The 115,343-nt window shown below is 58.5% G+C and carries 96 protein-coding genes, 5 tRNA genes and 1 pseudogene (1 of these 102 running past the window's edge); 57 read left to right on the forward strand and 45 right to left on the reverse strand.

The window, feature by feature from the left end; genetic code table 11:
- From MHM86_RS14195 to MHM86_RS14290, 20 genes and pseudogenes are all read right to left on the reverse strand, one after another.
- Positions 1–441, reverse strand: a pseudogene (locus MHM86_RS14195) (transposase); the annotation flags it as partial.
- Between the two features lie 39 nt (positions 442–480).
- Positions 481–675 (reverse strand): hypothetical protein, encoded by a 195-nt coding sequence (locus MHM86_RS14200; RefSeq protein ID WP_239200713.1) that lies wholly within the window; start codon positions 673–675, stop codon positions 481–483.
- Between the two features lie 782 nt (positions 676–1,457).
- Positions 1,458–2,666 carry a site-specific integrase gene (locus MHM86_RS14205; RefSeq protein ID WP_239200715.1) on the reverse strand — a complete coding sequence of 403 codons (1,209 nt, stop codon included), beginning with the start codon at positions 2,664–2,666 and terminating at the stop codon, positions 1,458–1,460.
- 312 nt (positions 2,667–2,978) lie between these two features.
- Positions 2,979–3,128 carry a hypothetical protein gene (locus MHM86_RS14210; RefSeq protein ID WP_239200717.1) on the reverse strand — a complete coding sequence of 50 codons (150 nt, stop codon included), beginning with the start codon at positions 3,126–3,128 and terminating at the stop codon, positions 2,979–2,981.
- A 306-nt stretch (positions 3,129–3,434) separates the two neighbouring features.
- Positions 3,435–7,277, reverse strand: coding sequence for a hypothetical protein (locus MHM86_RS14215; protein WP_239200719.1), 3,843 nt, complete (start codon positions 7,275–7,277; stop codon positions 3,435–3,437).
- Between the two features lie 117 nt (positions 7,278–7,394).
- Complete coding sequence (locus MHM86_RS14220; protein ID WP_239200721.1) at positions 7,395–7,784, reverse strand: hypothetical protein; 390 nt, start codon at positions 7,782–7,784, stop codon at positions 7,395–7,397.
- A gap of 73 nt (positions 7,785–7,857) precedes the next feature.
- Positions 7,858–9,201, reverse strand: a complete 1,344-nt coding sequence (locus MHM86_RS14225; protein ID WP_239200723.1) for a hypothetical protein — start codon at positions 9,199–9,201, stop codon at positions 7,858–7,860.
- A gap of 1,470 nt (positions 9,202–10,671) precedes the next feature.
- Complete coding sequence (locus MHM86_RS14230; RefSeq protein ID WP_239200725.1) at positions 10,672–11,382, reverse strand: DUF3102 domain-containing protein; 711 nt, start codon at positions 11,380–11,382, stop codon at positions 10,672–10,674.
- A gap of 112 nt (positions 11,383–11,494) precedes the next feature.
- Entirely contained in the window at positions 11,495–11,998 is a 504-nt protein-coding gene (locus MHM86_RS14235) for a BRO family protein (RefSeq protein WP_239200727.1), read from the reverse strand.
- 57 nt (positions 11,999–12,055) lie between these two features.
- Complete coding sequence (locus MHM86_RS14240; protein ID WP_239200729.1) at positions 12,056–14,077, reverse strand: ATP-binding protein; 2,022 nt, start codon at positions 14,075–14,077, stop codon at positions 12,056–12,058.
- A 171-nt stretch (positions 14,078–14,248) separates the two neighbouring features.
- The gene (xerC, locus tag MHM86_RS14245) at positions 14,249–15,586 is read right to left on the reverse strand and encodes a tyrosine recombinase XerC (protein ID WP_239200731.1); all 1,338 of its coding nucleotides are present in this window, start codon (positions 15,584–15,586) and stop codon (positions 14,249–14,251) included.
- Positions 15,587–15,691: 105 nt separating this feature from the next.
- A tRNA-Thr gene (locus MHM86_RS14250) sits at positions 15,692–15,767 on the reverse strand.
- Between the two features lie 155 nt (positions 15,768–15,922).
- A tRNA-Gly gene (locus MHM86_RS14255) sits at positions 15,923–15,997 on the reverse strand.
- Positions 15,998–16,045: 48 nt separating this feature from the next.
- A tRNA-Gly gene (locus MHM86_RS14260) sits at positions 16,046–16,120 on the reverse strand.
- Between the two features lie 41 nt (positions 16,121–16,161).
- Positions 16,162–16,236, reverse strand: a tRNA-Gly gene (locus tag MHM86_RS14265).
- A 154-nt stretch (positions 16,237–16,390) separates the two neighbouring features.
- Complete coding sequence (locus tag MHM86_RS14270; protein ID WP_239200733.1) at positions 16,391–16,795, reverse strand: MAPEG family protein; 405 nt, start codon at positions 16,793–16,795, stop codon at positions 16,391–16,393.
- Between the two features lie 108 nt (positions 16,796–16,903).
- On the reverse strand, positions 16,904–17,425 hold the full coding sequence (locus tag MHM86_RS14275) for a DUF2314 domain-containing protein (RefSeq protein WP_239200735.1): 522 nt from the start codon (positions 17,423–17,425) through the stop codon (positions 16,904–16,906).
- An 86-nt stretch (positions 17,426–17,511) separates the two neighbouring features.
- Positions 17,512–20,949 carry a pyruvate carboxylase gene (locus MHM86_RS14280; RefSeq protein WP_239200737.1) on the reverse strand — a complete coding sequence of 1,146 codons (3,438 nt, stop codon included), beginning with the start codon at positions 20,947–20,949 and terminating at the stop codon, positions 17,512–17,514.
- 219 nt (positions 20,950–21,168) lie between these two features.
- Positions 21,169–22,302, reverse strand: coding sequence for an alpha-hydroxy acid oxidase (locus MHM86_RS14285; RefSeq protein WP_239200739.1), 1,134 nt, complete (start codon positions 22,300–22,302; stop codon positions 21,169–21,171).
- A gap of 84 nt (positions 22,303–22,386) precedes the next feature.
- A complete protein-coding gene (locus MHM86_RS14290) occupies positions 22,387–24,312 on the reverse strand; it encodes a diguanylate cyclase (RefSeq protein WP_370644180.1) in 1,926 nt (641 codons plus the stop codon).
- Between the two features lie 288 nt (positions 24,313–24,600).
- Here MHM86_RS14290 and MHM86_RS14295 point away from each other — a divergent pair, with 288 nt between their 5' ends.
- Both MHM86_RS14295 and MHM86_RS14300 read left to right on the forward strand, forming a co-directional pair.
- The gene (locus MHM86_RS14295; protein ID WP_239200743.1) at positions 24,601–27,204 is read left to right on the forward strand and encodes an ATP-dependent helicase; all 2,604 of its coding nucleotides are present in this window, start codon (positions 24,601–24,603) and stop codon (positions 27,202–27,204) included.
- A 28-nt stretch (positions 27,205–27,232) separates the two neighbouring features.
- On the forward strand, positions 27,233–28,126 hold the full coding sequence (locus tag MHM86_RS14300) for a homocysteine S-methyltransferase family protein (RefSeq protein ID WP_239200745.1): 894 nt from the start codon (positions 27,233–27,235) through the stop codon (positions 28,124–28,126).
- Between the two features lie 500 nt (positions 28,127–28,626).
- On the opposite strand, the gene MHM86_RS14305 is transcribed toward MHM86_RS14300, so the two are convergent.
- Complete coding sequence (locus tag MHM86_RS14305; protein WP_239200747.1) at positions 28,627–28,851, reverse strand: DUF1127 domain-containing protein; 225 nt, start codon at positions 28,849–28,851, stop codon at positions 28,627–28,629.
- A gap of 319 nt (positions 28,852–29,170) precedes the next feature.
- Here MHM86_RS14305 and MHM86_RS14310 point away from each other — a divergent pair, with 319 nt between their 5' ends.
- Complete coding sequence (locus MHM86_RS14310; RefSeq protein ID WP_239200749.1) at positions 29,171–30,244, forward strand: Mrp/NBP35 family ATP-binding protein; 1,074 nt, start codon at positions 29,171–29,173, stop codon at positions 30,242–30,244.
- A gap of 70 nt (positions 30,245–30,314) precedes the next feature.
- On the opposite strand, the gene MHM86_RS14315 is transcribed toward MHM86_RS14310, so the two are convergent.
- The 5 genes from MHM86_RS14315 to moaA all read right to left on the reverse strand — a co-directional run bounded on the left by MHM86_RS14315 (position 30,315) and on the right by moaA (position 37,208).
- Positions 30,315–31,127, reverse strand: a complete 813-nt coding sequence (locus MHM86_RS14315) for a polysaccharide deacetylase family protein (RefSeq protein ID WP_239200751.1) — start codon at positions 31,125–31,127, stop codon at positions 30,315–30,317.
- Positions 31,128–31,296: 169 nt separating this feature from the next.
- Positions 31,297–33,588 (reverse strand): DEAD/DEAH box helicase, encoded by a 2,292-nt coding sequence (locus MHM86_RS14320; RefSeq protein WP_239200753.1) that lies wholly within the window; start codon positions 33,586–33,588, stop codon positions 31,297–31,299.
- Between the two features lie 202 nt (positions 33,589–33,790).
- Entirely contained in the window at positions 33,791–34,831 is a 1,041-nt protein-coding gene (locus MHM86_RS14325; RefSeq protein ID WP_239200755.1) for a glycosyltransferase family 4 protein, read from the reverse strand.
- Positions 34,832–34,880: 49 nt separating this feature from the next.
- Positions 34,881–36,182: a 3-deoxy-D-manno-octulosonic acid transferase gene (locus MHM86_RS14330; RefSeq protein WP_239200757.1), complete on the reverse strand. Its 1,302-nt coding sequence runs from the start codon at positions 36,180–36,182 to the stop codon at positions 34,881–34,883.
- Positions 36,183–36,191: 9 nt separating this feature from the next.
- Positions 36,192–37,208, reverse strand: coding sequence for a GTP 3',8-cyclase MoaA (gene moaA, locus MHM86_RS14335; RefSeq protein WP_239200759.1), 1,017 nt, complete (start codon positions 37,206–37,208; stop codon positions 36,192–36,194).
- Between the two features lie 102 nt (positions 37,209–37,310).
- Here moaA and MHM86_RS14340 point away from each other — a divergent pair, with 102 nt between their 5' ends.
- On the forward strand, positions 37,311–37,772 hold the full coding sequence (locus MHM86_RS14340) for a hypothetical protein (protein ID WP_239200761.1): 462 nt from the start codon (positions 37,311–37,313) through the stop codon (positions 37,770–37,772).
- 65 nt (positions 37,773–37,837) lie between these two features.
- Here MHM86_RS14340 and MHM86_RS14345 read toward each other — a convergent pair whose 3' ends face one another.
- A complete protein-coding gene (locus MHM86_RS14345; RefSeq protein WP_239200762.1) occupies positions 37,838–38,785 on the reverse strand; it encodes a LysR family transcriptional regulator in 948 nt (315 codons plus the stop codon).
- Positions 38,786–38,892: 107 nt separating this feature from the next.
- On the opposite strand from MHM86_RS14345, the gene MHM86_RS14350 reads away from it, so the two are divergent.
- Both MHM86_RS14350 and MHM86_RS14355 read left to right on the forward strand, forming a co-directional pair.
- Positions 38,893–39,390: an SgcJ/EcaC family oxidoreductase gene (locus MHM86_RS14350; RefSeq protein ID WP_239200763.1), complete on the forward strand. Its 498-nt coding sequence runs from the start codon at positions 38,893–38,895 to the stop codon at positions 39,388–39,390.
- A 60-nt stretch (positions 39,391–39,450) separates the two neighbouring features.
- The gene (locus MHM86_RS14355) at positions 39,451–40,191 is read left to right on the forward strand and encodes a VOC family protein (protein ID WP_239200764.1); all 741 of its coding nucleotides are present in this window, start codon (positions 39,451–39,453) and stop codon (positions 40,189–40,191) included.
- 64 nt (positions 40,192–40,255) lie between these two features.
- Here MHM86_RS14355 and MHM86_RS14360 read toward each other — a convergent pair whose 3' ends face one another.
- The 4 genes from MHM86_RS14360 to glmU all read right to left on the reverse strand — a co-directional run bounded on the left by MHM86_RS14360 (position 40,256) and on the right by glmU (position 46,247).
- The gene (locus tag MHM86_RS14360) at positions 40,256–41,773 is read right to left on the reverse strand and encodes an SEL1-like repeat protein (RefSeq protein ID WP_239200765.1); all 1,518 of its coding nucleotides are present in this window, start codon (positions 41,771–41,773) and stop codon (positions 40,256–40,258) included.
- A gap of 490 nt (positions 41,774–42,263) precedes the next feature.
- Positions 42,264–43,049 (reverse strand): DNA alkylation repair protein, encoded by a 786-nt coding sequence (locus MHM86_RS14365; protein WP_370644167.1) that lies wholly within the window; start codon positions 43,047–43,049, stop codon positions 42,264–42,266.
- Entirely contained in the window at positions 43,046–44,866 is a 1,821-nt protein-coding gene (gene glmS / locus MHM86_RS14370) for a glutamine--fructose-6-phosphate transaminase (isomerizing) (protein ID WP_239200766.1), read from the reverse strand. The genes MHM86_RS14365 and glmS overlap by 4 nt, the downstream gene beginning before the upstream one ends.
- A gap of 1 nt (position 44,867) precedes the next feature.
- Positions 44,868–46,247, reverse strand: a complete 1,380-nt coding sequence (gene glmU, locus MHM86_RS14375) for a bifunctional UDP-N-acetylglucosamine diphosphorylase/glucosamine-1-phosphate N-acetyltransferase GlmU (RefSeq protein ID WP_239200767.1) — start codon at positions 46,245–46,247, stop codon at positions 44,868–44,870.
- Between the two features lie 161 nt (positions 46,248–46,408).
- Between glmU and MHM86_RS14380 the strand changes: the two genes are divergently transcribed.
- The 4 genes from MHM86_RS14380 (at position 46,409) to MHM86_RS14395 (ending at position 51,181) form a co-directional block, all read left to right on the forward strand.
- Positions 46,409–47,092, forward strand: a complete 684-nt coding sequence (locus MHM86_RS14380; RefSeq protein WP_239200768.1) for an HAD-IA family hydrolase — start codon at positions 46,409–46,411, stop codon at positions 47,090–47,092.
- Positions 47,089–48,300 (forward strand): DegT/DnrJ/EryC1/StrS aminotransferase family protein, encoded by a 1,212-nt coding sequence (locus tag MHM86_RS14385; protein ID WP_239200769.1) that lies wholly within the window; start codon positions 47,089–47,091, stop codon positions 48,298–48,300. The genes MHM86_RS14380 and MHM86_RS14385 overlap by 4 nt, the downstream gene beginning before the upstream one ends.
- 144 nt (positions 48,301–48,444) lie before the next feature.
- The gene (locus MHM86_RS14390; RefSeq protein WP_239200771.1) at positions 48,445–49,608 is read left to right on the forward strand and encodes an isovaleryl-CoA dehydrogenase; all 1,164 of its coding nucleotides are present in this window, start codon (positions 48,445–48,447) and stop codon (positions 49,606–49,608) included.
- A 4-nt stretch (positions 49,609–49,612) separates the two neighbouring features.
- Complete coding sequence (locus MHM86_RS14395) at positions 49,613–51,181, forward strand: AMP-binding protein (RefSeq protein WP_239200773.1); 1,569 nt, start codon at positions 49,613–49,615, stop codon at positions 51,179–51,181.
- A gap of 119 nt (positions 51,182–51,300) precedes the next feature.
- Here MHM86_RS14395 and MHM86_RS14400 read toward each other — a convergent pair whose 3' ends face one another.
- A complete protein-coding gene (locus MHM86_RS14400) occupies positions 51,301–51,906 on the reverse strand; it encodes an OmpW family protein (protein WP_239200775.1) in 606 nt (201 codons plus the stop codon).
- A gap of 227 nt (positions 51,907–52,133) precedes the next feature.
- Between MHM86_RS14400 and MHM86_RS14405 the strand changes: the two genes are divergently transcribed.
- The 29 genes from MHM86_RS14405 (at position 52,134) to MHM86_RS14545 (ending at position 79,599) form a co-directional block, all read left to right on the forward strand.
- Positions 52,134–53,738 (forward strand): carboxyl transferase domain-containing protein, encoded by a 1,605-nt coding sequence (locus MHM86_RS14405; protein WP_239200777.1) that lies wholly within the window; start codon positions 52,134–52,136, stop codon positions 53,736–53,738.
- Between the two features lie 78 nt (positions 53,739–53,816).
- Positions 53,817–55,751 (forward strand): biotin carboxylase N-terminal domain-containing protein, encoded by a 1,935-nt coding sequence (locus tag MHM86_RS14410; RefSeq protein WP_239200779.1) that lies wholly within the window; start codon positions 53,817–53,819, stop codon positions 55,749–55,751.
- 14 nt (positions 55,752–55,765) lie between these two features.
- Complete coding sequence (locus MHM86_RS14415; RefSeq protein ID WP_239200781.1) at positions 55,766–56,440, forward strand: glutathione S-transferase family protein; 675 nt, start codon at positions 55,766–55,768, stop codon at positions 56,438–56,440.
- Positions 56,441–56,444: 4 nt separating this feature from the next.
- Positions 56,445–57,299, forward strand: coding sequence for a hydroxymethylglutaryl-CoA lyase (locus tag MHM86_RS14420; protein WP_239200783.1), 855 nt, complete (start codon positions 56,445–56,447; stop codon positions 57,297–57,299).
- A gap of 18 nt (positions 57,300–57,317) precedes the next feature.
- The gene (locus MHM86_RS14425; protein ID WP_239200785.1) at positions 57,318–58,112 is read left to right on the forward strand and encodes a crotonase/enoyl-CoA hydratase family protein; all 795 of its coding nucleotides are present in this window, start codon (positions 57,318–57,320) and stop codon (positions 58,110–58,112) included.
- A gap of 401 nt (positions 58,113–58,513) precedes the next feature.
- Positions 58,514–58,879, forward strand: a complete 366-nt coding sequence (locus MHM86_RS14430) for an NADH-quinone oxidoreductase subunit A (protein WP_058319696.1) — start codon at positions 58,514–58,516, stop codon at positions 58,877–58,879.
- Entirely contained in the window at positions 58,879–59,403 is a 525-nt protein-coding gene (locus tag MHM86_RS14435) for an NADH-quinone oxidoreductase subunit B family protein (RefSeq protein WP_239200786.1), read from the forward strand. The genes MHM86_RS14430 and MHM86_RS14435 overlap by 1 nt, the downstream gene beginning before the upstream one ends.
- A gap of 21 nt (positions 59,404–59,424) precedes the next feature.
- On the forward strand, positions 59,425–60,042 hold the full coding sequence (locus tag MHM86_RS14440; protein ID WP_239200787.1) for an NADH-quinone oxidoreductase subunit C: 618 nt from the start codon (positions 59,425–59,427) through the stop codon (positions 60,040–60,042).
- Positions 60,042–61,256 carry an NADH-quinone oxidoreductase subunit D gene (locus tag MHM86_RS14445; protein WP_239200909.1) on the forward strand — a complete coding sequence of 405 codons (1,215 nt, stop codon included), beginning with the start codon at positions 60,042–60,044 and terminating at the stop codon, positions 61,254–61,256. The genes MHM86_RS14440 and MHM86_RS14445 overlap by 1 nt, the downstream gene beginning before the upstream one ends.
- Complete coding sequence (locus MHM86_RS14450; protein WP_239200789.1) at positions 61,256–61,534, forward strand: hypothetical protein; 279 nt, start codon at positions 61,256–61,258, stop codon at positions 61,532–61,534. The genes MHM86_RS14445 and MHM86_RS14450 overlap by 1 nt, the downstream gene beginning before the upstream one ends.
- Positions 61,534–62,643 (forward strand): NADH-quinone oxidoreductase subunit E, encoded by a 1,110-nt coding sequence (locus MHM86_RS14455; protein ID WP_239200791.1) that lies wholly within the window; start codon positions 61,534–61,536, stop codon positions 62,641–62,643. Before MHM86_RS14450 ends, MHM86_RS14455 begins: the two co-directional genes overlap by 1 nt.
- Before the next feature lie 10 nt (positions 62,644–62,653).
- A complete protein-coding gene (locus MHM86_RS14460) occupies positions 62,654–62,890 on the forward strand; it encodes a DUF5337 domain-containing protein (RefSeq protein WP_239200793.1) in 237 nt (78 codons plus the stop codon).
- Positions 62,891–62,894: 4 nt separating this feature from the next.
- The gene (gene nuoF / locus MHM86_RS14465; protein WP_239200795.1) at positions 62,895–64,193 is read left to right on the forward strand and encodes an NADH-quinone oxidoreductase subunit NuoF; all 1,299 of its coding nucleotides are present in this window, start codon (positions 62,895–62,897) and stop codon (positions 64,191–64,193) included.
- A gap of 6 nt (positions 64,194–64,199) precedes the next feature.
- Positions 64,200–64,544, forward strand: a complete 345-nt coding sequence (locus MHM86_RS14470) for a hypothetical protein (protein ID WP_239200796.1) — start codon at positions 64,200–64,202, stop codon at positions 64,542–64,544.
- A gap of 130 nt (positions 64,545–64,674) precedes the next feature.
- Entirely contained in the window at positions 64,675–65,085 is a 411-nt protein-coding gene (locus tag MHM86_RS14475; RefSeq protein ID WP_239200798.1) for a DUF5333 domain-containing protein, read from the forward strand.
- Positions 65,086–65,091: 6 nt separating this feature from the next.
- Positions 65,092–67,110: an NADH-quinone oxidoreductase subunit NuoG gene (gene nuoG / locus MHM86_RS14480; protein WP_239200800.1), complete on the forward strand. Its 2,019-nt coding sequence runs from the start codon at positions 65,092–65,094 to the stop codon at positions 67,108–67,110.
- Positions 67,111–67,112: 2 nt separating this feature from the next.
- Complete coding sequence (locus MHM86_RS14485; RefSeq protein ID WP_239200910.1) at positions 67,113–67,511, forward strand: hypothetical protein; 399 nt, start codon at positions 67,113–67,115, stop codon at positions 67,509–67,511.
- A 7-nt stretch (positions 67,512–67,518) separates the two neighbouring features.
- The gene (nuoH, locus tag MHM86_RS14490; protein WP_239200802.1) at positions 67,519–68,556 is read left to right on the forward strand and encodes an NADH-quinone oxidoreductase subunit NuoH; all 1,038 of its coding nucleotides are present in this window, start codon (positions 67,519–67,521) and stop codon (positions 68,554–68,556) included.
- A 3-nt stretch (positions 68,557–68,559) separates the two neighbouring features.
- The gene (nuoI, locus tag MHM86_RS14495) at positions 68,560–69,054 is read left to right on the forward strand and encodes an NADH-quinone oxidoreductase subunit NuoI (RefSeq protein WP_239200804.1); all 495 of its coding nucleotides are present in this window, start codon (positions 68,560–68,562) and stop codon (positions 69,052–69,054) included.
- Between the two features lie 26 nt (positions 69,055–69,080).
- Entirely contained in the window at positions 69,081–69,497 is a 417-nt protein-coding gene (locus tag MHM86_RS14500) for a DUF4259 domain-containing protein (protein WP_239200805.1), read from the forward strand.
- The gene (locus tag MHM86_RS14505) at positions 69,494–69,916 is read left to right on the forward strand and encodes a carboxymuconolactone decarboxylase family protein (protein WP_239200806.1); all 423 of its coding nucleotides are present in this window, start codon (positions 69,494–69,496) and stop codon (positions 69,914–69,916) included. The genes MHM86_RS14500 and MHM86_RS14505 overlap by 4 nt, the downstream gene beginning before the upstream one ends.
- On the forward strand, positions 69,913–70,521 hold the full coding sequence (locus MHM86_RS14510) for an NADH-quinone oxidoreductase subunit J (RefSeq protein ID WP_239200807.1): 609 nt from the start codon (positions 69,913–69,915) through the stop codon (positions 70,519–70,521). The genes MHM86_RS14505 and MHM86_RS14510 overlap by 4 nt, the downstream gene beginning before the upstream one ends.
- A gap of 156 nt (positions 70,522–70,677) precedes the next feature.
- Positions 70,678–70,983 (forward strand): NADH-quinone oxidoreductase subunit NuoK, encoded by a 306-nt coding sequence (gene nuoK, locus MHM86_RS14515; RefSeq protein ID WP_058319681.1) that lies wholly within the window; start codon positions 70,678–70,680, stop codon positions 70,981–70,983.
- Positions 70,984–70,988: 5 nt separating this feature from the next.
- Entirely contained in the window at positions 70,989–73,181 is a 2,193-nt protein-coding gene (nuoL, locus tag MHM86_RS14520; protein WP_239200808.1) for an NADH-quinone oxidoreductase subunit L, read from the forward strand.
- Entirely contained in the window at positions 73,181–74,749 is a 1,569-nt protein-coding gene (locus MHM86_RS14525) for an NADH-quinone oxidoreductase subunit M (RefSeq protein ID WP_239200809.1), read from the forward strand. The genes nuoL and MHM86_RS14525 overlap by 1 nt, the downstream gene beginning before the upstream one ends.
- Before the next feature lie 17 nt (positions 74,750–74,766).
- Positions 74,767–76,215: an NADH-quinone oxidoreductase subunit NuoN gene (gene nuoN / locus MHM86_RS14530; RefSeq protein WP_239200810.1), complete on the forward strand. Its 1,449-nt coding sequence runs from the start codon at positions 74,767–74,769 to the stop codon at positions 76,213–76,215.
- A gap of 132 nt (positions 76,216–76,347) precedes the next feature.
- The gene (locus tag MHM86_RS14535) at positions 76,348–77,133 is read left to right on the forward strand and encodes a biotin--[acetyl-CoA-carboxylase] ligase (RefSeq protein ID WP_239200811.1); all 786 of its coding nucleotides are present in this window, start codon (positions 76,348–76,350) and stop codon (positions 77,131–77,133) included.
- A gap of 19 nt (positions 77,134–77,152) precedes the next feature.
- Positions 77,153–77,932, forward strand: coding sequence for a type III pantothenate kinase (locus MHM86_RS14540; protein ID WP_239200812.1), 780 nt, complete (start codon positions 77,153–77,155; stop codon positions 77,930–77,932).
- Complete coding sequence (locus tag MHM86_RS14545; protein ID WP_239200814.1) at positions 77,929–79,599, forward strand: ribonuclease J; 1,671 nt, start codon at positions 77,929–77,931, stop codon at positions 79,597–79,599. The genes MHM86_RS14540 and MHM86_RS14545 overlap by 4 nt, the downstream gene beginning before the upstream one ends.
- A gap of 359 nt (positions 79,600–79,958) precedes the next feature.
- Here the strand turns inward: MHM86_RS14545 and MHM86_RS14550 are convergent, their stop codons facing one another.
- From MHM86_RS14550 to MHM86_RS14575, 6 genes are all read right to left on the reverse strand, one after another.
- Entirely contained in the window at positions 79,959–80,756 is a 798-nt protein-coding gene (locus tag MHM86_RS14550; protein ID WP_239200911.1) for an ATP-binding protein, read from the reverse strand.
- A gap of 62 nt (positions 80,757–80,818) precedes the next feature.
- Positions 80,819–81,733, reverse strand: coding sequence for a twin-arginine translocase subunit TatC (gene tatC, locus MHM86_RS14555; protein ID WP_239200816.1), 915 nt, complete (start codon positions 81,731–81,733; stop codon positions 80,819–80,821).
- Positions 81,734–81,742: 9 nt separating this feature from the next.
- On the reverse strand, positions 81,743–82,183 hold the full coding sequence (gene tatB, locus MHM86_RS14560) for a Sec-independent protein translocase protein TatB (RefSeq protein WP_239200818.1): 441 nt from the start codon (positions 82,181–82,183) through the stop codon (positions 81,743–81,745).
- Positions 82,184–82,186: 3 nt separating this feature from the next.
- Complete coding sequence (locus tag MHM86_RS14565) at positions 82,187–82,399, reverse strand: twin-arginine translocase TatA/TatE family subunit (RefSeq protein WP_239200820.1); 213 nt, start codon at positions 82,397–82,399, stop codon at positions 82,187–82,189.
- Positions 82,400–82,600: 201 nt separating this feature from the next.
- Positions 82,601–83,653 (reverse strand): ABC transporter ATP-binding protein, encoded by a 1,053-nt coding sequence (locus MHM86_RS14570; protein ID WP_239200912.1) that lies wholly within the window; start codon positions 83,651–83,653, stop codon positions 82,601–82,603.
- A gap of 220 nt (positions 83,654–83,873) precedes the next feature.
- A complete protein-coding gene (locus MHM86_RS14575; protein WP_239200822.1) occupies positions 83,874–84,914 on the reverse strand; it encodes a methyltransferase domain-containing protein in 1,041 nt (346 codons plus the stop codon).
- 268 nt (positions 84,915–85,182) lie between these two features.
- On the opposite strand from MHM86_RS14575, the gene ftsW reads away from it, so the two are divergent.
- The 13 genes from ftsW (at position 85,183) to recN (ending at position 101,118) form a co-directional block, all read left to right on the forward strand.
- Positions 85,183–86,349, forward strand: a complete 1,167-nt coding sequence (gene ftsW / locus MHM86_RS14580) for a putative lipid II flippase FtsW (protein WP_239200824.1) — start codon at positions 85,183–85,185, stop codon at positions 86,347–86,349.
- A 140-nt stretch (positions 86,350–86,489) separates the two neighbouring features.
- On the forward strand, positions 86,490–87,587 hold the full coding sequence (locus tag MHM86_RS14585; RefSeq protein WP_239200826.1) for a UDP-N-acetylglucosamine--N-acetylmuramyl-(pentapeptide) pyrophosphoryl-undecaprenol N-acetylglucosamine transferase: 1,098 nt from the start codon (positions 86,490–86,492) through the stop codon (positions 87,585–87,587).
- Between the two features lie 27 nt (positions 87,588–87,614).
- The gene (murC, locus tag MHM86_RS14590; RefSeq protein WP_239200828.1) at positions 87,615–89,012 is read left to right on the forward strand and encodes a UDP-N-acetylmuramate--L-alanine ligase; all 1,398 of its coding nucleotides are present in this window, start codon (positions 87,615–87,617) and stop codon (positions 89,010–89,012) included.
- A 204-nt stretch (positions 89,013–89,216) separates the two neighbouring features.
- Positions 89,217–90,437, forward strand: a complete 1,221-nt coding sequence (locus tag MHM86_RS14595) for an APC family permease (RefSeq protein ID WP_239200830.1) — start codon at positions 89,217–89,219, stop codon at positions 90,435–90,437.
- Entirely contained in the window at positions 90,434–90,697 is a 264-nt protein-coding gene (locus MHM86_RS14600) for a DUF2484 family protein (RefSeq protein ID WP_239200831.1), read from the forward strand. Before MHM86_RS14595 ends, MHM86_RS14600 begins: the two co-directional genes overlap by 4 nt.
- Complete coding sequence (gene murB / locus MHM86_RS14605) at positions 90,684–91,619, forward strand: UDP-N-acetylmuramate dehydrogenase (protein ID WP_239200832.1); 936 nt, start codon at positions 90,684–90,686, stop codon at positions 91,617–91,619. The genes MHM86_RS14600 and murB overlap by 14 nt, the downstream gene beginning before the upstream one ends.
- A gap of 100 nt (positions 91,620–91,719) precedes the next feature.
- Positions 91,720–92,640, forward strand: coding sequence for a D-alanine--D-alanine ligase (locus tag MHM86_RS14610; protein ID WP_239200840.1), 921 nt, complete (start codon positions 91,720–91,722; stop codon positions 92,638–92,640).
- Positions 92,628–93,605 carry a cell division protein FtsQ/DivIB gene (locus MHM86_RS14615; RefSeq protein WP_370644171.1) on the forward strand — a complete coding sequence of 326 codons (978 nt, stop codon included), beginning with the start codon at positions 92,628–92,630 and terminating at the stop codon, positions 93,603–93,605. The genes MHM86_RS14610 and MHM86_RS14615 overlap by 13 nt, the downstream gene beginning before the upstream one ends.
- A gap of 4 nt (positions 93,606–93,609) precedes the next feature.
- Complete coding sequence (gene ftsA / locus MHM86_RS14620; protein ID WP_239200842.1) at positions 93,610–94,947, forward strand: cell division protein FtsA; 1,338 nt, start codon at positions 93,610–93,612, stop codon at positions 94,945–94,947.
- 388 nt (positions 94,948–95,335) lie between these two features.
- Complete coding sequence (ftsZ, locus tag MHM86_RS14625) at positions 95,336–97,111, forward strand: cell division protein FtsZ (protein ID WP_239200843.1); 1,776 nt, start codon at positions 95,336–95,338, stop codon at positions 97,109–97,111.
- A gap of 225 nt (positions 97,112–97,336) precedes the next feature.
- Entirely contained in the window at positions 97,337–98,260 is a 924-nt protein-coding gene (lpxC, locus tag MHM86_RS14630) for a UDP-3-O-acyl-N-acetylglucosamine deacetylase (protein ID WP_239200844.1), read from the forward strand.
- A gap of 273 nt (positions 98,261–98,533) precedes the next feature.
- Positions 98,534–99,394 (forward strand): outer membrane protein assembly factor BamD, encoded by an 861-nt coding sequence (locus MHM86_RS14635; protein ID WP_239200845.1) that lies wholly within the window; start codon positions 98,534–98,536, stop codon positions 99,392–99,394.
- Positions 99,395–99,462: 68 nt separating this feature from the next.
- Positions 99,463–101,118 carry a DNA repair protein RecN gene (gene recN / locus MHM86_RS14640; RefSeq protein ID WP_239200846.1) on the forward strand — a complete coding sequence of 552 codons (1,656 nt, stop codon included), beginning with the start codon at positions 99,463–99,465 and terminating at the stop codon, positions 101,116–101,118.
- Positions 101,119–101,197: 79 nt separating this feature from the next.
- Here the strand turns inward: recN and MHM86_RS14645 are convergent, their stop codons facing one another.
- Entirely contained in the window at positions 101,198–102,571 is a 1,374-nt protein-coding gene (locus tag MHM86_RS14645) for an FAD-binding oxidoreductase (RefSeq protein WP_239200847.1), read from the reverse strand.
- A gap of 108 nt (positions 102,572–102,679) precedes the next feature.
- On the opposite strand from MHM86_RS14645, the gene MHM86_RS14650 reads away from it, so the two are divergent.
- Positions 102,680–104,368, forward strand: a complete 1,689-nt coding sequence (locus MHM86_RS14650; RefSeq protein ID WP_370644172.1) for a chloride channel protein — start codon at positions 102,680–102,682, stop codon at positions 104,366–104,368.
- A gap of 463 nt (positions 104,369–104,831) precedes the next feature.
- On the opposite strand, the gene MHM86_RS14655 is transcribed toward MHM86_RS14650, so the two are convergent.
- The 5 genes from MHM86_RS14655 to MHM86_RS14675 form a co-directional block, all read right to left on the reverse strand.
- Complete coding sequence (locus MHM86_RS14655; protein ID WP_239200848.1) at positions 104,832–105,173, reverse strand: DUF427 domain-containing protein; 342 nt, start codon at positions 105,171–105,173, stop codon at positions 104,832–104,834.
- A gap of 198 nt (positions 105,174–105,371) precedes the next feature.
- Entirely contained in the window at positions 105,372–107,174 is a 1,803-nt protein-coding gene (locus MHM86_RS14660) for an aminopeptidase P family protein (RefSeq protein ID WP_239200849.1), read from the reverse strand.
- A gap of 134 nt (positions 107,175–107,308) precedes the next feature.
- A complete protein-coding gene (cobT, locus tag MHM86_RS14665) occupies positions 107,309–109,186 on the reverse strand; it encodes a cobaltochelatase subunit CobT (protein ID WP_239200851.1) in 1,878 nt (625 codons plus the stop codon).
- A 173-nt stretch (positions 109,187–109,359) separates the two neighbouring features.
- On the reverse strand, positions 109,360–110,346 hold the full coding sequence (gene cobS, locus MHM86_RS14670; protein WP_239200852.1) for a cobaltochelatase subunit CobS: 987 nt from the start codon (positions 110,344–110,346) through the stop codon (positions 109,360–109,362).
- Positions 110,347–110,499: 153 nt separating this feature from the next.
- Positions 110,500–111,564: a nitronate monooxygenase family protein gene (locus MHM86_RS14675; protein ID WP_239200853.1), complete on the reverse strand. Its 1,065-nt coding sequence runs from the start codon at positions 111,562–111,564 to the stop codon at positions 110,500–110,502.
- A 220-nt stretch (positions 111,565–111,784) separates the two neighbouring features.
- Between MHM86_RS14675 and MHM86_RS14680 the strand changes: the two genes are divergently transcribed.
- Positions 111,785–112,756, forward strand: a complete 972-nt coding sequence (locus MHM86_RS14680) for a calcium-binding protein (RefSeq protein WP_239200854.1) — start codon at positions 111,785–111,787, stop codon at positions 112,754–112,756.
- A gap of 139 nt (positions 112,757–112,895) precedes the next feature.
- Here MHM86_RS14680 and MHM86_RS14685 read toward each other — a convergent pair whose 3' ends face one another.
- On the reverse strand, positions 112,896–113,519 hold the full coding sequence (locus MHM86_RS14685; RefSeq protein ID WP_239200855.1) for a J domain-containing protein: 624 nt from the start codon (positions 113,517–113,519) through the stop codon (positions 112,896–112,898).
- Between the two features lie 130 nt (positions 113,520–113,649).
- Here MHM86_RS14685 and MHM86_RS14690 point away from each other — a divergent pair, with 130 nt between their 5' ends.
- From MHM86_RS14690 to MHM86_RS14700, 3 genes are all read left to right on the forward strand, one after another.
- Entirely contained in the window at positions 113,650–113,838 is a 189-nt protein-coding gene (locus MHM86_RS14690; protein ID WP_239200856.1) for a hypothetical protein, read from the forward strand.
- 69 nt (positions 113,839–113,907) lie between these two features.
- Positions 113,908–113,984 (forward strand) — tRNA-His (locus tag MHM86_RS14695).
- A gap of 376 nt (positions 113,985–114,360) precedes the next feature.
- Positions 114,361–115,343, forward strand: the 5' portion of a protein-coding gene (locus MHM86_RS14700) for an extracellular solute-binding protein (RefSeq protein WP_239200857.1). It continues 322 nt past the right edge of the window; the window shows 983 of its 1,305 coding nt (coding positions 1–983); it begins with the start codon at positions 114,361–114,363; the stop codon falls past the right edge of the window.

The following is a 115,343-nucleotide window of genomic DNA, read 5'->3' on the forward strand; positions in this document are numbered from 1 at the left end:
CCAGTTCGATCATATCGGCCATCAGCCTATCTTCATCTGCGCGACCTTGAGGAACATGCCTTTGTGTCGAGCGATGTTGTTCCAGTACTCGGCAGGCTCGGCGCTCCGACACTTTGAACTGGCTGCGTACGTGATCAATGCAGGCCCGGCGACGAGCGGGGCTCAGAAGTTTCCCCGAGCCGCTTCCTTCAGGATCAATTTGTCCAACGTCAAATCCGATACAGCTCTTCTGAGCCGCTCATTTTCCTTCTGAAGCCGCTTCAGTTCTTTCAATTGATCTATGCCCATTCCACCGTACTTCTTTCGCCAGCGGTAATAGGTTTGTTCAACAACACCGATCTGTCTGATCGCATCAAGACGAGACATGCCTTGCCCCATCAACACCTCAACTTGCCGTAACTTCGAAACTATCTCTTCCGGCTTCGGTCGCTTGTTTGCCATTCTTGGTCCTCCGTTTCCTAAACATAGGGGCGGACCAGTTCAGTTGGGGAGGCTCAGAAAGCGTTTCGTTTCCAGATCGGTCAGGCCCGCGCGGCGCTGGGCAGCGGCTTCTGCAGCGGCGAACGCTTCTACATGTGCGTCATCTGTGGCAAAGATCTTGCCAACAGGGATGTCCCCGCCGGAAATGTCGGGCGGGTGGGTAGGTGTCGTCGGGGGAGTGTTGGGAATGTTCATATTAAGCTGTGATTTGTCTGCAAAATCACTTGCTAATATGCTCTGAAACGCTTACTTTGTTGGGCAACGCTTCAGGTCTATTAGCTGTATGACCGAGGCAGACAACAGGTGCTGGTAACACGCTGTTGCAGGTTAGGGCGGTCCTTCGGGTCGCCTTTTTCCTTTTAAAATCAACCTTTCTGATCTTGAGTGAGGGGGAGGACGCCCAGCGCATTGCCGGTCGTTTGTTGCCGTCAACGTGGAGTTGCAGGGTGGGCGTCACAAGGGGCAGGTCGCAAAAAAAAAGCTGACACGGCGATCCTGCAGCCACCTTTGGCGCAGCCCACGCCGCGCAGTCAGGCGTCCCTAGGCAGCGTCACCAAGAGCCAAGACAGAAGGGTCAAGCAATCCTGCGTCGATCAGATCTGAGGTTTGGTAGCGCAGCAGTCCCAATACGCGCTTTGGAGCTGGCAAGTCGCCGGATAGAACGCGCCGGTCTAGCGTGGGGAGGCTGATAGAAAGCAGATGTGCTACTTGGCGGCGCGTCAGGTAATGGGGGACGGCAAGGTTAGCCATTCAGAGTCCTTCAAATATGCGACCTTGCCTGTGAGTAGCGACTTACTTTCGGCGCGGGCGTCAATCTGCCCCTTGAAGAGTCTGTTTGGTTAGTGACTTGTGCCCCTGCTACCCAAAGGGCGTCATGAAACTAAGAATGGGGCAGGCGCTTGTATGATGCAACGCCGAAGTCGGGCATCCTCACAAGTCGTCAATTAGTGTGCTGTCGCCAAGCCTTCGCCTAGCTGTCATGCCCGCACCAACTCAACCACATCGGCGCTCTTGCCTGTCACATACCGTGCCCAAGCCTCCGCTACAGGGCGGCGCTGATCGAGCAGGTCGGATCGCGCATATGCACGGGAGACCCTTGAGCCTGTGGCATGTGCGATCATGGTTTCTGCCACCTCATGAGATACTTGCGGCTGCCGTTCCTGAATCCATGTGCGCAAGGATGTGCGGAAACCGTGGACCGTGACGCCAGTATGCCCCAGATCCTTTTGTAGCAGCTTTCGCGCCGTCGCGTCGGACAAGGGCCGTGCGTCGCGTGAGCCTTTTTTGGCAACGGGTGAGGGAAACACCAGCAAGGCGTCCAGCCCTCTAACGCGGTCGAGGATCGCAATAGCTTCGGGCGGCAATGGCACACGGAAGTCTTTGCGGCTCTTCATATGCTCAGAAGGTGCGATCCACAGCGCACCACCTTCGGAATCAAGGTCAATGTCCGCCCAGCGCATATGTCGCACTGGGGTAGATCTTGAGCCGGTCAGGATGGTGAATTCGAGTAGGCGGGCGCTGACTGTCTCAACACCGTGCAATTGCGTCATGAGCGCGGGCACCTCTTGCCAAGGCATCGACTCCAGCGACTGAACTTCCTGCCGGTCTGAGGTCAGGCCGCCTGACGTGGCGTCAACAGGGTTGGCGTCTGAATAGTGGTTATTGGAGATAGCCCAATCAAACACGGTGCGCATATACTCGCGGACCTTGCGCGCCGTCTCCCGCTTGTCGTGCCAGATCGGAGTCAACACCTTCAAGACGTCGCCCGAAGCCAAAGCGTCGATCCTCTCTGCGCCGATCACGGGGAAAGCGTACCTTGTAAGACGCTGCATCCAGACGCGGGCGGTTTTCTCGGACTTCCAGCTTGCCTTGCGCGCCTCATGGCATCGGCGGGCGGCTTCCTCAAACGTCAGGGCTTCTCGTTCCGCGCGGCGCTGGGCGAGCGGATCGCCACCGGTACGTGCGATCTTGCGCAAGGCATGGGCTTGTTCACGCGCTTCTGCCAGCGTCACTAGGCTGGTCGAGCCTAGCCCAATGTTCTTCACCTTTCCGGCGACGCGGGTGCGCAGAACCCAAGTGCGGGAGTTTGGCGGGGCAAAGCGTAGATAGAGGCCGGTGCAAGAATCATCTGAGGTCAGTCCCTCTTTGGTGATCTTCGCGATGTTCTTCTGCGTTAGTCTTGCCATGATCCACCTAGGTTCTGTGTTACGTTTTGTATACACATCGGTAGCAGAAAACGACGCAGCGGAAAAAGGGGGTATGGCGTCAAACCCCTTTTTTTACTGGGGCGTGAGTGCGTCTGATGATGTTTGAAAAGCAATACTGGTGCCCCCACACAATATCAAACTTGTCGTCGCGGTTTGTTTTTTTATTTAATTACAGCTACTTAATGATCAAGTCCGCCGTGAAAGTTGGCGATTGTGTGTGCGATAGTCCTAAGAATGTGTGTGCGCTTTTGAAGCGTTTCCAAAGCAGCGTATCGCTTACATCACCGACGCTTAATCAAGAAGCGAAATGCACACAGTACACCACGGCATTTCTAACACTTTGTCTTGGGGGGCCCATTCGCTGAAACCAAATTGCTTGGCACCCTTAGCGGTCTGCACAAACACGTCCAGCCGCCCTACGGTCAGAGAGAAGAGTTGCATCATCATTTTCCTTATTCGTTAGTGTCTGAACACCGAATAGGAATCTTTGGAATCGCAGTCAATCCATATAAAACAACCACTTAAGGGGCATTCCATTAGGTGGATACAATATCGAAAGAGCATGTGCGTCGTTACTCAGTCATCGGAAAAACCACTGATCTCACCCGCCTCTGAACCGCTCACCCAGTCCCAAGGCAAACACTAGCACCACACCTTAGTTTCTACTGCATCAGCCTAGGTCAACTTCGCAGTAAAATGGATGCCCCCCAAATAGGGGGACACCCGATGTTGTCATCAACGTAGCGGTTAGAAGTGCTGTTCAGGGAAGGTGCCAGATACTGCCGAGATGATATTTCGGACACCAAATAGGTTCTGGAAAATTACCACCTTGGTAGCCGCGACAACCTCTCTGTCTGAGGGGAGGTCCCCATCGACCACAGAACCGATAAGACCCCCGCTAGCGGCAAAGGCACCGTCGAGAAGGTCAACCGTAGGGTTCCCCATAAGCGCACCTACGGGGCCTCCACCTCCTTTCAAGCCCGACGAACGGAAGTCAAACACAGGCTCAAGGCCAACAGCTTCCAGCAAAGCATCTACCCCAACCGGAACCACAGAGGAGAATGCCGAACGCTGGAACGAAGCTTTGGCGATACTGTCCGCCGATAGCCTATCCTCAAGGAACTCTACGCGATCATCTCGACCGAACGAGTTGATATGCGTTTGGCCCACGTAGAACAGCCCGCCAAAGAACATCGAAGTCATGAACGCAGAGAACGCTTCCCAGTCCCTTTGATGGATACCCGAAAGGGTCTGTTTCACATATGCCGCCATCATGAACGAACGGAACTGCCCAATGGTCTTCCCGAGTTCATAGCTCATGAAGTCAGGCATGTTGCCGATGTCGTTCTCTTGGATGGACTTCTTGGCCCAGCGATCAACGCCATTGATGAAGGCGTTCTTGGCGTCCACATCATCCCACTTGTGGATGTTGATGCGGCTCACCTTCTTTCCCAGCATCCCTTTGCTTTGATCGACATACCTTCGCATTTGGTCTTGGATGCGGCTGTGCATCTCATCGCTGACGCCCATCGCACGTAGACGCCGACTGTTGATGTCACGTACACCCGCTGCGTCGTCCATAAAGCGTTGCACCAGAACGCGGGCGTTAAGGCGCTGTAGGACCATGTTAACGTGCCCCATACCGGACCCCACAACGGTGACCCTCTTGCTGCGCTGAAGGAAGTGGTCGAGTTTCTGGCGGCCAGAGGCCACCTCTACGGCCCCTGCTTCATCGAACATAGCGGACATGTTCATGCGTTCCAGATCGGTCCCGAAGCCCCAGATCGCCTCAATCTCGTTAAGGAAATCGTCGGAGAACTCGCCCGTCTTTGCGTCAGCGAAGATACGACGGAGAGCCGGTAGGTTCTGGGACAAGACCCGCAAGCCGCCGTTGGATGCCACGTTGCCCACCTCAGCCAACTGAGCGACACCCAACTGGCCCCCGATACGGGAGAAGTTATAGTCACGCAGCATACGTTGGGCTTCGCGGAACCCCGAAGGTGCCTCGATAGGGATGCCGTTAATCAACTTGTAGGTGTGATCAAGGACACGCATCTCCTTGGCAACCTTGCGGTTGGACATGCCTTTCTCTTGGGCTTCCTTAGCGATGTAGCCTTTGACAGTCTCGAAGGATGGCGCATGGGTCGGAAGGTTCCCCTCAGCGTCCCTTACGCGGAACTCCTTAAGGAACTCCTCCATGTGCCCCGCAGCGGTGACCGAACGGACGTACTGACCGAAGAGTTGTTCCGCGTCATTCTCAAGGAAATCTTCGATGCCAACTTCACGGGGTTCACCTCCATTCAGCGGATACATCTTGGAACGGTGGGTCTCATCCAGATCAAGACGCCACTTGGCCGATGCGATGCGGCCTTTGTCCCCGCTGTCCATGTCAAGGCGCACCTTGTCCACAATACGGGTGACCTCCTCAGCGGACATACCCGCGTCGCCCAACATCAGGCGCAGGGTCTCTACGTCCTGACCGGCCAAGGCACGGTTCAGGTTGAACTCACCGTAGCGGCGCGAACGAATGCTCTTGATGTAGGCTTCAGCCATCTTAAGGCTGTCCTCATAATCAATTTCATCCACCGTTGAGGCCCGCCCTTGGTTGGCATTACGCCACTTCCGGTTTGCCTTACGGATACTGTCAGCCACCAACTTGTTGACGGCACCGCCGCCGAACTCTTCCACGATTTGATCCAAGCGGTCGATGCGATGGCGACGGACCATGTAGTTGTGGTTGGCCTTCACCTGGTCGAAGCCACGGATGCCGTATTGCTTACCAAACTGGAGAAGGTCCGCGAACTCCTTCTTCATCTGGGAGGCCACCGCATTGACGTGAGGGTTCCCGTTAGCATCAATTTCACGGCGCACCGCTTGGGCCACCTGACGGTTGAACTCTGCACGTTCATTGACGCCATGCTGCCAGAACAGCCGCTTGTCTTGGTCCTTGAGCCAACCGCTATATGCCTTGTTGTAGCTGCGATAGAAGCGACCTGCGCGGACACGCTCTTCACGCGCAACACTCTCAGATACAGAGAAGCGGTTAACGCTGCCATCGGCATTGCCCACACCATCCTCTACAAGGCCAGCACCAAGGCGGCGCATGATGCCACTCTCAGAGGACTTAAGGACAGCCGAACGGTCGATACGAAGACCAGCCATAGCGGTGGATGCAGACCCAGAACTGTCACGGGCCACCTGTTCGGCTGCCGATAAGGTTTCCTCTTGGGGAACCCGTGCGGCCCCTACAGAGCCATCAGGGCGGCCCTTAGAGAGTGCCCGTTGGATGTTGTCACCTTCAGCGATCTGCAAGGCAGCGGCCATCGCCTTGTCCTCAGGTGTGCGCCCACGAAGACTGCCTAGGGTGCCCCCTAAGACGAACCCTGCGGCGGCTGAGATGGCCACGTCGTCCCAACTCATCGTTTGGTCCTGCGTTGCAAGGTAACCATCCAGAGCAGCGTTGGTGGCCCCTGCGGCGGTTCCTGCACGCAATGCACGGCCCACGCGGCCTACCTTGGCCCCGTAGATCACAGGGGCAGCCACGCCCTCAGTCACCGCAGACGCGGCGATGGCCACGGGGTCTAGGATTGCAGCGCCAAGGCGAAGCCCGACACCGCCCCAGCCGAGGCTCCCCAGTTCACGGTCAACTCGCTGTTCACCCTGCATCTGCGCTGAAAGTGCCCTTAGGTGCGCCTCTGAGGTCGCCGTATGAAGGCCCGAGTGGTAGGCATCGTCCAAGCCATCGGTGACTTCTTTCCAGAGGTCGTCGGACAGCCGGAACTCAGGGTCAGGCGTGAACTCGGGACGGCCCAGCTGACTGGCGACATTAAGGCCAATCCACTCCTCGTTCGCAGCCATCTTCGTAGCTTCCCAGAAGGTCGGGCGCTCAATCTGCGCCAGTTCTGCCATTTCCCTGTCCTGTGCCTTGGACCGGAAGGCCGCCAAAGGGGTTCCCTCAACGGCCTTGATCGCACGTTCTTCGGAGTTGCCCATCGGGGAGATGTCAGCAAGGGTCGCTTCATATTCACCTTGAGGGCGCACCCCAGAGCCACCTTCAGCGCTACCCTTACGGAACTCGAAAGGTGAGCCTGTACGGGCGGCCTGAAGTGCCTCCATAACGGTGCCTGTGGTGACCGTGGATTTGTTCAGACCGTCGCCGTCATAGTAGCTGCGTCCAGCGCGTTTGCCGGACACCATAGGCAATCCCGCCCATACCTTAGAGAGGTTGTTAGCGAACTGCTTGTCGGTGATCTTTCCGGCAGCCCAATCGTTGTAACCATGGCGGGCCATAAGGTGCGTGCCCATGCGGTCCTGAAGGGCAGCGTCAAAGAGTTCGTCGCCTGTCAGACCCATCGCATCCACCACACCGTTCATGGTGTCAGAGATAATCTGGTAGCCACCCACAGCGACGGACTTAGAGCCAGCTTTGATTGCCTGACGTTGCCACCGTTGGACCTCGTTAACGGTCATTTGAGAGATGGGCTTAGGGGGTGTTAGGGTGGCGTACTTGGAATAGTCGTCATAGCCACGCGATGTCTCAGCACCGCGCACAAGACCCAGAATTGCGTCTGGGGTCGTTACGTTGTTCATTTGTAGATACCTGAATTTGGGGAAGTGGATGCCGAACCAAGGCGTGCGAAAGCGCCACCGGAAGGTTCCGTTGGTTCGGCGTTGTTATTTTCGAGGGGGTGGAAGGCTGTGCGAAGGTTAGCCTTGGTCTGTTCGCGGCTTTCGGAACTGTGGCAGCATCATTGCACCACGGAAGCCGTAGAGAGTGCAGATTGAAAGCACTGAGGCGAGGCCAATGTCACGCCCGACGTTCGCTTTGTGTCGAGCCTTCAGGACGTTGGCTAACGCTAGGAGGTCAGAGCGCACACGAATGACGCGGAACTGTCCAGTGAATGTGGCAAGTTCTTCTTCGGCTGCTTGCCCGCCGCCCAGCGCCGCAACCAATTCGTCGCGCGGAACATCTTTGAGTATCTCTTCGCGCAGTTCCATAGCATTGGCCGCGCGTAAGGCCCTGCGCTGGCCTCTTAAAGGGTCGCGCTCATATTCCTCTGTGGCTGCGTGAGCGTTATTTTGGGGTCCATTTGGCATTCATGTTCCTTTTCCTATGTAAAGTATGTGGCGCTAGATATGCGCTGGCGGCGCAGACCAGTGGCCCGACGCCTCAGTCGATGATGTGGGCTTCTTCGTCTTCGCTGAGCCAATCGGTGACGATTGCTCTCATACGAGCGTCAGGGATGTAGACCGTTACCGGCTTATCCAAGCGCACCTGACTGCGGTAAAGCCATTGCACGAACTCAGTCAGCGCAAACTCTCTGCCCCATTCTCTGGCGTTCTTTCCGAGGAACTTGCAGATAATCGGGTTTGGGTGTTGGTCGAAGAGGTAAACGGCATGACTGCAATGGATGTGGTCATTCACGCCACGGGTCAGGTTGGAAACCCAAGTCCAGCCTCCTTTGACAGCCCACGTCGCCTTGTCGGGGTCAAAGGCCCACTTCCCAAGCAAGCCGGTGTTATGACTGAACGGACCACACTTGGTGCGGCGTCCTTCGCTTGTCCCATCGCGAAACCACATGCCCCCCGCAGAGGTGACCATGACGTTTTCCTTGGATACACCTTTCAGTGGACCGCGTTTCTGCATGTTCATGAGTTTGCTAGCCAACGCCTTATGGGCACTTGCAGATGCCTTCTTGGTCTGCCCTGTGAAGGACAACTTCATCGGCTTGCGCTTGGAAGCATGCTGATTGGTCTTCGTTTCTACCATCGGCAAATCGAAGCTCTCTACCGTGATCAGTTTCTTTTGGCGCTTGAGCCATTCTTGTTCCCCCGACCACTTTTCGACCTCATAGCCGACCCCCAGCTTGTCCAAATAGGCCGCGATAAGGCTGCCCTTGGAGAGGTATGTCAGGATTTTCAGGGACGCCGGTGCCTGCAACAACTCGATAGGGATTGCCATCATCAACAGTTCCCTGTCGTCGGTGACCAACAGCCGTCCCAAAGCAGCAAGCACATATAGCTGGGAATAGGATTTTTGGGTCCCCATCGCGGCACGCTCCATCCAACGGTCGGTAGGTGTGACCAACCCCGTTGTGTCATCCACATGAGCGAGGCCCTGTGTCTCAATTTCCGCTGTGAACTCCTTCTTGGAGATTGGTGGGGCGAGTTCAATTGGAGTGGGGCACTCATCAATAACCATGCGGTGGCGCGAAATTTTCCCCCTTTGTGCCAACTCTCGGAGCTTCACAAAGAGCGCATGCGTGCAGGCGATATTGCGGCCTGCGTCAAGCAAGCGTTCGATGTCAGCAAGTTTGGTGTTGTCTCCGTTGGCTTCTGGTTGAGCGATGTTGGCACTTGGTGCGCCAGAGATGATACGCGCCACCTCTGAGAGCCGAGGTGTAACCACGATAACGGGCAGGTCTTTACGGCCATCCCATAGCGACAACTCCTTGATGAGTTCGGTGGTCTTTCCTGTGCCGCATGGGCGGTCAACGAAGGTGATCTTGTTCATGTGCTAAGCATCCTTGGTTCAGGCACGCCAAATGGAAACGCTCCTTTTCGGGGCGCTGTCGGGTGGTCTGTTGGTGTGATTTTCAGGGGGTGACGGAGAGTGACGGAAAAGCTCCGTCATGAGGTATTTAGGGCATTGTATTTAAATGGAAAAATTCATCGCTCCCTTAAAGAATATTGGTTCTTGCTGACGCTGCACTGTTCACATGAAACCATTGGAAGGTGCCCGTTAAGGTTCCCAATAAGGAGTTGTGTTGGGTTGCCCTAGAAGTGCGCGGAAGACTTCATCACCTCGCACAAGAACAACCATGAGGCTGCACCTACTGGTACGCCAGAGTATCTGGGAACACTTTAAGGCAGGCCAGTAAGGGCACCTTGAGATTGGCTTCGCCTTGGGAGACCCATGAAAGAGGAGTTGGCCTTAAGGTCGTGTGAGGGGGCAACTTAACATGTGCATATCAAGGTGGGTCGCCATGATCGTGGTCACGGACAGTCGAAGACTTCCATAAGGGGCGCCTTAAGGTGGGCTAGGGGTATGACTGCGGGGAACTGGGTCTTCCCGAGGCGGCAAGCGCCGTCGCATGATGTGTTACAGTTTGGGGAAAAGTATAGATTGCGCCCCTTCACTCTGGCGCGTTGATTTCTGACGAAGACGATTGAGGTGGTCGGTTGTTGAACAATCTATAGAGTGGGTTATTCGAGGGGCACCGCCGTTGGGCCTCCCCACCACAGACCAGAGACCGCAAAGGAAGTGCGGCCACGATTACGCCGATCTAGCCTATCTCAATCCCTCAGTTTCGTGGTGTGGTGCAGTTCATGGGGACCAAACGGAGAGCTTCCCCGCCCTTTGTCATTAGGCCTTTGCGCTACTTCGCTGGTGTGGTCGCGCCAGATCAACACACATCGCACACACAAGAAGCACACATTCAGGCCGCCACGGGGCCAACAGACCGCCATTCAACATGAACTGCCTAAACCTTGAGAATGGCGGTGACCGCTGGTGTAAATCGCCCTAGGGGGCCTATGGGGGGAAGCGCGTGCCTCTATATATATCTCTGGCTGTCAGATTTTTGCGGTGAAATAAAAGCGGTATCCAGCAGCAGGAGAGGGTGGTGTTTGATCAAGAAGTAACAGAGGCGCTCCATGCCTCCTGAAATGCTCATTGCGCTCTCAGACTTAAGAGCGTTACCTAGGAAGCGAACATGGCTTGCCCGTATTCCCATGATGAGTTCGGTCCCACTGCGGGCGTAATCTTCTTTCCAGAATGTATTGAGCTTTGTTCCCCGCGCCCGCGCTCTTATTCGGGAGCCTCTGGGCACGTCTACGCGCTTAATTCCCATGTATTGGTAGCAATCGCGAATGGCGAAGTAGGGCATCGCCTCACCCTCAACCCGAACCCAACGCACATATTCACGGGTCTTTGGGTCAGCTACGACACCATATTCTTTGTCTGGCTGTATCATGCTGCTCTTCAGTTTGCTTTGTAGGACTTCAGGACATCGACAAGACGCTTTAAGCGCCCCTCATCGTCCCCGTAGGTTTGCATTAGGGCGTACTGGATGAGGTCCAACGCCGTGGGGTTTTCAAAGACACCGGACATAACAATTTCCACTGCCTGTTTTGCTAGATCGGTGTGGACCACCTTCTGTTTGGCCTCAGCCACGCAAGGCTCTACCTTACCAATCTCTTTCTCGATCTCGTTCAGCTTCCTTTGGGCATTCTCACGTTCCCCTTCAGACGCGCTAGGGTCGTCTCTAAGCGCCCGCAAACGTTCCACCTTACGGAGGTCGTTAAGGGTAGCTGCACGGGTTTGCTGCGGGGGGGGCTTGGGGGTCTTCCCTAGGGTCAGCACGTCGCGGATACTGTCGCAGCGGTCGCAATTACCGGCGTGCTGGTATTTTGCCTTAGCCACCGCAATGCAGTCCTGCGCCGTCTGGCGACCGAAGCTGCATTCAGCTTTGACCCAAGGCATGAACTCCCCATGCTTCAGCCCAGCTTTCACCTTGATCAGTTCTTCACCGATCTCCGCAGCGATTTCCTTAGCGGTGCGCCCTAGGCGCTGCACTTCGCGGTGCTTGGAGTTCACCGGCACGGCAAGCCGCGCAGTCTCCGTAAGAGCCACATTATTGGCATGCAGCGGGAAGGGTTGCTTGGTCTCGGAAACGGCTGTGGCGTGGTTCATGGTTGCCCCTTGTGGTTGTTGTGAAGGGGCACTTAGGGAGGCGCGTGAACGCCTTCAAGTAATTATTTTTAAACGAATTTTCATGAATTTTGGGTTGGTGACATGGAGTGACTTAAAAATACCTTAAGTCATTGAAAACTAACAAATGGAATGGGATTCCTAGTCCCCCGCTAACTGGAATTTTTCTGTGGATAAGTTCGTCCTCATCCATTTCCCCTGTCGCCACCTTCTCTTCATTCTCGACATAGCCGCCGTCCTTGCGGATGGCTGGGAGAACATCGCGGGTCACCCAATCTTGGAACTCTTTGGCTTCCGGTTTGTTGGACCGCATGACCATCCTGTAAAGGCCGCTTTCGGAGACCAGAATTGCGTGCCAACAGGACCCTGAGAAAAAGTCAGGGTGCTCTTTCTTGGTTATGTGGTGTTTCTCGTTGGCAGAGAGGCTTTTCGTCCACTGTGTTGTTCCTGAAATCAGGGTCATGCCAAGGACGCGGCAGATTTCGGGTACGAAGAACCAAGGTTCCCCCTCGCTGTCAAAACAGCGCAGATCGAAGCCGCTAAAGTTGAAGGTGGACACAGCGGTATCGCCCGCTGGGGCGGTGTTAAGGTTTTTCATGATGTTCCTTGAAGTGGTACCTCAGAGGCGCATGCAGCCAGAAACGGCCCCCAATTCTCAGGCTTGTTCACTTTCTTCAGCGTTAGCGTACTCTTCAGCCACTCCGACAAGGTACTTATCGTATGTCTTTTTAAGATACTGCAAAGCTGTTTCCTTATCGACATTAGCCTGTAGCTGTTCTTGCACGAAATGCAGCCGTGCTTTGCAGGATTGAATTACCTCAGCCCAGCTTTTGACCCATACCTGAACATTGCCATCATCCGAGATAAACACACGGCCCGCAGGCGTATCTTTCTGACGGGTCTTCACTTTTGCATAGCCGTCTAGGTCATTCGATATTACCCAAAAATTCCATACGGTGTTAACCGATCTGAAGCGTTCATCATTGGCAATGGCGAAGGCGTATTTTTCAACCTGAGTTATTTCGTCTGAGCCTATCTTACATTTGGGGCGCTTTAATTCGACCACCAGATGTTCACGTTGATCAGCACGGCTCTGTGGCACAGCACGCGACAGCATCAAATCCACAATACCTTTCTTGTGATCAATGCGCTTTACGGGTTCGTCAATTTTGGTATCCGCTCCGATAATTTCCTTGTGCTTTCGGAGTACCTCGGTAAGGGATTGATCATCCACAGTGAGGTTAAATTCTTCGCCAAAAATCCAAGTATTGTCTTCGGCAATAATGCGATGAAGCTGGCTGCGTTCTTTCAGAAGGTTTTTGCTCTCAGCCCCAAATATTAGCGCCTCCAAGCCGTGAACAAACTTCAAGCGATCAGCCACGAGACGCGAGGCCGTAATGACGTTGGCTAAGTCAGCTTCCTTAAGCAGCTTGGACATTTCCTTTTGCGTATTTTGCGGAAGGTCCAAAACCTCAGTCAAGATGTGCTGGAGCTCATCCGGCCCTTTTTCGACAGCCTGTCGCAGCATTCGCATCTGAAATGCGCGACTCTTTGAGCTTTGCTCATTGAAGTCAGGGATAAGCTTGTGAACATTCAACGCAACAATATCGAAAACCTGACGTTCAGCCACCTCTACTGAAGTTTTAGGTTCGATCCGGTAAGGGTACACCTCTTCCTTTTTCCATTGCGCTATCTCGTTTAAGGCGATTTCGGCATCCTTGTTTTCAAAATGCCGCTTAATCACTTCAACAGCCGCATCTTCTGCTTCGGATAGTATAGGGGCAGCCATCTCAGCGATTTCGAGGACACCTCGCTCCTGAAGTGTGTCAATGAAGCTAGACCTCAAATAAGCTGAGAACTTGTGCCCAGACGCATGAAAGCGCGGCTTAACTCGTTGGAAAGGGAACCCGTGTTCCCCGCACAAGAAAAACCAGCGATCTTGCGAAGACTTCCATTCTATCAAATCGAGAGTGACAGGGTGGGACTTCGCATCATCGCCTTCGCCATCAATTATTGGGTCCAGTGTGAAACGGACCTTCTCTGCGATGGCGTTGCTCGGGTCTAGCTTGTTACCCTCAACGTAGATCGAGACTTCTTTGTAGTCTGTCAGATAAAATGCAAAGACTTCCGAAAGCGACTGAACTGAGTGCTCTGGTTGAAGGGAACGGTAACTTTTATCCAATTCAGAGATTACGACTTCTACGCCAGTCCCAAGCGCAGCTTCAACTTCTTCTGGCTCTGTGACTCGAACGTCTACCAAGTCGTCCCGCAAAAGGAAGATTTTGTATCCGAGCAAGTTACCTGTCCCGCTATGGTCACGGTATCTGACAGTCCACACCGCAGACCTTCCCAATGCGAGAGCCTTAAGGCGTCCTTTGCCTTCTTTGCCATGCAAAATGCGTTTCTTGCCTTTGGAGCGGCTACCGTGGTGCTTCCATGAACCACCAATGCTGCCGAAAAGTTGCTCGGTCTCCTCATGTGATATTCCATGTCCATTGTCTCGGATGGTAATAGACTGCATGCCAAAATCGTTGCTCTCAATTTCAACATCCACGCGCATGGCATCGGCATCAACTGAGTTCCAAATGAGTTCGGACAAAGCTTTAATGGCGTCTGCACTCGCTAGCTTCTTCAGGTGGTCTTTTGCCACCTGCATACGAAAATGTTTATCCGACATTAAATTTTACGTCCTCAAATCTCGCTCTTGTATCTGCGCCACTCTAAACATCTGATTGCAAACAGGGCAACCTCCTCAATACCTTAAGTTGAGCCATGAGTAAGTCCCACCGGACTTTTCAAAGAGAAAAGCAGCCGTTATGCCGCAACCACATGTACGGAGCTTAGTCGCCTATCGCAGCGCCTTCTTCAGCCACTTTCGGTCCACCTCAAGTCGATCGTCAGTGCCCCCATAAGTCGCCGCACCGATGCCGCCGATTGAGTGCCCCAAAACGCGGTCAATGACGACTTGTTCAGCGCCAGCTACGCGCAGCTTGGCAGAAATTCTATGCCGTAGACAATAGGGGGTATGGCGGTCGCTGGTCCGGTAGGCCTCAAGGTGCTTCTTCAGGATTCCACTAAGGTTGTCGTGACTGCGGCGGCTCTTTGAATATCGCGGGAAAATCGCTGTGGTCGGCGCGGCGTTCTTACCGGCAAGTTCAACTGCCTCTTTCGCCGCCTCTAGGGCATCACCGACCAAGGGAATGTCGCGGTCCCTTGAGCCTGTCTTCAGGTCGCCACGCAAGTTGTTCGCACGGATGCTGAGGGCTTCGCGCTCTAGGTCAATGTCCTGAAGCTCCAGATACGCCACTTCCTTCGCATGAGCCGAAGTGCCCGCCATAATGCGCCACGTCAAGTGTAGGGCAGGGTTTTTCTTAAGCGTCATTAGTTTTGCGCGGGTGGCGGTGACCACATCGTCGGGCAGGGGCAAACGCTTCTCACTTTTGCGGCCTTCCGACTTCGGCAATTCAAGGTTCGTGAAGGGATTGATGGCTTTCCCGTCAAGGTCATGCTCTCGGATACCAAGGGCGACCATCGCGGACATGATCGAGATTTCACGCCTGATACTGGCCACAGACAGCTTCTTTCCGTTCTTCTTCTTGTAGGTGTTGAGGAGGTAATCCCGCACTTTGCGCCCATGCTCTCGCTTCAGGGAGACCAGAGGCATATCCTTCAGCGGCCCCAGAACATGCTCCATACGGGCTACATGCCGTTCAAGTCGCGTGGTCTTGTCGGGGTCACCTTTAACGCGCTCCTCTGCGTAGATGTTGCGGGCATCCAAAAGGGTGATTGCAGGGGCTTCGGTGTCTGGGGCGAGAACGGCTTTGATGACCATCGGGTCTTCCCCGTTGTCAATCAAGCTATCGGCAACAACAGTTCGCGCATCGTCGCGGTCTAGACCTATGACTCCATCCAGAACCCCCTCAGCCTTCAAGATGGCATCGCGCCAAAGCGTGGCGGGGCTTCTGTTGTCTTCGCCTTTCAGGCGCTTGGTCGTGTCTGCAATCAGCTTATCAAACTCTCGACCAATGGTTTCCCATTCCGCGATCATCCGTGCGCCTGATTTGTTACGGAGGTGGACTTGAAACCACTCTTTGCCCAGCGCCTCTTGGCAAAGAATCGGGATTCGGCGGCGATAACGTGGGGTGGATTTATCCTTACCCACCATGTCAATGTATTTGAGTTTCATGAGTAGAGCCATAAGGATGTGTCTCCGATGTGTGCCGCATTGTGTGTGCGACGACAAGTCGAAGTGCCTGATTTTGCTGAAAAATATAGATATTTCGCAAAATACTGGTGCCCCCACACGGACTCGAACCGCGGACCTACTGATTACAAATCAGTTGCTCTACCAGCTGAGCTATAGGGGCACGGCCAGCTAGGCTGGCTTGCACCTCGAATTAACGGACCGGGCGGGGGGGTGCAAGGGGGCAAATGTCGGTCTGGGCAGGAAAAATGACAGATTGCGTGCCGCAGGTTAAAAATGCTTGCTTTGCACATTCTGAAGGTGTCGTGAGTGTTAAATTGGAGCGGGCGAGGCGATTCGAACGCCCGACCCTAACCTTGGCAAGGTTATGCTCTACCCCTGAGCTACGCCCGCTCCGTTGTGAACACTGACGCAGTTCTGACGCCTCCGATAGGAGGAAGTTGGAGCGGGCGAGGCGATTCGAACGCCCGACCCTAACCTTGGCAAGGTTATGCTCTACCCCTGAGCTACGCCCGCTTCCTTTTGATGGTTGGGTGACCACCGTGGGTATACCTAATTGGAGCGGGCGAGGCGATTCGAACGCCCGACCCTAACCTTGGCAAGGTTATGCTCTACCCCTGAGCTACGCCCGCTTCCTTAGGTGAGGCGTGGAATACAAACACTGGCCGAGGGCCGCAAGTGGAAAATGTGTCGCTTGGGTAAAAAAATGCCCTGAGGGAAAAAGAGAAGTGCTGAAACACAAACAGGCCCGACGGGGGGCCTGTTGCGATAATGCGGGCGGACTGGTCAGATCAGCGCATGTGCAATAAGGCCTACGCTGGACAGGATCAGCATGACCAGGGTCAGGATCATACCGGCCTGACGCATCGGGATGATCTGAGGGGTGCGACCGAAACCTATGGCGTGCAGAACGCGGCCCAGGACAAACGCAATACCCAGCAAATGCACCGCCCACAGAGGCGCACCCTGCAGTTCGATCAACAGCAGCAGGATCAGTGCCAGCGGCGTATATTCGCCGCAGTTGCCGTGCACGCGAATGGCCTTTTGCAGCGCGTCGGTGTTGCCTTGGCCCTGCGTCTTCATCAGTTGCCTCCGGTGTTTGATTACATAGACACTGAGGTAGAGATACAGCAGCGCCGACAGGCCGGCGTAGAGTGGTGTGGCGCTGAGGCTGTGGAGGTCAGGTGTCATTCGCGTGCTCCCTTGAATTCGATCATGTAAAGGTGCCCTTGCAGGGCCGATGTGACCAGATTGAAATCGCACCGCTGACGCAGCGGCGCGGCTGAATTTATCGTGGGATCATGGAAGTGTCGGGGTCTGCGACAGCAGCTGGCGCAGCTGTGCGGCCTGTGCTTCTTCCAGATGGGGCAGCATCGCCCGGGTGGTGTAATTGCCGTAAAGCGTGCGGCCATCGTAGTAGGACCAATCCTGCACCTCTGCACGCGCGAATGTGGCTGCGCTGCCGAGGCTGGCACCGGCGATGGCGTTCGGCGCATTGGCAAAGCGGCCCTGCATCTGGCCGTCCGGCAGATCGCTGAGGCTGTCGATCCAGATCACTTCGGTGTTGATGTCGGGGTGGTCGATGGGAAAGCCTACCTTTAGCGACAGCTCCGCAGGGTAGCTGCCATCAGGTTGGCGCAGATGATCCAGCGTTGCGCCCAGACTGGCACGGGCCTCTGCGGTGGCGCGGTTCATTGCGCTGTCATCTGTGGCGAATTTCACCACGTCGTCGCCTGCGATGGACGGCGTTGCCGCCAAAGTGGCGAGGGGCAGGGCAAATGTCAGCGCCAGAGAAAGGACGCGGGCGGATCGCAAAATCATCTGAAAACTCCAAAGAAAAATCGCGGGCACAGTGGCCCGCGATTTCCTTGGTGTCAACGCACGCGATGGGCGCGGCTGAGGCGCGATCAGCTCAATTCGACCAGCAGGTCTTTGGCGTCAATTTGACCGCCCGCTTGAACGTGAACCGCCTTCACCACAGCTTTACGTTCGGCGTGGATGCCGGTTTCCATCTTCATCGCCTCAATCGTCAGAAGCAGGTCGCCTTCGTTCACCTCTTGACCAACGGTCACTCCGACAGAGGCGACAACACCTGGCATCGGCGCGCCGATGTGGTCAGGGTTGCCCAGCTCTGCTTTGGGACGGGCCGCAGTGGATGCTTTGACCAGACGGTTCGGCACGCGGATCACACGCGGCTGACCGTTCAGTTCAAAGAACACCTTCACTTCGCCGTTCTCATCGGTTTCACCGATGGCCTGCAGGCGGATTTCCAGAGTTTTGCCCGGATCAATTTCTGCCGTGATCTCATCGCCGGGGTCCATCCCGTAGAAGAAGGTCTGGGTCGGCAGGGTGCGTACGGGACCGTATTGATCGTGGCGCTGCATGTAATCCATGAAGACCTTGGGATACATCAGGTAGCCGTTCAGGTCCTCATCGTCGATCTCAGCCCCCCCCAGATCGGCACTCAGTTTCGCGCGGGTCTCGTCCAGATCGACAGGCGGCAGATGCGCGCCGGGGCGATCGGTGTTCGGCGCCTCACCCTTCAGGGCTTTGGCAACGATCCCTTCAGGGAACCCGCCCGGAGGCTGGCCGAGGTTGCCGCGCATCATGTCCACGACCGAGTCGGGGAAGGCCACGTCTTTCTGTGGGTCTTCGACATCCGCACGGCTGAGGCCCTGGGAGACCATCATCAGTGCCATGTCACCCACAACCTTGGATGACGGGGTCACCTTGACGATATCGCCGAACATCTGGTTGGCGTCAGCATACATCTGTGCCACTTCGTGCCAGCGATCCTCCAGCCCCAATGAGCGCGCCTGCGCTTTGAGGTTGGTGAACTGACCGCCGGGCATTTCGTGCAGGTATACCTCTGACGCGGGGGCTGCCAGACCGCTTTCAAAGGCGGTATATTGTGCGCGGACCTGTTCCCAGTAGTTGCTGATCTCGCGCACGCGGGCGATGTTGATGCCGGTGTCCCGGTCGGTGTTGGCCAGCGCTTCGACAATCGAACCAAGGCAGGGCTGCGAGGTGCCGCCTGAGAATGCATCCATCGCCGCATCCACTGCGTCCACACCTGCGTCGGCGGCAGCCAGAATTGTTGCGCCTGCGATGCCGGATGTATCGTGGGTGTGGAAATGCACCGGAATGGACAGCTCTTCCTTCAGGGCTTTGACCAGCACGCGGGCCGATGCGGGCTTTAACAGACCCGCCATATCCTTCAGGCCCAGAACGTGTGCGCCTGCGGCTTCCAGTTCTTTACCCATGTTAACGTAGTACTGCAGGTCATACTTCGCGCGGTTCGGGTCCAGAATGTCGCCAGTGTAGCAGATGGTGCCCTCGCAGACTTTGCCTGCTTCATTCACCGCATCCATTGCAACGCGCATGTTTTCAACCCAGTTCAGGCTGTCAAACACGCGGAAGACGTCGATGCCTTTGGCGGCCTCAGCTACGAAGGATTGGACCACGTTGTCGGGGTAGTTGGTATAGCCCACACCGTTCGAGGCACGCAGCAGCATCTGGGTCATCAGGTTCGGCATCGCGGTGCGCAGATCGCGCAGACGCTGCCACGGACATTCCTGCAAGAAGCGGTAGGCCACGTCGAAGGTCGCGCCGCCCCAGCACTCGACCGAGAAGAGTTCCGGCAGGTTGCTGGCATAGCTGGGCGCCGCACGCACCATGTCGATTGACCGCATACGGGTCGCCAGCAGCGACTGGTGACCGTCACGCATGGTGGTATCTGTCAGCAGCAGTTTTTGCTGCGCCAGCATCCAGTCGGCTACAGCCTTCGGCCCCTCAGCCTCCAAAAGGTTGCGGGTGCCAGCGGGGATTTCAACGCTGTGCTCCGGTGCCTTGGGCAGTTTCAGATCGGCGGCAGGCGCAGGGCGGTCGGTGGTTTCCGGATGCCCGTTGACAGAGATGTCGGCGATATAGGTCAGAACCTTGGTGCCGCGGTCACGACGCTTGGCAAAGTTGAACAGATCGGTCGAGTCATCGATGAATTTTGTGGTGTATTCATTGCTGAGGAAGGTCGGATGTTTCAGCAGGTTTTCCACGAACGCGATATTGGTCGAAACCCCACGAATACGGAATTCACGCAGGGCGCGGTCCATCCGGTGAATCGCCGCCTCTGGCGTTGGGGCCCATGCGGTCACCTTCACCAAGAGCGAGTCGTAGTAACGTGTGATCACCCCGCCAGAATAGGCCGTGCCGCCGTCCAGACGGATGCCCATGCCGGTTGCAGAACGGTATGCGGTGATGCGGCCATAGTCGGGAATGAAGTTGTTTTGCGGGTCTTCGGTGGTGATCCGGGTCTGCAGCGCGTGACCGTTCAACTGCACCTCATCTTGCGATGCCTTGCCGGTTGCCTCCGCCAGGGTTTTGCCCTCAGCAATTTTGATCTGCGCCTGCACGATGTCGATGCCTGTCACCTCCTCGGTGACGGTGTGTTCCACCTGAACACGCGGGTTTACTTCGATGAAATAGAACTTGCCCGAATCCATATCCATCAGGAATTCAACAGTACCGGCGCATTCGTAGTTCACATGCGAACAGATGCGGCGGCCCAGTTCACAGATTTCCGCGCGCTGTTCGTCGGTCAGGTAGGGGGCAGGGGCACGCTCAACAACCTTTTGGTTGCGGCGCTGAACGGAACAGTCGCGTTCCCACAGGTGGTAGATTTCACCGTGGCTGTCGCCAAGGATCTGCACCTCTACGTGGCGGGCGCGGGTGATCATCTTTTCCAGATAGCCCTCGCCATTGCCAAAGGCGGCTTCGGCTTCACGGCGGCCTTCCAGCACCTTCTCTTCCAGCTCATCTTCGCCGTAGATCGGGCGCATGCCACGACCGCCACCACCCCAGCTGGCCTTCAGCATCAGGGGGTAGCCGATTTCGGCTGCCTCGGCCTTGATTGCGGCCATGTCATCGCCCAGCACCTCCGTCGCGGGGATCACCGGAACATCGGCAGAGATGGCAACCTTACGGGCGCTGGCTTTGTCACCAAGGGCGCGCATGGTTTCGGCTTTGGGGCCGATGAAGGTGATGCCGTTCGCCGTGCAGGCGTCTACAAAGTCTGGGTTCTCCGACAACAGGCCATAGCCCGGGTGGATTGCGTCAGCGCCGCATTCTTTGGCAACGCGAATGATTTCGTCGATCGACAGGTAGGCGGCCACCGGACCCAGACCTTCGCCGATGCGGTACGCTTCATCCGCTTTGAAGCGGTGAAGGCCCAGCTTGTCCTCTTCGGCAAAGACAGCAACGGTGGTTTTGCCCAGCTCGTTGGCTGCTCGCATGATGCGAATGGCAATCTCACCCCGGTTGGCAATCAGGATCTTATTGAACTCAGACATGGTGCGCACTCCCGCGTTCCGTGAAATTTCTGTGACAGTGCTTGGCACGTTGCTGCATCGCAGCGCAACGTTTTTGATCCATATCGGTCACAAAAGATGACCAATGGCTGTCCGTATGCTGCGATTTTGCAGGTAATTTACGGTTTAATGTGTGCAATGTGCGCATTCGCGCATCAGTTATTCACAATAGACCCGAGTCACCCTGCACCGTTGTCGCGCTCACTTTAAGCGGCGAGAGGTCATACCGTTTGGTCTGGTGACGCCCATCTGTCCCATATTCGCGACAAGATCGCGCTGTAGAATGTCGATCAAGTGGTCCGGCCCATGCGCCCCCAGCGCGCCGAGGGCATAATGCCATGCCCGTCCCATCATTACAAAATCCGCCCCCAGCGCCAGTGCGCGACATAAATCCAAGCCCCCTTCGATCCCGCTGTCAAAGATCACGGGCAGGTCGGTTTCCGCACGGATCAGCGGCAGCATGTCGATGCTGGCAGGGGCCGCGTCAAATTGGCGACCCGCGTGGTTGGACACCCAGAGGCCATCGACCCCCGCCGCCGCCAGCGGTTTGACGTCGCGCGGATCCATCACGCCTTTGATAACCAACGGGCCGTCCCAGCCGTCACGCAGCGCTTTCAGATAATCCCAATCGGGCGAGGTGCGCAGTAAATAGCCTGCGTGTTCGGTGGAGCTGAGGCCAGTGACAGCCGCCGCATAGCTGTCGATCAGGCGCATGCGCGGCATGCCAAGGCGCGCCATGCCCACCGCCCACGCGGGACACCGCGCCACTTGGGCCAGTAGCCGCGGGGTCAGGCGCGGTGGGCTGGTCAGGCCTGATCGCACCTGTCGCTCGCGGCGGCTGGCAACGGGCACATCGACGGTCAGTACCAGCGTGGTGAACCCCGCATCGCGGGCCCGTTTCAGCATGTCGGCGCGGATGCTGGGGTCGCGGGGCGGGTAGATCTGAAACCAGCCGTTGCCAGCAATGCAGTCGCGCAGATCCTCCGGCGTGCGACTGGCGACTGTGGACAGCCCGTATGGAATCCGGTGCCGTGTTGCGGCGCGGGCCAAGATACGTTCGGCATCGGGCCAGAACAGGCCCGACATGCCCACCGGCGAAACGCCAAAAGGTAGGGCGTAGGTTTGGCCCATCAGGCTGACCGAAAGGTCCACCTCTTGTTCGCCGTGCAGGATGGAGGGCATGAGCTGGATCGCGTCCAGGCTTTGACGATTGCGCCGCTGCGTGTGTTCGTCACCTGTGGCGCTATCGAGGTATTCAAAAACAAACCACGGCAAGCGTTTGCGCGCCTTGGCACGCAGATCAGTAAGGGCGGGGTAGCGTTGATGCAGATCCATGCCGCATAGTTTTCCGAGGCGGAGGGATTGTCCAGTGCCGAGATGGCCGCAGCCCGCCCGCTGGCGTATCTGCACCTGCTCCTCTTACTGTGCAGCGACGGCCGGAGGGGAAGGTTTGTCGTCTCCCTTCTTGGCGTCAGGGTCCGTGCGGTCACTTGCGCGGTCCTGATCCCAGTTTTTGACGTCGATAGGTGTGTCCTCAATCGCGGGAGCTGAGGCGTCGGTGGATGTGTTCGCCACGCTGGCATCGCGTGGCTGCGGGGCTGCGCCCATGGCTTGCTGAACTTGATTGCGGCCGTGCGCTTTGGCCTCATAGAGGGCCTCATCCGCGCTGCGCATCAGGTCCTGCGGCATCGACCCATGTTGCGGGTAATGTGATACCCCCAGCGAAATGGTCACCGTCGGCAGCGTTTTGTCGCCATAACGTAACGAGATCGCTTCAACTGCCTGGCGCAGCGCTTCGGCTTTTATCAGTGCATCCGCATCATAGACGCCGGGTAGGATCAGGGTGAACTCTTCTCCGCCAGGGCGGCAGGCGATCTGATCGCCGTCACAGGCTTTTTCCAGGGCTGAGCCGACGGCGCGCAGGATCATGTCACCGGCGTCATGGCCGTGGTTGTCGTTAAACTTCTTGAAGTGATCCACATCCACGGCAATCAGGCTCAGCGGCGCGCCGGTGCTCTGGCTGTTGCCGATGGCCTTGCGCAGGGTTTCGGTCATGTGGCGGCGGTTGAACAATCCGGTCAGCGGGTCACGCACCGACTGATCCTGCAACTGGTCACGCATCCGCACATTGGCAATCGCCATTGAGATCTGTTCTGCGCACATCCGCGCCAGTTTCTTGTTCTGGCGAAAGTTCGCCTCATGTCCAGCGGCGGCGCGCAGATGCATCAGCCCGACTGTTTCGCCATGCGCCAGAATGGGAAAGCAGTAGTAAGGCCGCCCATCATGGGGTTCAGCGTGATCGCAGACAAAATCCACCTCTGACGCGCCGTATTCATAGGTGCGCCCACGCCGCAGGCCCCAGCATTCCTCTGGATGGATATGCGGTTTTACTGTCCCGCCGTTCCACTTGGCCGACCCATCCAGAACATCGCGGGAGTTGGAGTAGACATACACGCTGCCCTCGGCATTGGGCAGGATATGGGTCATGAAGCGTGCCACCATTTCAAACAGTTCTTCCAGCGAGTGGCTGGATTGCAGCCATTCATTCAACTCCCCCAAAAGCTGCACCTCACGGGCCAGCCGAAGCTGTTGGTCGATGATATCGCGTTCCTTGTCATTGCGGCGGTTCAACTGCGTGACATGACGGGCATTGTTGCGGTGCAATAGCATTCCGGCGGTGATCATCGTCATGACAACGGCGCCAGCAATACCGGCCAACAACAGGCGTACGCGGTTCAGGATATTGGCCCGCGTTTCCGTGATATCTGTGTAAAACTCAATCGCGCCGTCAAAGTGGCCATTATGCATAAACGGCACATATATTTCTGCCACCTGGCGCATCGCATCTGCCGCATCGCCAGTGAGGTAGGACTGCGACACTGATGTGAGGTTTTCGTGTGAATGACCCTGATCATGCGTGTGATCATGCCCGTAACTGTCGTCTGTCGCCGCCTGTTGTTGAACCTTGATATGTTGTGCTGCGGTCACTTCCCATGCGGGTTTATCTTCTGTTTTGTAGTAGACCAGCCCCTTAGCAACCAATTGGTGGAAATAGTCACTTTCCGCCATGGTGCCAATTTGGGCGCCATCAGTGGACCAGAAAATCTTGCCGCTGCTGTCAAACAGATGAAAGCGGTAGACATCTGTCGCTTCCACGAGCAGGCGCAGAAAGCGTTGATCATGGGCAGTGACGGATGATGTGGTGAAGCTGTTTTCCGCATCATCCATTTGTAAAATAACTTGTTTTTTCCACAATTCCGCCTGTGCATGGATGTCGTCACGGATCAGCCGTTCCGCAATCGGTGCGGGCGCCCAGTAGACGGCCGCCAGGGTGATCACCAACATGATAGACAGGAACCCAATCAAGCCCATTCCGCGCCGAAACGTGCGAAGGAGTTCGGTGAACGTATTGGTCATATCGCGCCTCTCTGACATATCCCCGCTTTCACCCTGACAGACGGGGCTTGATAAAAGGTTAAGACCGCGGTCCTGCGATGGCATTGCAGCGTTACGGGGTCCTGAAAATTTGAGAGATTTGGGTGCAGCGGTTGCTTGATATTCCTGATGGAACATAGTGTGAACATTGTGCGAACGTCTCTTTTCGCGCGGACTGAATCAGGCTAGGATCACGCCATGAACGATTTTGACGAATTCGACGCCTTTGAGGGCGCATCTGTCGGCGGCTCGCTGTCCCAACGCGCTATGGCCTCCCGCCCTGCGCCCTATCTTGATGATCTGAACCCAGCCCAACGCGCCGCGGTAGAGGCGCTGGATGGCCCCGTCCTGATGCTGGCGGGCGCTGGCACCGGCAAGACCAAGGCGCTGACCACACGGATTGTGCATCTTCTGAACACCGGCCGCGCCCATCCGGGGCAGATCCTGTCGGTGACCTTCACCAACAAGGCTGCACGGGAGATGAAGGACCGTGTGGGACGCCTTCTGGGTCAGCAGGTGGAGGGGATGCCGTGGCTTGGCACCTTCCATTCAATTTGTGTGAAGATCCTGCGCCGTCACGCTGAACTGGTTACGCTGGATCTGGCGCTGGGCCGTGCTGAGGATCCGATTGCGCAGCTGCACAATGATGACTCGGTGATCGAGGATCTGGGCGGCCGCCCAATCCCCGGTGCGCAGGGTCCGCAGGGGCATCTGAAAAGCAACTTCACCATTCTGGACACTGACGACCAGAACCGCCTGCTGAAACAGCTGATCGAGGCGTCGGGAATGGATGTCAAACGCTGGCCAGCGCGGCAGCTTTCGGGGATTATTGATCATTGGAAGAACCGCGCATGGACACCGGAACAGGTGCCCACGTCTGAGGCGGCTGCGTTCAACAATCGCGGTATTGAGCTATACGCGCAATATCAGCGTCGCTTGATCGAGCTGAATGCCTGTGACTTCGGCGATCTGTTGTTGCATGTGGTGTCGATCTATCAGCGCTATCCTGATCTGCTGGAACAATATCGCCGCCGCTTCCGCTATATTCTGGTGGACGAATATCAGGATACCAACGTGGCGCAGTACCTATGGCTGCGTCTGTTGGCAGGTGGGCACAAAAACATCTGCTGCGTTGGCGATGATGATCAGTCGATCTATGGCTGGCGCGGCGCCGAGGTGGGCAATATCCTGCGGTTTGAAAAGGATTTTCCGGGGGCGGAGGTGATCCGTCTGGAACAGAACTACCGCTCCACCCCGCATATTCTGGCGGCGGCTTCGGCGGTGATTGCCAACAATTCTAACCGTTTGGGCAAGACGCTGCACACCGAACGTGACGACGGCAAGAAAGTTCTGCTGAAAGGGATCTGGGACGGCGAAGAAGAAGCGCGCTGGATCGGCGAAGAGATTGAGGCCTACCAGAAGGGCAGTCGTGGCATGCGTCCCTATAGCCTTGATGATATGGCCATCCTTGTCCGCGCCTCGCACCAGATGCGGGCGTTTGAGGATCGCTTTCTCACCATCGGGTTGCCGTATCGCGTCATCGGCGGCCCACGCTTTTATGAACGGATGGAGATCCGCGATGCCATGGCCTATTTCCGGCTGGTGACATCGCCCAGCGATGATCTGGCGTTCGAGCGGATCGTGAACACGCCCAAACGTGGTCTGGGTGATAAGGCGCAGCAGACCATTCAACGATCCGCCCGTGAAAACGGTGTGTCGCTTCTGGACGGGGCGCGCCTGGCATTGGATGACGGTCTGATCAAGGGCAAAGGCGGCACCAATCTACGTCGATTGGTGGATGATTTGGCCCGTTGGAATGCGCTGATCCCTGTTCCGGTCACGCCCTATCAGGATGTGGACCCCGATATTCTGGACGATGGGGAGCCGGTCTTTGCGGAGACTGGTTATCAACCGGAGCAGGCCGCGCGCGCGAAGGCGACACAATCCGATTTCACCCATGTCGATCTGGCCGAGATGATCCTCGACGAATCCGGCTACACAACCATGTGGCAGAACGACAAAACGCCCGAAGCACCGGGGCGGTTGGAAAACCTCAAGGAACTGGTTGGCCAGCTCGATAACTTTGAAAACATTCAGGGTTTCCTCGAACACGTCTCTCTCGTCATGGACAATGAGAAGGGCGATGACGTGCCTAAGGTGTCGATCATGACCCTGCATGCCGCCAAGGGTCTGGAATTTCCCGTTGTCTTTTTGCCAGGTTGGGAAGACGGGCTGTTTCCGTCGCAACGCTCGATGGATGAAAGCGGCACGAAGGGGTTGGAGGAAGAGCGCCGGCTGGCTTATGTGGGCATCACCCGCGCCGAAGAGCTGTGCACTATTTCATATGCTGACAACCGCCGCATATATGGTCAATGGCAGTCTCAGCTGGTTTCGCGTTTCAGAGATGAGCTGCCGGTAGAGCACGTCGAGGTGCTGACCGGATCTGGGTATGCAGGCGGCGGATATGGCGGCGTCGGTCATGACTATGGCGCGTCCACCATCGACCGCCGGGTTGCGGAGGCAGATGCCTATAACTCCCCCGGGTGGAAACGGATGCAGGCACGCAGTCAGCAGCGTCCGCTGAGCCAGCCGAAGGAAAACCGCAACACCATCATCGACCTGCAGGCGATCAGCGCCTACACGCTGGGCGATCGGGTCTTTCACCAGAAATTCGGCTACGGCAGTATCACCGGCATCGAGGGCGATAAGCTGGAGATTGATTTTGAAAAAGCGGGCCCTAAAAAGGTGGTGGCCAAGTTTGTCACCAGTGCAGACAGCGCCGGCGGGGATGTGCCGTTCTAAAAGACAAAAGTGTTAAGAGAATAGATATATGGGGAAAATTACCCTTCTCGATGGCGGCATCAGTCGTGAATTGGTGGTCTGCGGCGCCGAACTGACGCAGCCGGAGTGGTCCGCAGGGGCGCTGATAGAAACGCCAGAGGCGGTGTTGGCGGCGCATTGTAATTTCGTCGCTGCAGGGGCGCAGGTGGTGACTGTGAATGCTTATGCGCTGGTGCCGTTCCACATTGGTGAAGCGCGTTTTGAAAGTCGCGGCGCGGATCTGGCCGATCAAGCTGCCCGTTTGGCGCGGCAGGCGGTGGAAGGCAGAGCGGTACAGGTTGCGGGCTGTATCCCGCCGTTGTTCGGGTCTTATGAACCACAACGTTTTGATGCACGACGCGCGCCAGCCATGCTGGATCAGTTGATCACCGCGCAGTCACCCCATGTGGACCTGTGGCTGATTGAAACCACCTCCAGCCTAGAAGAAGCAGAGGCGGCGCTGACCGCGCTACGCGGAGAGGCGCGCCCTGTTTGGCTGGCCTTCACGCTACAGGATGACGCAATAGATGCGCCCGTGTTGCGGTCCGGCGAATCTGTAGCTGCGGCGGCGGAGTACGCTGCGCGTGCGGGTGTCGATGCGATTCTCTTTAACTGTTCTCAGCCAGAGGTGATGGCGGCGGCCGTCTCCATTACAGCGCGCGCGATCGCGGCGGTAGGGAGCAGCGCAGAGGTGGGTGTCTACGCCAACGCCTTTGACGATCACAAGGATGGCGGCGATCAGGGGGCCAACGATCAGATTACCGAATTGCGCCCCGATATGACGCCTGAGGCTTACCTTAGGTGGGCGGACACTTGGGTTGCAGCGGGTGCCACGATCATTGGCGGGTGCTGTGGCATCGGGCCAGATCATATCGCCGCGTTGCACGATCACTTTGCGGAGTGAACGGCTGCGAGGTCGTGCTGTGAGGACTTGTGTATCATTGAACGGGCGCGATATGGTCGCGCCCTTTTTCGTGCGGTGCAGCTAAGTCTTTAGTTATGAACAAAAAACGGCGGCGCCCAGGGAGGAGGAGGGTGCCGCCGTCTTTTTAGTGGGGCCCTCAGGAAGGAGGAGGAGAGCACCGTATCCCAATCAATTCAGGTCAAAGATGCGGCGACCTCAGGGAGGAGGAGAGAGGTCGCCGCTCTTGACAACGATCCGGAGCAAGGGAGGAGGAAAAGCCCCGATCGTATTCTGTTGTCCCCGCAGCGGTTTCGCCACGCCGGGCTGTCAGATGCGGCACCTCCAGGGAGGAGGAGAGGAGGTGCCGCTCTTGACAACGAAAGACCTCAGGGAGGAGGAGAGAGGTCTATCGTATCTGGGTGCGGCGTCCTCAGGGAGGAGGAGAGAGAACGCCGCAGATTTCAGACGCTTCAGGGAGGAGGAGAGAAGCGTCTGGAACCTTAAACTCGTGTGTCGCGGTATGCTGCTTCCCATGCGATGGAGCGCAGCTGGCTGCGGTGATACCCCAGATCAGCCAGGTCCCGATTGCTCAGAACCGACATTTCACTGATGGTTTTGCGATACACCTTGCGACGGGCCAAACGGTCGCGCAGATCCTGAATCAGCACCGCAAAGCGGTCTGCGATGTCAAAGGAGTGGCTGCGATCTGTAGCGGCGTGTGCCATTTCAGTGTCTCTTTTTGTTTAGTGGCGCCGCATATTGGCACCGTGTTTGTTTCGATGAATTGAATATGGGGGCTTTGCTGCGGCTGCACAATCCCCGATGCTGCAACGCAGCCATGCAGCTAATGCATATGCAAAGCTGACCTATTTTCCCCTGCGTCATTTTTTGGCATATCGGGTGCTAAGTCGCTGAAACATAATGCTTTGATGGATTTCAGGGCAGTTTTTTTGATTTTTCTGGGTTTCACCATCGCCTTGAAACTGGCGTAGTCTGAAGCGCATTTGCTGCAAGAATCAGCAGTTAGAAAATGAGGGAACGCGCATGGCTCTGGCCAGAACTGATATTGAAACTGTGCTGCAGCAGATTGATCTGCCCGGCGGCGGCACATTGGTGAGTCGCGACATGCTGCGCGCAGTGCAGATCGACGGCGGCGAGGTCCGTTTTGTGATTGAGGCGGCCAGCCCAGAAGAAGCGCGCCATATGGAACCATTGCGGGCGGCGGCGGAACGCTGTGTCGCTGCATTGCCGGGTGTCGATAAGGTTACGGTGGCGCTTACCGCTCACGGGCCGGCCGCGCCGGCCAAACCAGCGCCTAGCCTGAAGGTCGGCGGCCATCCACAGCCGCAGGCCGGTCCGATGAAGCCCTCGGGTGTTGATCGCATCCTTGTGGTTGGGTCTGGTAAGGGCGGTGTTGGGAAGTCCACAGTGTCTGCGAACCTTGCCGTTGCGCTGGCGAAACAGGGACGGCGCGTGGGCCTGCTTGATGCAGATATCTACGGCCCGTCTCAGCCGCGGATGATGGGCGTGTCGAAACGACCCGCCAGCCCTGATGGCAAAACGATTGAACCGCTGACAGCGCACGGTGTCACTGTGATGTCTATCGGTCTGATGCTGGACCCGGATAAGGCTGTGGTCTGGCGGGGACCGATGCTAATGGGGGCGCTGCAACAGATGCTGGGGCAAGTGAACTGGGGCGAGCTGGATGTGCTGATCGTCGATTTGCCGCCCGGCACTGGTGATGTGCAGTTGACCCTGTGTCAGCGCGCAGTGCTGACCGGCGCCATTATTGTATCGACCCCTCAGGATGTCGCGTTAATCGATGCACGCAAGGCGATTGATATGTTCAACACGCTGAATACGCCGATCCTTGGCATGGTGGAAAACATGTCGATGTTTCTCTGCCCCGAATGCGGTCATGAAACCCACATCTTTGGCCACGGTGGCGTGGCGAAAGAGGCCGCTGATATGGGGGTACCGCTGCTGGCTCAGTTGCCGATTGACCTGGACACACGTCTGGGTGGCGATGGTGGCGCGCCGGTGGCACTTGGCGATAGTCCCGTGGCAGAGGCGTATGCCAAATTGGCGAGCGGTCTGGTCAAGGGCGGCATGGCCTGATGTCGAATGCGAGGAACGGCAAAAGGGCGCTGCGGCGCCCTTTTTTGTGACCGATTGACGAAGATTGCGTTTAGGCGGCTAGGATGGCCGGAGCTGCCTGCGCTGTGAGGTCAGGGGCGGGTTGATAAAGGTCCGCCATAGTGACGAAATCGAACGCGTGGGCCTGCGCCAATGCAAGGATGCCCTCTAAATCATCGCTAGAGCAGCGCATTTTTGCAAACTTGTTCCCCGTAGTGCCAAGGAAATGGCCGCATGTCACACCGACCCCGCCTTGCTCCTTCAGCCATGAAAAGCGATCAGCGTAATAGGCGCTGTCCAGGTTCATGCCGGTTTTGTCGGTGAAGCAGTAGGTGTTCACCGTACGGTTTGCGTAGCGTTTGCTGAGGGAGTCTTTGAAGTGCTCATAAGGTCCTTCAAGGCGCAGAATATCAAACCGCTCCAGCAGGGGTTCAATCAGTTTTGGGCGGAACCGGAAGTAGGGGAAAGAGAAGCTGCGCGGATCAAGGCCAAGATCATTCATCGCCTCAAGCCCTTGGTCGATCTGGTCATCCAGATAGTCCTCAAGGCTGTGGGATTGCAGGTATTTAGGTAAACGCACATGCTGACGGGTGTGAAACCCGATTTCGTGACCGCGATCCTGTATCTGATGCAGCATGTCGCGCTCTTTGGCGCTGATGCGTTCGGGCCAGCACAGGAAAAATGTTGCTTTGGCGCCGTATTTGTCAAATAGATCCAGATGATCGAACCACGACTGAACGAAGTTGTCGTCAAAGGTCAGGCACAGGGCGGGGCGTGCCTCAACCGTTTGCGGCTGCATGGCCATTGCCTGCGCCGCCAGTGTGGCATCGGGGGACAGGGTGGTTTGGGCCGGAATATAGGTCATCTGCACGTTCCTCCGCGAAAGCTATCCATCGTTGGACGCAGTTTTCGTAGAAGAATGTGGCAAACTCTGGGCGGTCTTGGGCCGGGTTTAGGGAATGTTCAGGATCTGGCAACAAAGGCCTGCGGCGAGGCGGCGCATAAAAAACGGGGCCGAGGCCCCGTTTTCAACATCATTTCTTGCGGCGCGGCATGGCGTCGGGGCCACGCGAGGGGCCGCTGAACTTGGGCTTGCCGCCGAACTTGCCAGCAGGTTTGCCGCCCGGTTTACCAGTGGGTTTGCCGCCCGGCTTACCGCTGGGTTTGCCTTCAAATTTGCCACCGGGCTTGCCAAAGCTCTTGCCGCCCGGTTTGCCCTTGCCTTTGAAATCACCTTTACGCTCTTCACGCGGGCCGTCACGGAACTCGCGCTTGCCCTTGAAGTCACCTTTGGGGCCTTTGCCTGTCGGTTTGCCGTCAAACTTTCGTTCGCCCTTCTGGTCGGGTTTGCCGTCAAAGCCGCCCTTTTTGTGACGCGGTTTGCGGTCGCCGTCGCCGTCAGCTTTGCGGAAGGGTTTTTTGGCATGGTCATGCACTTCGGGGTCGCGCTTGGGCTTTTCAAAACGCGGCTTATCTGATTTCGCTTTATCGAACTTGGGCTTGTCGCGTTTGCCTTCATCGTCGCGGCGATCTTCCCAGTCCTTGGCCATCTGCTTGGGGTTTCTGCCTTTTTTCCAATCGTCGCGGCCAAGGTCCTCACGGTTTTCGCGCGGCTTTCGCTCACGGCGATCACCACTGCGATCACCCCGGTCATCCTCACGGCGCGGGCCCTTGCGGTGGGGTTTGCGGTCATCGTCAAAACGCTTGCGTGGCTCAGGCTTAGGCAGGTCGGGCAGTTCATCCACCGCGGCAACACGCACGCCTTTTTCCATTTCACCGCCATCACCGATTTTGTCGAGGAAGCGCGCGCGGGCCTTTTCGCCCAGTTCTACATAGGTCAGGTCACGGGCGACACGGATCGCGCCGATCTCATCTTTGGTCAGATCACCAGAGCGCAGCAGCATCGGCAACAACCAACGCGCCTCAGCCCGTTCCTTGCGACCGACTGAGAGGCTCACCCAACCCGACGGGCCCAGTTCCACACGCGGCTCGCGCTTGCGGTCCTTGCCCATGGTGGCGTTTTCCAGTTCTTCGGGGGCCGAGTGGCGTTCTTCATGCAGGGCCAGATAGGCCTGCGCCAGCTGTTCGGCGCTGAATTTGCCAGTTAGCAAGGCGACGTCTTCGTGGCGTGCCTCTTCTGTGACGTCCCACACAGGATCTGTCAGCATACGATCACGATCTGCGATGCGCACAGCCTCAGCCGAAGGGGCATCGCCCCATTCGGCGCTGAGTTTCGCCCATCCCAGCAGACGCTCTGCCTTCTTGCGCACTTTGGGCGGGGCAATCAGGACCGAAACACCTTTGCGCCCCGCGCGGCCCGTCCGGCCAGAGCGGTGCAGCAGCGTTTCAGAGTTGCTGGGCAGTTCCGCATGCACAACCAGATCCAGTTTCGGCAGGTCGATGCCACGGGCGGCCACATCGGTGGCCACACAGACGCGGGCACGGCCATCGCGCATGGCTTGCAGCGCGTTGGTGCGCTCCTGCTGGGTCAACTCCCCGGACAGGGCCACAACCTGAAACCCACGGTTCGACAGGCGGGCGGTCAGGCGGGCAACCATCACGCGGGTGTTGCAGAACACGATGGCGTTTTCTGCCTCATGCAGGCGCAGGGTGTTGATCACGGCCGCATCCACATGGTGGGGCATCACGCTGAAGCCCTTATAGGTAATGTCTGCGTGCTGCGGCGTGTTCGAGATGGTGCGCACACGTTCGGCGTCATCTTTAAGGAAGTTTTTCGCGAGACGCTCAATTCCCTTAGGCACGGTGGCCGAAAACATCAGCGTGCGACGATCTTCGGGCGCAGACGACAGGATCAGTTCCAGATCCTCTGCAAAGCCCATGTCGAGCATTTCATCCGCTTCATCCAGAACCACGGCACGGATATGGCTGAGGTCGATGCTGCCGCGCTCAATGTGGTCGCGCAGACGACCGGGGGTGCCGACCACAATATGAGTGCCGCGTTCCAGTGTGCGCCGTTCGGTGCGCATGTCCATGCCGCCCACGCAAGACCCCATGCGCGCATTACATTCGCGGTACAGCCATTCAAATTCGCGGCGCACCTGCAGCGCCAGTTCGCGCGTCGGCGCAATGATCAGGGCCAATGGTGCGCCTGCGGGGGGCAGTTCGCTGTTGTCGCCCAGCAGTGTGGGGGCAAGTGCCACACCAAACCCAACCGTCTTGCCAGAACCGGTCTGGGCCGAAACCAGCATGTCCTTGGTCGCGCGCTCTGCCACAGTCATTTCCTGCTGAACCTGGGTCAGCGTGTCATAGCCGCGTGTTGTCAGCGCACCGGCAAGGGCCGGGTGAAGGTCGGAGGGCAAGGTCATGAGGTCATCCTTTGGCCCGCATCCGGGCAGATCGGGCGCCGGTGGCGCAGGTGAAGGCCCGGCAGTTAACGGGTTTTGCCCCGTTGGGAAAGGAATTTCTGGGCAGATCCGCTATGCAAACGGAGGATTTGGGCGCAAATGGCGTATTTGCGCTGATTTAGCAGGGTGAAACGCGCGGAGAGCGCTGTGAATGCGGGGGCGGTTAGCCGGCCAACAGCCCGCGATAGATTTTAACCAGTGCCTCTGCCTCTTGTTCGATCCGGCAGTGGCCATGGGCATGGGCGCGGGCGGCTTCGCCCCATTTGGTGCGTGTGGCGTCATCATCCAGCAGGGCTGCGGTGGCGGTTGTCATCGCCTCCAGATCCTCCACATCCACCAGCGTGCCGGTTGTGCCGTCTTGCACCAGCTCCTCAAACGCGCCGGCGCGGGTGGCGACGACGGGGCTGCCGCAGGACATGGCCTCTAGCGGGGTAAGGCCGAAACCCTCCCAGCGTTGCGGCGCGATATACAGATCCAGCGCCTTAAACCAGCGCGAGATGTCCCAATGCGGATCCTCCGGCAGGAAGAGGAAGCGATTCTGTAGGCCCGCATCCTCGACCTGTTGTTTCAGGCCTGCATGGAACTCTTTGAACTGGTCGGTGACGCCGCCCATCATAACGGCGGTCACATTGGGGCGACTGGGCAGCAGATCCAGCATCATTTGAGTGAAGAGATCGTTGCCTTTCTGCGGACGGATGCGCCCGAAACAGCCGACCAGAATTTGATCCTCCGGCAGGCCCAGTTCACGGCGCAGTTCGGCCTTGTTTGCAGCAGGCGCAAAGAGGTCAGTGTCAATACCGTGGTGGATCACCTGATTGTCCACCTCCAGAAAGGCGGCGGAACGGGCAGAGGTCGCCACCACACAATCCATCCGGCGCAGCATCCGTTTGGTGAACTTGCTGTGCACCCGCTGCGCGGCAGAGGTGAACATCAGCTTCAGGTTCTTGCGAAACACATGTTTCAGGACCAGACCTGCCAGCATTTCGTTGTTGCGCCGGGCGTGCCAGACGCGAGGGCGGCTATCCATGGTGACAAGGGCGCGGCTGGGCACTTGTGGCACGTTTTCGGGCACCGTCGGGCCGGTGCTGACAATCGCGATGTCACGTGCCTGCAGGGGCACCAGCCGGAACACGGTGGAGGTGACGCCGGACATCCGTTTCTTGAAATTTGGGGCGATGACGTCAGTGTCGGAAAGGCTGGCCATAATAGGATCCCTGCGCGGTAGCGCGTAAAGGTGCGAGTTTCTTCCGTCTTTAGCGCGGTTTCAAGAGCGCTGAAAGCTCCGATATCATCTGGTCCAGTCCCTGCATCTGCCCCTGGGCAAATTGATGTGCGGCGGTTGCGCGGCGTTGCAAATCCTCGGGGGTCTCCAGCAGGTACTGCAGCGCCTGTGCGAGGGTGGTGTCATCTTGCACCTCAACTGCGCCACCGGCGGCATGCAGGGCCGGATAATCCTCGGCAAAGTTGGCATAAAGCGGGCCATGGATCACTGCCGCGCCTGCATGGGCGGGTTCATAGGGGTTGTGGCCGCCCACAGGGGAGAGCGATCCGCCAAGGAAGACCAGCGGCGAGAGGCTGTAAAAAAGCCCCATTTCCCCCAGCGTATCGGCCAGGTAGACCTGACCGCGTGGCGGCTCTTTGCGGCTGCGGCAGCTGTGGCTGAGGCCAGTGTTTGCAATCATCTGCTGGATGTCAGGCGCACGTTCGGGGTGGCGCGGCACCAGAACCAGCATCAAGTCCGGGGTCTGCTCCAGTAGCTTGCGATGGGCCTCCAGCACCACGCGCTCCTCCCCAGCGTGGGTGGAGGCGGCAATCCAGACCGGACGCGGACCGATCTGGGCGCGCAGCGCTTCCAACGCGTCCTGCGGTACTGGCAACGGCTCAGCGGCAGATTTCAGATTTTTGCCACGGGCGCAGCGCTCAGGGGGGGCGCCCAGTGACAGGATTCCATCCAGCGTGGCCTGATCCTGTGTGCGGATCAGCGCAAAACGATCAAGAAGCAGCCGCGCTGTTTGGGCGAAGCGTCCCCAGTTGCGCAGCGATCCCTTCGAGATGCGCGCGTTCAGCAGGGCGACAGGGCAGATTGCGGCGGTGCGCACAACCATTTGCGGCCACAGTTCACTTTCGATGAAACAGGCCAGATCAGGCTGCCAGTGTTTCAGGAACCGCCGCATGGCGCTGCCACTGTCTAAGGGGGCAAATTGGTGCAGGCAGCGCGGTGGCAGGCGGTTTGCCACAATCTGGGCCGAGGTCGCGGTGCCGGAGGTCAGCAAAAACTGCGCATCAGGATGGCGTTCGCCCATCACGTTGATCAGCGTCAGGGCAGAGAGGCTTTCCCCCACCGATGCTGCATGACACCAGATCAGTTTGCCATCAGGACGTGGCAGGCTGGCGTAGCCCAGCCGTTCGCGCTGCCGCGACTTCGTCACTCCGGCATCCTCCAGCTTGCGGGCGATCTTGCGATAGGCCAGCGGCACCAGAACGGCGGCCAGACAGCGGTAGAGCTGAAAGGTCAGGGTTGGACGCAGGTGCGGCGCAGTAAATTGTGAGGGCATAAAGCGTCCTTAGCCGCCTGTGTGACTCATATGTCGGGACATTTTACCAGCGACATCCTGACGGGAGTAGTCGAAATCATGCCCCTTGGGTTTCAGCCCGATGGCGGCGCGGATCGCCTCATAGAGGGGCGCGTCATCGTCAGGGGTGTTGCGCAGCGCCGGGCGCAGATCCTGCCAGCCCTCTTGACCCAGACAGGTGTAAATCTCCCCTGTGCAGGTCAGGCGTACGCGGTTGCAGCTTTCACAGAAGTTATGGGTCATCGGGGTGATGAAGCCGACCTTCTGACCGCTTTCTTCTAGCCGCACATAGCGCGCTGGCCCGCCAGAACGTTCTGCCAGATCGGTCAACTGATATCGCGTTGCCAGCTGGTTGCGCAGATCGGTCAGGGGCCAATATTGGTCCAGCCGGTCCTCATTGCCGATATCACCCATCGGCATCACCTCGATAAAAGTTAGGTCCATATCGCGGCTGGCACACCAGTTCACTATGTCGAACAGCTCCACATCGTTGAACCCTTTAAGGGCAACCGCGTTGATCTTGACCCTCAGGCCAGCGCGTTGTGCGGCATCAATGCCGTGCAGCACCTGTGTCAGGCGGCCCCAGCGGGTGATGTCGGCAAATTTCTGATCATCCAGCGTGTCGAGGGAGATGTTCACCCGTCGCACGCCAGCGGCATAGAGGTCATCTGCGTATTTTGCCAGTTGTGATCCGTTGGTGGTCAGCGTCAGTTCCTTCAACGCGCCGGTTTCCAGATGCCGCGACATTGCATCAAAGAATGTCATGATGCTGCGGCGCACCAGCGGTTCACCACCCGTGATGCGCAGTTTCTCCACACCCATATCGATGAAGGCGCTGCACATACGGTCCAGTTCCTCCAGCGTCAGAAGGTCCTTTTTCGGCAGGAACTTCATGTCTTCGGACATGCAGTAAACGCAGCGGAAATCGCAGCGATCCGTGACCGAGATCCGAAGGTAAGTGATCGCCCGGGCAAAGGGGTCGATCAAAGGGGGGAGAGTGGTGTTCATGAAGGGAAACTAAGCCTGACACAGGGGCGCGACAAGGGGCAGAATGTGCGAAACCTCCGCACCTTTGTTGAAAGCGTAGGCAATAGGGCGTAGCGTGAGGGCATGAAACAGCTTGCGTTAATGATTTTCCCCGCCGTTTTTCTGACCGCCTGTGATCAGGTGCCGTCGGTGTCGAACTTGACGGATCGTCCTTGGCTGCGCGAAGGTTCACTCAGTACGCCCCAGACGACAGAACGCCTGCCTGAGACCCCGGATGTAGAGGTGGCATCGCTGCCTGATGAGGAAACAGCCTCCCCACCTGTGTCTTCTGCGGCGGGACAGCTTGGCCTTACGGTCGCCTCCCTTGGGGATGCGACGCGGGAGGGCTTTTGGATTGAAACCCCACTGGTGTCGTCGCCGCAGCGGGGCAAGGTGCGTTATCCCAAAACGGGGCGTGAAGTGAAAGTGGATCTGATCCCACGCAGCGGCGCCTCTTCGGGTGGCAGTTCGCTGTCATTGGGGGCGATGCGGTTGTTGGACGTGCCACTGACCGCGCTGGCAGAGGTTGAGGTCTACGTTGAATAAGTGTCCCGCCGCAGCGGAGAGCAGCCTGATCCGGGCGTGTGCGCCAACACTTTGCCGATGCGATCTTACTGCTGCTCTTTTAGGGTACGCGCCAGTATGGTGATTGCTCCCTGAACGGATTTAGGCGGCGAGCCCCCAAAAGGATGAAGGGCATAGATTGGCGTCGGTACTGGGGTTTGAGACGCACAGAGGCTGACCAACCGCCCTGCAGAGAGATCATCGGCAATTGCCACATCCGGGAGCAATGCCAACCCCAGACCCGCTCGCGCAAAAGCGGCGACAGCTTCCACGGTGTTTCCATGGAGGGCCGGGCGAAATTGCACATCTGGCGACGGGTCTGGATTGTTCTTGGTCTCAGTATACGGAAGCGTATGTTTGACGATCGCGCCCTCGCGCCGATGGGCAACATAGGGCAGGGTCTGCACCCAACTGACAAAACCCGGATCGCTGCGTGATGGTGCCTCTTCCATCAAGTGTGGCGCCAGACAGAGAATATCGCGTAACGTACCAATGCGCCGGGCGCGCATGGAACTGTCGGGAAGCGGGCCAACGCTGATAGCTAAATCAATACCTTCGGCAATCAGATCCAGTCGGCGGTCTTCGGCAATGACATGCGGGCGCAGGTCCGGGAACCGCTGCCGCAGCTTTTCCAAGGCGGGCGCGACGACCGTCGAGATCAACGCATGGGGCGCGGTCAGGGTGATCGGTCCTGAGATTGCAGCGCCGTAGCGTTCCATTTCACGTTGGGTCTGATCGGCCATTCGCTGCATGGCGCGACAGGTGTCATAGTAATGTTGCCCCGCTGGTGTCAAAGACAGATGGCGTGTTGAGCGCACTGCCAGTTGCAAGCCCAGCTCAGCTTCCAATCGTTTCAAATTCTGACTGACAGCAGATTTTGCCAGTCCCAGCATATGTGCTGCGCCGGTAATGCTGCCGGCGTCCACCACCGCAAGGAAGCTGAGATGAAGGGGGGATAACATAGGGATATCTGTTCTACTCATGTGAACATTCATTTCACATATTGCCCTCTATTTGAACAGTCGGGGTGTGAATAGTCTGCTGTCTATCAGATTGCCCACGGTCGCAACAGCGGACGCGGGCCTATATAAAGGACTCTCTCATGTCGTTGAAAACCACCTATGGTGCACCTGCCATCCTTACTGCCGCAGCCCTTTGCGCTGCGCTTTTCGTACCGCTGTCCAGTGTTCAGGCCGAAGAAAAGGCCGCCGCCCCGGCGGCTCGTGCGATCGCCGAATATGAACTGAGCAAGGCCGTTGCCGCAGCCAGCCGCGAATGGCGGGAGGCGTTTAATCGTGGTGATGCGGCTGCGGCGGCAGCGATGTACGAAGAGGATGCGGTGATGGTTGCCGCGCCCTTTGGCACCTTCACAGGACGTGCGGAAATTCAGGCTTTCTGGGAAGGTCTGGTTCAGGGTGGCTATGACGACATCATTTATCGCAATACGCAAACGGTTGTGGCAGGTGATCTGACATCGGCCGTTGTGTCGGCGGACTGGGCGATGAACAATGCCCATGGCGTGATCACCCATGAATTGTGGGTGCTGCAGCCGGATGGTACTGCACGCCTGCGCGAGGACCACTTTGAGGTGGCACAGTAAGCACCAGCTGCTTTCCCGTCGCCTGTTGGCCCATACAGCAAGGACAATGAAAGGTCTCATATGTGCACCCTTGATACGTTGACATTAAAGGTTCGCGATCCCGACGCGTTACGACAGTTTTATTGCGATGTTCTGGGTATGCAGGATCAGCCTGCGGGCGCTGTGGGTTACGGCGGCGGGCAATGCGCCCTGCGGTTTGAACAGGGGGCTGCACTCTATGAAGCGCAGCCCACCGACACCTATTGGAAGATCGCGCTGTCCGTGCCCGATATCGAACTGGCCGTGCGGCAATTGCGCGACAAAGGTATCAATGTGTCCGACCCGCGCCAGTTCCGAGATGTGGGCTATTTGGCGCATTTTTCTGACCCCGAAGGGTTTGCGATAGAGCTTATTGATCACTGGTTTCAGGGGGATCGTCCTGCAAATCATACGATTGGCGCAGGTTTGGGCGGTGGCGCACATCTGTCGCTGATCACCCTGCGCTGCGCTGATATTGCGGCACTGGAGCCAAAGGTACTGGCACTGGGATTGCGGCCCTATTCGGTGCAGCCGGTCACGCCCTATGGCTTCACTCTTTATTTCTATGGAAACCCTGACCATACGCCGCCGTCTGCGGATCTGAGCGCGGTAGAAAACCGTACCTGGACCTATCAACGCCGTGAAACGGTGTTGGAACTGCAGCATCGTGCGGACGGGCAGGTCACCGATGCAGTTGAGGGTGAAATCGGATACGCCGGTTTGCAGCTGGCGGGGGCGACATCAGGAGAAGGTATTGGACCCCTTGGGATCACCCTGATCTGATCCATCTGACCTGAGATAGCAGCAGGGGCGCAGGACAATAAGGTGGTTGTCCTGCGCGGCTTGCTTATTTCTTCTTTTTCTTTTTGCCCAGACGCAGACCGCCGCTGTTCAGCGCCTCGCAAGAGGCCTCAGCCCCATTTTCGCAGGCGTATTCCATCAAGCGGGTGCCTTCTGCGCGATCCCGATCAACCCCTTCGCCGAGACGGTACATCGTGCCAAGGTGGCCACAGGATTCAAAAATGTTGCCATCACAGGCCTTGTGGAACAGTGCAGCTGCTTTGGTGTAGTCTTTATCGACATGTTCGCCGTTGTAGAACATCAACCCAAGGTTGTCGCAGCCTTGTGGCGATCCCAGATCGCAGGCCTTGGTGTAGAAGTGGTGGGCTTTAACCAGATCCACCTCGACGCCTTTGCCTTGTTTGTGGGCGTAGCCGACGTTCACGCAGGCATCAGGGTCTTCGGCTTCGCACACCCCTTCAAACAGACTGAGCGCTTTCAGCAGGTCTACCTCGACCCCTTGGCCAGCATTGTAGGAAAGGCCAAGGTTATAGCAGCCCGCGTTGTTGCCGCGTTCACAGGCTTGGGCGTAAAGCGCTGTGGCTTTGACCACGTCCTGTGCCACACCCTGACCGTTTTCATGGGCATAGCCAAGCGCGGTGCAGGCGCTGCCATGATTGTAGTCGCAGGCTTTCTTGAAGGCAGTCGCTGCGGCGACGAAATCTTGTTCAGTGCCTTCACCACGACGCATGCGGAACCCATATTCGGCACAGCTGAACGCGTAATCCAGATCGCAGCTTTTGCCGTAATGCGTGGTGGCAAGCCTCTGATCCTCGTCAACACCCTTGCCGTGTTCGTACATGAAGGCGAGGAACTTGCAGCCGCGCCCATCGTTTTGATCGCAGGCATAGGCATATATCGACGCCGCCTGCGCATTGTCTTTTTCCACGCCGTGGCCGCCTTCATACATCAGTCCGATGGCCGTACAGCCGTTCATCGACCCGTATTTGCAGCCGATATCGTAAAACTGCAGCGCCTTGTCATAGTCCTGTTCGGTGCCTTTGCCGTTTTCGTGCATCCAGCCAAGGTTGGTGCAGCTGCCGCTGGAGCCCAGTTCGCAGCCTTTTACGTAGTAGCTGACCGCTTGGGCTTCATCACGTGGTGCGTCGTTAGATTCGACCAGCGAATAGCCGATGCGCTGACAGGCCCAGCCGAGGCCGCCGGTGCAGCCGGTGTCCAGATAGGGGCGCGCCGCGACAGGATCATAGGTGCCGGCCCAACCGGCATCCAGAATCAGGCCGGTTTTGGCGCAGCCATAGGCATCGCCAGCGTCACAGCCCTGTAGGTAGTATTTCGCGGCGGTTGGGTAGTCCTGCGGCAGGATCTCATTGTAGCTGAATACATCGCCCAGCTCGGCACAGGCAGCGCCATCTGCCGCGGCGCATTGCTGTTGCAGGGTTTTCACAGCATCGGGCAGTTCGGTGGCGGCTTGGCTGTCCTGTGCGCTGGAGGGTTGTGGCGCGGCCCAGAAGGTCCCAATGGCGAGGGCAACCGCTAGCATTGATCGGATCGAAGCGTGTGTCATTGAATGCTCGTTTATTTAGTCTTTTAAGTCGCATAGCAGGTGCTGATGCACTGCCGAATGAAAATGCGTATGTGCGGTGAACAACCTTAGTTTGTTTTTTATGTCAACCCTTTGGCGAGTGCTTCTGCTGCCCATTTCCAATTTGCTGTTTCCCTCCCACAAAGTGGGCGCGCAGAATGTCGTTTCTCTGCTGGGTTTAGGGCGGTCTGCATCGATACTATTTTTACCGGCGCCATGACCGACCACCCAGAGGATAACCATGTCCGATTTTCAGCCCGCCATCATCACGGGTGTCTGTCTCTATGACGTGTTCTGGCTTGCAAGCATCGGCTGCCCTCATCTTCGGCGCACCGTATGGAAAATCAGGCAGAGCAGGCAAGTTGAGGGGGCGTCGCTGCGACGGCGCATGGCGGACTTTGCCTTGATCGCGCTGTCGGCGCGACATGCCAAAAGCCCCACCGAAACTGGCGGGGCTTTGCAATTCGAACGCTTAGCTCAGCGGTTCATCGGGCAGGTCGGCGACGTCCGGCCCGTCCTCTTCTGGCCCCTGTTCCACCCACTCCGGTCGCGGCTGCTTGGCGGCGGCGCCTTCGGGTTTCGGGGGCAGCAGTTTGCCAGCCTCTTTGCGGGCAAAAGGCTTCATCATCTTGCCGTGTTCGCGCAGGAAGGCGATGACCCGGTCTGCGTCGTGTTTACTGAGGTCACGCAGCCACCATGCGACGGATTTCTGGATGAACCATTCGGGATCGTTCACATAGCCTGCCGCCCATGTCAGCACCCGCTCGCGGATCTCCAGATCCTGCGGTTTGGGGTTGTTCTGTTTGGTCCAAGGCAGGGTGATTACCATCGCCGCACGCCGCGTCCAGTGATCGGGCGAAGATGTCCACGCTTCGACTTCATCCAGGCGGCTGGGATCGGCGGCCACACGTTTTTGACCGGCCATCATGGCATGGTCCGCAATGGCCCAGCTGTCCAGATCCACAACCCATGACTTGATCAGATCCCATACCGGCTGATCGTCTTTGATGCGCGCCTGTGTCAGCAGTTTGGCAGCCACCACACGGCATTCAAAGATGTTGCTGTCCCAGAGCGCGCGCGCCAGTTCAACGCGCCCCTCTACATCCAGACCTGTGCGCCATTCCTTGGCCAGATCATTCAGCACAGGGTTCGGCACGCCAAGATATTCGCGCGGCACCTTGTGGTAGTCCGCCATGCCTTCGGCGCGGCCGGGTTCAATATGGGATTTCAGCGCGGCCAGCGCCTCGTCATAGGTCATTCAACAGTCACCGATTTAGCCAGATTGCGCGGCTGGTCCACATCGGTGCCTTTGGCGACCGCTGTGTGATAGGCCAGCTGCTGTGCAGGCACCGCGTATAGGATGGGGGCCAGCACGGGGTCAATGGCCGGCATGGCGATCGACTGCCACGTGTCTGCACCAGCCTCGGCCACACCTTCGTGGTCAGAAACCAGCATCACCTTGCCCGCCCGCGCCATCACTTCCTGCATGTTGGAGACGGTTTTATCAAAAAGACCATCGCGCGGCGCCAGCACCACAACCGGCATATGTTTGTCGATCAGCGCGATTGGGCCGTGCTTCAATTCGCCGGAAGCGTAGGCTTCGGCGTGTATATAGCTGATTTCTTTCAGTTTTAGTGCGCCTTCCAGCGCCAGTGGGTACATCAGACCACGGCCAAGGAAGAGAACATCGCTGGCCTCAGCCACTTTCTGTGCGGCAGCTTCAACCTGCGGTTCCTGTTCCAGCGCGGCATTCAGTGTGCCGGGCAGAGCACGCAGACCGGATAGCAAATCCGCGATGCGTTCGGCGCTCAGCGTGCCGCGTTGTTCGGCCGCTTTCAGCGCCATCAAAAGCAGAACGGTCAATTGACAGGTAAACGCTTTGGTCGAGGCTACGCCAATTTCGGTGCCCGCCAGAATCGGCAGCGCCAGATCGCTTTCCCGTGCGATGGAGCTTTCGGGTACATTCACAACGGACAGGATCTTGTCTGCTTTGCCTTCGCAATAGCGCAGCGCCGCCAGTGTGTCGGCGGTTTCGCCGGACTGGCTGACAAACAGTGCGACGGACCGGGCGGGGATCGGTGGTTCGCGGTAGCGGAATTCCGATGCGATATCGACCTCAACCGGCATCTGCGCCAGTTGTTCAAACCAGTATTTCGCCGTCAGACAGGCGTAGAAGGCGGTGCCGCAGGCGACCATGGTCATGCGGTCGATCTTGGTAAAGTCGATCTCTCCTGGCAGCGCAACAGAGGCGCCATCGTCGCTGAGGTAATGGCGCACTGCCTCGCCGATCACGCGGGGCTGTTCGGCGATTTCCTTCGACATGAAGTGTTTGTGGCCACCCTTGTCGACGCGGGCATCTTCCAGCTGGATGGTGCGCATCTCGCGGTTGGCCAGTTCCCCCTGCGCGTCGCGGATCACGAGCGAGGTGCGGGTCAAAACGGCCCAGTCGCCTTCTTCCAGATAGGTGATCTTGTCGGTCATCGGGGCCAGTGCGATGGCGTCGGAACCGACAAACATCTCCCCCTCACCATGACCAATCGCCAGTGGAGATCCCTTGCGGGCGGCGATCATCAGGTCCTCTTCGCCCTCAAACAGGAAAGCGAGTGCGAAAGCGCCGTCCAGTTTCGCCAGCGTTGCCTCTGCCGCATCCACGGGGGCAAGGCCGTCGGCCATGAACCCCTGTGTCAGAAGTGCAATGGTTTCGGTGTCGGTATCGGTGTGAAATCCAATGCCTTTTTCTGCCAACTCAGCGCGCAGTTCACGGAAGTTTTCGATGATGCCGTTGTGAACCACCGCCACAGGGCCAGCCTGATGTGGATGAGCGTTGGTGATCGAGGGTACGCCGTGGGTGGCCCAGCGGGTGTGGCCGATGCCAGATTTTCCCGCCAGCGGTTCATGGACCAGAAGGTCTGACAGATTCACCAGTTTGCCCATCGCACGGCGTCGCGCCAATGCGCCGTTGTTGACCGTGGCGATGCCTGCGCTGTCATAGCCGCGATATTCCAGCCGTTTCAGTGCATCCACCAGAATGGGGGCCGCTTCGTGGTTTCCCAGTACTCCTACAATACCGCACATGTTACTGGTTCCCCTCGGTTTTATCAGCGGCTTTTGCCGCGTCGCGCTTGGCCTTCTTGGCCATCAAAATGTCATAAAGCTTGCTGGCAAAGCCCGCTTTGTTCTCTTGGCGCGCCCGGGCGACAGCCAGCGCATCTGCTGCGACGTCTTTGGTGATCACCGATCCCGAACCAGTCATCGCGCGGTTGCCGATTTTGACCGGTGCCACCAGCATTGTGTTGGATCCGATGAAGGCGTGATCGCCAATTTCGGTCCGGTGTTTCAGCACACCGTCGTAGTTGCAGGTGATGGTGCCCGCGCCGATGTTCGTAGCAGCGCCCACTGTCGCATCTCCGATGTAGCTGAGGTGATTGACCTTGGCCCCTTCGTCCAGAAGCGCGTTCTTCACCTCGACAAAGTTGCCGATACGCACCTTTTCGGCCAGTTCGGCACCAGGGCGCAGGCGGGCATAGGGGCCGACTTGCGCGCCTTGGCTGACATGGCAGCCTTCAAGGTGGGAGAAAGCGCGGATCTCTGCACCGGATTCCACGGTCACACCGGGGCCGAAGATCACGTTGGGTTCAATCACCGTGTCGCGTCCCACGAATGTGTCATGGGCAAAGAACACGGTTTCCGGCGCCTGTAGAGTCACACCATTTTCCAATGCCTCAGCGCGGGCGCGGGCCTGAAACAGTGCCTCTGCCTGTGCCAGTTCTGTGCGCGAGTTAACGCCAAGTGTTTCAGACGCGTCGCAGGTTACAGCGGTGGCGCTGAGGTTGCGCTCTTTGGCGATGGCCACGATGTCGGGCAGGTAGTATTCGCCGGCCGCGTTGTCGTTGCCAACTTGATCCAACAGGTCAAACAGGACCGCGGCATCCGCCGCCACAAGGCCTGAATTGCACAGGGTGATCGCGCGTTCTGCTGCTGAGGCGTCCTTATATTCGACAATGCGGTGTAGCTGGTCACCCTCCATCACCAGACGGCCATAGCGGGCGGGGTCCGCCGGTTCGAAGCCCAGAACAACCACGTCATGTTTTTCGCGTGCTTCAACCATACGGGCGATGGTGTCGGGCTGGATGAAGGGGGTGTCACCATAAAGGACAATCACATCGCCTTCGAAACCTTGCAGTGCGTTGCGCGCCTGCAAAACCGCATGGCCGGTGCCCAGTTGTTCGCCCTGAATGACAACCTCTGCCTCGGGCGCCCATGTCTCCACAGCACCACGCACCTTATCAGCACCGTGGCCGGCGACAACAACCAACCGCGACGGGTTCACCGCTGCACCAGAGGTGATTGCATGCACCAATAGCGGCGCACCTGCGACCTTGTGCAAAACCTTCGGTAGGTCGGACTTCATCCGGCTGCCCATACCGGCGGCCAGAATGACAAGTGCTGTGCTCATGCGATCCTCAATTACAATATATTTACGTTAACCTTATCGGGCCAGTTTTATCCGGTTTGGCAAGCGTTGCAACCTGCCAATGGTCACTTGTCATTGCGTATTGCAATATGACGTGGCACGACTTGCGCGAATAGTTGCCAAAATTTGAGTGGGGCGCGTTGATGAAAACCGTTATTTTTGATCTGGACGGCACCTTGGCGGATACCAGCGGTGACCTGATTGCCGCAGCGAATGCCTGTTTCCGCGAAATGGGGCATGGGGATGTTTTGGATCCTGTGGTGGATGCTGAAACCGCTTTTCACGGTGGGCGCGCGATGTTGACGCTGGGGTTGACGCGGCTAGGGCATGGTGATGTGGCGGCTGAGGTTGAGCGGTGGTATCACTCGCTGCTCCGCCATTATGAGGCGGCGATTGACGTTCACACCACGCTTTACCCCGGTACAATGGAAGCTGTGCGTGCGTTGAAAGCCGCCGGTTACAAGGTCGGCATCTGTACCAACAAACCTGCAGGTCTGGCTGAAACCCTGATGACCCGTTTGGGGGTGCGCGGGGAATTTGCGTCCCTCGTTGGGGCGGACACATTGCCAGTGCGCAAACCTGATCCCGCGCCATTGGTTGCGGCGGCGACCCGCGCTGGTGGGGATCCTAAACAGTGCGTGCTGATCGGGGATACGGTGACCGATCGCAAAACGGCTGCGGCGTTGGGTGTTCCCTGTATCCTCGTCACATTCGGCCCATCCGGGCGCGGGGTGGAGGCGTTGCAGCCCGAAGGGTTGATTGATCACTATGACGGCCTGCTGGCAGAGGTCGTGCGCCTGCTCGGCACGTCAGAGGTGCCCGCATGAATGTGGACAGCGGCGAGGTTTTTACCGGCAACTTCACCCAACAGGAACCGATCCCAGAAGAGGCGATCGAAGCTGCGGTTGCGGTGATGCGATCAGGGCGCCTTCACCGCTATAATGTGGCAGAGGATGAGGCGGGGGAAGTTGCGCTTCTGGAGCAGGAGTTTGCTGCCGCAATGGGCAGCAAATATGCGCTGGCCCTGGCATCGGGGGGCTACGCGCTGGGCTGCGCGCTGAGGGCGCTTGATGTGCAGCCCGGTGATAAGGTGTTGACCAACGCCTTCACCCTTGCCCCTGTGCCCGGTGCGATTGCCGCCGTGGGCGCGGTGCCGGTCTTTATCGGCGTGACCGAGGATCTGACCATTGATCTGGAGGATCTTGAGGCCAAGGCGGATCAGGCGGATGTGCTGATGCTCAGCCACATGCGCGGCCACTTATGTGACATGGACCGGCTTATGGCGATATGTAACGCGCATGGCATCCGTGTGATTGAGGATTGTGCACATACGATGGGTGCACGCTGGAACGGGCGGCTCAGCGGCACCGATGGGATCATCGGCTGTTATTCGACCCAGACCTATAAACACATGAATTCCGGCGAGGGGGGCTTGCTGATCAGTGATGATCCGCAGGTGATGGCGCGGGCGGTGATGCTGTCGGGGTCCTATATGCTTTACGACCGTCACCTCGCAGCACCTGATCCGGCGTGTTTTGCGACGGTGAAGTATGACACGCCCAATGTTTCAGGTCGAATGGATCATCTGCGGGCGGCGATCCTGCGTCCGCAGTTGCGCGATCTGCCGCGTCAGATTGACCGCTGGAACCAACGTTATCGTATGGTGGAGGCGGGGTTGCAGAACATATCTGGCCTGACGGTGATCAAGCGTCCTGAGGCTGAAACCTTTGTTGGCTCCTCCATTCAGTTCTTGCTGCTTGATTGGTCGGGTGACGCGATCAATGCCGTTTTGCACCGTTGTGCTGCCCGTGGGGTGGAACTGAAGTGGTTCGGCGGTGCCGAGCCAACAGGTTTTACCAGTCGCTACGACAGCTGGCGCTATGTAGACAGCGCGCCTATGCCGGCCAGTGACCGCGTGCTCAACGGCATTCTGGATATGCGCCTGCCGCTCACGTTCTCGCTGGAGGATTGCGCGCTGCTGGCCCGCCTTATCCGCCAAGAGGTCAGCGCGGTGTTTCAGGGGGCTGACAGTTAAGACGTCTATGCCTCCAGCGGGGATATTTTGGGAATAGTGAAAGCCCTGTGAGGCGCGTGTGGTGTCCGGCGCGCTTGACGCGACTCATTTTCTGCGTCATTTATTGAACAAGTGTTCATTAATTGCCGTGGGAGGGGCGTGAGCATGTTCAACGCTGTGATGAATTTTGATCTGGGTGAAGACGTTAACGCGCTGCGTGATATGGTGCATCGGTTCGCGCAGGATCGGGTGAAGCCACTGGCCACACAAATTGATGCGACCAACCAATTCCCCAATGAACTGTGGCGCGAAATGGGCGATCTTGGCCTTTTGGGTGTGACAGTGCCTGAGACGTTTGGTGGCGCAGGCATGTCCTATCTGGCTCATGTGATCGTGGTCGAAGAGCTGGCGCGCGCCTCTGCCTCTGTCTCGCTGTCCTATGGCGCACACTCGAACCTTTGTGTGAACCAGATCAAGCTGAACGGCACGGATGAACAGCGCCAGAAATACCTGCCAGGGCTGATCAGCGGCGAACATGTGGGCGCTCTGGCGATGTCTGAACCCTCTGCCGGATCCGACGTGGTGTCGATGAAGCTGAAGGCGGAAAAGCGCAACGGTTACTATGTTCTGAACGGCAGCAAATACTGGATCACCAACGGGCCGGATGCCGACACATTGGTGGTCTATGCCAAGACCGACCCAGAGGCGGGATCGAAAGGCATCACTGCCTTTATCGTTGAAAAATCCATGACCGGTTTTTCGACCAGCCCGCATTTTGACAAGCTGGGCATGCGCGGGTCGAACACAGCCGAGCTGGTCTTTGAAAATGTTGAGGTGCCATTTGAAAACGTTCTGGGCGAGGAGGGCAGGGGCGTGCGCGTTCTGATGTCTGGCCTTGACTATGAACGTGTGGTTCTGGCCGGTATCGGCACCGGCATCATGGCCGCCTGTCTGGATGAGGTGATGCCCTACATGGTCGAACGTAAGCAGTTCGGTCAGTCGATCGGGGATTTCCAGCTGATGCAGGGCAAGATCGCCGATATGTACACCAAGATGAATTCGGCCCGGGCCTATGTCTATGAGGTGGCCAAAGCCTGTGATCGGGGTGAAGTGACGCGCCAAGATGCGGCGGCCTGTTGTCTCTATGCTTCGGAAGAGGCGATGGTTGTGGCACATCAGGCGGTGCAGGCCTTTGGCGGCGCGGGCTTCCTTTCTGACAGTCCGGTTGCTCGCATTTTCCGTGATGCCAAGCTGATGGAGATTGGTGCTGGCACCTCGGAAATCCGTCGGATGCTGGTGGGGCGCGAATTAATGAGTGCGATGCGCTAAGCAGATGTTGCCGCGCGTTGACAGTTACGGGGCGCTTTACCGCGATTTCCGCTGGCAGGTGCCTGAACGCCTGAACATGGCCGTGCAGGTCTGTGACGATTGGGCTGCGCGCGCGCCGGATCGGGTGGCGATCCGCGATGTCTCCTCTGGCGCGGCGGAGGTGGTGACCTATGGGTGCTTGCGCCAGATGGCGGATAGTCTGGCGCATCAACTCGTAGCGCACGGCGTGTCGCGTGGCGACCGTGTGGGTGTGTTGCGCACGCAATCGGCATGGACCGCGGCAGCCCATATTGCCTGTTGGAAGATCGGCGCCATTTCGATTCCGTTGTTCAAGCTGTTCGGGGTGGAGGCCTTGCTGACACGGCTGGAGGATGCGGGTGTTGGTGTTGTTATTGCAGACCCCGACGCCACCGAGGGGCTGGTCGAGTGGTTGAAAGGCGCGAACCGTCAGGCATTGGTGGCCGAAGAAATCACGCTGACCGATCAGCCGTTTGAGGCCGCAGACACAGACGCTGAAGATCCCGCCGTTTTGATCTATACCTCCGGCACCACAGGATCACCCAAGGGTGCGCTGCATGCACACCGGATGCTGATCGGCCATCTGCCCGGCGTTGAAATGAGCCATGATTTTCTGGGCTCCGAGGGGGATTGCATCTGGACGCCTGCGGATTGGGCGTGGATCGGCGGACTGTTTGATGTCTTGATGCCCGGTCTTGCGCTGGGCGTGCCAGTGGTGGCGACGCGGATGGGCAAATTTACCGCTGATGAATGCCAGAGAATTATCGCCGCAGGATCGGTGCGCAATGTCTTTTTCCCGCCAACCGCGCTGCGCATGCTGAAGGCAGAGGGCGCGGTCATCGCCGGCCTGCGCACGGTCGCCAGCGGCGGCGAACCACTGGGCGCCGAAATGCTCGACTGGGGGCAGGAAGCCTTTGGTGTGGCGATTAACGAATTTTATGGCCAGACCGAATGCAACATGGTTGCGACGTCCTCTGGCGCGCTGTTTGAGGCGCGGCCCGCCTGCATTGGCAAGCCTGCACCAGGGTTTCAGATCGCCATCCTCGACGATCAGGGGCAGGTGACGCAAGGCGAGGGCGAGGTTGCGATTAAACGCGGCGCGGCCTCGATGATGCTGGGCTATTGGAAACGGCCTCAGGAGACTGAAGCGAAGTTCATCGGCGACTGGATGCTGACCGGGGATCGCGGCATGTGGGACGGTGATTTCCTGCGTTTTGTGGGGCGGGAGGATGATGTGATCACCTCCGCCGGCTACCGCATTGGGCCGAGCGAGATTGAGGATGGGCTGCTGAAACACCCCGCCGTGGCGACCGTGGGTGTGGTTGGCAAACCCGATCCGCTACGGACCGAGATCGTGAAGGCCTATGTGGTGCTGAAACCGGACTTCGCGGCATCAGACGCTTTGGCTCAGGATCTGCAGGCCTTTGCCAAAACCCGCATCGCTGCGCACGCCTATCCGCGTGAAATCGCCTTCCTAAGCGAGCTGCCAATGACCGTGACTGGCAAAGTCATTCGTAAAAAGCTGAAGCAGCGCGCGTCGGAGGAAGGGAAATGATCATTCCGTCCCCGATCGCCGCCATCACTGCCTGCGCGATGCAACACGGCCAGCCTCTGAAGGAGACTGGCCGCGCGCAGAAATTCGTTGGCAAAGCCTGCCTGACAGATGCTGTCAGATCAGAACTTGTGCACGTAGGACATGCCAACCAGAACCGGATCGATCTCGGCGGTGCCGATATCTGCACCGTTCAGCTTGGCGTCGCTATCGATGTCAAACCAGCGCACGTTCAGGCGTACAGCACCTTTTTCGGTGATTTGGTAGTCAACACCAGCCTGCACTGCGAGCCCCCAGCTGTCATCCAGACGCAGGCTACCCAACGACGACTCCTCTTCAAAGAAGGTCGTGTAGTTCACACCGATGCCCGCGTAGGGTTTCCACGCCGAGTTGGTGTCAAAGTGGTAGTTCAGCGACAGGGTCGGCGGCAGGTGGCGGGTGGTGCCGATTTTGTTGCCGTTCAGCGAGATGTCATGCTCAAACGGGGTGGCTGCCAGCAGTTCGACGCCAACGTTGTCCATCACAAAGTATTCCGCAGTGAAAATCGGACGGGTGTCGTCGCCGATGGTCGCGTCCATGTTGGCCAGATCGCCGTTGTCCGATTTCGGCTCAAGGTAGCCAATACCAACACCTACGGTCCAGTCGCCTGCGGATTGCGCCATAACGGCACCGCCAGCAACTGTGGCAAGAGCGGTGGTGAGAACCAGAGTTGTGCTGAGACGTTTCATTTTGAAACCCATTCTTCTGTCGTTGTTAAATCCGATACTCGTTCTCTAGCGCCCAGCCCGAGTCGCCGCGCTGATGTGGATCAAAAACTGCCAAAAATCGCGTTTGATCGAGGTCAACTTATTAGGGACGCTGTCACACCCCGAAGGCGTCTCAGTCCCTGCGAAATCAGGTCACCCTTTCCCACTTGCCCCCCGTACCCCCGTTTCCAATCCTGTAGGAGCTTGCAATGAAACTGAAATCCAACGCTTTGCCTTCCTCCGATGGGTTCAAGGCCAATGTGGCTGCGCATAAGGCGGCGCTGGCCCAGATCGCTGAGGCTGCCGATGCCGCGCGTCTGGGTGGTGGGGAGAGGGCGCGCGAACGTCATGAGGCCCGTGGTAAAATGCTGCCGCGCCGCCGCGTTGCTGACCTCCTCGACCCCGGATCACCTTTCCTGGAGGTGGGCGCGACAGCGGCGCATGGCATGTACGGTGACGCGGCCCCTGCCGCAGGCGTGATCGCAGGTATCGGACGTGTCAGCGGGGTGGATTGCATGATCGTCTGCAACGATGCCACCGTGAAAGGCGGCACGTATTTCCCGATGACGGTGAAAAAACACCTGCGCGCCCAAGAGATTGCCGAGGAAAACAACCTCCCCTGTATCTATCTGGTGGACAGCGGAGGCGCCAACCTGCCGCAACAGGATGAGGTGTTTCCTGACCGCGACCATTTTGGCCGGATCTTTTACAATCAGGCCAATATGTCGGCCAAGGGCATTCCCCAGATCGCCGTTGTGATGGGCAGCTGCACCGCTGGCGGCGCTTATGTGCCCGCGATGTCGGATGTGACCATTATTGTGAAGGAACAGGGCACCATCTTCCTCGCCGGTCCGCCCTTGGTGAAGGCCGCAACAGGTGAAGTTGTGAGTGCCGAGGATCTGGGCGGCGGCGATGTCCACACTCGCCTCTCCGGTGTCGCGGACTATCTGGCCGAAGATGACGCACATGCGTTGGCGCTAGCACGACGCGCCGTCAGCCACCTGAATCGCCGCCGTCCCGCCACTGTGGATTGGGCCTCGCCAGAGGAACCCGCCTATGATCCGTCGGAAATCTTCGGCGTTGTCCCCGGTGATCTGCGCACGCCCTATGACATCCGCGAAGTGATCGCGCGCACCGTCGATGGTTCGCGCTTTGACGAGTTCAAGCCGCGCTTTGGCGAAACGCTGGTCACAGGCTTTGCCCATATCAAGGGCTGCCCTGTTGGTATCATCGCCAACAATGGCGTCCTGTTTTCCGAGGCCGCGCAAAAAGGCGCGCATTTTGTCGAACTGTGCAGCCAGCGCAAAATCCCGCTGGTGTTTTTGCAAAACATCACCGGCTTCATGGTGGGCCGTAAGTACGAAAACGAAGGCATCGCCCGTCACGGCGCCAAGATGGTGACCGCCGTAGCCTCGACCAAAGTGCCGAAAATCACCATGCTGGTCGGCGGCTCTTTCGGTGCTGGCAACTACGGTATGGCAGGCCGCGCCTATTCACCGCGCTTCCTATGGACATGGCCCAATTCCCGCATCTCCGTCATGGGCGGGGAACAGGCGGCAGGCGTTTTGGCGACGGTGAAACGCGACGGTATTGAGCGTCAGGGCGGCACTTGGTCAGCCGAGGAAGAGGCCGCCTTCAAACAGCCCACCATCGATATGTTCGAGGAGCAGAGCCACCCGCTCTACGCCTCCGCCCGCCTGTGGGATGACGGTATCATCGACCCACGCAAAACCCGCGAGGTGCTGGCACTCTCCCTCTCCGCGGCTCTCAACGCCCCGATCGAAGAAACACGTTTCGGCGTGTTCCGCATGTAACCCATTGTTCCAAAATATCCCCGGGGGTCCGGGGGCAGGCTGCCCCCGCTCCGACCTTTGCCAAAAAGGACGCCGTATATGTTTACCAAAATCCTGATCGCCAACCGGGGCGAAATTGCCTGCCGCGTTATGGAAACCGCCCGTGCCTTGGGGGTGCAGACCGTTGCTGTCTATTCCACCGCAGATGCGGCGGCGAAACATGTGGCCATGGCGGATGAGGCCGTGCTGATCGGCACCGGACCCGCGCCGGCGGACAGTTACCTGATGGGCGACGAAATTATCGCAGCGGCGAAATCAACCGGTGCGCAGGCGATCCATCCAGGCTATGGCTTCCTCAGCGAGAACCCTGAATTTGTTGATGCGGTGGAGGCGGCGGGGTTGACCTTTGTCGGTCCCTCGGCCTCAGCCATCCGCGCGATGGGTCTGAAGGACGCAGCCAAGGCCCTGATGGAGGAGGCAGGCGTTCCTGTCGTCCCCGGTTATCACGGCACCAATCAGGATGCGGATTTCCTTGCTGAGCAAGCGTCAGAGATCGGCTACCCCGTGCTGATCAAGGCCGTGGCAGGCGGTGGTGGCAAGGGCATGCGCTTGGTTGAGGCGGCAGAGGATTTCGCCGATGCTTTGGCCAGTGCACGAGGAGAAGCGCAGACTGCTTTTGGTAATCCGGATTGCCTGATCGAAAAATACATCCAAAAACCCCGCCATATCGAAGTGCAGGTTTTTGGCGATGGCACCCGCGCGGTGCATTTGTATGAACGTGACTGCTCGCTACAGCGTCGCCACCAAAAGGTAATCGAGGAAGCCCCAGCGCCCGGCATGACCGAAGAGATGCGCGCAGCGATGGGTAATGCCGCTGTCCGGGCGGCAGAGGCGATCGGGTATAAGGGCGCTGGTACGGTCGAGTTTATCGTTGATGGATCGAACGGCCTGCGCCCTGATGGGTTCTGGTTCATGGAAATGAACACCCGCCTGCAGGTGGAACATCCCGTCACAGAACTGGTCACAGGCGTTGATCTGGTCGACTGGCAGCTGCGCGTCGCTGCTGGCGAGGCGCTGCCAATGGCGCAGGATCAGATCCCGCTGATCGGCCACGCCTTTGAGGCCCGTCTTTATGCCGAAGATGTGTCGAAGGGCTTTCTGCCCGCGACCGGCACACTCAGCCATCTCAGCTTCCCCGTACTGGCGCGCGCCGACAGCGGCGTGCGGGCAGGGGACACGATCAGCCCGTGGTATGACCCGATGATTGCCAAGGTGATCGTGCATGGTCCCAGCCGTGCGGCGGCGTTGTCGCGTTTGTCGGCGGCACTTGATCAGACACAGGTTGCAGGGACGGTGACAAATCTTGCCTTCCTTGGTGCGCTGGCCGCCGATCCGGCCTTTGCTGCGGGCGACGTGGACACCGGCCTGATCGCGCGGGAGATTGACGCGTTGGTCGCAGCGCCCGAGGTAACGTCCGTGCACAAGGCCGCCGCCGCACAGGCTGCACTTGGGCTGGCGCAGACGGAGTGGGACAGCGGATTCACCCTATGGGGCCCGCTGCGTCAATCGGTGACACTGGCCCATGGAGAAGAAGACGTCATCGCAACGGTTGAGGTGCGCGCCGATGATCTGCAACATTGGGATGTGGGGGGCGCCCAGATTGTCTGCACGCGTGTAAACGGTCAGTGGCTGGCTGACGGAAAACGACTGCCTGATGTGGCGCTGGCGGGCGACGCGATCACGGTCTTCGCAGGCTACGGCCTCAGCTTCACCCGCATTGATCCGCTGGATCAGGCGAGCGCGGCAGCAGGGGACGGCAATGTGATTGAGGCCCCGATGCCCGGACTGGTCAAAGCGGTCTTTGCACGCGCGGGCCAAGAGGTGAAGGAAGGCGATCGTCTGGCCATTCTGGAGGCGATGAAGATGGAACATTCCCTGCTGGCCGCCCGTGACGGTGTGGTGGCAGAAGTGATGGCAAGCGAAGGCGATCAGGTCGAGGCAGGCGCCGCGCTGATCCAGTTGGAAGACGCGTGAGAGAGGACAAAGTGATGACAGAGGCCAAACCAATCCTACACTCCATTGCCGGTAGCCGATCGTTTCGTGTCCTTTGGTTGCTTTGCGAGCTTGGCGTCGACGTTGACCTGCAGCCCTATCAGATCACCGATGGTTCCCTTCAGCAGGACGCGTTCAAGGTGCTGTCGCCAGCGCGGCGCGTTCCTGCCTTGGAAATTGACGGCATCACGCTGATCGAAAGTGGCGCAACCGTGCAGTATCTTTGTGAAACGCGCATGGGCCACAGCCTGATGCCTGCCGTTGGCGATCCTGAACGGGCCGAATGGCTGCAATGGATTCACTATTCCGAAACCCTTGGGGTGGCGATCCAGAACCTCAACATGCAGCACCTGTTCCTGCCTGATCCTGCGATGCGCTCGATCCCGGTGATGGGCATTGAAACCAAACGCTTGGCCATCGCGCTTAAGGCGCTGGAGGCAAGGTTGGCGGATGGGCGTGACTTTCTTTTGGCTTCGGGATTCTCTAGCGCGGACGTTATGATGGGCTTCACCGTCACGGCGGCATCGCATTACGTGCACTTTGATGCTTTCCCCCGTCTTGTCGCTTATCAGGACCGGCTGGCAGAGCGTCCCGCCTACCGCCAAGCGCAGCAGATGGAAGGGCCGCAGCAGTTCTATACCCGCGATTTTTATGAGCTACCGCAGGGGTGATCTGATGACAAAACAGGTAGAGATTTTTGAGGTCGGTCCGCGCGACGGCTTGCAGAATGAAAAGCGTCAGATCCCGACGGCAGAGAAAGTGGCGCTTGTTGATTGCCTCAGCCGCGCTGGGTTTCGCCGCATTGAAATTGCCAGTTTCGTCAGCCCCAAATGGGTGCCGCAGATGGCGGATAGTGCTGAGGTACTGGCCGGCATCAGCCGTGCATCAGGTGTATCCTATGCCGCGCTGACGCCGAACCTGCGCGGGTTTCAAGGCGCGGTTGCTGCTGATGCGGATGAGGTGGCGATATTTGGCTCCGCCTCAGAAGGGTTTTCACGCGCAAATATCAATGCCTCCATCGCCGAAAGCATTGAGCGGTTTGTCCCGGTTGCTGAGGCTGCGCGTGCTGCAGGCATTCCGATGCGCGGCTATGTCAGCTGCGTTACGGACTGTCCGTATGATGGGGCCGTTGATCCGTCCGAGGTGGCGCGTGTGGCAGAGGCGCTGCTGGCGCTGGGGTGCTATGAAATCTCACTTGGGGATACAATTGGGCAGGCCACGCCTGAGAGGATCGCCGCGATGCTGGACGCGGTGCAGCGGGTGGTGCCAGCGGACAAACTGGCGGGACATTATCATGACACCGCTGGGAGGGCGCTCGACAATATCGAGGCCTCGCTTGATATGGGGGTCCGGGTGTTCGACGCCGCCGTCGGTGGTCTTGGCGGTTGCCCCTATGCGCCTGGCGCGGCGGGCAATGTCGCGACCGAAGGCGTTGCGCGGCGGCTGGCGGATCTGGGGTATCACACCGGCCTTGATTTGGATGTCATCGAACAGGCGGCTGAAATGGCGCGCCAGATGCGGATTGAGTGAGTGGGTAGCGGCAGCAGCATGAGCGATTTTGAAACCATTGAGATTGAGCGCGACCCGCGTGGGGTGGCAACCCTTTGGCTGGCGCGTGAAGCAAAGCATAACGCGATGTCGGCCCAGATGATTGCCGAGTTGCACAAGGCGGCTGACCTTTTGGGCGACGACGACAGCGTGCGGGTTGTGGTGCTGGCGGCGCGTGGGCCGTCGTTCTGTGCAGGCGGTGATCTGGGCTGGATGCGCCAGCAGTTCGAGGCCACCCCAGAGGTGCGCAAGGCTGAGGCCGGCACGCTGGCCTATATGCTGCAGGCGCTTAACACGCTGCCCAAACCATTGATCGGGCGGTTGCAGGGCAATGCCTTTGGCGGCGGTGTTGGTCTGGCGTCGGTTTGTGATGTGGCGATTGGCGTTGATAGCCTGATGATGGGGCTGACAGAAACGCGTCTGGGGCTGATCCCCGCCACCATCGGTCCTTATGTTTGCGCCCGCATGGGCGAGGCACGGGCGCGTCGTGTCTTTATGTCTGCCCGTCGGTTCGGCGCGGCGGAGGCGGTGGATCTGGGCCTGTTGGCACGGGCTGTTCCGGCGGAAGAGCTGGACGCAGCGGTGGAGGCGGAGGTTGTCCCCTATCTTGACTGTGCGCCCGGTGCGGTGGCACGGGCCAAGGCCCTGTTGCGCACATTGGGGCCGCAAATTGATCAGGCGGTGATCGCGCACACCATCGACCAACTGGCGGAATGCTGGCAGGGGGCCGAAGCACCGGAGGGCATCGGTGCCTTCTTTGAAAAGCGTAAACCCAGCTGGCAGGGAGAAGTCTGAAAACAGCGCCGGGATCACCGTAAAATAACGGTGATCAGCGATTTGGGGAAGGGCGGAATTGCAGGAATTTGAGCTGATTCCCTTTCCTTAGGATTCGCGTCGGAAAACGGCGTTGTTGCCTGTTAGCGCCACAATGAAACATTTCTGCGAAATACATGTTCTGTAAAAAGTTAATCCCGCGGAGTTGATTTCGGGTGCCCGGGGTGCAGATTGGGAAATTGACCGCCTTTAAAACAAGGGTTGTGTGCATTTGTATACCGCCTATCGGTGTGCAAAAACGACATGAATATAAAGTCTGAAAAAGCCTCCACTCGGTTGACCCTGCCTGCCTCGCAGGAGTAAACCGTGCCAAAGATATAGCAGCCTACTGACTGCGCGGATCGCGCATGAAAGGAGCCACAGTGGAAGACATGCTGAGGGAATACCTTCCCATCCTCGTCTTTTTGGCCATCGCAATTGCTCTTGGCCTCGTTCTTATTCTTGCCGCCGTTGTTCTGGCCGTCCGAAACCCGGACCCGGAAAAGGTCTCTGCCTACGAGTGTGGTTTTAACGCCTTTGATGATGCACGGATGAAGTTTGATGTGCGCTTCTATCTGGTGTCGATCCTGTTCATCATTTTTGATTTGGAAATCGCTTTCCTCTTTCCCTGGGCCGTCGCGTTCAAGGACATCTCGATGGTGGGTTTCTGGTCGATGATGGTGTTTCTTGCCGTGCTGACAGCTGGTTTTGCATATGAGTGGAAGAAGGGGGCTCTGGAATGGGAGTGATGGCCGGACATAACACCGCCGGGTTCGACCGTGAGGTTGCCACCCAGGAGCTGAACCGTGAGCTGCAGGATAAAGGCTTTCTGCTCACAACGGCTGAGGATCTGATCAACTGGGGCCGCACAGGCTCTTTGCACTGGATGACTTTCGGTCTGGCCTGTTGTGCGGTTGAAATGATGCACACCTCTATGCCGCGTTATGACGCTGAACGTTTCGGTATCGCCCCGCGTGCCTCCCCGCGTCAGTCGGACGTGATGATCGTGGCGGGTACGCTGACCAATAAAATGGCACCGGCGCTGCGCAAGGTTTACGACCAGATGCCAGAACCGCGCTACGTGATCTCTATGGGGTCCTGCGCCAACGGTGGCGGCTATTACCACTATAGCTATTCGGTTGTGCGCGGCTGTGATCGCGTGGTGCCCGTGGACATTTACGTGCCCGGCTGCCCGCCCACTGCTGAGGCACTGCTGTATGGTCTGATGCAGCTGCAACGCAAAATCCGCCGCACTGGCACCATCGCACGCTAAAGCGACGGGAAGGACAAGAACATGAGTGACGCTCTGAAAGATCTGGCCGGCCACCTTGAGCTGAAGCGCCCCGATTGCGTGCTAAGCTGGGATATTGCCTACGGCGAACTGACCGTGGATGTGGCCCCTGCTAACATCGCGGGCTTTGTTGATTTTCTGAAGGCAGACCCGACCTGTAAGTTCTCCAGCCTTGTGGACATCACTGCTGTGGACTACCCCGAGCGGGCGAAACGGTTTGACGTCGTCTACCACTTCCTGTCGATGTATCAGAACCACCGCATCCGTTTGCGTGTGTCGATCCGCGAAGAAGAGGTTGTGCCCTCGATCGTGTCTGTTCACCCCTCGGCCAACTGGTTCGAGCGTGAGGTGTTTGACATGTTCGGCATCATCTTCTCCGGTCACCCGGACCTGCGCCGGATCCTGACGGACTATGGCTTCCGTGGCTATCCGCTGCGCAAGGACTTTCCGACCACCGGTTACACTGAAGTGCGCTACGACGAAGAGCTGAAGCGCGTGGTCTATGAACCTGTGAAGCTGGTTCAGGAATACCGTCAGTTTGATTTCATGAGCCCGTGGGAAGGTGCAAACTACATCCTGCCCGGTGACGAAAAAGTTGATGAGAAAGGGGAGGCGAAATGATGGACGGCTCCAAAGGTTTCGACGACGCCCTGACCGGCGAACAGAAGATCCGCAACTTCAACATCAACTTTGGCCCGCAGCACCCTGCGGCTCACGGCGTGCTGCGTCTGGTTCTGGAGTTGGACGGCGAGATTGTGGAACGTTGCGATCCGCACATCGGCCTGTTGCACCGTGGCACCGAAAAGCTGATGGAAAGCCGCACCTATCTGCAGAACCTGCCGTATCTGGACCGCCTCGACTACGTGGCGCCGATGAATCAGGAACATGCCTGGTGTCTGGCGATTGAGAAACTGACCGGTGTTGAAGTGCCCCGGCGCGCCCAGTTGATCCGCGTTCTGTTTTGCGAAATCGGTCGCGTGCTGAACCATCTGCTGAACGTGACCACGCAAGCGATGGACGTTGGTGCGCTGACCCCGCCGCTTTGGGGATTTGAAGAGCGTGAGAAGCTGATGGTGTTTTATGAACGTGCCTGTGGCGCACGTCTGCACGCCAACTATTTCCGCCCCGGTGGTGTACATCAGGATATCACGGACAAGCTGATCGACGACATCGAAGAGTGGTGCATCGAATTCCCCGCCGTGCTGGAAGACATCGACGGCCTGCTGACCGAAAACCGCATTTTCAAACAGCGTAACGCCGACATTGGTGTTGTGACGGAACAGGAAATCCTTGATTGGGGGTTCTCCGGCGTGATGGTGCGCGGATCTGGTCTGGCATGGGATCTGCGTCGTTCTCAGCCCTATGAATGCTATGACGAGTTTGACTTCCAGATTCCTGTTGGCAAAAACGGCGACTGCTATGACCGTTACCTCTGCCGTATGGAAGAGATGCGCCAGTCCGTTTCGATCATTCGTCAGGCCATCGTGAAACTGCGCGAAACCCCCGGTGACGTGCTGGCCCGTGGCAAGCTGACCCCGCCGAAACGTGGTGAGATGAAGACCTCGATGGAGGCGCTGATCCACCACTTCAAACTCTACACCGAAGGTTTCCATGTGCCTGAGGGGGAGGTTTACGCCGCCGTGGAGGCGCCCAAAGGTGAATTTGGCGTCTACATCAAATCTGACGGCAGTAACAAACCCTACCGCGCCAAACTCCGCGCGCCTGGCTTCCTGCACCTGCAGGCGATGGATCATGTCGCAACCGGCCACCAGCTGGCCGATGTGGCCGCGATCATCGGCACCATGGATGTGGTGTTCGGGGAGATTGACCGCTGATGTTGAAGAAATCTGTAACGCTCGTCGCGCTGATCCCGCTGCTGGCCGCCTGCGGTCTGCCGCAGGGCCTGAACCAACAGGATGTCCTTGCTTATGAAGCCGCTGTGGCCTCTGTGGGCTGCGTGATGCGGGTTGAATCCGATTACCTGCCGGTGGAGCTGCAAACAGGCTTCACCCGCGAACAGGTGATCGGGCTAACAGAATATGAACTCGCCAAGGGCAATGCTGTGAAGCTTGACAATGGCGGGGTGAAACTTACGATCGGAGCCTGTGCCTGATGCTACGCCGTCTCTATCATGACCAGCCAGAAAGCTTTGCTTTCACGCCCGAAAACCAAAAATGGGCCGAGGCACAGATCACCAAATATCCCGCAGGTCGGGCGCAGTCGGCGGTTATTCCGCTCTTGTGGCGTGCGCAGGAACAGGAAGGCTGGCTGTCGCGTCCGGCGATTGAATATGTCGCCGATATGCTGGGCATGGCGCATATCCGCGCGTTTGAGGTGGCATCGTTCTACTTCATGTTCCAGCTGACCCCGACCGGTTCCATCGCCCACGTGCAGATCTGCGGCACCCTGTCGTGCATGATCTGCGGTGCTGAGGATCTGATCAAGGTGTGTCAGGAACAGATTGCCGACAAACCCTTTACCGTATCTGAGGATGGCGCGTTCACTTGGGAAGAGGTGGAATGCCTCGGTGCCTGCTCAAACGCCCCGATGGTGCAAATTGGCAAGGACTACTACGAGGATCTGACCGCCGACCGTTTTGCCGAAATTCTGGCAGAGCTGCGCGCAGGCAAGGTGCCGGTTCCTGGTCCGCAGAACGGCCGCTTCTCTTCTGAACCTCTGTCCGGTCTGACCTCGCTGAAAGAATTTGACAGCGGCAAAACGAAATACAACGCCTCGGCGCAGTTGGCTGTGGATCTGGGCGAAACCGTCAAACGTATCGATGGTACAGAAGTGCCGATCCTGACACCCTGGATGAAGGGCAAGGAAGCCACCGCAGTGGCCGCGCCGGCTGGTGAGACGGTTGTCGATCCTGCACCCGTCGCCAAACCCGCCCACGCACAGGCGGCGCAGGCGAAAGCCACGGCATCCAAGCCGAAACCCAAAGCCGTCGCTGCCGCCGAGATTGATGAAGCCGAGCCCGAGGTTCTGACCGCCGCACGATCAGAGGGTGCAGATGATTTGAAAAAGATCAGCGGTGTTGGCCCCAAACTAGAGCAGACGCTGAACGAACTGGGCTTTTTCCACTTCGACCAGATCGCCAAGTGGACGGATGCCGAAATCCAGTGGGTTGATAACCGCCTGAAATTCAAAGGCCGGATCACCCGTGACGACTGGATTGGCCAAGCCGCAGAACTGGCTAAAGCGCTGGCCAAGAAGGACTGAGGGTAACACGTTGAGCGAACAGAAGGATGCAGAACTGGCACGTAAGGGGCGTATCACCTCACTGGTGATCGCGGGCACGGCCGTGTTCTGGATCGTCGCGTCGTTTGTTGGTGGGCAGCTGGGGCTGCCGAACCGCACGCGCGCTCTGTTCGATCTGATTGCCTTGGCGGGATTTATCTACGCCATCGTGATGATTTTCCAAATCTGGCGCTTGCGTCAAAGTAACGACCAGAACAGCAAAGGGTAACGGGATGCTGAAGGATCAAGACCGTATCTTTACAAACCTCTACGGGATGCATGAGCGCACCCTGGCCGGCGCCAAAGCGCGCGGTCATTGGGATGGCACCGCAGGCATCATCCAGAAGGGGCGCGATTGGATCGTGGATCAGATGAAAGCATCGGGTCTGCGCGGTCGTGGCGGTGCGGGCTTCCCGACTGGTCTGAAATGGTCCTTCATGCCGAAGGAAAGCGATGGTCGCCCGGCCTATCTGGTGATCAACGCCGATGAATCGGAACCCGGCACCTGTAAAGACCGCGAGATCATGCGCCATGATCCTCATACGCTGATCGAAGGCGCGCTGATTGCCTCCTTCGCGATGAACGCCAACGCGGCCTATATCTACATTCGCGGTGAATACATCCGCGAACGTGAGGCGCTGCAGGTCGCGATTGATGAGGCGTACGACGCTGGCCTTTTGGGTAAGAACGCGGCTGGCTCTGGCTGGGACTTCGACCTCTACCTGCATCACGGGGCAGGGGCCTACATCTGTGGTGAAGAAACCGCATTGATCGAAAGCCTTGAGGGCAAAAAGGGCATGCCGCGCATGAAACCGCCGTTTCCGGCGGGTGCGGGCCTTTATGGGTGCCCGACCACGGTGAATAACGTGGAATCCATCGCCGTTGTGCCGACCATTCTGCGTCGTGGGCCGGAATGGTTCGCGGGCTTTGGCCGTCCAAACAACGCGGGCACGAAGCTGTTTGCCATTTCGGGTCACGTCAACACCCCCTGCGTGGTTGAAGAGGCGATGTCGATCAGCTTTGAAGAGCTGATTGAAAAACATTGCGGTGGTATTCGCGGTGGCTGGGACAATCTGCTGGCCGTGATCCCCGGCGGGTCGTCCGTTCCTTGTGTGCGTGGTGAAAACATGCGCGATGCGATCATGGATTTCGACTATCTGCGCAATGACCTCGGCTCGGGCCTTGGCACTGCGGCGGTGATCGTCATGGACAAACAGACGGATATCATCAAAGCGATCTGGCGTCTGGCCAAATTCTATAAACACGAAAGCTGTGGTCAGTGTACGCCGTGCCGTGAAGGCACCGGTTGGATGATGCGGGTGATGGATCGTCTGGTGCGCGGTGAAGCAGAAATCGAAGAGATCGACATGCTGTGGGATGTGACCAAACAGGTCGAAGGCCACACCATCTGCGCGCTTGGTGATGCGGCGGCTTGGCCGATCCAAGGTTTGATCCGCAACTTCCGCGATGAGATCGAAGATCGCATCAAGGCACAAAAAACCGGTCGTCGTACCGTTTTGGCAGCGGAGTGATCTGAGATGCGTTTTCCCTTGATCTGCCTGATGGGCGTTATGGCTCTGACCGCCTGTGACCGTGTGACTGATATCACTCATCGCAGTTCGCGTGTCCTTTTTGAGGACAAATTTTACCCGACACAGCTGTCGGCGGTTGGCGGTGACAACACCGCGTTCGCCGTGAACGTTGATCGCATCGAGCAGGGCGTCGACGCCGCCCGCGAGGCGGGGCGTCATCGTGCGACCAAATACTGCGTGACCGAGTTCGGGAAATCCGATGTGGTCTGGATCAATGGCCCCGATGACGCGGCTGCTGATCTGGTCGTTTCGAACGGTTCACTAACCCTGCGGGGACGTTGTGACGTATGAATAAAAGTTTCGTCATATCAGTGGTTTGCGGTGCTTGTTATTGCATAACAGCTGCCCGCACCCGCATCTCTGCCGTGACGGGAGCCGCTTTCGGCGCCCCGATGTCGCGTGCGTTCAAAGGAGATGTTTTATGCGTATGACGAAAATGGCTGCCACCCTTGCTGTCACCAGTGCCTTGTTGACCAGCACAGCGGTTGCGAAACCGCATTTGCGTGATGTGGCTGAAATTGACGACAACATGCTGTGGGTCGCGTTGGCGGTAGAGATTTCCGATCAATGCGATGAGATCAAGCCGCGCACCTTGAAGGGGCTGGCCTTTCTCAACTCGCTGCAATCCAAGGCAAAACGTCTCGGCTACAGCCGCGATGAGATCAAAGCCTATGTAGACAGCCGCGCCGAAAAGGACCGCATGCGCGGCCGCGGTGAGGCTTATGTAAAATCCAAGGGGCTTGACCCCGCTCAATCTGATGACCTGTGCAGCCTCGGCCATGCCGAGATCGCAGCACATAGTCAGATTGGAGTCCTGTTGAAAGCTAAGTGAGGCAAGATGACCGACCTACGCAAAATCGTCATTGACGATCAGGAGATCGAAGTAGAGGGCGCGTTGACCCTTATTCAGGCCTGTGAACAGGCCGGAGTAGAGATCCCGCGTTTCTGCTATCATGAGCGTCTGTCGATTGCGGGCAACTGCCGCATGTGTCTGGTCGAAGTTGTAGGTGGCCCGCCGAAACCGGCGGCCTCCTGCGCGATGCAGGTGCGCGATCTGCGCCCCGGCCCCGAAGGCCAGGCGCCGGTGGTGAAAACCAACTCGCCCATGGTCAAAAAGGCCCGTGAAGGCGTGATGGAGTTCATGCTGATCAACCACCCGCTGGATTGTCCGATCTGCGACCAAGGTGGCGAATGCGATCTGCAGGATCAGGCGATGGCCTACGGCATGTCCGGCACCCGCTTCACCGAAGGTAAGCGTGCTGTTGATGATCTGAACCTCGGCCCGCTGGTGTCAACCGCGATGACCCGTTGCATCAGCTGCACCCGCTGCGTCCGTTTCACCACCGAGGTGGCGGGCATCACCCAGATGGGCCAGACCGGCCGCGGCGAAGATGCCGAGATTACCAGCTACCTGAACGAAACGCTGGACAGCAACCTGCAGGGCAACATCATTGACCTGTGCCCGGTGGGCGCGCTGACCTCGAAACCCTACGCTTTCACCGCCCGTCCGTGGGAACTGACCAAGACCGAAACCATTGATGTGATGGACGCGCTTGGCGCAAACATCCGCGTGGACACCAAGGGCCGCGAAGTGAAACGCATTCTGCCGCGCAACCATGATGGTGTGAATGAGGAATGGATTTCCGACAAGACCCGCTTTGTCTGGGACGGTCTGCGTCGTCAGCGTCTGGACACGCCTTACATCCGTGAAAACGGCAAGCTGCGCAAAGCAGGCTGGGGGGAGGCCTTGGGTGTTGCCGCCGCCGCGATGAAGGGCAAGAAGATCGCGGGTCTGATCGGCGATCTGGTTCCGGTTGAGGCGGCGTTCTCGCTGAAAAACCTGATTGAGGGTCTGGGTGGCAATGTAGAATGCCGCACTGACAAGGCGCGCTTGCCGATTGACAGCCGCTTTGGCTACGTCGGCAACGCCTCGATCGACGATATCGATGGTGCGAAGTTTATTCAGTTGATCGGCACCAACCCGCGTGATGAGGCGCCGGTGCTAAACGCGCGGATCCGCAAGGCGTGGCTGAACGGGGCCAACATCGGTCTGGTCGGCGTGGCTGCGGATCTGACCTATGATTACGCCCATGTGGGCACCGACCGCGCCGCGCTTGAAAGCCTTTTGGGCAAAGAGCATGGTGCGGTGAAAGACGCACCGTCTGTTGTGATCGTTGGGCAGGGTGCCCTGCGGGAGGCTGACGGTCTGGCGGTGATGGCCGCCGCCCAGAAACTGGCCGAAGAAACCGGTTCCAAACTGATGGTGCTGCATACCTCCGCCGCCCGCGTGGGTGCGATGGATGTGGGCGCCGTGACCGAAGGTGGCGTGGATGTCGCCACCGACGGGGCCGAAGTGGTGTTCAACCTGGGCGCAGATGAGATTGAGATCGCTTCGGGTCCCTTCGTGATTTATCAGGGCAGCCACGGCGACCGGGGCGCGATGCGCGCTGACGTGATCCTGCCTGCCGCTGCTTACACCGAGGAAAACGGTTTGTTCGTCAACACCGAAGGCCGCCCGCAGCTGGCGCTGCGCGCTGGTTTCGCCCCCGGTGAGGCTAAGGAAAACTGGGCCATCCTGCGGGCCCTGTCGGCCGAACTGGATGCAACCCAGCCGTGGGATACCCTTGCGCAACTGCGTCAGGCGCTGGTGACTGAGGTGCCGCATCTGGCGAAAGTGGATCAGGTTGTGGAAAACGAATGGGCCGCATTGGCGCAGGACAAACTGGGCAAGGCCGATTTTGTTCCGGCGGTCAGCGATTTCTACCTGACCAACCCGATTGCCCGCGCCTCCAGCCTGATGGCAGAGCTGTCGGCGGGGGCCAAAGCGCGCAAAACAAACGCGATGGCGGCCGAATAATGATCCGGCCTGTCCTCATATCCCTGTTCACGGCTCTGACCGTGGCCGCCTGTCAGGCGCAGCCTGACGCGCGGGTTGAGACAGAGGCACCGCGCCCTGTCTACAAAGGGGTTGAGACACGTCTTCTGGACGGCGATCTGGTCAGTTTTGTCGTCGCAATGGAAGGCGGCAAAGGACCAAGACATGTAGAGGATTACGCGAAATGCGCCGCTGCGCAGTACACGCTGATCCGTGGATATAGTTTCGCGCGGCATGTCCGCACGAATGTAGAACAACAAGGCGGCCTGTGGTCGGCGGATGCGGTGTATACCATTTCCCCCGACCTGCCGCGCGGCGCACGTACTATCGACGCGGAAACCGTCGTCGAGGTCTGCTCCGAAAATGCAATACCGACGGTGTGAGGACCTAATGGCAGAGTTTTTTACCACCCCCCTCGGAATAGCAGTCATCATCGTGGCGCAATGTCTGGCCGTTGTGGCTTTCGTGATGGTTTCCCTGCTGTTTCTGGTTTACGGCGACCGTAAAATCTGGGCCGCTGTGCAGATGCGCCGTGGCCCCAACGTGGTGGGCGTCTTTGGCTTGCTGCAATCGGTCGCGGATGCGCTGAAATACGTGATGAAAGAGGTGGTGGTGCCCGCTGGTGCGGACAAGCCCGTGTTCTTCCTCGCGCCGCTGATGAGCTTTGTTCTGGCGATCCTCGCCTGGGCGGTCATCCCGTTCAATGACGGCTGGGTGTTGAGCGATATCAACGTTGCGATCCTGTTTGTTTTCGCAATCTCCTCGCTGGAGGTCTACGGCGTAATCATGGGCGGTTGGGCGTCAAACTCCAAATACCCGTTCCTCGGCTCGCTGCGGTCGGCGGCACAGATGATTTCCTATGAGGTGTCGCTGGGTCTGATCATTATCGGCATCATTATTTCGACTGGTTCGATGAATTTCGGAGACATCGTGCGCGCGCAGGATGGCGATTACGGCTTCTTCAGTTGGTATTGGCTGCCGCACTTCCCGATGGTCTTCCTGTTCTTTATCAGCTGTCTGGCGGAAACCAACCGCCCGCCGTTCGACCTGCCCGAAGCGGAATCCGAACTGGTGGCCGGGTATCAGGTTGAATACTCCTCCACCCCGTTCCTGTTGTTCATGGCTGGTGAATATATTGCCATCTTCCTGATGTGCGCGCTGACCTCGCTGTTGTTCTTTGGCGGTTGGCTGTCGCCGATCCCCGGCCTGCCTGATGGCGTGCTGTGGATGGTGGCGAAAATGGCCTTCTTCTTCTTCATCTTCGCAATGGTGAAGGCGATCACGCCGCGCTATCGCTACGACCAGCTGATGCGCATTGGTTGGAAAGTGTTCCTTCCCATGTCGCTGGCTTGGGTGGTTCTGGTCGCGTTCCTTGCAAAATTCGAAGCTTTCGGCGGCGCCTATGCCCGCTGGGCGATTGGAGGTTAACCCATGGCTAACGTTGATTATAAACGGGCCGCAGGCTACTTTCTGCTGAGTGATTTCGTGAAAGGGTTCAAACTGGGGCTGAAGTATTTCTTTGCCCCGAAATCCACTCTGAACTACCCGCATGAAAAGGGCCCCCTGTCGCCGCGTTTCCGCGGGGAACACGCCTTGCGTCGGTATCCCAACGGCGAAGAGCGCTGCATCGCCTGTAAACTGTGCGAAGCGATCTGCCCCGCACAGGCGATCACCATCGACGCGGAACCCCGCGACGACGGTTCGCGCCGCACCACGCGCTATGACATCGACATGACCAAATGCATTTACTGCGGTTTCTGCCAAGAAGCCTGCCCGGTGGACGCGGTTGTCGAAGGCCCGAATTTCGAATTTGCGACCGAAACCCGAGAAGAACTGTTCTATGACAAGGCAAAACTGCTGGAGAATGGCGAACGTTGGGAAGCTGAAATCGCACGCAATCTGGAACTGGACGCGCCGTATCGCTAACGCAGCGGCAGAGAAAGGAAACGATCATGGGCGCTATGGGTGTTGGCACATTTGAAGATGATACTGCTCTCGACTGGCTCGAAGAGGAGTATGCAGGCGCGGGCGTTGAAGCGGTGCGCGCGGCCCTTCAGGATGTGGCGGATCTGGAGCCTGGGGATTACCTCGACCTCGACATGGGATCTGCTGCGCGCGCAGCGGCCGAGATTGTGGCGTTGGCCTTTGACGCGGGTGGGGATCTGGGATCTGACGTCGCCGAAACAGTCGGCGAGCACGCCGATCAGGTTGCCGAACATGACGACCTGCCCGCGATGGCGCTGGTGGCATTGGCGCGGATCAGTGGTGATGCGTCTGAAATGGCGGAACTGTGGGGGGATAGCGGCGACAGCGCCGCATGGGATGACGCGATGGCCGATCTGGTTGCGCGGTTGGAGGGCGTTGCATGAACGACAACCCCAGCAATCCTTTTGAAGTGATGATGATCCAAGCGCAGAAGATGGCCAAAGCCATGAACCCCGCGTTGGAAAACTTCAGCCCGCAAGAGGCCTTCAAAGGCTATGAGGCGCTGTGGCCCACCATGCCCAAAGACTTCATGGAGATGATCTTTGGCCGTGGCCTCAGCCAAGAAGGGCTGGACGCCAAAACCCGCCTTCTGTTGACGCTCGCCGGTTTGACCATGCAAGGCGCAGAGAATGAAACGGGCCTGAGGATGACCGTGCGCCACGCGCTGGAAGCCGGGGCCAGCAAAGAAGAAATCGCCGAAACCATCGCCCAGATGTCGATGTTTGCCGGCATACCCGCCATGACCAAGGCAATGGAATGTGCCCGTCAGGTTATGGCTGACAAAGAGGACAAAGAAACATGACGATTGCTGCGCTGGCTTTCTACCTGTTCGCCATCTGCGCCGTGACCGGCGGACTGTTCACCGTGATCAGCCGCAATCCGGTGCATTCGGTGCTGTGGCTGATCTTGGCTTTCCTCAGTTCTGCAGGGCTGTTTGTGCTGCTGGGCGCTGAATTTGTCGCGATGTTGTTGATCATCGTTTACGTCGGTGCCGTGGCGGTTTTGTTCCTGTTTGTGGTGATGATGCTGGACGTCGATTTCGCCGAGCTGAAGGCAGAGATGGCCAAGTATATGCCCATCGCACTGTTGATCGGCGTGGTTCTGTTGATGCAATTCGGTCTGGCCTATGGCGCATGGGATTATGCTGAACACGCGCTGGACAACCGCGCGGCTCTGGCGCCTGCGGATATGCAGAACACCGCAGCGCTGGGTGTGCTGATTTACGACCAATACTTCCTGTTGTTCCAACTGTCCGGTCTGGTTTTGCTGGTTGCGATGATCGGCGCGATCGTCCTGACCCTGCGCCACCGCACCCACGTCAAACGCCAGAACGTTCTGGCTCAGATGTGGCGTGATCCGACTGAGGCGATGGAGCTGAAGGACGTGAAACCGGGGCAGGGGCTGTAACGCCGCGCCCGGGCGTGCCGGAAGTGATCCGGCGTGTTGCTCTGCGGAGCAAGGGATACAGGCGCGGATAGATGGCGCGCCATGAATAAGAGGCCCCGATCTACGGTCGGGGTGCGATGAAATAAACGACGATGGGGCAAACCCCGAGGGACTGACATGATTGGACTAGAACATTACCTGACGGTGGCCTCCGCGCTGTTCGTCATCGGCATCTTCGGTCTCTTCCTGAACCGGAAGAACGTCATCATTCTGCTGATGAGCATCGAATTGATGCTTCTGTCGGTGAACATCAACCTTGTGGCTTTCTCCAGCTTCCTGGGCGATCTGGTTGGGCAGGTCTTTACGCTGTTTGTGCTGACCGTTGCGGCGGCTGAAGCAGCGATTGGTCTGGCGATCCTGGTCTGCTTCTTCCGCAACAGCGGCACGATCGCTGTGGAAGACGTCAACGTGATGAAAGGCTGATCCAGATGGAAAAGATTATCCTCTTTGCGCCCCTCGTCGGGGCGCTCATTGGCGGGTTCGGCTGGCGTTATATCGGTGAAAAGGGCGCACAGGTCCTGACCACTGGCCTGCTGTTCCTTGCTGCACTGCTAAGCTGGATTGTGTTCCTGACCCACGACCCGTCGATGGCGAAACACATCCATATTCTGGATTTCATCAACTCCGGCGATCTGCAGACCGCATGGTCGATCCGTCTGGACCGCCTGACCTCGATCATGCTGGTTGTTGTGACCTCGGTCTCGGCGCTGGTGCACCTTTATAGCTTTGGCTACATGGCGCATGACCACGCGTGGAAAGAGGGAGAGCATTACAAGGCACGTTTCTTTGCCTACCTGTCGTTCTTTACCTTTGCGATGCTGATGCTGGTGACCTCTGACAACCTTGTTCAGATGTTCTTTGGCTGGGAAGGTGTGGGCGTTGCCTCCTACCTGCTGATCGGTTTCTACTACAAGAAACCCTCGGCCAACGCCGCAGCAATCAAAGCGTTTGTTGTGAACCGCGTGGGTGACTTCGGCTTTGCGCTGGGGATCTTTGGCCTGTTCATGCTGACCGGCAGCATTGATTTCGACGTCATCTTCTCCAAAACGCCCGAGCTGGCGGAAACCCCGCTGCACTTTCTGTGGCGCGATTGGAACGCGGCGAACCTTCTGGCGTTCCTGCTGTTCATCGGTGCGATGGGTAAATCGGCCCAGCTGCTGCTGCACACCTGGCTGCCTGACGCGATGGAAGGCCCGACACCTGTGTCGGCCCTTATCCACGCCGCAACCATGGTAACCGCTGGTGTGTTCCTTGTCTGCCGCATGTCGCCGCTGATGGAATTCGCACCTGAGGCCACCGCCTTCATCACCTTCCTTGGCGCGACCACCGCGTTCTTTGCCGCGACGGTTGGTCTGGTGCAGAACGACATCAAACGTGTGATCGCTTATTCGACCTGTTCGCAGCTGGGCTACATGTTTGTGGCGGCAGGTGTTGGCGTCTACTCGGTCGCGATGTTCCACCTGTTCACTCACGCCTTCTTCAAGGCGATGCTGTTCCTTGGCGCGGGTTCCGTGATCCACGGCATGCACCACGAACAGGACATGCGCAACTACGGCGCCCTGCGCAAGAAGATGCCGCTGACCTTCTGGGCGATGATGATCGGCACGTTGGCCATCACGGGTGTTGGCGTTCCGCTGACCACCTTTGGCTTTGCCGGTTTCCTGTCGAAGGATGCAGTGATTGAGGCTGCCTATGCTGGCACCAATGGCGGCTACGCCTTCTGGATGCTGGTGATCGCAGCGCTGTTCACCTCTTTCTACAGCTGGCGTCTGATGTTCCTGACCTTCTACGGCGAACAGCGTGGGGATAAGCACACCCATGAACACGCCCATGAAAGCCCCACTGTCATGCTGATCCCGCTGGGGGTTCTGGCCATTGGTGCGGTGCTGGCTGGTATGGTTTGGTACAACGTCTTCTTCGGCAAGACCGAGCAGGTCGCCAAGTGGTTCGGTGTTCCCTACCACGCCGAAGAGCATCACGCCGAAGGCCATGACGACCACGGTCAAGATGGGCACGCGATGGCCAAGGACGGTCATGACGACCACGCCAAGGATGATCATGCCCATGATGATCACGCAATGGCGAAGGACGACCACAGTAAAGACGGGCACAGCAAAGACGGCCACGACAAAGACGCCAAGCCGCATTACGTGCTGGCCGGTAAACCCGGTGAGGGTGCGATCTACGCGGGCGTCAACAACGACGTGTTGAACGAGGCGCACTATGTCCCCAAATGGGTCAAGATCAGCCCGTTCATCGCCATGCTGACCGGCTTTATCGTCGCATTGTGGTTCTACATCTGGAACCCGTCGATGCCTGCGCGTGTGGCGGCGGCCAATCGTCCGCTGTACCTGTTCCTGCTGAACAAATGGTACTTTGATGAAATCTACGATGTCCTGTTCGTGAAACCCGCCCAAGCACTGGGCCGGTTCCTGTGGAAACGTGGCGACGGCACCGTGATTGACGGCTTCCTCAATGGTGTGGCGATGGGCATCGTGCCCTTCTTCACCCGCCTCGCAGGCAAGGCGCAGTCCGGCTACATCTTCACTTATGCTTTTGCGATGGTGGTTGGCATCGTCGTACTGATTACCTGGATGACGCTCAGCGGAGGGGCGCACTAATGACTGACAGTTTGCTCTCTCTGGTCACATTCATTCCGACGCTGGGGGCGGTCATTCTGGCCATCTTCCTGCGCGGAACGAACAAAGCCGCACAGCGCAACGCCAAATGGGTGGCGCTGGTGACCACGGTTGTCACCTTTCTGGTGTCGCTGTTCATTCTGGCTGAATTTGATCCTCAGAACACCGGCTTCCAGTTCGTCGAAGAACGCGACTGGGTTCTGGGCCTGAAATACCGTCTGGGTGTTGACGGCATCTCGGTTCTGTTTGTGATGCTGACCACGTTTATGATGCCAATGGTGATCTGGGCCAGCTGGGACGTGTCCAAACGGGTGAAGGAATATATGATTGCCTTCCTCCTGTTGGAAACACTGATGCTGGGCGTTTTCATGGCGCTGGATCTGGTGTTGTTCTACCTGTTCTTCGAGGCCGGGCTGATCCCGATGTTCCTGATCATTGGGATCTGGGGCGGTGCCAACCGGATCTATGCCTCGTTCAAGTTCTTCCTTTACACCTTCCTCGGCTCGGTTCTGATGCTGGTGGCGATTGTGGGCATGTATGTGGATGCGGGCACCACCTGTATCGCGGCCTGCGGCGAAGCAACCTCGCTGATGCGGCACAGCTTTGCCTCGGAAAGTTTCGACATTCTGGGCATTCACGTTGTCGGCGGTATGCAGACGCTGTTGTTCCTTGCCTTCTTTGCCTCTTTCGCGGTGAAAATGCCGATGTGGCCGGTGCACACCTGGCTGCCGGACGCCCACGTGCAGGCGCCGACCGCAGGTTCTGTGGTTCTGGCGGCAATCCTCTTGAAAATGGGCGGCTACGGCTTCCTGCGCTTTAGCCTGCCGATGTTCCCCATCGGGTCGGATGTTCTGACGCCGCTGGTTCTGTGGATGTCGGCGATTGCGATTGTCTACACCTCGCTTGTCGCGCTGGTGCAGGAAGACATGAAAAAGCTGATCGCCTATTCGTCGGTAGCCCACATGGGGTATGTCACTATGGGCATCTTTGCTGCCAACCAGCAGGGCATTGATGGTGCAATTTTCCAGATGGTCAGCCACGGCTTCATCTCTGGTGCGCTGTTCCTGTGCGTTGGTGTGATTTACGACCGGATGCACACCCGTGAGATCGACGCCTACGGCGGTCTGGTCAACCGGATGCCGGCCTATGCGCTGATCTTCATGTTCTTCACCATGGCGAACGTCGGCCTGCCGGGCACCTCTGGCTTCGTCGGCGAATTCCTGACGCTGATGGGCATTTTCCAGGTCAACACCTGGGTGGCGGCCATCGCGACCTCTGGCGTGATCTTCTCGGCGGCGTATGCGCTGTGGCTCTACCGTCGCGTGGTGATGGGCGACCTGATCAAGGAAAGCCTCAAGACCATCAGCGATATGTCGGGCCGTGAACGCGCGATCTTTGCGCCGCTGGTCGTGATGACCCTGCTGCTCGGGGTGTATCCGTCGCTGGTCCTCGACATCATCGGTCCCTCGGTCGAGGCGCTGATCCAAAACTATGAACTGGCCCTTGCGGAGGCACCAAGTGCTGTCGCCGCTGCGGTTCAGTCGCACTAACGGGAGCCCTGAGAGAGATGATCCAGGCTGATCTGAACATTATCCTGCCGGAAATCCTGCTGGCGGTTTACGCGATGGGCGCACTGTTGTTTGCGGTCTACACCGGCAAGGACCGGTTGGCACCGCTGCTGACGTGGGTGACTGCCGCTGTCTTTGTTGTGCTGGGGCTGTGGATTGCCACCGGCACCGGGGATCACATTGCCTTTAATGGCATGTTCAACGACGATGGCTATTCCCGTTTCGCCAAGGTGGCGATCCTGTTCTCCAGTGCGGCTGTGCTGGTGATGGGGCAGGACTACATGACCCGCCGCGACATGCTGCGGTTTGAATACCCTGTGCTGATGGCGTTGGCTGCTGTTGGGATGATGGTGATGGTGTCCGCCGGTGACCTGATGGCGCTGTATCTTGGTCTGGAACTGCAGTCACTGTCGCTTTACGTGATTGCTGCGTTGCGTCGCGACAGCATCAAATCGACCGAGGCGGGCCTGAAGTACTTCGTTCTCGGCTCGCTCAGCTCCGGGCTGTTGTTGTTCGGCTCCTCGCTGGTTTACGGCTTCTCCGGCACCACGCAGTTTGCGGGTATTATCGAGGCGGCGGGCCACGGCCACACCTCGCTGGGTCTGCTGTTCGGTCTGGTTCTGGTGATCTCTGGCCTGGCGTTCAAAATCTCGGCCGTGCCGTTCCATATGTGGACCCCCGACGTTTACGAGGGTGCGCCGACCCCGGTGACCGCCTTCTTTGCCACCGCACCGAAAGTGGCGGCGACCGTGTTGTTTGCCCGCGTGTTGCATGACGCTTTTGGCGGTGTTGTCGCCGACTGGCAGCAGGTGGTTGCAGTGCTGTCGCTGTTGTCGATGTTCCTTGGCGCGGTTGCCGCTATTGGTCAGCGCGACATCAAACGCCTGATGGCCTATTCGTCGATTGCCCACATGGGCTATGCGATGATGGGGCTGGCTGCTGGCACCGCCTTTGGCGTGCAGGCGCTGCTGGTTTACATGGTGATCTATGTCACCATGAACATCGGCACCTTCTCTTTTATTCTGATGATGGAAAAAGACGGCCAGCCGGTGACCGACATCAACGCGCTGAACATGTATGCGAAACGCGAACCGGGCAAGGCGCTGGCGATGCTTGTTCTGTTGTTCTCCCTTGCCGGTGTGCCGCCGATGGTGGGGTTCTTCGGCAAGTTTTACGTGCTGCAAGCGGCCTATGAGGCGGGCCTGATCTGGCTGGCGGCGCTGGGGGTTGTGGCGTCGGTCATCGGTGCCTTCTACTACCTGCGTATCGTCTACTACATGTACTTTGGTGACGAGGCAGAGGATGGGCTGGACAAATCCGGGACCCCCGTTCTGTGGGGCCTGCTGATGGCATCTGCAGTCATCATTGGTCTGGCATGGCTGCCCGGTATCAACCTTCTGGGTGTTGAGGCCTGGGCCGAAGCGGCGGCTGCCGCGCTGGTAAACTGATCCGCGCCTTTGACGCGCTCACATCATAAAAACGCGCATCGGGTGGCCCTGATGCGCGTTTTTCTTTAGACGGATGAGGTGTTTCTGCTTCCGGCGGGAGTATTTGGAGACCATTGAAAGGCGGTGTCTGACATGCAGGACAGTTTGGATCACGCAGCAAGCGCGCTGCCGGACGGGTGGCCCGCGGGCTACGGGCGCCGTGTGCTGGCAGAGATTGACAGCACCAACGCCGAAGCGGCGCGGGTGGCACCTCAGCTGGCAGGGCCTGAATGGATCATGGCGCTGAAACAGACCGCAGGCCGTGGGCGACGCGGGCGTGCCTGGGTGAACCCAGAGGGGAACTTTGCCGCCACATTGGTTCTGCAACCGGCTGAAAGTCCTGAAGTGGTTGCGCTGCGCTCCTTCGTAGCCTCACTGGCGCTTTACGATGCGTTTGCAGCCGTCACAGGACGTCCGCAGGGGCTGAGCCTGAAGTGGCCCAACGACGTGCTGCTGAACGGTGGCAAGGTGGCGGGCATCCTGCTGGAAAGCGTCGGCACTGGCGGGCAGGTCATGCATATCGGCATCGGTATTGGCGTGAACCTGAAGGTGGCGCCGGGCGCCGATCAGGTGGAGGCGGGGGCGCTGCGGCCTGTGTCGCTCTTGTCTGAAACCGGTGCGGCGGTGACTCCGGATGAATTCCTGACCGAACTGGCCCGCGCCTATGCCCATTATGAGGCGCAGTTTACCACCTATGGGTTTGAGCCGATCCGCACGCTGTGGCTGGCCCGCGCGGCTCGTCTGGGCGAGGTGATTACTGCGCGGACGTTACGTGATGAACAGGTTGGCACGTTTGAGACGGTGGACGCGGCAGGCAATCTTGTCCTATCCACCGCTAAAGGCCGCGTGACCATCGCCGCCGCCGAAATTTTTTTCTAACGGGGTAGGGAGAGGCCTCATGCTTCTGACCATTGATTGCGGCAATACCAATACTGTGTTTTCGATCTGGGACGGGGCGGAGTGTCTGTGCACCCTGCGGACCTCCACCCACCATGCGCGCACGGCGGATGCCTATTTCACCTGGTACTCCACGCTGACCAAACACTACGGGATCGAGGCGGATATCACCGATGTGATCATCTCGTCCACCGTGCCGCGTGTGGTGTGGAATCTGCGCGTCTTTACCGACCGTTTCTTTAACTGCCGTCCGCTGGTCGTCGGCAAGCCCGACTGCCTGCTACCGGTTGAGCCGCGCGTTGATCAGGGCACCCAGCCCGGACCGGATCGTCTGGCGAATGCCGTCGCGGCTTATGATCGTCATGGCGGCAACACGGTGGTTGTCGATTTCGGTACTGCCACCAACTTCGACGTGGTGGCAGAGGATGGCGCCTATGTGGGGGGCGTGATCGCGCCCGGTGTGAACCTCAGTCTTGAGGCGCTGCACTCTGGCGCGGCAGCCCTGCCGCACGTTGATGTCAGCCAGCCGGATCGGGTGATTGGAACCAATACCGTTGGCTGCATTCAATCTGGCGTCTTCTGGGGCTATACTGGGTTGATCGAAGGCATTATCAGCCGAATCAAGGCCGAATACGGTCGTCCGATGAAGGTTGTGGGCACAGGTGGCCTTGCGCCCTTGTTTGAAAAGGGCGATCACCTATTTGACACCATCGAAGATGACCTGACCATGCACGGCCTGACCGTGATCCACAAATACAACAAGGACCAAGGCAACATATGAGCAGCCAGCGCCTTATCTATCTCCCCCTCGGTGGCGCGGGTGAGATCGGAATGAACTGTTACGTCTACGGCTACGGCCCCGAGGATCAGGAGCGTTTGATCCTTGTGGATCTGGGCGTGACCTTCCCGGATATGGATGGCACGCCCGGCGTGGATCTGATCCTGCCCGATATCGCGTGGCTGGAGGAGCGGAAGGATCGCCTCGACGCTATCTTTATCACCCACGCGCACGAAGATCACGTTGGCGCGGTTGGCCATCTGTACGAACGTCTGGGCGCGCCGATTTACGCCCGTGCGTTTACCGCCAACATCGCCCGCCACAAGCTGCGTGAATACGGCTACTCCGATGACGTGGTGCGCACCGTGTCACCGCTGCCCGAAAGCATCAAGGCCGGCGAGATGGAAGTGGCGTTTTTGCCGATGTCGCATTCGATCCCCGAAAGCTCGGCGCTGATCATCGACACGCCGAAGGGGCGGCTGATCCACACGGGTGACTTCAAACTGGATAAAACGCCGGTTGTCGGTGAAGCCTATGATCCCGACCTGTGGGCCACCGTGTCCAAAAACGGGGTGAAGGCGCTGATCTGTGACAGCACCAATGTGTTCAGCCCCGTCGCGGGCCGGTCCGAGGCCTCGATCGGCGATGAGATCACATCATTGGTGGCAGAGGCGCCGGGCATGGTGGTGGCAACCACCTTTGCCTCAAACGTCGCACGGGTGAAAACACTGGCAGAGGCAGGCGTGCGGGCAGGGCGGTCGATCTGCCTGATGGGCCGCGCCATGCGCCGGATGATTGAGGCGGCGATCACCACTGGTGTTCTGGCTGATTTCCCCAAAGTGGTCAGTGTCGAAGAGGCGCGTGAGATCCCGCGCGAAAACCTGATGCTGCTGGTGACCGGATCGCAGGGCGAACGGCGCGCGGCCTCGGCCCAATTGGCCAATGGCAAATACCACGGCATCAGCCTGAAAGAGGGCGATCTGTTCCTCTTCTCCTCCAAAACCATTCCTGGCAATGAACGTGGCGTGATCCGCATCATGAACCAGTTTTCGGAAATGGGTGTGGATGTGGTCGACGATCACGGTGGCCGCTATCACGTGTCGGGCCACGCCAACCGCCCGGACCTGATCGAGATGCACAAATTGGTGCACCCCGAAATGGTCATCCCGATGCACGGCGAACACCGCCACCTGCGTGAGCACAGCAAGCTGGCTGAGACCAACGGCTATGCCTCCGCGATCGCGGTGAACGGCACCATGTTGGAACTGTCCGGCGACGCACCGCGCGTTTGCGGTTTTGTCGACACGGGGCGCACATATCTGGATGGCTCAGTGCAATATGGCGCGCTGGATGGTATCGTGCGCGACCGGATCCGCATGGCGCTGAACGGTCACGTGCTGGTCACCGTCATTCTGGATGAAGACAACGAACCGCTGGGTGATCCGTGGTGTGAGTTGAAGGGTCTGGCCGAAACCGGCAAGTCGAACGCGCCGCTGGTTGATGTTCTGGAGGCGGACCTCAATCAGTTTATGGGCCGCGCGTCTCAGCGCACGCTGGATGATGACGATAAGCTGGAAGACGAGCTGCGCAAAATCACCCGCCGCAGCGCGCAGATCGAGATCGGTAAAAAGCCCGAAGTGACCGTGGTGATTTCCCGCCTGTCGGCGTGATGTGATCTAGCGGTTTTGAGAGAATGAGAAAGGCGTCCCTTTGGGGGCGCCTTTTTTATTAGCTCAATCGTCGCCATCCGTCGTTGGATTTGATTGCAAAGAATAGCCACAGGATCGCGATGGATCCGAACGGTGACCAAAGAACAGATATAACCCACCACGGCCAAGGGTTATGACCGCGTCTGCGTGCCATGGCACCAATGTGCGCGAACAGGAGATAGATCAGATAAAAGAAAAAGAGAAGAACGCCGAGAGTGAGAATGGATTCCATTATTTTAACTTCCTTGCGTCACGCGCCTTTTCTGGCGCCAGAAAAGGCGAAGGCCAAATCTGTGTCAGATTTGGCCCCCTTCACTTAATCAGCTTATCGCCACGCCACGCCGTCCGGCGAGGTCGGTGAAATACTGCCAGGCCACGCGGCCAGATCGTGCGCCACGAGTGGCCTGCCATTCGATGGCCTCGGCCCAGAGAGTGTCTTCGTCGATCGCCACGCCGTAGGCCTTGCAATAGCCACGGATCATGTCGAGGTAGTCATCTTGCGAACAGGGATGGAAACCCAGCCACAGTCCAAAACGATCTGACAGCGACACTTTTTCCTCCACCGCCTCGGCAGGGTTGATGGCGCTGGAGCGTTCGTTTTCGATCATATCCCGCGGCATCAGGTGACGGCGGTTCGACGTGGCGTAGAACACCACATTCTCAGGCCGCCCTTCGATGCCACCGTCCAGCACAGCCTTCAGCGATTTGTAGTGCTGGTCATCATGGCCGAAGCTCAGGTCATCACAAAACAACAGGAACCGCGCATCAGAGGTGCGCAGCAGGTTCATCAGTCGGGACACGCTTGGCAGATCTTCGCGCTGTAGTTCCACGATTTTCAGGTCATGCCCCTGACGCAGCACCTCAGCATGGATTGCCTTTACGATGGACGATTTGCCCATGCCCCGCGATCCCCAGAGGAGGGCGTTGTTTGCGGGCAGGCCTTTGGCAAATTGCAGCGTGTTGGCCAGCAGCGTTTCACGGGTGCGGTCCACACCCACCAGCAGCGACAGGTCGACCCGGTTCACCTTGGCAACAGGTTCCAGACGGTCCGGTTCAACATGCCACACGAACGCGTCGGCAGCAGCAAAATCAGGTGCAGAAAGAGGCGCCGGAGCCATACGCTCCAACGCCTCTGCAATACGTTTAACGGTCTTTTTCACGGGGTATGTTCCCTAACGGCTTACTTATTCTCAGTGTCCTGTGCAGACGCGTCCAGTTCCGCGTCGTCAAAGGCTTCTTCGTCATCGTAGTAGCCTTCGGCACGCAGCTGTGCTTCGCGTTTGGTTTCTACGCGGGCCACAAGGAAGATCGAAATTTCATAGAGACCATAGACCACTGTGAAGAGTATCAGCTGGGTGGTTACATCCGGCGGCGTCACCAGTGCGGCGACGGTCAGGATGCCCACCACCGCGTATTTACGCGTGTTGCGCAGACCTGCGGCAGAGGCCAGACCAGCCTTACCCATCAAGGTCAGCAGAACGGGCAGCTGGAAACACAGGCCAAAGGCCACGATCATCTTCAGCGTGATGTCGAGGCTTTCGTTCACTTTGCCGTTAAAGACGATGTCGATCCCCTGACGCGCGGTTTCCAGCGACCCCTCAATCTCCTCGCCCACCAGAATGGCGGAGACGAAAGACGGGAAATCCGCAAAGCCGAGGAAAAAGGCCATGGCCAGTGGGATCACCACATAGTGCGAGAAGGCGGCGCCCAGCAGAAACAGGGCAGGCGAAGCGATGAGGAAGGGTAGGAAGGCGGATTTTTCGTTTTTATAAAGCCCCGGCGCAACAAAGCGCCACAGCTGGTAGGCGATGATCGGAAAGGACAGCACCAGACCACCGACCATTGAGATGCGGATCAGGGTAAAGAAGTATTCCTGCGGCGCGGTATACTGCATCACCGGATTGGGGTTCCCCAGCGCGCGCATGGTCTTTTCAATCGGTTGCAGCAGAAAGTCCAGCAGTTGGCCACCGAAGGTAAAGCAGATCACCATCCCCACAACAAAAGCCAGCACAGACCGGATCAAACGGGTACGCAGTTCGGCCAGATGCTCAATCAGCGGGGCGCTGGATTCTTCCAGCTGGTCAGGGGTGCTCATGTTGGTTCCTTAGCCCTTATCTTTAGGCTCTTCAGCGGCAGTGGCCTCTGGTGCGACCTCTTCGGCTGCTGCAGCGGCCTCTTCGGCGTCGCGGCGGGCCTGTTCCTTGGCGGCGGTGGCCTCTTGAATCTTGCGTGCGGCCTCTGCGCGGTCATCCGAAAGGGGAGTATCCGTTGCGGACCAGTCGGTGAGCCCATCGGTTGCTTCACGGACCTTGTCCATGCCGAATTGTTTCGGGTTGCTCGCGGCCTTCAGGGTCTGGCTGATGTCTTTGACGCCGGACTCATCCGCCGCCTGTTCCATCGCGCGGCTAAATTCACGCGCCATCCCACGCGCTTTGCCCACAAATTGTCCGACCGAGCGGAACAGCCCGGGCAGGTCTTTGGGGCCGACGACAATCAACGCGACAACGCCGATTATCAGCAGTTCGCTCATGCCCAGATCGAACATGGCTTAGACCTTGTCTTTGTCGGACTCCGGGGTCACGTCCTTGGCAGCTGTGGCTTGATCTTCCAGCTCTGCCTTGCCTTCGTTGACACCTTTTTTGAACGAAGTGATGCCTTTGCCGACCTCGCCCATCAGCGAGCTGATCTTGCCACGGCCGAAAAGTACCAGAACGACAACGGCGATCAGAAGAAGGCCGGGAAGGCCGATATTGTTCAGCATAAGTGTTCTCCCTTAATACGGCGCGTCGCTGAACGGCGCCGTCGATATTCACCTACTGTATCTAATGGCTGCAGTGTGTTCATGGAAGGTCCAATGCGCGAACAGGGGTGTTTTTTAGACGTTGCGGCACGTCCTCGTGAATATCACAAGGAAAACCTACCCAGAAATGCGGATAATATGCGGTCGCTTGTTTTGCGCAGCTCATGCAGATTCGCGTGGAAACACAAAACAGCGGTCGCGGCGGAACATCAGCCACAGGGGGCGGCCCTGCTGCGGCAGGAAGACGTTGGGCACCGTCGCTTTCAGTACTGATCCGTCGTAGTCCATGCGGATTTCTACCAGACTTTCCGATCCCATAAAACGCGCGCGCACCACCTCACCACGGGCCGCAACGCCATTTTGCGGGGTGGGTTCGGGGCCTTGCCCGTTGCGGTCAAATTCGATTTTCAGGTGCTGGGGGCGGATAACGATGTCCACCTCATCGCCGTCCGCGACGCCCGGCGCCAGAAACTGGCCAAAGGGGGTTTCACACAGGGCACCCTGAACTTTACCGCAAATCACGTTGATATCGCTGAAAAACCCAACTGCCTGACGGTCTTTTGGGGCGTTGTATATGTTATAGGGCGCGCCTTGCTGCACGACCTTACCCCGTCGCATCAGGGCGATTTCGTCGGCCATGCGCATGGCCTCTTCGGGTTCGTGCGTGACCAGCAGGACGGCGGCGTCTTCGGCCTTCAGCAGTTCCAGCGTCTGGTCGCGGATATCATCGCGCAGCCGGTTGTCTAAGCCGGAGAACGGTTCATCCATCAGCATGATCTTAGGCCGCGGTGCCAGGGCGCGCGCCAGTGCCACGCGCTGCTGTTCACCGCCCGAGAGGAGGTAAGGGTAGCTGTCGATGAACCGGCGCAGGCCGACCTTATCCAGTAATTCCTCAACCCGTGCCCGCTTTTCTGCCTGGGACCCAGAGAGCCCGAAGGCCACGTTGTCGCCCACAGTTAAGTGCGGGAATAGAGCGAAATCCTGAAACATCAGCCCTATATGCCGCCGTTCTGGCGGGATGCGGAACACCGTGTCACAGATCAGTTGGCCGTCAACGTAAATCTCACCGCTGTCCTGCATTTCCACGCCCGCGATCATACGCAGGGTGGTGGATTTGCCGCAGCCCGATGGACCCAGCAGGCAGGTCACCTGACCCGGCATCACTTGCAGCGACACGTCATCCACCACACGGGTACCACCAAAGGCGCGTACCATGTTGCGGATTTCCAGACGCGGGGCTGTGACAGAGGATGCGACAGAGGATGCGATTGGGGTGGCTTGGCTCGCGGACACGGGGTTTCCTCGCGGCGGCGCGTGGGCGCCGGGGTGTTGAAGGGTCGGCTTCCCGATTAAAAACATCGGGCTTTGCCGACCCTTAACAACTGTGTGCGTCCCAGACAAGGGATCTCAACGGGCAGGATGTGGCCCGCGACGCTTAGCAGCAGGGGACTGCGTCGCTGTCGTTATCGGCGGCAAAGGGGCTTTCGCCACCGCAACCCTCGAAAATCCCGTAGTGGGTGGAGAAATCTCCGATGAAGGTGAAGTGTTCGGCAAAACGTGTATCTGCCAACATCATCCATGTGTTGCCACAAACGGGGAAGACCTTACCCGCCTCAATAATATGGTGATCATCCAGTTTGAACACATGTGGCGCAGTGGGCAGGGTGCCTTTGTAGATCACTGCCTGGCCATAATCTTCACAGGCTGGCTCCAATCCTTCCAGCTTGAACAGACGATAGGTGGAGGAGGTGAAAGACAGCGGCGCAACCCGGGTTTCCAGAACAGGGTTTTCGATGGTCAGCGGTCGATGGGTGACCAGACGCGGATCCTCAAAGCCCGCCTTTTTGGCGATGGTGAGGAAGTCGTTCCAGTAGAGCGCACCGGACAGGCATTCGCCATAGAGCACTTCATCCTCTGCCATCGCCTTGGGCACGCGGCGATCGGCATAGACGTCGGAGAAGTACATTTCTCCACCCGGTTTCAGCAGGTGATAAGCACCATCCAGCACCGCCTGTTTGTCAGTGGACAGGTTCACAACGCAATTTGACACAATGATGTCAAAGCTGCCCGGTTCCAGACCCAGCTCATCCAGTTTTTCAATATAGCCTTGGTGGAATTCTACGTTGGCATAGCCGAACTTCTCAGCGTGCCAGTCCTGATGCGCACGCGCCACAGCCAGTTGTTCGGCGGTCATATCCACGCCCACAACATAACCAGTCGGGCCAACCAACTGCGCCAGCGCGTAGACGTCGCGGCCCGCGCCGCAGCCCAGATCAAGGATGCGCGCACCTTCCAGACCGTCAGGCATCACCAGCCCGCAGCCGTAGTAGCGCATCAGCACCTCATCATGCACGTTGCGCAGCACATCTTTCAGGTATTCCGGCATCTCATCGGGGGTGCAGCAGGCGTTTGTTTGAAGGTCGTCGCTGCCTTGTAGAACCTTGCCATAATAGTCCTGGACGTTTTCATGTTTCATCTTGGTCTTCCCCGGAAATACTTTTGTCCTCTGAAGGGATAAGCAGATGTGAGCGGTGGAGCAATCATTGCAACGGTTTGCTCACGCAATTGTGGGCGTAAGTGTGGGCGGTGCTGCGCTGGACAGCAGACGGAGGTGAATTTCCGGCGGGATTAGGCGCTGCGGTGCCGCCGCGCGCATTATCACTGGCCTGAAACTGGGATTCGCGTTATGATTTGGCCCAGATCCCGCAAAGGGACAGTGATTGAGGCAGTATTGGTAGGTTCCCATGACAGCAATGGTTCATGGCTCCGTCCCTGTGCGGGATGTTGAGCCTGTTCTTCCAAAATGGTGGCGCACACTGGATAAGGTCACGGTGACCTGTATTCTGGCGCTGTTCGGGGTTGGGATGCTCCTGGGATTTGCAGCCTCGCCGCCCTTGGCGGAAAAGAACGGTCTGGACCCCTTTCATTATGTAGAGCGGCAGGTGATTTTCGGAGGCATGGCGCTGTTGGCAATGTTCGTGACCTCTATGATGCCGCCGCAGTTGGTGCGTCGTCTGGCGGTTGTTGGCTTTGTCGTGGCGATAATTGCGGTACTGGCGCTGCCGTTTTTCGGCACTGATTTCGGCAAGGGTGCAGTGCGCTGGTATCGCCTTGGCTTTGCCTCGCTGCAGCCGTCTGAATTCCTGAAGCCGGGCTTTGTTGTTGTTGCTGCGTGGCTTTTGGCCGCCAGTCAGGAAATCAATGGCCCGCCGGGGCGTCTTTGGGCGTTCCTGCTGACCGGCTTCATTGCGGTTGTGCTGGCGTTGCAGCCCGATTTTGGCCAGGCGTCTTTGGTGGTCTTTGCATGGGCGGTGATGTATTTCGTTGCAGGTGCGCCTATTATGCTGTTGATGGGGGCCTTCGGGATCGTGATGTTGGGCGGGACATTTGCCTATCACAACTCTGAACACGTGGCGCGGCGGATTGACGGGTTTCTGAACCCTGAAATCGATCCGACCACTCAGATCGGCTATGCCACCAACGCGATCCGCGAAGGCGGATTTTTCGGCGTCGGTCTGGGCGAGGGAGAGGTGAAATGGTCGTTGCCCGATGCCCATACTGATTTCATCATCGCAGTTGCGGCAGAGGAATACGGGCTGGTCATGGTCTTGGTGGTTATTGCGCTTTACGCCACCATCGCGCTGCGCTCTTTCTATCGGCTGATCAAGGAACGCGATGTCTTCATCCGACTGGCAGGCACTGGTCTGGCTGCGGTCTTTGCAGTGCAGGCGCTGATCAATATGGGCGTTGCGGTGCGCATGCTGCCCTCCAAGGGGATGACACTGCCTTTTGTGAGCTATGGCGGCTCTTCGCTGATTGCCGGTGGGATCGCGGTGGGGATGTTGCTGGCGTTCACCCGCACGCGACCACAGGGGCAGATCGGCGATATCTTGCGAGGGCACCGTCGCTAGGTCACCAAACGCAACGCACCGCCTTTCACGGCGGTGTGTTTTCTTTTAGGAACAGAACAGACACCGCGCGGGGGCGCAGCGGGTCTTGATCCAGAAAAACAATGATCTGGCGATTGATGCGCTGGACAGGAGGCAGAGAGATGGCGGCACCGCTTTTGGTGATTGCGGCAGGGGGGACCGGCGGACATATGTTCCCGGCACAGGCGCTGGCAGAGGTGATGTTGCGCAAGGGCTGGCGGGTGAAGCTGTCCACTGACGCGCGCGGCGCCCGCTACACCGGCGGCTTCCCTCATACCGTTGAGATTGAAGAGGTGTCCTCTGCCACCTTCGCCCGCGGCGGTGTGCTGGCTAAGGCGCTGGTCCCGTTCCGTATTTTCGGAGGCATTCTGGGTATGAGCGTCCGGATGATGCGCGACAAGCCCGATGTTGTTGTGGGTTTCGGCGGCTACCCGTCGATCCCTGCACTGGCGGCAGCGACCTTGCTGCGCCGTCCGCGCATGATCCATGAACAAAACGGTGTCCTTGGTCGGGTGAACCAACTGTTTGCAAAACGTGTCGATGCCGTGGCCTGCGGCACATGGCCCACCGCTTTGCCTGCGGGGGTAGAGGGACACCACACTGGAAATCCGGTGCGTGGCGCGGTGCTTGAACGCGCCGGTGCGGGCTATATTTCCCCGGGTGATTACCCGATGGAGCTATTGGTGATCGGGGGCAGTCAGGGTGCGCGTATCCTGTCGGATATGGTGCCTGCCGCCATTGCCGAACTGCCGACGGAGATCCTGCGCAATATCCGCGTAGCGCATCAGGCCCGCGCTGAGGATCATGACCGCGTCAGCGCCTTTTATGCAGACCATGGCATTGCCGCAGATGTGCAGCCATTCTTCAACGATGTGCCGCGCCGGATGAGCGAGGCGCAACTTGTGATCTCTCGTTCTGGTGCGTCGTCTGTCGCGGATATCAGCGTAATTGGCCGCCCCGCGATCCTGATCCCCTTCGCCGCGGCCACCGCAGATCATCAGACGGCGAATGCCCGTGGGCTGGTTGACGCAGGTGCGGCGATCCTGTTGCCTGAAAATCGACTTGCAGTTGCGACACTTTCTGAGCAGATAGCGCTGGTCCTTGGCGATGCACGGGGTGCCTCTCTTATGGCGCAGGCGGCGCTGTCGCAAGGTAAACCCGAGGCGGCCCGGGATTTGAGTGAAATGGTCGAGGTATTGGCGCAGAAAGGCCGGACGTAAGATGGCCCGAAGCAGAAAGGTGAAGTTATGAACGCAGCAACCAAACTCCCCGTTGATGTGGGTGCGATCCATTTCGTCGGGATCGGCGGCATCGGCATGTCGGGTATTGCTGAGGTATTGCTGAACCACGGCTACACCGTTCAGGGCAGCGATCTGAAGGCGTCGAAAATCACCGACCGTCTGGCTGGTATGGGCGCTAAGGTCTTTGTCGGACAGGCGGCTGCGAACCTCGAAGGCGCCGAGGTTATTGTTATCTCTTCTGCCATCAAACCCGGGAACCCCGAATTGGATGAGGCCCGCCGTCTGGGCCTGCCCGTTGTACGCCGCGCGGAAATGCTGGCTGAACTGATGCGGCTGAAATCGAACGTTGCGGTTGCTGGTACGCATGGCAAAACGACCACCACGACGATGGTTGCTACCCTGCTGGACGCAGGCGGCGTGGACCCGACGGTGATCAATGGCGGTATCATTCACGCCTATGGCTCGAACGCTCGTGTTGGTACATCCGATTGGATGGTGGTTGAGGCGGATGAAAGCGATGGCACCTTTAACCGACTGCCCGCAACGATCGCGATCGTGACCAACATCGATCCCGAACATATGGAACACTGGGGCACCGAAGAGGCGTTGCATCAAGGGTTTTATGAATTCGTCTCTGGGATTCCCTTCTACGGGCTTGCGATCTGTTGCACCGATGATCCGGACGTGCAGGCGCTGGTGGGCAAGATCACCGACCGTCGCGTGGTGACCTATGGTTTTAACGCTCAGGCCGACGTGCGGGCGATCAACCTGCGCTATGAAAAGGGGGCCGCGCTGTTCGATGTGGCCCTGCAGGCCGAAGATATGTTGATTGAGGGCTGCGAATTGCCGATGCCCGGCGATCACAATGTGTCCAATGCCCTATCTGCCATAGCGGTGGCGCGCCATCTGGGGATGAAGGCGGATGAAATTCGCGATGCTCTGAAAGGCTTCAAGGGGGTGAACCGTCGCTTCACCCGCGTCGGCGAGGTGGATGGCGTCACCATCATTGACGACTATGGCCACCACCCGACCGAAATTGCCGCTGTTCTGAAAGCCGCACGTCAAGCGACCGGGGGACGGGTGATCGCTGTGCATCAGCCGCACCGCTATTCGCGTCTGAGCCATCATTTTGAGGACTTCTGCTCCTGCTTTAACGAAGCTGACGTTGTGGGGATCGCAGAGGTGTTTGCCGCCGGCGAGCAACCCATCGAAGGTGCCAGCCACGACGATCTGGTTGCAGGCCTGATCCGCCATGGCCACCGTCACGCCCGCACAGTGCTGTCAGAGGCGGATCTGGAGCGTCTGGTGCGCGAACAGACACAGCCAGGGGATATGGTTGTTTGCCTTGGCGCCGGCACGATTTCGGCATGGGCCAATGCCTTGCCGTCACGTTTGGCCGGTTAAACAGCTGCGTCCCTTGCAGCATTCGTTGACAGGGGGCGTATTTGCCTTTTTCTGATCAGAGGGGCAGCCACTTTTCGGCAGCGGATCCTCTGGTGTGCTTGGCTGCCTCAGCTTTGAGGTGGTGCAAGGTTTGAGGCGGTATTTGATGATATGGCTTGGCCCACAGGTGCCGCATCTGGCGGTCTTTGGCGAAGAGGATTTGGGATGGCAGATGCATTGAAGCGATGCATAGGTCTGCCGCTGCTGACGGCCTATGGCGTTGGCGTGATGGTGGGCGCCGGGATTTATGTTCTGGTTGGTGCGGTTGCAGCCGAGGCTGGTGTCTGGGCGCCGCTTGCGTTCCTGCTGGCGGGGGTGATCGCTGCGCCCACCGCACTGAGCTATGCAGAGTTTTCCACCCGACTGCCCGAAGCGGGTGGGGAGGCGGTCTATGTCTCAGAAGGATTGGGGATTCCCAGTCTTGGCGTGTTGATCGGGCTGGCGATTGTGATCACCGGCTCCGTTTCCGGCGCTGCGGTCTTGCGAGGTGGGGCAGGTTATCTGATCGCGATTGTTCCAATCCCTGCCGAACTGGCGATTATGGTGATGGGCGGGCTGCTGATCACGGTGGCATTGATCGGCGTGTTGGAGAGCCTCGCACTGGCGGCGGTCTTTACGGCGGTCGAACTGATTGGTCTGGCGCTGGTCGTCTGGGTTGGTCTGAGTGCGGAACCAGTTGTGGATCTGGCCACCGTCGCGTCGCCGGTCTGGACCGGCGTAGGGGCAGCGGCGGTGCTGGCGTTTTTTGCCTTCATCGGGTTTGAGGACATTGTGAACATGGCCGAAGAGGTGAAGCGCCCTGAAAAGACCCTGCCGCGCGCCATCCTTTTGTCACTGGTGATTACCTCGGCGATCTACGCGGTGGTGGCCTATGCAGCGGTGCGGGCAGTGCCCTTGGCTGATCTTGCGGTCAGTCAGCAGCCGCTGCTGCTGGTCTGGCATCAGGGGGGCACATCCGACGCGGCGACGCCTGCGGTCTTCCTGTCGGTGATTGCGGTGGCGGCGGCCCTGAACGGAGTCTTGGCGCAGATTGTGATGGCGGCGCGGGTGATGTTTGGCATCGGCCGACGCATGCCTGCACTGGCGGTGTTCCATCGCACCAGCGCACGCTTTGGCACGCCCACACTGGCGACCCTGTTGATTGGCGCGCTGGTCACGACGGCGGCGCTGATGCTGCCGGTGTCGTCTTTGGCCGAAGGGGCGTCGACCCTGCTGTTGAGTATCTTTGTTATCGTCAATCTGGCGCTGATCTCGATGAAGCATAAACAGCCAGAGGCGCCGTTCCGCGTGCCGATGGTGGTGCCGGTTCTGGGGCTGTTGGCTGCGCTTGGGGCGTTGGCGGTGAATTTCGGCCTATTGGCACTGATTGCGGGCGGTGCGGCATGAGCCTTGCACTGATCCTGACATGTATCTGGTTTCTGACGGCAAATGTGATGGCGATGTTGCCCTCGCAACGCCGTCACTGGCCGCAAGCCTGGGGATTGATCGTATGTGGAATTCCCATTCTGGGCTTTGTGGTCTATGAGCATGGGCCTTGGCTGGGCCTCTTGGTTCTTGCTGGCGCGATGTCAGTGCTGCGCTGGCCGGTGATCTTTCTGCTGCGGCGGATAAAACGAATGATGAGAAGACGTGATGAAACTGCCTGAAACATTGCCTGAGGTGCGGGGCAAGCTGTCCCATGACAAACGGATGAGCACGCTCACGTGGCTGCGAGTGGGTGGGCCGGCGGATGTGCTGTTCCAGCCGGCTGATCTTGCGGATCTGCAGGCGTTTCTGGCCGCTCTGCCTGCCGATGTGCCGGTGTTCCCGATGGGCGTTGGCAGCAACCTGATTGTACGAGACGGTGGCATGCGGGCCGTCGTCATCCGTCTGGGGCGTGGGTTTAATGAGATTGTGATTGATGGCAACCGCGTCACCGCAGGTGCCGCCGCGCTGGATGCGCATGTGGCGCGCAAGGCGGCAGCGGCGGGGCTGGACCTGACCTTCCTGCGCACCATTCCGGGCGCTGTGGGTGGTGCGGTGCGTATGAACGCTGGCTGCTATGGCGCCTATGTCGCTGACGTTCTGGTCAGCGCCCGTGCGGTGACGCGCAGCGGCGAACTGGTCACGCTAACTCCTGAGGATTTGCAATTCACCTACCGCCAGTCCAGCCTGCCAGAGGGCTGGGTGCTGGTTGATGCCACGTTTGAAGCCCCCGCAGGTGATGCGGCTGAGCTGGAGGCACGGATGGTGGATCAACTGGCCAAGCGCGATGCGACCCAGCCGACAAAAGAACGCAGCGCAGGCAGCACCTTTCGCAACCCGTCGGGGTTCTCTTCGACCGGAAGGGCAGACGATGTGCATGACCTGAAGGCGTGGAAAGTCATCGATGATGCAGGCATGCGCGGCGCCCGAAAGGGTGGGGCGCAGATGAGCGAGAAGCATTCGAACTTCCTCATCAACGCAGGTGATGCGACGGCAGCGGACCTTGAGGGCCTAGGAGAAGAGGTCATAAAAAAGGTTTACGAAAATAGTGGCATCACGCTACACTGGGAAATCATGCGGATCGGTGAATCGCAAACTGAATAAGAGCGCGCAACGCGCCACTACGCGGGAAAAAATATTCCCGCTATAATAATAAAAAATGCAGTGAAAATGGCCGTTTAAACGGTTAGTAGTTTGAGGCAATTTGGGTATGTCGAGCAGGACAAACCCTCTGATCGTCGTCCTGAAAGGGGGCACTTCGGCGGAACGCGAAGTGTCACTGAGTACGGGTCACGAGTGCGCGAAGGCGCTAGAGGGCGAAGGTTTTAAAGTTATTGAGGTCGATGCTGGCCCGGATCTGGCCGTACGGCTGGCAGAAATTGCCCCTGATGTGGTGTTCAACGCGCTGCATGGTCGCTGGGGCGAGGATGGCTGTGTGCAGGGCGTTCTTGAATGGATGCACATTCCCTATACGCATTCCGGCGTTCTGGCGTCCGCCCTTGCTATGGACAAGGAGCGCTCGAAGCAGACCTATGTAGCCGCAGATCTTCCTGTCGCCGCCAGCGTGTTGGCCACCAAGGCAGAGGTGGAGGCCGCGCATGTGATGGCTCCGCCCTATGTGGTGAAACCTTATAACGAAGGCTCCTCTGTCGGGGTGTATCTGGTGAATGAGGCGGCCAATGGCCCGCCGAAACTGTCGGATGACATGCCCGAAGTGTTGATGGTCGAAGCTTTTGTGCCGGGTCGTGAATTGACCGCCACTGTGATGGGCGAGCGCTGCCTTGGTGTGACGGATATCCTCACTGATGGCTGGTATGACTATGATGCCAAGTACAAGACAGGCGGATCGCGCCATGTCTTGCCCGCCGAAGTGCCTGCCGAAATTTACGCCGCTTGCGAAGACTACGCCCTGCGCGCCCACCAGGCGCTGGGATGCCGTGGTGTCAGCCGCACTGATTTCCGCTGGGATGAGGAAAAAGGCCTGTCTGGTCTGATCCTCCTTGAAACCAACACGCAACCAGGGATGACGCCCACATCGCTCAGCCCTGAACAGGCGGCGCTGCAGGGGATGACATTCGGTCAGTTCTGTAGGTGGATGGTGGAGGATGCGTCATGCGACAGGTGACCCCACCGCTGACCAGTCCGCAGCAGATGCAGTCAGACGCGCAGCCGCCGCAGGAACATCTGCCGGGCATGGCGCGTCTGCGCCACAGCAGCCAACAACAGTCCCAACGTCCCGCCATAGATCCAGCGCCGTCGCGCTGGTCTTATCGCTTTCAGCGTCTGATGTTGACACCTCTGTTCCGGTTTGCCCTTCGCGTCGGTCTGCCGATGGGGGCAGCTTTCACGGCTGGCATGCTCTATTTCGCGGACCAAGATCGGCGCGATGGGTTCCGTCTGTGGGTGGCGGATGTGAAGACCAGTATCAAGACGCGACCTGAATTCATGCTGCAAACAATGCAGATCGAAGGCGCAGGAGCGTCGGTGTCACAGGATATCGACGAGGTGATTGCGGTCGATTTCCCTGTCAGTTCCTTTGATCTGGATTTGGACGCTATGCGTCAGCGGCTGGCGGAGCTGCCTGCGGTAAAAGATGTGTCACTGCGCGTGCGTGACGGTGGTGTGCTGCGTGTGGTGATTACTGAACGGGTGCCGCAACTGCTGTGGCGCACCCGTCACGGTTTGGCACTGCTGGACGGGCATGGCAATTACGTAGGCCAGGCCGAAGAGGGCCGCACCGCCTATCCTGCCCTGCCGCTGATTGTCGGTGAAGGTGCCGATCTGGCTGTGCCCGAGGCGCTGGAATTGATTTCTGTATTGGGGCCGTTGGCACCGCGCACCTTGGGGGTTGTGCGCATGGGCGAGCGGCGCTGGGACATCGTGCTGGATCAGGATCAACGCATCCTGTTGCCAGAAGAAGGCGCCGTGCAGGCGTTGCAGCGTGTGATTGCCCTCAATCAGGTGCAGGACGTGATGCAGCGCGATCTGGCGCAGGTGGACGTGCGTCTGGGCGATCGCCCTACCATTCGCATGAACGAAGCCGCAGTGGAACAGTGGTGGCGTAGCAATAAGATCGGGTTCGAGGATTAAGGGTATGTTTGATCTTTATGACAGCCAGCGGGCAATGCGAAACATGCGAAAGGCGGCGATGCAACGGGGCGTCGTGGCCATTTTGGATGTAGGCAGCTCGAAAATCGCCTGTCTGGTGCTGCGTTTTGACGGCACCTCCGGTAGCGGCTTTGAGGCAGAGGGCGTCGGGTCACTTGCAGGGCAGGCGGGCTTTCGCGTTATTGGTGCCGCAACCACCCGTTCGCGCGGGGTGAAGTTCGGCGAAATCAATGCGATGGGTGAAACCGAACGCGCCATCCGCACCGCCTTGCAGGCGGCGCAGAAGATGGCGAACATCCGTGTTGATCATGTGATCGCCTGTTTTTCGGGGGCAGAACCGCGCAGCTACGGTCTGACCGGTGCGATTGATCTGCAGGGGCAGATCGTCAGTGAGCAAGATATTTCGCAGGTCCTGGCCTCTTGTGATGTGCCCGACTACGGCATGGGCCGTGAGGTGCTGCATGCGCATCCGGTGAATTTCTCTCTCGATCATCGCTCTGGCCTGTCGGATCCGCGCGGGCAACTGGGCAATCGCCTGTCCACCGATCTGCACATGCTAACGGTGGATGCGGCGGTTGTGCAGAACCTCGCCCATTGTATCAAGCGCTGCGATATGGAGTTGGCGGGTGTTGCATCCGCCGCTTATGTCAGCGGCATCTCTGCACTGGTCGAGGATGAGCAGGAACTGGGCGCGGCCTGTATCGATATGGGAGGCGGGGCGACCTCGATCTCTATCTTTATGAAAAAACATATGATCTTTGCCGATGCTGTGCGCATGGGGGGGGATCATGTGACCAATGATATTTCCATGGGTCTTTCGGTGCCGCACGCCACGGCGGAGCGAATCAAGACCTTCTACGGTGGCGTTGTGGCCACCGGCATGGACGATCGTGAGATGATCGAAACCGGCGGAGACACCGGTGACTGGGAACATGATCGTCGTTCCGTCAGCCGAGCCGAGCTGATCGGCATCATGCGTCCGCGTGTTGAGGAAATCCTGGAAGAGGCGCGCGCCCGTCTGGATGCCGCAGGGTTTGACCATATGCCCAGCCAACAGATTGTGCTGACCGGTGGTGGCAGTCAGACCCCCGGTTTGGATGGGTTAGCCAGCCGCATATTGGGTCAGCAGGTGCGACTGGGTCGACCGTTGCGCGTGCATGGTCTGCCACAGGCGGCGACCGGTCCTGGCTTTGCGTCTGCGGTGGGGATGTGCCTCTTCGCAGCGAACCCGCAAGACGAATGGTGGGATTTTGAGGCGCCACTGGACCGTACGTCGAACCGGACGTTCAAGCGCGCCATGCGTTGGTTCAAAGAGAACTGGTAAGATCATACGTTACGTCTGCACCCGCGCCGTTGTCATTTTCGGGTGACAGCGGGGCAGGCTGGGGATAACTGTCGGGCGCGATCTGCGAACACGACAGAGGATTTGAGGACGACCGCAGGCCTTCCGGCCAAGATTGAGAAACGAAATATCCGCGTCAACCTGGCTTCATTAAGGACCAGTTTGTGCGTCGATGGCGTCTGGCCGTCAAAAAACCGCTATATCTGCGTCAGTCGGCAAGATCCCGCAGGCACAGTTGGGGAATACCCCATATTTCGTGGCTTTTTTGCGTTTTTTTCGTGACGCATGGGTTGGTTCTCGTTACCATCAAGGGTAATAGGCAGAAAAACACCTGCGCAATGCAGGAACCAGATATCAGGCGGACAGATCCATGACATTGAACCTCTCGGTGCCCGGGCACGATGATTTGAAACCCCGTATCACTGTCTTTGGCGTCGGTGGGGCCGGCGGCAACGCTGTGAACAACATGATCGAAAAAGACCTTTCCGGGGTGGATTTCGTGGTCGCCAACACCGATGCGCAGGCACTGCAACAGTCCAGCGCACAGGCCCGCATCCAGCTGGGCGTGAAGGCCACCGAAGGTCTGGGCGCAGGCGCGCGTGCCACCGTTGGCGCTGCCGCAGCTGAAGAAAGCATTGAACAGATTGTTGATCATCTGGCCGGCGCACACATGTGCTTTATCACCGCCGGTATGGGCGGCGGCACCGGCACTGGTGCAGCTCCGATCATCGCACAGGCGGCCCGTGAGCTGGGTGTGCTGACTGTTGGTGTTGTCACCAAGCCTTTCCAGTTCGAAGGCGCAAAGCGTATGCGCCAAGCGGAAGAGGGCGTCGAAACCCTGCAGAAGATGGTTGATACGCTGATCATCATTCCGAACCAGAACCTGTTCCGTCTGGCCAACGAAAAAACCACCTTCACCGAAGCGTTTTCGATGGCGGATGATGTCCTCTATCAGGGCGTGAAGGGCGTGACTGACTTGATGGTCCGTCCGGGTCTGATCAACCTCGACTTCGCGGACGTTCGCGCCGTGATGGATGAGATGGGCAAAGCGATGATGGGCACCGGCGAGGCAACGGGTGAAGATCGCGCTATTCAGGCCGCTGAGAAAGCGATTGCCAACCCGCTCTTGGATGAAATCTCGTTGCGCGGTGCGAAGGGCGTTCTGATCAACATCACGGGTGGTCATGACCTGACCCTGTTCGAACTGGACGAAGCTGCCAATCGTATTCGCGAAGAGGTGGATCCGGAGGCGAACATCATCGTCGGGTCGACTCTTGATACTGATCTGGACGGAGGCATGCGTGTTTCTGTCGTTGCGACCGGGATCGACGCCTCTGAAATGTTGCAGGACATTCCGGTGCCGCGCCGGTCGATGGCTGCACCTCTGACCCAGACCACCAGCGTCGAAGAGGCGAAAGCCGCTCCCGCCCCGGAGCCTGCTGCGCCAGCCCCAGTTGCGCCGACCATCGAAACCGTGCAGCCGGTACAGGCTCAAGCGCAGTCTCAAGTGCAGTCTCCGAGTCCCGCAGACGGTCCGGCTGAACCGAGCCTGTTTGGTGATCTGGACGCACAACAAGCTGCTGCGCAGGAGCAGATGGAAGATATTTTCCAAGAAGATCACGCGCCCCAGCAATTCCAGCAGCCTGTGCAACAGCAGTCCTTTGCCCCTCAAGACAACGATCTGCCGCCGCCGGCCTACCAGCCGCAGCCGCAGTTCCAGCCGCGCGCCGATGCAATTGAAGCCCGCCCCGAGGATACCGCGGCTCAATTTGTTGCACCGCAAGCCGCCCCTGCCGGTCAACCTTCGCCAGAGGCGATGGCCCGTCTGCAAGCAGCCGTGCACAACCAGCCCAAGGTTCAGCAGCAGCCTGTTCACCAGCAGCAACCTTTGCAGCAGCGTCAGTCGCAAGAACCGGCAGAGCAGGAACGCCCGCGCTTTGGCTTGAATTCGCTGATCAACCGCATGACCGGCCACGCTGCCGAGCCGCAGCAGCCTGCCCAGCAGCGCGCGCAGCCCTCGATGGGAATGCCTGCACAGCAGGCCCAACAGGTGCAGCATGCACAGCAGGTGCAGCCGGAATATGAGGATGAGGTTGAACAAGACCGCATTGAGATCCCGGCCTTCCTGCGTCGTCAGGCAAACTAACGTAACGACACGACTAATCCTGTAAGGTTTGTTACAGAAAATTGAGCCGCCTTCGGGCGGCTTTTTTCGTTTTTTATTAGTGCCTTATTGAATTTTGAGCGGATTTCGGCGCACGGGTAAAACCGATGTTTCAATACGTTGCAAAGATTGAGTTGAGGCGGGCGGGGCACGGATGTACCAAGATGCCGCACCTGCGCAATCGGGTGCCAATATTTGGGGACTATCGTGCAAAACACCGTGACACAGCCGGTCACATTCACCGGCGTAGGGCTACATTCCGGGCAACCGGTCCAAATGACTGTCCGTCCGGCTGCGCCGGGCACAGGTATCTGGTTCCGTCGTACCGATGTAACCGATCGTGATCCGATGCTCCCCGCGCGTTATGATGCTGTGAACCAATCCCCGCTGTGCACTCTGCTGGAAAACGGTGACGGCACTACGCTGTCGACTGTCGAACACATCATGGCTGCTCTGGCGGGCTGCGGTATTCACAATGCGCAGATCGATGTTGATGGTCCAGAGGTTCCGATTCTCGACGGCAGCTCGGCGCAGTTTGTGCGTGAGCTCCTGACCGCTGGCCTTGAGCCGCAAGACGCGCCGGTACAGGTGATTGAGGTGCTGAAACCGGTAGAGGTTCGCAAGGGGGATGCTTGGGCGCGTCTGACACCTGCGGATGAGTTGCGTATTGATTTCCACATCGACTTTGCTGTTGCCGCTATTGGTGTGCAGGAAAAGCATCTGCGGATGGCCAATGGTGCCTTCGTTCGCGAATTGAGCGATAGCCGCACCTTCTGCCTGCGCTCTGAGGTGGACTGGATGCAGGAAAACGGTCTGGCTCTTGGTGGCGTGGCTGGCGAAAATGCCGTGGTTTTTGACGGCGCCCTGGTCGAAAGCGGCAAGGGGTTGCGTCACATGGATGAGCCTGTGCGCCATAAAATGCTGGATGCTCTGGGCGATCTGGCACTGGCCGGCGCGCCGCTGCTCGCCCATTATACCGGCCACCGTGCCGGTCATGGCATCACCAACGATCTGCTGCGTGCGCTGTTTTCTCGTCCCGATGCCTACCGTATTGTGACCTGTGACACCGCCATGATGGACCGTTTGCCAGGCGCAGGCGTGCATCTGGACGAAGTGCCCGCAATCCTCTGATCCCTCACATTACCTGTCTGACAGGGCAGGGCTGTGTCATGCGTCACAACACGCGCGGCGCACCGAAAAGTGATCGGTGTGGCGGAAACCTTGTATCTTCAACACCCTTGGACACAAAGATAAAAGCGGCTGGCCGCTGTTTTGGCGCGAAAGCGGGCGGCGTTCTGGCGAAATCCCGCCAAAGACGTTTTGCACCGCAATTATCTGTGCTAGGACCACAGGACGCATCGCGATATGACAGCGGTGGAAGTGCAGATAAGGGTGAGGCAGATCATGACAGGCAGCACGTCGCGGATCGGGTCGGGCAAACGGGGCATTGCGGTGCTCCTGCTTGTGACGGCGCTGGCAGGCTGTGGCACCGATGCGGCGCTTGACCGCGGTGAGGTGCCGCTGGAGGAATTCAGCGCCGAGCAGATCTTTGGTCGCGGTGAATACGAATTAGAACGCCGCAAGCCAGATCGCGCCGCCTTCTATTTCGCTGAGATTGAGCGTCTTTACCCCTATTCCGAATGGGCCAAGCGTGGCGTGATCATGCAGGCGTTTTCCTATCATAAAGACAAGGATTACGAAAACAGCCGTGGCGCTGCACAGCGCTATATCGATTTCTACCCGCTGGAAGAAGATGCAGCCTATGCACAGTACCTGCTGGCGCTGAGCTATTATGACCAAATCGACGAAGTGGGTCGCGATCAGAAGGTGACATTTGAAGCGCTGCAGGCCCTGCGCGTTGTGATCGAACGCTACCCTGACAGCGAATACGCCCGTTCTGCGGTGCTGAAGTTTGATCTGGCCTATGATCACCTTGCTGGCAAAGAGATGGAAGTGGGCCGCTATTACCTGCGTCGTAATCATTTCCCTGCGTCGATCAATCGATTCCGTGTCGTTGTCGAAGAATTCCAGACAACCAGCCATGCCGCTGAGGCGCTCCATCGACTTGTGGAGGCTTACCTGTCCCTTGGCCTGACCGATGAGGCACAGACCGCAGGGGCGATTCTGGGCCATAACTTCCGCTCGACGGTATGGTATGAAGACAGTTACAAATTGCTGACCGGACGCGGGCTGGATCTTGAGGCACAGGGCGACAACTGGTTGAACCAGATCTATCGCCAGACCCTGCAGGGCAAGTGGATCTGATCTACTCCCTGTGTTTTGGTCCAAATAATGGCCCACACCTCGGGGCGAGCAGGAATAGGACATAAGATATGCTGCGTGCGCTTGAAATTCGCGACATGCTGATCATCGACCGGCTGGATCTGGACTTTCAGCCGGGTCTTAATGTGCTGACCGGTGAAACCGGCGCTGGTAAGTCCATCCTTCTTGATTCGTTGGGCTTTGTGCTGGGCTGGCGTGGACGCGCCGAACTGGTGCGCGCCGGTGCCGATCAGGGTGAGGTGGTCGCCGTTTTTGATTTGCCCGAAGGCCACGCGGCCCACGCTGTACTGGATGAGGCGGGCATGCCCTCCGATGGCGAAGAACTGATTCTCCGCCGCATCAACCGTAAGGATGGGCGCAAGACCGCATGGGTCAACGATCGCCGTTGTTCAGGTGAGGTGTTGCGCCAGCTGTCCGAAACTCTGATGGAAATGCACGGGCAGCATGATGATCGTGGTCTTCTGGATCAGAAAGGCCACCGTAGTCTGCTGGATGCGTTCGGGTCCTATGAGGGCAAACAGGTGAAGGTGCGCAAGCTGTGGCGTGATCTGTCGGCGGCGCGTAAGACGCTTGCGTTGGCAGAGGCGGCCATCGCTGACATCCGCGCTGAAGAAGAGTTTCTGCGCCACGCGGTCGCCGAATTTGACGCGCTGGACCCACAACCCGGCGAAGAGGCGGCACTAGACGCCCAACGTCGTCAGATGCAGGCGGCGGAGAAAGTGCGGGAAGATGTGGCACGGGCCTTTCAGGCGCTGTCCGGTGACGGGGCAGAGGGTGCGATGGGGGACGCGATGCGCTGGCTGGAAGATGCGGCGCAACAGGTTGATGGACTTCTCGACAGTCCGATTGATGCACTGGGACGGGCCTTTGCTGAATTGGGCGAGGCGGTGCAGGGGGTTGAGGGCGCATTGGACCAACTGCGTTTTGACCCGCATGAACTGGAAATCTGCGAAGAACGCCTGTTCGCAATGCGTGGACTGGCTCGTAAACACAGCATTGTGCCGGATGATCTGGCGAAGTTTGGCAGCGATCTGCGCACCCGTCTGAAGACACTGGATCAGGGTGAGGGGGATCTGGCCGACCTGACGCTGGCGGTGAAAGAGGCAGAGGCGGCTTATGACATCGCGGCCGTCGCTTTGACAGAGGCGCGGATGAAAGCTGCGGCGAAGCTGGACAAGGCCGTGTCTAACGAACTGGCGCCGCTGAAAATGGAGCGTGCAGTGTTCACCACGGGCGTGACATTGACCGAGGCCGGGCCGGAAGGCCGCGACGAGGTGGCCTTTACCGTCGCGACCAACCCCGGTGCACCGGCTGGGCCTTTGGGCAAGATTGCCTCGGGCGGGGAGCTTAGCCGGTTCCTTTTGGCACTGAAGGTCTGCCTCAGTCAGACGCAATCGGGTGTCACTATGATTTTTGATGAGATTGACCGTGGTGTGGGCGGCGCTACGGCCGACGCGGTCGGGCGGCGTCTGTCGGCGCTGGCAGATGGCGGTCAGGTACTGGTTGTGACCCATTCGCCGCAGGTGGCTGCATTGGGCGCGCATCATTGGCGGGTGGAGAAGCAGGTGAAAAAGGACGTCACCACCTCCCGCGTTGTGCCGCTGGATGAGGGAGAGCGTGTAGATGAGATCGCCCGCATGGTCGCTGGTGATCGTATCACAGAAGAGGCACGCGCCGCCGCTAAATCGCTTCTGGCGGCACGCTGATACCTGTTAACCCATGTCTGGGTGGCGGAAATTGAGGGGTCAAATTCCGATCTGCTCTCTGGTGTCAGAAAGCGCGACCTTATCCGTCGCGCAGCAGTTTTCCGGGGTTCATGAGGTTCTTGGGATCAAGCGCCTGTTTGATATCGCCCATCACGTCCCAAGCGTCGCCATGTTCAGCCTCCATATAGGCTTTCTTGCCCAGCCCGATCCCATGTTCACCCGTCGCCGTGCCACCCAGCGCCAGCGCGCGTTCGACCAGACGATGGGACAGATCCTTGGCCGCTCGCACCTCATCCTCTTTGGCCGGATCAAACAGCAGGATCGCATGGAAATTCCCGTCGCCCACGTGACCCAGAATAGGCCCGGTGATCGGCGAGGCGGCGATGTCAGCGCGGGTGTCTTCCACCGCTTCGGCAAGGCGCGAGATGGGCACGCAGATGTCGGTCACAATCGCCGTACAGTCAGGCCGTGATTGCAAGATCGCCCAATAGGCGTGGTGTCGCATGGTCCAGAGTGCGCTTCTATCCTCGGGCTTGTCAGCCCATGCAAACCCCTTGCCGCCCGTGTCGGTGACCACATCGCCAAAGACTTCCGCCTGCTCTTTCACCCCGGCCTCTGATCCGTGAAACTCTACCAATAGATGCGGGTAGAGGGGCAGGCTGGTGTTGGAATGGGCGTTGACCGCAGCGACACTGGCGGCGTCCAGAAATTCGATCCGCGCCATCGGCACGCCCATCTGAATGGTGGTCTGCACCGCCTCCACCGCAGTGGCCATATCGTCAAAGGCGCAGACGGCAGCGCTTACCGCTTCGGGCTGGCCGTGCAGGCGCAGGGTCAGGGCTGTGATCAGGCCCAGCGTACCCTCAGCCCCCACAAACAGTCCCGTCAGGTCATACCCGGCCGAGGATTTGCGCGCCCGCGTTCCGGTTTGGATCACGCGGCCATCCGCCAGTACCACCTCCAGCCCCAGCACATTGTCGCGCATGGTGCCGTAACGCACTGCCGTGGTGCCACTTGCGCGGGTCGAGGCCATGCCGCCGATCGAGGCATTGGCGCCGGGATCGACCGGAAACATCAGGCCGGTCGCGCGCAATTCCTCGTTCAGCGCCTCGCGGGTGATGCCGGGCTGAACGGTGACGTCCATATCCTCAGCCCCTAGATGCAGCACAGCTGCCATATCGCGGAAGTCCACGGTGACACCGCCATTTACTGGTAGCGTCTGTCCCTCCAGCGAGGTGCCCGCGCCATAGCCGATCACCGGACAGTCATGCGCGGCGCAGATTTTCACGATCTCTGCCACCTCCTCGGTGCTGCGCGGATAGGCGACGGCATCGGGCGGTGTCATGGGGAAATGCGTCTCGGATCCGCCATGTTGCTGCAGATCAGGCTTGGACCGGCTAAGCCGTTGTCCTAAAAAGGTGGAAAGCGCCACAAGTGCTGTTTCGATGCCCATCTTGCTCCTCCTGCGTTTGGCGGCAGACTAGGGGATCGCCGCAGCGCGTGCCAGAGGGGCAGGGCAGCTTTAGCGACCAGACCGTAGCCGTACGGTAAAGGAGGGGACATGCCCGACGGAATTCGCACGTCTGTGATCCGGTTGACCGGCGATCTGCTGCGCTCTTTCGTTGAGGCCTACCGTTTGATGCGCCGTCAAGGTCCCAGTCAGGTGCAATTCTGGTTGATTGCTGCCTGTATCGGCACTTTTGCTGGTTTTGCCGCCCTCAGCTTCCGTAAAGGGATCGAAACGTTACAGGCCTTTCTCTATGGCACGGATGATGTGGCGCGCCTGCACAGTTTTGCAGAAACGCTGCCGTGGTACTGGATCCTGCTGCTGCCCATTGCAGGCGGGTTCATCACCGGCTGGATCCTGCACCTGTTCACACCAGACGGGCGGGTACGGTCGGTGGCCGATGTGATTGAAGGCGCCGCGATGCATGAGGGGCGGGTGGAATACCGCGCGGGGATAGCATCGCTCTTTGCCTCGTTGATCACGCTGTCCTCTGGTGGTTCCACAGGGCGCGAGGGACCGGTGGTCCATGTGGCCGGCATGGTGTCGAGCCGTGTCAGCGATTGGATCCGCGCCGATGGGATTACTGGCCGTGATCTGTTGGGGTGTGCAGTGGCGGCGGCGGTTTCTGCCTCTTTCAACGCGCCGATCGCGGGGGCGCTTTTTGCACTTGAGGTGGTGTTGCGCCACTTCGCGGTGCATGCCTTTGCACCGATCGTGATTGCCTCGGTTGCGGGGACCATCATAAACCGGTTGGAATATGGCGGCGTGACCGAATTTCTGCTGCCAGAGGCAAACGTGTTGGAGTTCTATGTTGAACTGCCCGCGTTCATTCTCCTCGGTCTGCTGTGCGGGTTGGTGGCGACCATACTGATGCGTACGGTGTTTTATGCCGAGGATGTTGGCAATCTTATTCAGGACCGCACAGGCATGCCGCGCTGGCTGCGCCCGACGCTGGCAGGTGCGATGCTGGGTGTCATCGCCATCGCTTTTCCCCATATAATCGGGGTCGGATATGAAACTATGTCGGCGACATTGACCGGCCAGATCCTCTTGTGGCAGGCGATCGCCTTTGCTGCGGTGAAGGTTGTTGCGGTGGCGATCACTATGGCGGGCCGCATGGGCGGCGGTATGTTCTCACCCTCGCTGATGGTGGGGGCGCTCACGGGGCTGGCTTTCGGCCTCATCGCCACCAGCATCTTTCCCGAAGTGTCCGGCGCACACACGCTCTATGCTCTTGCGGGGATGGGGGCGGTGGCAGCAGCGGTGCTGGGCGCGCCGATTTCCACCACGATGATCGTTTTTGAAATGACTGGTGACTGGCAAACTGGGTTGGCGGTGATGGTGGCGGTGTCCCTTTCGACCGCGCTCGCCTCTCGTTTGGTGGACCGTTCTTTCTTCCTCAGTCAGCTGGAACGGCGCGGAGTCTGCGTCGCCGCAGGTCCGCAATCTTACCTGTTGTCGATGTTCAACGCCGCCGCCGTGATGCGCGCACCCGAAGATCCGGGCGCTGCGGATATGGCGCGGTGCCGCGAAATGGTTGACGACGGCATAACACTCGCTGCCGATGCGACCCTCCGCGAGGCGATGCCGCTGTTTGATAAGGCCGGTGTGCCTTTCATCCCCGTGGTCATGACACCAGAGGGCGAAGAGGCGCCAATCATCCTTGGCGCGCTGTTTTATGTGGATGCTCTGAAAACCTACAATCGTGCACTGGCCGCAACGGCTGCAGAGGAACACAGTTAGGCGGCTGCCTTTCAATGATCCCTAAAATACGCCCGCCGCAGGCATAGCGTTGACCGCGTTAAAACGTTGGTCGGGTGAGCCTCAGCCACAAGATCGCAAGCGCCACGAAAAACGCGGGAAAACTGCAGGCGAACCAGATGCGGAAAGGGGCGTGCCTTGGCCTCGTCACTCGTCAGGTCGGCGATGGTGCCGCTGGCGATGTCACCACGGGCACAAGGTCACCACGGGCACAGGCACAAATGACCGCGCTCAGGTCGCCAAGAGCAACAGTTTGGAACGGACTATCCGTCATCAACCGCCATTCCACCAGCAGCAGGGCAGCAGCTGCGCGCAACAGGCCTGTGCCACCATAAGCCTTGTGTCCCAGAACCCGTGTTGGGCGCAGGATCCGGCAGGCCTGTCCGGTTGTGCGGCGTTCTTGGCAGGGTCCCGCGGGACCGATGTGCCTTCTTTCATTTTGGGGTTAAACCCGCTCCACCGCCAGTTTTTCACCGGTGGAGAAGGCCAGATGCCCCTTGATCCGCGCGGCTGTCTCGCTGGGGGCATCATAGCTCCATGCGGCATTTTCCAGCGTGGTGGATTTGGTTACGATAGAAAAGAAGTTGGCGGTGCCCTTCGCGACATCTTCGGCTTGTTTGTCGCTCTCGTCGAGGAAGGCCATCGCGATATCTTCGCGCGGGAAGTAGATCACTGGATCGGCGTTGCCTTCGCTCAGTTCCAGCACATTCTTGCTTTCGCCCAGTACGGCGCCACCGGCGCGGACGACCCAAGTGCCTTCGGCTTTGCGAATGGTGATATCGGTCATGGTCTTCTCCCCTAATTCCTGCGCACCGCTTTGCCTGTTGATTGTTACACCAATATGTCAGGCCCACCTGCGCGGTGCCGACTGTTTGCTGCAAAAATACGCACATTCCAGCGCTCGACGGCGCTTTAGGGGCAAAACAGCAAGACAGGCAAAGGCTCATCGCCTGTCTTTTGCATTTTTGACGATCTCAGGCGGCTCTTATAGCGGCGCCGTCATCTGGGCCAACCATAGTGCAGCTTCATCACTAAGCCGAGGGCTGATTTTGTCGCGGCACGTAACGTGATAGGCGTTGATCCAGTCACGTTCTGCGGTTGACAGCATGTCTGCGTCGATCAACCGGCGGTCAATTGGCACATATGTCAGTGTTTCAAATTGCAACATCGGCCGTGCGTCAGCACCTGCCAGTGCGGGGGCTTCCGTCACAACGATCAGGTTTTCGATCCGAATGCCAAAGGCGCCTTCGCGGTAATAGCCTGGTTCATTTGACAGGATCATGCCGGGGTGCAGCACTTCGATATTGCGGCGGCTGATGCCCTGTGGCCCCTCATGTACACAAAGGTAGGATCCAACGCCGTGGCCGGTCCCGTGATCATAATCAAGGCCCGCTGCCCACAGCGGGGCACGGGCAAAGCCGTCTATGTCGCGCCCGCTGAGGCCACGGGGGAAGCGTAGCTGTGAAATGGCGATCATGCCCTGCAACACGCGGGTGAAGCATGCCTTCTCCTCTGCGCCTACGGTGCCTGCGGGTAGGGTGCGGGTGATGTCGGTGGTGCCATCGACGTATTGCCCGCCGCTGTCCAGCACCACCAGATGGCCATCCTGCAGTGTCGCATTCGTCGCCTCTGTCACACGGTAGTGGATCACCGCACCATTTGGTCCGGTGCCAGAGATGGTGTCAAAACTGATCTCTTCCAGTGCGTTTGTCGCCGTGCGGTATCCCTCTAGCTGGCGGACCAGATCAATCTCGCGCAACGCGCCAACCGGTTGCGCGTCATACCAACTGAGGAATTCACACATTGCCGCGCCGTCGCGCAGGTGCGCCTCGCGGCTGCCCGCAATCTCGACGCTGTTCTTGCACGCCTTCGGCAGGATCGCGGGATCGCGGCCAAGGCTAATCTGCGCCGTACCAGCCTCCAGCGCGCGCTGCACTGCAAGCGGCACGCTGTTTTTGTCCAGCCGCACGGTGCCTGTCAGTCGGCCCAACGTATCGACAAACGCCTCAGGCGCATGCACGATAACCTCATCACCCAGATGCGCATACACCTCTGGTGACAGTTTCGCCGCCTCGATGAACAGATCAACCTGCGCATCGCTGTGCACCACGGCGAACCCATGCGCCACCGGATTGCGGGGAATATCGCTGCCACGGATGTTCAGCAGCCAGGCCAGAGAATCCGGCAGGGTGATCACCGCTGCATCCTCGCCTTTGCGACGCAGATCGGCGGCTACGGTTTGCCGTTTGTTGCCATGGGACAGGCCTGCGCGGGCGATATCCTGCACACGCACCAGACCAAGCGGGGCGTCTGGTTGATCGGCCCAAATGACATCCACCAGATTATTCAACTCGCGCAGCGCAATCCCGCTGCCCGCCAGTGCGGCCTCCAGCGCGACAATTTCGCCCACTGTGTGCAGCCACGGATCCAAACCGACAGTGCCCCCCGTAGGCAATTGCTGTCGCAACCATGCGGCCAGGGAGGTTTCCGGCCAAGGCACAGGGGCGAAGTGGTGCAGATCCACCTGCGCCTTCACCTGCGTGCGGTAGCGCCCGTCGATGAACACGCCCGCCACATTGCGCAGCGCCGCGCAGAATCCTGCCGATCCGGTAAAACCGGTCAGCCACGCCAGCCGATCATCTCGCGGCGCAACATATTCGCCCTGATGCACATCCGCGCGCGGCACCAGAAACCCATCCAACCTCTCACGGTCCAAAACCTCGCGCAGATCGGCCAGCCGGGCAGGGCCTTGTTCGGGACGGGCAGTTTCATGAAAGCTCTGGAACATGGGCGCGGCGCCTTCCTTTTCACTGTTTTAAAAATATCCCCGCCGGAGGCATCAAAGTGCATAGCGCAGCGGCAGAAGCCAAAACGCGCGCCTCATGTCGGGCGCGCGGTTGGAACTTAACAATCAGTCGCCGCTTAGCGGCCTTTTTTCATGCCCATGGTGCGGGCACGGGCACGGGGATCCTGATCAAACAGGCCTGCCAGCTGTTCGGTCATCGCACCGGCCAGCTGTTCGGCGTCCGTAATCGTCACCGCGTGCTGATAATAGCGCGTCACATCGTGGCCGATGCCGATGGCGATCAGTTCGACCTGTTTGCGCTTCTCCACCATGTCGATCACATCGCGCAGGTGTTTCTCAAGGAAGTTCTGTGGGTTCATCGCCAGTGTGGAATCATCCACGGGCGCGCCGTCGGAAATCACCATCAGGATTTTGCGGGCCTCAGGCCGTGCCAGCATCCTGCGGTGCGCCCATTCCAGCGCCTCACCGTCGATGTTTTCCTTCAGCAGGCCCTCTTTCATCATCAGACCAAGGTTGTCCTTGGTCCGGCGCATCGGTGCGTCTGCCTTTTTGTAGATGATGTGGCGCAGATCGTTCAGACGGCCCGGCTGCTGGGGGCGTCCTTCGGCCAGCCATTTTTCGCGGCTCTGGCCACCTTTCCACTGACGGGTGGTGAAACCCAGAACCTCGACCTTCACGTCGCAACGCTCAAGGGTAGAGGCCAGAACATCCGCACAGATTGCCGCGATCGAAATCGGGCGACCGCGCATGGAGCCTGAGTTGTCCAGCAGCAGCGTCACCACGGTGTCGCGGAATTCAGTATCCTTCTCCACCTTGAACGACAGCGGCGTTGTGGGGTTGGCAACCACGCGGGCCAGACGACCCGCGTCCAGAATGCCCTCTTCCATATCAAATAGCCAGCTGCGGTTCTGCTGCGCCTGCAGGCGGCGCTGCAGTTTGTTGGCCAGACGGCTGACCGCGCCTTTCAGCGGTTCCAGCTGTTGATCGAGGTACGCGCGCAACCGTTCCAGCTCGGCGGGTTCGGCCAGTTCTTCGGCCAGTACTTCCTCGTCGAAACTGTTGTCGAAAACGGTATAATTCGGATCGGCCTCTGACGCAGGCGCAGGGGCGGGCGGTTCCAGTGGTGCCTCGCCATCAGGCAGCTCGGTGTCGTCATCCAGCTCTTCGTCGGCCAGATCATCCATGCTGACCTGCGCCTCAGATTTGTCCTGCTGTTCTTCCTGACTGCGCTCGGGATCTGCTTCGGCCTCTTGATCGTCCTGATCATCCTGACCTTCGCTGTCCTGTTCCTGCTGTTCGTCCTGATCCTCTTCGGCCTCGTCTTCGGGATCATCGTTGTCTTCGTCAGGATCTTCGCCCAGCTGATCGCCGTACCCTAGGTCTTCGATCATTTGGCGGGCCAATTTGGCAAATTGTGACTGATCGGCCAGACGGTCTTGCAGATTTTCAAGCGTGTCTGTCGCACGCTGTTCGATGAAGTCGCGCCACATCCCCATCACGTTGTCAGCGGCAGGCGGCAGGTCGCGGCCCGTGGCCAGATGGCGGATCAGATAGCCCGCAGCGACGGGCAGGGGCGCATCGGCTGGCACTTTGATCTGGTCATAGCCTGCGCGGCGCGATTCCGAGTCGATCTTGGCGTCAATATTCCCAGCGGTGCCGGGCATGTCGCGGGCCCCCATCGCCTCGCAGCGTGCAGTTTCCATCGCCTCGTAGATTGACCGCGCCATGTCGCCGGGGGGCGCATAGCGGGCGTGGGTGGCGTTGTCGTGATATTTGCGCTGCATCGCCAAGGCATCCGCCGTGCCGCGGGCCAGCAGCACCTCATCGCGGGTCATACGACGGCTGACTTGCGGCAGCCGGATGGTGTCACCTGCCATGCCCGCCGGATCGACCGTGTAGGCGACGTTCAGGTCGGGATCATCGGCCATGACCTTGGTGGCCTCGGCGAGGGCCTTTTTGAACGGATCGGCTGGGTTGTCAGTCGGTTTTTTCATGTCGTCTTCGCCTGCGGTTTCACACGCGGTTGAACGCGGTATTGCGTCGCTCCGTCCCCCAAGTGCACCGTCCGAGGATGGGCGGATGCAAAGCGCCCGACCTCAGGGGGGGGGCGGGCGCTGCCCGACCTTAGGGGGCCGGGCTGTCTGTCTTTAGCTGTGCCTAGCTATGATTAGCCAAGGCTCATGCTGGCCGCGCTTTCGGGCAGTTCTTCGTCAAAGCAGCGCTGATAGAACTCTGCCACAGTTTGACGTTCCAGCTCATCACATTTGTTGAGGAAGCTCAGGCGGAACGCATAGCCAACGTTGCGGAAAATCTCAGCATTCTGTGCCCAGTTGATCACGGTACGCGGCGACATGACGGTGGACAGGTCGCCGTTCATGAACGCGGTGCGGGTCAGATCCGCCAGCGTCACCATCTGACCGATGGTCTTGCGGCCTGCTTCGGTGTTGTAATGCGGGTTCTTTGACAGGATGATATTGGTTTCCGCGTCATGGCTGAGGTAGTTCAGCGTCGCGACCAGCGACCAACGGTCCATCTGCGCCTGGTTGATCTGCTGTACACCGTGGTAGAGACCCGTGGTGTCGCCCAGACCGACAGTGTTTGCGGTGGCAAACAGGCGGAAATAGGGGTTCGGGGTGATCACTTCGTTCTGGTCCAGCAGCGTCAGTTTCCCGTCTGCTTCCAGAATACGCTGGATCACAAACATCACGTCCGCACGGCCTGCATCATATTCATCAAACACAATCGCAGTCGGGTTGCGCAGTGCCCAGGGCAGAATGCCTTCGTGGAATTCGGTGACCTGTTTGCCGTCGCGCAGTTTGATCGCATCCTTACCGATCAGGTCGATCCGGCTGATGTGACTGTCGAGGTTCACACGCACGCAGGGCCAGTTCAGACGTGCGGCAACCTGTTCGATGTGGGTGGATTTACCGGTGCCGTGGTAGCCCTGCACCATCACACGGCGGTTGCGTGAGAAGCCTGCCAGAATGGCCAGTGTGGTTTCAGGATCGAACTTGTAGGTCGGATCTACCTCTGGCACGCGGTCGGTGCGTTCGGCAAAGCCCTTTACGGTCATGTCGGTGTCAATGCCGAAGACATCACGAACCGAGATATCTTCGGTGGGTTTTGCGTTCTGGTCCATCATGCCGTCGGCCATGGGTAATCCTTCTCGTACCTGTTCGGGTTGGGCAGGTTTATTGCCCTAAATCAACGTCTGAACAGCAACATATCGACGAAGCGGCGAAGGGAAAGGATAAAAGCGACAACAGTGGGTGAAAAGTGACTGTCGGTCCGTGAAATTGCGGATTTCCTAGCGGCATTCCCTCATTTCGCGAGTCAGTGTGGCGACCAATTCAGCGGCTGGCATGGCGCGGACACGCGCCGCGCCGCTGCCTGCCCAATGGGCGCCGTAGCTGGTATCGCCCTTGGCTTTGGCGGCGGCCATCAGTGCCTTGCCAGCATCATAGGTGTGCGGATATCCCGGTGTTTTCAGGCCGTTAGTTGCGCCCCATGCTGTAAAGGTGTTGGGCAGGGCCCGCGCCGGACGACCGGACAGGGCACGGGTGAATTCGGTGTTGTTTGCCGCGTCTGAGGTGAGGGCGGCACGGTAGCCTGCATCGGCGGAAGTTTCAGGGCAGAGGATAAAGGCCGTGCCCAGCTGCACCAGGTCGGCGCCGGCATTTAGGGCATGGGCGCAATCTGACCCATCCATCATGCCGCCCGCAGCAATCAGCGGCAGATCGGTCAGCGGACGGATACGTTTCAGTAGGTCCAGTGTGCTGAGGTGTTCATCTGCGGCCTCTGGGTCAAAACAGCCGCGATGGCCGCCTGCCTCATCCCCTTGCAGCACAATCGCGTCAATCCCAGCCTCTATACAGGCGCGGGCCTCTGACGTGTTGGTGGCGCTGGCGAATAGGGTGATGCCTGCGCCTTTCAGCGTTGCAAGGGTCGATGCCTCCGGCAAACCGAAGTGGAGAGAGACAACTGTGGGGCGTTCTTGCGTCAGCATTTCGATCCGTGCGGGATCAGAGAGGAAGGACTGGTAAATTTCACGCAAAGCCGTTGGCGGGAGGGCATCAAAACGGGCGAATTCTGGCGCCATCGCGTCCAGCCATGCCTGCGTAACGGCCTGATCCGGCAGCTCGGGCTGATGGCAGAAGAAGTTGGCATTCAGACAAGTCGCGCCCAGTGCCCGCGCTTCGCGGATTGCCGCGCGCGCACTCTCTGCATCCACGGAGCCGAGTCCAAGAGACCCCATGCCCCCGGCCTGACAAACCGCTGCCGCCAGTTCCGATGTCGCAACCCCCGCCATAGGCGCCTGAATGATCGGTGTGCTGAGGCCAAGTGCCGCTTGCAGCGATGTATTTTGTGTCATTGGGGACCTCCTGCACATTAGCCTGAGGCCTGATCGCCGTGGTTGCAACGAAAAAGCGGAGTGTCGCGCACCTTGGTACCGCCGCGTCAGAGAGACCAAGACCAAAGTTCCGTCTGTAGCAATCAAAAGGGGTGTCAAATTGACATGGTTTACCGCGTGCAACGGCATATGTTACGCCTACTTTTGATTGATTTATTGAACGAAAGTTTTGAGGGCGATTATGCTTTATCTTCTGACAGCGATGGGCCTTTTGGGGGCTGCATTTATTGCGGGTGATGGCGATGATCAGATTGTGGGAACGCAGGATGATGACGCTGTTGATGCGGGTGCAGGTGATGATCAGGTGCAGGGCCATGGTGGCGATGACCTGATTCAGGGCGGTTCGGGCAATGACGTGCTCGATGGCGGCACTGGCAACGATTCGTTGGTTGGCGATCGCGGTGAAGACACGCTGCAAGGTGGCGAAGGTCACGATGTACTGCAAGGGGGCGACGGGTCTGACCTCTTGTCCGGTGGCGATCAGAACGACAGCCTTTATGGCAGTGCAGGGGCGGATACGCTGATCGGTGGTGCTGGCCTTGACCTGCTGAATGGCGGCGGCGGTGATGACATTCTGCGCGGCGATTTCGGGGACACGCTTATTGGCGGCGGGGGCGACGACCAGCTGCTTGTCGGTGGTGAGGCAGATTCAGGTCAGGCGGGCGTGCTGCGCGGCGGCAATGGCGATGACCTGTTGGTTGCACCGTCGGTGAATGCGGGCGTCGTGCGTGCAGATGCTGGTGATGACGTCATTGTCCTCTCCGGTGGCGCCGAAGCGCAGGGTGACGCGGGTGCCGACCACTTCCTGATCGATACCACGCTGGACGCGGATGAGGCGACGGGTGTCATTCGGGACTACACCCCCGGTGAAGACGTGGTCGGTCTGGTCTTTGACCCTGCCGAGGTGTCGCTGGATCAGATCGACGTGTCGATCACTGATTACCTGAATGCCGAAGGCGCCCAGGCCGGTGTTCTGGTCGAGTTTACCGGTATTGATGGCGCCGTACTGGGCCGCGCGCTTCTGGCCGACCCTGGTCTGAGTGCTGAAGACATCAGCGCGGATGACATCGTCCTGTCAGAACAGAGCAGCGATGCATACTGGCAGGCGTTGCTGGATGCAAAGGCCTCAGCCGCAGTTGACAGCGCCGCTTGAGACGCCGTCGGAGATAAGGTGCTCTAACGATATCAAAAAACCGCGCCCTATCAGGCGCGGTTTTCTATTTTTGGGACCGACAGTTTGGGACCGACAGTTTGGGACCGACAGTTTGGGGCTGACCGCGGTAAGGCAGATGTCAGAGGAAGTTGCGGCTGTCTTTTAGCTGATCCCAGGCCCACATGACCTCTTGCAGCTGATCTTCCTGAGAACGGTCGCCGCCGTTCATATCGGGGTGCAGCACCTTGATCAGTTTCTTATAGGCTTTGCGGATCTCGGCCTTGGACATGGTGTCCTGCACGGCGAGGATTTCGACCGCCTTGCGCTCGATCGCAGGCAGACGACGACCGGCACCGGCGTTGCGGCCGGGGTTCTGTGTGGCGTTGCCGCCCAGTACCTGATGCGGGTCCTCAATGCCCAGACGTGCCCATGCCCGGGCTTCGGGGTCGGTGGCCTTCTTCGTCTCACGCTCCCACACTTTGTCACTGGAGCGCTGCGCGTTGGTTTCGGCTTCAGTCTTGCCGTCAAAGAAGCTCCACTGCGCGTTATATTCCTTCACGTGCTCCTTACAGAACCAACGGAATTCATCCAGCACATCAGGCGCTTTCGGCGCGCGGTATGACCCTGCCTCGGTGCAGCCATCGTGTTCACACTGACGTGTGGACGTTTCGGATGCGCCGGACATGGTTCGGCGTCCACGGGGGTTCTTTTTCTTTGCCGATTTGATCGACATGTCGAACCCGAAGGGATCAGATTTATCCATGAAATCACCTTTTCGACTCGGACTGCAGATAATAGACCAATTCGAATTGAGGTGAAGGAGAAACTGTCGCTGTCATGACATTTTTACAACCGGTCGGCGGGGATGTGCAGAGGATAGGCCGCTGGCCAATATGACTGTCAAAACCCAGTGTGTCGATGGCCAGATCTGTGGTGTGTTGCATGGTGATGATGGGATGTTGGGCGGTATGCATCAAGAGGTGATGCGCGCCTTATGTGACGCTGCGGGGGGACCGAGGCGGATCTTCCTGTTTTTCAAGGCCCATGCCGATGTGGCGAAAGCCTATGTAAAAAGAAGATGAAGAAAGCGCAGAAATATCCAGCAAACGGGCTTGCAATCCCCGTTTGGGGCCTGTAAATCGCCCCACAGTGCCGCCTTAGCTCAGTAGGTTAGAGCGCTGGATTGTGGATCCAGAGGTCCCCCGTTCGAGCCGGGGAGGCGGTACCATTTACCCCCTATATAATAGACAATCTGCAGCAAAAAGCGCGTGCTTTATGCGATGTCTGGATATGATTTCGGGCTGTTTTTTCGCACGTGTTGTCAGACGCGTGCCATCGGTTATTTGCCTCTGCTAATCCCCTGTTTTGTGCATCCTAAAGTTCAGATTCTACGGTATCATGTCGCCTAAGGTATTGAGGTGACCGGGTTTGTTACAAAACTTCATCATTTGCGTCACAGAACTGTCGTTCCGTCGCCGTAGGTCCAGCGCCATACACAGGGGATCATTTCGGCGTGACCAAGACCGAACTCTCCTGTGGTGGGTCCACGCTGCGTGTGCCGACAAAAGGACACTTGGGGGCTGCCCCTTCTTGGAGAGACAGAGATGAGCTTTTACAAAACTGCAAGCCTGAGCGTTGCGCTGAGCATGACCGCTGGCGTCGCATTCGCTGAAACCGAAATCACCTGGTGGCACGCAATGGGCGGCGCGCTGGGCGACACCGTCAACCAGATCGCGGCCGACTTTAACGCCAGCCAGGATGACTACAAAATCACCCCCGTCTTCAAAGGCACCTATGAAGAAACCCTGACCTCCGGCATCGCCGCCTTCCGTGCCGGTGAACAGCCCCACGTTTTGCAGGTGTTTGATGCAGGCGCCGCCACCGTGATCGGTGCCAAGGGCGCAACCATCCCGGTTCAGGATCTGCTGGCCGACAACGGCGTTGCGTTTGACATCAACGACTATATCGCGGGTGTGCGTTACTTCTACGCCGACACCGAAGGCAAGATGATCGGCATGCCGTTCAACTCCTCCACTCCGATCATCTATTACAATGTAGATGCTCTGGAAAAAGCCGGTGTTTCCGCGCCTAAAACTTGGGAAGAGTTTCAGTCCACCACCGCGCCTGCGCTGAAGGCCGCTGGCTACACTGCACTGGCCCAGTCGCATCTGCCGTGGATCTTCACAGAAAACTTCATGTCGCGTCACAACCTGCCGTTTGCCACCAACGACAACGGCTATACCGGCACGGATACCAAAATTCTGGTGAACAATGACGCCATCAAAGCGCACTTCACCGCTGTGACTGAGTGGCAGAAAGAGGGCTACTTTGAATGGTTCGGTACCGGTTGGGGCGACAACCAGTCGAAGTTCGAAGAGGGCGAAGTGGCCATGTGGCTGGGCTCTTCCGGCTCCTTCGGTGGTCTGCTGAAGAAAGACCTGCCATTTGAGTTTTCCGCCACTTATCTGCCCTACTGGGAAGGCGTGACCAAAGAGCCGACCCAAACTTTCATCGGTGGCGCGTCGCTGTTCGCAATGGCCGGTAAATCCGCAGAAGAAAACAAAGCCACCGCTGAATTCTTCCGCTT

The organism is Thalassobius sp. Cn5-15, from assembly GCF_022347685.1.
In the GTDB taxonomy this organism is placed as follows: domain Bacteria; phylum Pseudomonadota; class Alphaproteobacteria; order Rhodobacterales; family Rhodobacteraceae; genus Thalassobius.

Coding starts and splice junctions, on each gene's coding strand:
- MHM86_RS14200 (WP_239200713.1), bottom strand. CDS start 675: ATGAACATTCCCAACACTCCCCCGACGACACCTACCCACCCGCCCGAC.
- MHM86_RS14205 (WP_239200715.1), bottom strand. CDS start 2,666: ATGGCAAGACTAACGCAGAAGAACATCGCGAAGATCACCAAAGAGGGA.
- MHM86_RS14210 (WP_239200717.1), bottom strand. CDS start 3,128: ATGCAACTCTTCTCTCTGACCGTAGGGCGGCTGGACGTGTTTGTGCAG.
- MHM86_RS14215 (WP_239200719.1), bottom strand. CDS start 7,277: ATGAACAACGTAACGACCCCAGACGCAATTCTGGGTCTTGTGCGCGGT.
- MHM86_RS14220 (WP_239200721.1), bottom strand. CDS start 7,784: ATGCCAAATGGACCCCAAAATAACGCTCACGCAGCCACAGAGGAATAT.
- MHM86_RS14225 (WP_239200723.1), bottom strand. CDS start 9,201: ATGAACAAGATCACCTTCGTTGACCGCCCATGCGGCACAGGAAAGACC.
- MHM86_RS14230 (WP_239200725.1), bottom strand. CDS start 11,382: ATGAACCACGCCACAGCCGTTTCCGAGACCAAGCAACCCTTCCCGCTG.
- MHM86_RS14235 (WP_239200727.1), bottom strand. CDS start 11,998: ATGAAAAACCTTAACACCGCCCCAGCGGGCGATACCGCTGTGTCCACC.
- MHM86_RS14240 (WP_239200729.1), bottom strand. CDS start 14,077: ATGTCGGATAAACATTTTCGTATGCAGGTGGCAAAAGACCACCTGAAG.
- xerC (WP_239200731.1), bottom strand. CDS start 15,586: ATGAAACTCAAATACATTGACATGGTGGGTAAGGATAAATCCACCCCA.
- MHM86_RS14270 (WP_239200733.1), bottom strand. CDS start 16,795: ATGACACCTGACCTCCACAGCCTCAGCGCCACACCACTCTACGCCGGC.
- MHM86_RS14275 (WP_239200735.1), bottom strand. CDS start 17,425: ATGATTTTGCGATCCGCCCGCGTCCTTTCTCTGGCGCTGACATTTGCC.
- MHM86_RS14280 (WP_239200737.1), bottom strand. CDS start 20,949: ATGTCTGAGTTCAATAAGATCCTGATTGCCAACCGGGGTGAGATTGCC.
- MHM86_RS14285 (WP_239200739.1), bottom strand. CDS start 22,302: ATGGATCTGCATCAACGCTACCCCGCCCTTACTGATCTGCGTGCCAAG.
- MHM86_RS14290 (WP_370644180.1), bottom strand. CDS start 24,312: ATGTTGGTGATCACCCTGGCGGCCGTCTACTGGGCGCCCGCACCGATT.
- MHM86_RS14295 (WP_239200743.1), top strand. CDS start 24,601: ATGAACGATTTTGACGAATTCGACGCCTTTGAGGGCGCATCTGTCGGC.
- MHM86_RS14300 (WP_239200745.1), top strand. CDS start 27,233: ATGGGGAAAATTACCCTTCTCGATGGCGGCATCAGTCGTGAATTGGTG.
- MHM86_RS14305 (WP_239200747.1), bottom strand. CDS start 28,851: ATGGCACACGCCGCTACAGATCGCAGCCACTCCTTTGACATCGCAGAC.
- MHM86_RS14310 (WP_239200749.1), top strand. CDS start 29,171: ATGGCTCTGGCCAGAACTGATATTGAAACTGTGCTGCAGCAGATTGAT.
- MHM86_RS14315 (WP_239200751.1), bottom strand. CDS start 31,127: ATGACCTATATTCCGGCCCAAACCACCCTGTCCCCCGATGCCACACTG.
- MHM86_RS14320 (WP_239200753.1), bottom strand. CDS start 33,588: ATGACCTTGCCCTCCGACCTTCACCCGGCCCTTGCCGGTGCGCTGACA.
- MHM86_RS14325 (WP_239200755.1), bottom strand. CDS start 34,831: ATGGCCAGCCTTTCCGACACTGACGTCATCGCCCCAAATTTCAAGAAA.
- MHM86_RS14330 (WP_239200757.1), bottom strand. CDS start 36,182: ATGCCCTCACAATTTACTGCGCCGCACCTGCGTCCAACCCTGACCTTT.
- moaA (WP_239200759.1), bottom strand. CDS start 37,208: ATGAACACCACTCTCCCCCCTTTGATCGACCCCTTTGCCCGGGCGATC.
- MHM86_RS14340 (WP_239200761.1), top strand. CDS start 37,311: ATGAAACAGCTTGCGTTAATGATTTTCCCCGCCGTTTTTCTGACCGCC.
- MHM86_RS14345 (WP_239200762.1), bottom strand. CDS start 38,785: ATGAATGTTCACATGAGTAGAACAGATATCCCTATGTTATCCCCCCTT.
- MHM86_RS14350 (WP_239200763.1), top strand. CDS start 38,893: ATGTCGTTGAAAACCACCTATGGTGCACCTGCCATCCTTACTGCCGCA.
- MHM86_RS14355 (WP_239200764.1), top strand. CDS start 39,451: ATGTGCACCCTTGATACGTTGACATTAAAGGTTCGCGATCCCGACGCG.
- MHM86_RS14360 (WP_239200765.1), bottom strand. CDS start 41,773: ATGACACACGCTTCGATCCGATCAATGCTAGCGGTTGCCCTCGCCATT.
- MHM86_RS14365 (WP_370644167.1), bottom strand. CDS start 43,049: ATGACCTATGACGAGGCGCTGGCCGCGCTGAAATCCCATATTGAACCC.
- glmS (WP_239200766.1), bottom strand. CDS start 44,866: ATGTGCGGTATTGTAGGAGTACTGGGAAACCACGAAGCGGCCCCCATT.
- glmU (WP_239200767.1), bottom strand. CDS start 46,247: ATGAGCACAGCACTTGTCATTCTGGCCGCCGGTATGGGCAGCCGGATG.
- MHM86_RS14380 (WP_239200768.1), top strand. CDS start 46,409: ATGAAAACCGTTATTTTTGATCTGGACGGCACCTTGGCGGATACCAGC.
- MHM86_RS14385 (WP_239200769.1), top strand. CDS start 47,089: ATGAATGTGGACAGCGGCGAGGTTTTTACCGGCAACTTCACCCAACAG.
- MHM86_RS14390 (WP_239200771.1), top strand. CDS start 48,445: ATGTTCAACGCTGTGATGAATTTTGATCTGGGTGAAGACGTTAACGCG.
- MHM86_RS14395 (WP_239200773.1), top strand. CDS start 49,613: ATGTTGCCGCGCGTTGACAGTTACGGGGCGCTTTACCGCGATTTCCGC.
- MHM86_RS14400 (WP_239200775.1), bottom strand. CDS start 51,906: ATGAAACGTCTCAGCACAACTCTGGTTCTCACCACCGCTCTTGCCACA.
- MHM86_RS14405 (WP_239200777.1), top strand. CDS start 52,134: ATGAAACTGAAATCCAACGCTTTGCCTTCCTCCGATGGGTTCAAGGCC.
- MHM86_RS14410 (WP_239200779.1), top strand. CDS start 53,817: ATGTTTACCAAAATCCTGATCGCCAACCGGGGCGAAATTGCCTGCCGC.
- MHM86_RS14415 (WP_239200781.1), top strand. CDS start 55,766: ATGACAGAGGCCAAACCAATCCTACACTCCATTGCCGGTAGCCGATCG.
- MHM86_RS14420 (WP_239200783.1), top strand. CDS start 56,445: ATGACAAAACAGGTAGAGATTTTTGAGGTCGGTCCGCGCGACGGCTTG.
- MHM86_RS14425 (WP_239200785.1), top strand. CDS start 57,318: ATGAGCGATTTTGAAACCATTGAGATTGAGCGCGACCCGCGTGGGGTG.
- MHM86_RS14435 (WP_239200786.1), top strand. CDS start 58,879: ATGGCCGGACATAACACCGCCGGGTTCGACCGTGAGGTTGCCACCCAG.
- MHM86_RS14440 (WP_239200787.1), top strand. CDS start 59,425: ATGAGTGACGCTCTGAAAGATCTGGCCGGCCACCTTGAGCTGAAGCGC.
- MHM86_RS14445 (WP_239200909.1), top strand. CDS start 60,042: ATGGACGGCTCCAAAGGTTTCGACGACGCCCTGACCGGCGAACAGAAG.
- MHM86_RS14450 (WP_239200789.1), top strand. CDS start 61,256: ATGTTGAAGAAATCTGTAACGCTCGTCGCGCTGATCCCGCTGCTGGCC.
- MHM86_RS14455 (WP_239200791.1), top strand. CDS start 61,534: ATGCTACGCCGTCTCTATCATGACCAGCCAGAAAGCTTTGCTTTCACG.
- nuoF (WP_239200795.1), top strand. CDS start 62,895: ATGCTGAAGGATCAAGACCGTATCTTTACAAACCTCTACGGGATGCAT.
- MHM86_RS14470 (WP_239200796.1), top strand. CDS start 64,200: ATGCGTTTTCCCTTGATCTGCCTGATGGGCGTTATGGCTCTGACCGCC.
- MHM86_RS14475 (WP_239200798.1), top strand. CDS start 64,675: ATGCGTATGACGAAAATGGCTGCCACCCTTGCTGTCACCAGTGCCTTG.
- nuoG (WP_239200800.1), top strand. CDS start 65,092: ATGACCGACCTACGCAAAATCGTCATTGACGATCAGGAGATCGAAGTA.
- nuoH (WP_239200802.1), top strand. CDS start 67,519: ATGGCAGAGTTTTTTACCACCCCCCTCGGAATAGCAGTCATCATCGTG.
- nuoI (WP_239200804.1), top strand. CDS start 68,560: ATGGCTAACGTTGATTATAAACGGGCCGCAGGCTACTTTCTGCTGAGT.
- MHM86_RS14500 (WP_239200805.1), top strand. CDS start 69,081: ATGGGCGCTATGGGTGTTGGCACATTTGAAGATGATACTGCTCTCGAC.
- MHM86_RS14505 (WP_239200806.1), top strand. CDS start 69,494: ATGAACGACAACCCCAGCAATCCTTTTGAAGTGATGATGATCCAAGCG.
- MHM86_RS14510 (WP_239200807.1), top strand. CDS start 69,913: ATGACGATTGCTGCGCTGGCTTTCTACCTGTTCGCCATCTGCGCCGTG.
- nuoK (WP_058319681.1), top strand. CDS start 70,678: ATGATTGGACTAGAACATTACCTGACGGTGGCCTCCGCGCTGTTCGTC.
- nuoL (WP_239200808.1), top strand. CDS start 70,989: ATGGAAAAGATTATCCTCTTTGCGCCCCTCGTCGGGGCGCTCATTGGC.
- MHM86_RS14525 (WP_239200809.1), top strand. CDS start 73,181: ATGACTGACAGTTTGCTCTCTCTGGTCACATTCATTCCGACGCTGGGG.
- nuoN (WP_239200810.1), top strand. CDS start 74,767: ATGATCCAGGCTGATCTGAACATTATCCTGCCGGAAATCCTGCTGGCG.
- MHM86_RS14535 (WP_239200811.1), top strand. CDS start 76,348: ATGCAGGACAGTTTGGATCACGCAGCAAGCGCGCTGCCGGACGGGTGG.
- MHM86_RS14540 (WP_239200812.1), top strand. CDS start 77,153: ATGCTTCTGACCATTGATTGCGGCAATACCAATACTGTGTTTTCGATC.
- MHM86_RS14545 (WP_239200814.1), top strand. CDS start 77,929: ATGAGCAGCCAGCGCCTTATCTATCTCCCCCTCGGTGGCGCGGGTGAG.
- MHM86_RS14550 (WP_239200911.1), bottom strand. CDS start 80,756: ATGGCTCCGGCGCCTCTTTCTGCACCTGATTTTGCTGCTGCCGACGCG.
- tatC (WP_239200816.1), bottom strand. CDS start 81,733: ATGAGCACCCCTGACCAGCTGGAAGAATCCAGCGCCCCGCTGATTGAG.
- tatB (WP_239200818.1), bottom strand. CDS start 82,183: ATGTTCGATCTGGGCATGAGCGAACTGCTGATAATCGGCGTTGTCGCG.
- MHM86_RS14565 (WP_239200820.1), bottom strand. CDS start 82,399: ATGCTGAACAATATCGGCCTTCCCGGCCTTCTTCTGATCGCCGTTGTC.
- MHM86_RS14570 (WP_239200912.1), bottom strand. CDS start 83,653: ATGGTACGCGCCTTTGGTGGTACCCGTGTGGTGGATGACGTGTCGCTG.
- MHM86_RS14575 (WP_239200822.1), bottom strand. CDS start 84,914: ATGAAACATGAAAACGTCCAGGACTATTATGGCAAGGTTCTACAAGGC.
- ftsW (WP_239200824.1), top strand. CDS start 85,183: ATGACAGCAATGGTTCATGGCTCCGTCCCTGTGCGGGATGTTGAGCCT.
- MHM86_RS14585 (WP_239200826.1), top strand. CDS start 86,490: ATGGCGGCACCGCTTTTGGTGATTGCGGCAGGGGGGACCGGCGGACAT.
- murC (WP_239200828.1), top strand. CDS start 87,615: ATGAACGCAGCAACCAAACTCCCCGTTGATGTGGGTGCGATCCATTTC.
- MHM86_RS14595 (WP_239200830.1), top strand. CDS start 89,217: ATGGCAGATGCATTGAAGCGATGCATAGGTCTGCCGCTGCTGACGGCC.
- MHM86_RS14600 (WP_239200831.1), top strand. CDS start 90,434: ATGAGCCTTGCACTGATCCTGACATGTATCTGGTTTCTGACGGCAAAT.
- murB (WP_239200832.1), top strand. CDS start 90,684: ATGAAACTGCCTGAAACATTGCCTGAGGTGCGGGGCAAGCTGTCCCAT.
- MHM86_RS14615 (WP_370644171.1), top strand. CDS start 92,628: ATGCGACAGGTGACCCCACCGCTGACCAGTCCGCAGCAGATGCAGTCA.
- ftsA (WP_239200842.1), top strand. CDS start 93,610: ATGTTTGATCTTTATGACAGCCAGCGGGCAATGCGAAACATGCGAAAG.
- ftsZ (WP_239200843.1), top strand. CDS start 95,336: ATGACATTGAACCTCTCGGTGCCCGGGCACGATGATTTGAAACCCCGT.
- MHM86_RS14635 (WP_239200845.1), top strand. CDS start 98,534: ATGACAGGCAGCACGTCGCGGATCGGGTCGGGCAAACGGGGCATTGCG.
- recN (WP_239200846.1), top strand. CDS start 99,463: ATGCTGCGTGCGCTTGAAATTCGCGACATGCTGATCATCGACCGGCTG.
- MHM86_RS14645 (WP_239200847.1), bottom strand. CDS start 102,571: ATGGGCATCGAAACAGCACTTGTGGCGCTTTCCACCTTTTTAGGACAA.
- MHM86_RS14650 (WP_370644172.1), top strand. CDS start 102,680: ATGCCCGACGGAATTCGCACGTCTGTGATCCGGTTGACCGGCGATCTG.
- MHM86_RS14655 (WP_239200848.1), bottom strand. CDS start 105,173: ATGACCGATATCACCATTCGCAAAGCCGAAGGCACTTGGGTCGTCCGC.
- MHM86_RS14660 (WP_239200849.1), bottom strand. CDS start 107,174: ATGTTCCAGAGCTTTCATGAAACTGCCCGTCCCGAACAAGGCCCTGCC.
- cobT (WP_239200851.1), bottom strand. CDS start 109,186: ATGAAAAAACCGACTGACAACCCAGCCGATCCGTTCAAAAAGGCCCTC.
- cobS (WP_239200852.1), bottom strand. CDS start 110,346: ATGGCCGACGGCATGATGGACCAGAACGCAAAACCCACCGAAGATATC.
- MHM86_RS14675 (WP_239200853.1), bottom strand. CDS start 111,564: ATGACACAAAATACATCGCTGCAAGCGGCACTTGGCCTCAGCACACCG.
- MHM86_RS14680 (WP_239200854.1), top strand. CDS start 111,785: ATGCTTTATCTTCTGACAGCGATGGGCCTTTTGGGGGCTGCATTTATT.
- MHM86_RS14685 (WP_239200855.1), bottom strand. CDS start 113,519: ATGGATAAATCTGATCCCTTCGGGTTCGACATGTCGATCAAATCGGCA.
- MHM86_RS14690 (WP_239200856.1), top strand. CDS start 113,650: ATGACTGTCAAAACCCAGTGTGTCGATGGCCAGATCTGTGGTGTGTTG.